Source organism: Citrobacter sp. JUb117, assembly GCF_024809055.1.
Taxonomy (GTDB): domain Bacteria; phylum Pseudomonadota; class Gammaproteobacteria; order Enterobacterales; family Enterobacteriaceae; genus Citrobacter; species Citrobacter gillenii.
On sequence record NZ_JANUFB010000003.1, the window covers coordinates 403700 to 519042 of the forward strand.

The window sequence follows — 115343 nt, forward strand, 5'->3', positions numbered from 1 at the left end:
AGAGAGGGAAACCCCTTGCGCATGGTTACCTGCAGAGCAGGCCACCACGCCTTTACATCTTTCTGCTTCAGTTAAAGAACTGAGCTTGTTAAAGGCGCCGCGAATTTTAAATGAACCAGTACGCTGCATGTTCTCAAACTTAAGGAAAATTTCCCCTTTGCAACGTTCACTAAAATAGTTAGAGCGAGGCATTCCCGTTTTATAAATTTTCCCCGCCAGTCTTTTTTTCGCTTCGAGGATATCTTCAATTGCAACTGGGAGATCGTATGTAATGTGCATTAGAACCTCTTACCTGGGTATTAAAGTAAATAGATAGCCGTGACCAACGTCTGATATAGACCGATGGCATTAATTCCGTATTAAATCGAGTTTAATCTTTAATCAACTTCAATTAATTGCTTTCGTCGCTGGCAATTAATTGATGAATATTCTTTGGCTAATTCCACCAAAATTGATGCTGCTTTTTTAATTCGATAATTTTTAGACCAGACGGCGGCGTAACGCGCGACCGGTAAGGCCTCTTCTACCGGAATAGTAATAAACTGGTTTGAACCAAATGGAGTGGTCATATCGCAGGGAATTACTGTTAAGAAATCAGCATTGAGAACAAGATTATAAATTGTGACGACCGAGTCTGTTTTAACGATGTTTTCACTGCTGATGCCATTTTTTTGTAACGTAGTAAGAAGCTCGCTGTAGTAACCCATATTCGTTTGCGGCAACACCCACTGTTCATTTTGCAATGCGCTCAGCGTAGTGATGCCGGTGCGTGTTCGGGACTTACTGGCAACCAGAACAAACTCTGACTCGAACAGCGGCTCCACATGCAGGTCGTGCAATTTCATCTCATCGCTTAACGTGCCGATTGCAAAGTCCAGACGCCCATCACGAACCGCTGGTAAGAAAGAGGAAAGCTGGGCTTCATACATGGAAACCTGCGCGTTCGGGAACACCTCTTTAAACTTCTTAATCATGCCGGACATGATGGTAAAGGCGATCAGTGAGGGGAAACCGAACGACACATCAACAACCGCATTGCTCGTCATGCTATTCATCTCATCAACCATGTTTTTCATTTCACGGGTAATAGATTCAGACCATGAGAGCATCACCTGACCGGCTTGGGTCAATGTGACGCCTGTATTTTTACGCACCACCAACTCAATACCAAAATAAGCCTCAACATCATTAATGATTTTGCTTACTGCGGGTTGAGTTAAACCTAATTCTTTTGCAGCTGAGCCGATAGAACCACTTCTAATGACTTCCTGAAAGACCACTAAGTGCTGTGTTTTAGGGAGAGAAATAGTATTCATATCGGCCTGCTCTAATTACTTTGTTGACGGCAGGAAGTGTACCAAATTAAACGTTCACGGATATGTGCGACCACTCACAAATCCCCTTCACTTACATTTTGTAAGATTATTATAAACCAATAAAATCGTTATTTATCAATGTAATGAAGAAAAACGATCTCACTTTAACCTGACTTTAATCAAAAAAAGATGGGGGGATAACGAAAATTTATGGCGATAACACATGCACGTTAACGGTTATTTAACCGACGGTTGAAAGATGATAATTCAAGCAATTACAGAGTAATTATCGGTCGGGATAACGTTTAAATTTAATGAGCAATTTATCAAATAAAATTATAATTTAATTATTATCGTGGTTAAATAACGCCATGCATCACACTATTTTGCCTTATTTGTTTGTAAAGAAACATTGCGTTTATCATTATTCAAAACAAAACAAACAATAGATTATCAAATGCAACAATAAATTAACGCTGGTTTTTGGTATTTTCACAGCAAGTAATTTTGTGATTTCGATCGATTGCGTGTGTTTTTTCTATAGCGAAACGTATCGATAAGCGTTTTGTGTTAGCTGTCACAAAACTGGAAATTTTCAGCAACCCCTTTGCCGCTGAAAAAGACGTTTTCGAATAAATAACGGGAAAATAAAAATGAGATTTACCGCAAATTTGCCGGATGGCGGTGCAAGCACCTTATCCGGCCTACAAAAAAATCGGGACCAGTAGGCATAAAAAACACGCCATAAAAGCAAAAACCCTCGCCATTTCTGAAGAGGATTTCCTTAATAGTTGACGCTGACCGATAAGCCGCGTTCTTTTGAGCATAGCGTCGTGGACAGCCATTCATCTTGTTGCCTGCCGTAAAGCAAAAACCCCGCCGAAGCGGGGTTCTATAAAGAGTGAAGCTGACCGATAAGCCGCGTTCTTTTGAGCATAGCGTCGTGGACAGTCATTCATCCTGGTCACCACAAAGCAAAAACCCTCGCCATTTCTGACGAGGGTTTCCTTAATAGTTGAAGCTGACCGATAAGCCGGGTTCTGTCGTGGACAGTCATTCATCTAGGCCAGCAATCGCTCACTGGCTCAAGCAGCCTACCCGGGTTCAGTACGGGCCGTACCTTGTGAACCCCTATTTGGCCTTGCTCCGGGTGGAGTTTACCGTGCCACGGACTGTTACCAGCCGCGCGGTGCGCTCTTACCGCACCCTTTCACCCTTACCTGATCCCACTTGCGTGGGCCATCGGCGGTTTGCTCTCTGTTGCACTGGTCGTGGGTTTCCCCCCCAGGCGTTACCTGGCACCCTGCCCTATGGAGCCCGGACTTTCCTCCCCTCCGCCCGTCTCCCCCGAAGAGGACGACGACGAAGCGGCGACTGTCTGGTCAGCTTCGGCGCGAAGTATAGAGGGTTTGCGGGCCAATGTCACCCCGCACTGCGCATTCCTATCGCCAGCGTAGCGGCGATGTTTCTGGATGACCGATAAATATTATCAAATGCTCCCCGGAAGGCCTCTTCCAGCGTACCTATGCTGGTCAATACGCTAAACACGGCATCGATACCATATTGATGCACCACGCCCACATCGCGTGTCAGGCTGCCCGCAATACCGATCACCGGCTTGTGGTATTTCTTCGCCACACTTGCCACGCCGACAGGCACTTTGCCGTGAATACTCTGGCTGTCGAGGCGTCCTTCACCGGTAACCACCAGCGTACAGTCGTGAATATGCTCTTCCAGATTCAGCGCCTGGGTCACAATCTCTATCCCGCTACGCAGTTCTGCACCTAAAAATGCCATTAATGCCGCCCCCATACCACCAGCGGCTCCGGCTCCGGGCACATTTTTCACATCAACGCGCAACGATTTTTTTATGATGTCGGCAAAGTGAGACAAATTACGATCCAGCTCGATAATGCGTTCTTCAGTCGCGCCCTTCTGCGGACCAAAAATGCGGGATGCACCGTTTTCACCGGTCAATGGATTCGTCACATCACAGGCAACACGAATCGAACAGGTTTTTAAGCGCGGGTCCAGACCCGAGATATCAATGGTATTCAGGCTATTCAGGCAACCGCCGCCATAACCAATGTCAGTACCGTTGGCGTCACAGAGTTTTGCCCCCAGCGCCTGTACCATACCCGCACCACCGTCGTTGGTCGCACTGCCGCCAATACCAATAATGATATTTTGCGCGCCGCTTTCCAGCGCCTTGAGAATCAACTCCCCGGTACCACGCGACGTGGTGACTAAGGGGTTGCGTTTTTCTGGAGGGACCAGCGCCAGCCCACTGGCTGCCGCCATTTCGATAAACGCGGTGTTACCGTCTCCGGACATGCCCCAGCTGGCATTCACTTTTTCGCCCAACGGTCCCGTTACCCACGCGAAATGTTCCGTTCCCTGCGTGGCGGCAATCATCGCTTCAACGGTCCCTTCGCCGCCATCGGCGACCGGAACAGAAACATAGTGCGCATCGGGAAAAATTTCCCGAAATCCTTTTTCTATCGCCTGCGCTACCTCGGTGGCAGAAAGGCTTTCTTTATAAGAGTCTGGGGCAATTACGATTTTCATAGTTATGTAGCCTGACAGTGCCGCGCGAGGCAAGAATTACAGGGCGCGCAGTCGCGCCCTTCTTGTTAGCGAGTGACTTCCACTTTCGCCAGTTTTTCGTAGTAGCATGCCAACGCACTGTGGTCAGCCGTTCCCAGCCCATCAGCGCGCAGCGCCTGCATCATTTCCATTACCGCTGCAGTCAGCGGCAGCTGTGCACCCACGCCGTGTGAGGTATCCAGCGCATTCGCCAGATCTTTGATGTGCAGGTCAATACGGAAACCCGGTTTAAAGTTACGGTCCATCACCATCGGTGCTTTGGCATCCAGCACGGTGCTGCCCGCCAGTCCGCCGCGAATAGCCTGATACACCAGATCCGGGTTCACACCCGCTTTGGTCGCCAGGGTCAGCGCTTCAGACATCGCCGCAATATTCAGCGCCACGATCACCTGGTTTGCCAGCTTAGTGACGTTACCCGCGCCAATGTCGCCGGTATGCACCACAGAACCCGCCATCGCTTTCAGCAGATCGTAGTACTTGTCGAAAATCGCTTTATCACCACCGACCATCACCGACAACGTGCCATCAATCGCCTTCGGTTCGCCGCCACTCACCGGTGCATCCAGCATATCCACGCCTTTCGCTTTCAGCGCATCGCTGATTTCACGACTGGCTAACGGGGCGATTGAACTCATGTCGATCAGAACGGTGCCCGGCTTCGCGCCTTCGATGATACCGCCTTCGCCCAACGCCACTTCTTTTACGTGTGGAGAATTCGGCAGCATGGTGATAATCACATCGCACTGTTCAGCAATGGCTTTCGCCGTGGTAGCGGTTTCTGCGCCTGCGGCGATGACTTCCGCAATCGCTTCTGGGTTACGGTCAGCAACCACCAGCGAGTAACCTGCCTTGAGGAGGTTTTTACTCATTGGTTTACCCATAATACCGAGGCCAATAAAACCTACTTTCATTGTCATGTCTTTATCTCTCTATACTGTCGATGGTGGTTATTTCTTAAAAGAATCAGCCAGTTTTTGCGTCGCTGAACGGAACACGCCGAGATCGCTACCGACGGCAACAAACGTCGCGCCCCAGTCCAGATAGCGACGGGCATCTGCATCAACCGGTGCCAGAATGCCGCTTGGCTTACCGTGCTTTTTCGCGACCGCAAAGATGTGCTGAATCGCCTTTTGCACTTCCGGATGGGAGGCATTGCCCAAGTGGCCTAACGCGGCGGCCAGGTCGCTTGGGCCGACGAAAATACCGTCCACGCCTTCGGTTGCGGCAATCGCATCCACGTTATCAACACCCTGCTGACTTTCGATCTGCACGATGATGGTGATGTTTTTGTTTGACTGTGCGAAGTAGTCCGGCACGGTGCCAAACATATTGGCGCGGTGAGAAACCGATACGCCGCGAATTCCTTCCGGCGGATAGCGGGTAGACGCCACGGCGTTCACCGCATCTTCTTCGGTCTCAACAAACGGAATCAGGAAGTTATAGAAACCAATATCCAGCAGACGCTTGATGATCACCGGCTCGTTGGTCGGCACACGTACAACCGGCGCGCTGGAACTGCCTTTCAGCGCCATCAGTTGTGGGATAAACGTCGAGATATCGTTTGGCGCATGTTCACCGTCCAGCACCAGCCAGTCAAAACCGGCCAGGCCTAATACTTCGGTACTGATCGGGCTTGCCAGCGCGGACCAGCAGCCAATCTGAACCTGATGCGCCGCAAGTGCCGCTTTAAATTTGTTTGGGAAAATCGTGTTATTCATCGCCTATACCTTTGTTTATTTCTGCAATTCCATACGTTTAATGTCACCGACAATAAACAGGTAGCAAACCATCGCCATCAGCGCCGAGCACCCTACAAATACCAGCGCAGCATTAAATGAGTGCAGCTCGCTCACCAGGTAACCAATCACCAGCGGGGTTACGATAGAAGCCACGTTACCAAATACGTTAAATACGCCACCGCACAGACCCACAATCTCTTTCGGGGCGGTATCGGAAATCACCGGCCAACCCAGCGCGCCAAAACCTTTACCGAAGAACGCCAGCGCCATCAGCGCCACTACGAAGGTGGTATTATCCGTGTAATTGCACAGGATAATGGTTGAGGCGAGCAGCATTCCGAGCACGATCGGCAGCTTACGCGCCAGGGTGATGCTGGCGCCGCGTTTAATCAGATAATCTGAGAACACGCCGCCCAGTACACCACCGGCAAATCCACACAGTGCCGGAATAGACGCGACCAGGCCGACTTTCAGGATCGACATACCTTTTTCCTGCACCAGGTAGATAGGGAACCAGGTCAGGAAGAACCAGGTGATGGTGTTGATAAAATACTGTCCAAAGAACACCCCCAGCATCATGCGGTTTGTCAGCAGTTGCTTGATGTAATGCAGTTTCGGACCGCTCGCCGCAGCACCACCCGGCTTCTTGTGGTCCATATCCACTACCGCGCCGTTATCCGAGATAAACTTCAGCTCTTCCTGCGACATCCGTGGGTGATCGGTAGGATTATGGATCAGTTTTACCCACAGTCCGGTCAGCACAAAGCCAATCACGCCCATCACGGTAAAGACGTGTTCCCAGCCCCAGGCGAAGGTCAGCCAGCCCAGCAACGGTGAAAACAGCGCCAGTGAGAAATACTGCGCGGAGTTAAAAATCGCAGAGGCCGTGCCACGCTCTTTGGTCGGGAACCAGGCCGCAACAATACGGGCGTTAGCCGGGAAGGAAGGCGCTTCCGAGAAGCCCAGCATAAACCGCATGATAAACATGGAGATCCCCGCCCAGGCCAGCGGGAACATATCGACAAAACCCTGCAGGAAGGTAAACAGCGACCAGAAGAAAAGACTGTAGGTATAGACTTTCTTCGAACCAAACTTGTCGAGCAGCCAGCCGCCGGGAATTTGCATCAGCAAATAGGCCCAGCCGAAGGCGGAGAAAATGTAACCCATTGATATGGCGCTGAGCTGCAACTCTTTGGCCACTTCAGTACCGGCAATAGACAACGTCGCGCGGTCTGCATAGTTTACGGCAGTGACAATAAATATTATCAGCAGTATTAAATATCGGGTGTGCGTACCTTTCTTTTTCTCTACAACCGTATCCAGTATCATTCTATTTACCTCAGGTACAAAAAGATTTTTATTATTATTTTGAAGGATGTTTACGCTGATAAATTACCGTAAGATAAAATACGCTTATATTTATCAGTCGCTATTAAACCGTGATTCAGTATAATCAGTGCAGCGTTGTTAATCATTGTGCAAACGCTCATTAAAAGCATAATATTAAAATATTATTTTATGCATATGCACATAACCATGGGCGCTGATGCACACATTTACGTATTGATACCCTTGGTGGCGCGGCGTTTCTAAGTTTAAGTGATCTCGCTCACATTCTTAAATTAAAACTCCTGACATTCTTATTCCACGACACTGAGTCTTTATTACTTATAATTAGATTCGATATATATCTATTATCACCACCTGGCTGGAGAATACTGGACAATGGCCGACATCGAAATTAGACAAGAATCGCCCACGGCGTTTTATATTAAAGTACACGACACTGATAATGTGGCGATTATTGTCAATGACAATGGTCTGAAAGCCGGGACACGTTTCCCGGACGGACTGGCGCTGATTGAACATATTCCCCAGGGTCATAAAGTGGCACTAACGGATATTGCTGTTCACGGCGAAATCGTGCGCTATGGTGAAGTGATCGGTTACGCCGTTCGCGACATCGCACGCGGTAGCTGGATTGATGAGTCAATGGTTGAGCTGCCCAAAGCCCCGCCGCTGGAGACGCTGCCGCTGGCAACCAAAGTGCCGGAGCCGCTTCCTCCTCTTGAAGGCTACACCTTCGAAGGCTACCGTAATGCCGACGGCAGCGTGGGCACCAAGAACCTGCTCGGCATCTCCACCAGCGTACACTGCGTGGCGGGCGTGGTGGATTATGTGGTGAAAATCATTGAGCGCGATCTGCTGCCCAAATACCCGAACGTTGACGGCGTGGTGGGGCTGAACCATCTGTATGGTTGCGGTGTAGCCATCAATGCACCGGCCGCTATCGTGCCGATTCGTACCATCCATAACATTGCCCTGAACCCCAACTTCGGTGGCGAAGTGATGGTTATCGGACTCGGCTGCGAAAAACTCCAGCCGGAACGCCTGTTAGAAGGCACGCACGATGTGAAAAGCATCCCGGTAGACAGCGCCAGCATTGTCAGCCTACAGGATGAAAAACACGTGGGCTTTAAATCGATGGTGGAAGACATTTTGCAGGTTGCCGAGCGCCATCTGGTAAAACTCAACCAGCGTCAGCGTGAAACCTGCCCGGCCTCTGAACTGGTGGTCGGCATGCAGTGCGGCGGCAGCGATGCGTTTTCTGGCGTCACCGCTAACCCGGCAGTGGGCTACGCGTCCGATCTGTTGGTGCGCTGCGGTGCCACCGTGATGTTTTCGGAAGTGACTGAAGTGCGTGACGCCATCCACCTGTTAACGCCGCGCGCCATCAATGAAGAAGTGGGCAAGCGCCTGCTCGAAGAAATGGCCTGGTACGATAACTACCTGGATTTGGGACAAACCGACCGCAGCGCTAACCCCTCTCCGGGCAACAAGAAAGGCGGTCTGGCAAACGTGGTCGAAAAAGCGCTGGGCTCCATTGCCAAATCGGGTAAGAGCGCCATTGTGGAAGTGTTATCGCCGGGCCAGCGTCCGACCAAACGCGGCCTGATTTACGCGGCAACGCCTGCCAGCGACTTTGTATGCGGTACACAACAGGTCGCCTCCGGGATCACCGTGCAGGTGTTCACCACCGGTCGCGGTACACCGTACGGTCTGATGGCAGTTCCAGTGATTAAAATGGCAACACGCACCGAACTGGCCAACCGTTGGTTTGATCTGATGGATATCAATGCCGGAACCATCGCTACCGGTGAGGAAACCATTGAAGATGTCGGTCTGAAGCTGTTCGAGTTCATTCTCGACGTGGCGAGCGGACGTAAGAAAACCTTCTCGGATCAGTGGGGACTGCACAACCAGCTGGCGGTGTTTAACCCGGCACCGGTGACCTGATTTTCTCTGGCTGAGCATTTATCCGGCCTATAAGCGCCCTGTCCCGTAGGCCGGATAAGGCGCTTTAGCGCTGCTATCCGGCATTTCAACGATTAGCAGCCCTGTGTCTGTAACTGAATAGGCATCACTACTGCTGAATTTGTCCCGGCCATCACTGAACAATGATCACTTCGACGCCGCTACGGTGTAATTCTTGTAGACATTCCGCTGGAATACCTTCATCCACAATGATGGTATGAATACGTTGTGTATCAATGATTTTATGCAGGCTGGAGCGATTGAATTTGCTGGAATCAGTCACCACGATAATCCGCTCAGCCACTTCGCACATCCGACGGTTAAGCCGGGCTTCGTCTTCATTGTGCGTACTCACACCGCGTTCTAAATCAATAGCATCAACACCAAGAAACAGCATGTCGAAGTGGTAATTCTGCAGAGACTGCTCGGCCTGATCACCATAAAAAGACAGCGACTGACGACGCAGATGTCCACCGGTCATCAGCAGCTCGACACCTTCAGCTTCCAACAAGGCACTGGCGACATTCATCCCATTGGTCATCGCAATCACATCGGTATGCTGGCGCATCAGACGGGCAATTTCATAGGTCGTAGTGCCGGAATCCAGGATCACGCGATGCCCTGGTTTGATCATTTCAGCGGCAGCCTTGGCGATACTGCGTTTAACCGCCGTATTCAGCGAGCTCTTATCTTCAACAGAAGGCTCCACGCCCGGCGTATTGCTGTCACAGATCAGCGCCCCACCATAGGCACGAACGGCAATACCCTGCTTTTCCAGAAACGCCAGATCGTTGCGGATCGTCACCGTAGAGACGCCAAATAAAACAGAAAGATCGTTCACCTGCACGCTTCCTTGCTGTCGCAACCGCTGGATAATCTGCTCGCGCCGCTCGCTGGTACCTGTTACCCGCTTACTTGCAGAATCGGTATTGCTCATAAGAGATCCTTTAGTTAATTCTTTCGTTTCATTTCGTTTTGCCTATTAACGCCTTTCTTTTACCGGATTGCAAGCACTACAACCGGCTCAGATAGCGATAGAATCGCCGCTGAAACCTTTCATTATGTTTCTTTTGTGAAACAGATCGGAAAACAAGAATCTTTCGTTTTATTTTTATGGCAACTTGGATCAGTATCAAATGAAACAAAACGAAAGATTGATGTCGCAGTAATCTGACCTGGAGAGGAAAGTGAAACATCTAACTAAAATGGTGGAGCAGCATAAACGGGGGAAAGCAAACGGGATTTATGCCGTTTGTTCCGCGCATCCATTGGTACTGGAATCAGCAATACGCTACGCCCATGCAAACCATACACCGTTGCTGATAGAAGCAACGTCCAATCAGGTTGACCAGTTTGGCGGCTATACCGGTATGACGCCAGCCGATTTTCGCAGTTTTGTCTGTCGCCTGGCAGAATCTTTTGACTTTCCTCAGGAAATGCTAATTCTGGGTGGGGACCATCTCGGACCAAACCGTTGGCAAAACCTACCCGCAGAGCAGGCAATGGCCAATGCTGACGACCTCATTAAAAGCTACGTGGCAGCAGGATTTAAAAAAATCCACCTGGATTGCAGCATGTCCTGCCAGGGCGATCCTGTTCCATTAACGGATGCCATCGTCGCTGAACGCGCGGCACGCCTGGCGAAGGTTGCCGAAGAAACCTGTAAGGCACATTTTGGCGAGTCCGATCTGGTTTACGTGATCGGCACGGAGGTTCCGGTTCCCGGCGGTGCCCACGAAACGTTAACGGAGCTGGAAGTTACTACACCTGACGCGGCACGTGCCACGCTGGAAGCTCATCATCATGCGTTTGAAAAACAGGGTCTGGACGCCATCTGGCCACGCATTATCGCGCTGGTGGTGCAACCCGGCGTTGAATTTGACCACACACATATTATTGATTATCAGCCGCAAAAAGCCGTTGCTTTAAGCAAGATGGTAGAAGCCTACGACACATTAGTCTTTGAAGCGCATTCCACCGATTATCAAACACCACAGTCACTGCGCCAGTTGGTCAAAGATCACTTTGCGATCCTGAAAGTTGGCCCAGCCCTGACCTTCGCCCTGCGTGAAGCGTTGTTCTCACTGGCCGCTATTGAAGAAGAATTACTGCCAGCAAAGGCCTGCTCAGGTCTACGCCATGTTCTGGAAAGCGTGATGCTCGATCGCCCGGAATATTGGCAGAGCCATTACCACGGAGATGGCAACGCACGTCGACTGGCACGAGGTTACAGTTACTCCGATCGGGTTCGTTACTATTGGCCAGACAGCCAGATTGATGACGCCTTCGACCGACTGGTACGCAACCTGGCAGACGAGCCAATTCCGCTGCCGCTCATCAGCCAATATTTACCGTTGCAGTACGTAAAAGTGCGCGAGGGAGATCTCAACGCCACACCACGAGAACTCATCATTAACCATATTCAGGACATACTGCAGCAATACCACCGTGCCTGCCAGGGCGCATCATCCCATAACGCATAAAAAGAAAGAGAAAAACACTATGCCAAACATTGTATTAAGTCGCATTGACGAACGTTTAATTCACGGTCAGGTCGGTGTGCAGTGGGTCGGATTTGCGGGGGCAAATCTGGTTCTGGTTGCCAATGATGAGGTCGCTGAAGATCAGGTTCAGCAAAACCTGATGGAAATGGTGCTCGCGGAAGGGATTGCCGTGCGCTTCTGGTCACTGCAAAAAGTGATCGACAATATCCACCGTGCTGCCGATCGTCAGAAAATTCTGCTGGTCTGCAGAACCCCCGCAGACTTCTTACGGCTGGTTGAAGGCGGCGTTCCGGTTAACCGCATCAACGTTGGCAATATGCACTACGCCAACGGCAAGCAGCAAATCGCTAAAACCGTTTCTGTAGACGCGAACGATATTACGGCATTTAACGGGCTGAAAGCCGCCGACGTGGAATGCTTCGTTCAGGGCGTACCAACCGAACCCGCCCAGGACCTCTTTAAACTTCTCTGAGGAATTCACAATGGAAATTAGTCTGTTGCAGGCTTTTGCGTTGGGTATTCTCGCCTTTATCGCAGGCCTGGATATGTTCAACGGGTTAACGCATATGCACCGCCCGGTGGTTCTTGGACCGCTGGTCGGGCTGATACTGGGCGATCTGCATACCGGTATTTTAACCGGTGGTACGCTGGAACTGGTGTGGATGGGCCTGGCCCCACTGGCGGGTGCTCAGCCACCAAACGTCATCATCGGGACCATTGTCGGAACAACATTTGCTATTACGACCGGAGTAAAACCAGAGGTTGCCGTTGGTGTGGCTGTGCCATTCGCCGTAGCGGTTCAAATGGGGATTACCTTCCTGTTCTCCGTGATGTCGGGTGTTATGGCTCGCTGCGATCGGATGGCAGCGAATGCCGATACAGCCGGAATTGAGCGGGTGAACTATCTGGCATTACTGGCATTGGGGACGTTCTACTTCTTATGCGCCTTCCTGCCGATTTACTTTGGCGCGGAACATGCCAAAACCGCCATTGATGTGCTACCCACACGCCTGATTGACGGTCTCGGCGTCGCCGGCGGCATCATGCCAGCAATCGGTTTTGCCGTACTGCTGAAAATCATGATGAAGAACGTCTACATCCCCTATTTTATTCTGGGTTTTGTTGCCGCTGCCTGGCTCAAGCTCCCGGTGCTGGCTATCGCCGCCGCCGCACTGGCAATGGCGCTGATCGATTTTCTGCGTAAATCACCTGAACCTACAGCCCCGGTAGCACAAAAAGAGGAATTCGAAGATGGAATCTAACCAAACGGCTCTGCCGAACGTTTCCGATACCGAAGATACGCTGCTTACCGGCACCAATGAAAACATCTATGAAGATCAGAACATTGGGGCGGAGCTGACAAAAAAAGACATCAACCGCGTAGCCTGGCGTTCCATGCTGCTACAGGCATCTTTTAACTACGAACGTATGCAGGCATCAGGATGGCTGTACGGTCTGTTGCCCGCACTGAAAAAGATTCACACCAATAAACGCGATCTTGCGCGTTCAATGAAAGGCCATATGGGGTTCTTTAATACCCATCCGTTTCTGGTGACGTTTGTTATTGGCATCATCCTCGCGATGGAACGCTCCAAGCAGGACGTGAACAGTATTCAAAGTACCAAGATTGCCGTAGGCGCACCGCTCGGGGGCATCGGGGATGCGATGTTCTGGTTAACGCTGCTGCCCATTTGCGGAGGGATCGGAGCCAGCCTGGCGCTACAGGGGTCTATTCTTGGCGCAGTCGTGTTTATTGTTATGTTCAACGTTGTCCATCTTGGTCTGCGTTTTGGCCTGGCACACTACGCGTATCGGATGGGCGTCGCGGCCATCCCACTGATTAAGGCCAATACCAAGAAGGTTGGGCATGCGGCATCCATCGTTGGGATGACGGTGATTGGCGCCCTGGTTGCAACTTACGTTCGCCTTAACACCACGTTGGAAATTACCGCAGGTGATGCGGTGGTAAAACTGCAGACGGATGTTATTGACAAACTGATGCCGGCTTTCCTGCCACTGGTCTACACATTAACCATGTTCTGGTTGGTTCGTCGTGGCTGGAGTCCTCTGCGTCTTATCGCCATTACTGTGGTGCTCGGCGTAGTCGGAAAATTCTGTCATTTCCTGTAAATACAAGGGGCTGTAGATGTTAGGTATTATTTTGACGGGTCATGGCGGGTTTGCCAGCGGAATGGAAAAGGCGATGAAACAGATTCTGGGGGAACAGTCTCAGTTTATCGCCATCGACTTTCCAGAAACCTCAACCACCGCCTTGCTCACTTCGCAACTTGAACAAGCGGTGAGTGAACTGGACGCTAAGGAAAATATCATTTTTCTGACTGACCTGCTGGGTGGCACTCCGTTTCGTGTCGCGTCTACCCTGGCGATGCAAAAACAAGGAAGTGAAGTGATCACCGGTACCAATCTGCAGCTTCTGCTGGAGATGGTGCTGGAGCGTGAAGGCTTGAGCAGCGAAGAATTTCGTCTACAAGCACTGGAGTGCGGGCATCGCGGCCTGACCAGCCTGGTCGATGAGCTGGGACGGTGTCGCGAGGAACACCCCGTTGAGGAAGGGATATGACACAACTGCTGCGCGCCAGACGTCTGCTGACTGAACAGGGCTGGTTGGACGATCATCAATTACGTATAGAAGAAGGCACTATCACGACGATTGAGCCTATCCCCTCTGGCGTGATGGGGCGTGATGCCGACCTGCTGTGCCCTGCTTACATCGACACCCATGTCCACGGAGGGGGTGGCGTCGATGTTATGGATGAAGCGGCAGACTCACTCGACAAGCTGGCGATGCACAAAGCACGTGAAGGGGTAGCCAGCTGGCTGCCCACTACCGTCACCGCCCCATTGCAGGATATTCACGGGGCACTGCAACGAATTGCCCATCGCTATCATTCAGGTGGCCCCGGTGCGCAAGTGCTGGGCAGCTATCTGGAGGGACCGTATTTCACGCCACAGAATAAAGGCGCGCACCCGCCTGAGTTATTTCGGGAGCTGGAACTTAACGAGCTGGATGAGCTGATTGCAATTTCCCGGCAAACTTTGCGCGTGGTGGCGCTGGCACCAGAGAAACCAGGCTCATTGCAGGCTATTCGGCACCTCAGGCAACAGGATGTCAGGGTGATGCTGGGTCATAGTGCTGCAACCTGGGAACAAACCCGAGCCGCCTTTGACGCCGGTGCAAATGGGTTAGTGCACTGCTACAACGGCATGACAGGGCTGCATCATCGGGAACCCGGTATGGTCGGCGCGGGGTTAACCGATCCGCGCGCATGGCTGGAGCTTATTGCCGACGGACACCACGTCCACCCGGCAGCCATGACGCTGTGCTGCAACTGTGCAAAAGATCGGATAGTGCTAATCACCGATGCAATGCAGGCCGCCGGTATGCCCGATGGGCGCTATACGCTGTGTGGCGAAACGGTAGACATGCGCGGCGGTATCGTACGGACCGCTTCTGGCGGTCTGGCCGGCAGTACACTGTCCGTTGATGCGGCCGTTCGCAATATGGTCGAATTCACCGGAAGTACGCCAGAAGATGCTATCCATATGGCTTCACTGCATCCTGCTCGCTTGTTAGGTATTGATCACCAGCTAGGATCATTAAAAACGGGCAAGCGTGCCAGCATTATTGCCCTTGATAGCGCTCTGCATTTACAACAAATCTGGATCCAGGGCCGCACGTTCCCACTCTAGACCTTTCACTGTGTATGCTATTGGCCTTCGCTTAAACACCGCAAGGCCTTTCTTTTCCTTTCGAAGTAACAAACGCCATACGCTACGATTCCAAACTTAAATCTTATATATCAATAAGATAATAAAATCACACTCTTGCACGATCACAATTTTCGTTTTATTTCCTTTTATTCATTTGAACTTTCAATTTCTTTTCTATACATTTAATTCAACTGATTACATGTACAAGTGAAACGAAACGAAAGATAGCGACAAGTTTGCCAGCGTCTGATGTGGAATTCACACGACTAAGGACTGAGTTATGCCAGAAACCTACACCCCTGTTCGCGCGATAACGGGCACCTGGACAGAAGAAGAAATTCGCCAGCAGCCCGCCAGCTGGATCCGCTCTCTCAGCAATATCGAAAAAATCCGATCCTCCATCGACAGTTTTCTCGCACCCTTGTTGCGTAAAAGCGATCTGCGGATCGTACTGACGGGAGCGGGAACCTCCGCGTTTATCGGTGACATTATTGCCCCATGGCTCGCCAGCCACACCGGAAAGAACATCAGCGCCATCCCGACAACCGATCTGGTCACCAATCCAATGGATTATTTGGCACCAGCGCATCCGCTGCTGTTGGTCTCTTTTGCCCGGTCGGGTAACAGCCCGGAAAGTGTTGCAGCAGTTGAGTTGGCGAATCAGTTTGTCCCTGAATGCTATCACCTCTCAATCACCTGTAACGAAGCGGGCAGCCTGTACCAAAACGCGGCCGATAGCGATAACGCGTTTGCACTGCTCATGCCTGCAGAAACGCACGATCGCGGTTTCGCGATGACCAGCAGTATCACCACTATGATGGCCAGTTGTCTGGCGGTATTTGTTCCAGAGAAAATCAACAGCCAGACATTCCGCAACGTGGCCGATCGCTGTCAGGCGATCCTGACGTCACTGGGCGATTTTAGCCACGGCGTGTTTGGTAACGAACCGTGGAAACGGATCGTTTACCTCGGCAGCGGTGGATTACAAGGTGCCGCACGTGAATCAGCGTTGAAAGTTTTGGAACTCACGGCGGGTAAACTGGCCGCATTCTATGACTCGCCAACCGGTTTTCGCCATGGTCCTAAATCACTGGTCGATAACGAAACGCTGGTCGTGGTGTTTGTCTCCAGCCATCCCTATACACGTCAGTACGATCTCGATCTGCTGGCAGAGTTACGTCGTGATCAACAGGCACTGCGCGTTGTGGCCATTGCCGCAGAGACCGATGCCATTATTGAAGCCGGTCCACATATTCTATTGCCACCTTCACGCACTTTTATCGATATGGAGCTCGCTTTCTGCTTCCTGATGTATGCCCAGGTGTTCGCACTGACGCAATCCATCAGTATCGGCAATACACCGGATACGCCTTCTGCCAGCGGTACAGTCAACCGCGTCGTTCAGGGCGTTGTTATTCATTCCTGGAACGGCTAAAAGGATCGCATCATGAGCATTATTTCTACGAAATACCTCCTGCAGGATGCCCAGGCAAAGGGCTATGCCGTACCTGCGTTTAACATCCACAATGCCGAAACGATCCAGGCTATCCTCGAAGTCTGTAATGAAATGCGATCGCCGGTGATCCTCGCCGGAACACCAGGCACCTTTAAGCATATTGCGTTAGAAGAGATCTACGCGCTATGCAACGCCTACTCCACAACCTATGACATGCCTCTGGCACTGCATCTTGACCATCACGAATCGCTGGACGATATCCGTCGTAAGGTGAACGCTGGAGTGCGTAGCGCGATGATTGACGGCAGCCACTTCCCGTTCGAAGAAAACGTGAAGCTGGTGAAATCCGTTGTGGATTTTTGCCACGCCAAAGATTGCAGCGTTGAAGCTGAATTGGGTCGTCTGGGTGGCGTTGAAGATGACATGAGCGTGGATGCAGAAAGCGCTTTCCTGACAGATCCTCAGGAAGCAAAACGTTTTGTCGAACGTACTGGTGTAGACAGTCTCGCCGTCGCTATCGGCACCGCGCACGGTCTCTATACCAAAACCCCGAAAATTGATTTCCAGCGTCTGGCAGAAATTCGTGAAGTGGTCGATATCCCACTGGTATTGCATGGCGCAAGCGATGTACCTGATGAATATGTCCGCCGCACCATTGAGCTGGGGGTGTGTAAGGTCAACGTCGCCACCGAACTGAAAATCGCCTTTGCCGATGCGGTCAAAGCCTGGTTCGCAGAAAATCCACAGGGTAACGATCCCCGTTACTACATGCGTGTCGGTATGGATGCCATGAAAGAAGTGGTACGTAGCAAAATCGCTGTATGTGGTTCGGCAAACAGATTATTAATTTGCGAAACTCTCGTTCATTCTTGAAAGTCATGCTGAATGATGTCCGCACCCTGGCTGGTGTGGACATCAACAATTGGATTTACTCTCCCTGCTGTTCCAGGGCGTACTTATACAGCGCATTCTTTTTCACGCCGTGGATTTCGGCAGCCAGTGCGGCGGCCTTTTTCAGCGGCAGTTCTGCCTGTAACAGCGCCAGCGTCCGCAAGGCATCGGCCGGGAGATCGTCGTCCTGCGCTTTATGGCCCTCAACAATCAGCACCATTTCGCCTTTACGGCGGTTTTCATCTTCTTTTACCCACGCCAGCAATTCGCCGACCGGGGCGCCGTGAATGGTTTCCCAGGTTTTAGTCAGCTCGCGCGCCAGCACCACATAACGCGACTCTCCCCATACGGCGACCATGTCTTCCAGGCTGTCGAGCAGACGGTGGGTAGACTCATAAAAAATCAGTGTACGGGGTTCCGCTTCAATGGCCTTCATTGCATCGCGACGGCCTTTGGATTTGGCGGGCAAAAAGCCTTCGTAGCAAAAACGGTCAGATGGCAGGCCTGCAGCACTTAATGCGGCGATGGCCGCGCAAGGACCCGGTAGCGGCACAACTCGAATACCCGCCTCACGACAGGTACGCACCAGGTGATAGCCAGGATCGTTAATCAGCGGCGTTCCGGCATCGGAAACCAGCGCGATGTTCTGGCCCTCCTTGAGCTTCGCCACCAGCATTTGGGCTTTTTGTTGCTCATTGTGATCGTGTAACGCAAACATACGGGCGCTAATCGCGAAGTGTTGTAATAATAATCCGGTATGACGGGTGTCTTCAGCGGCAATTAAATCAACGGCTTGTAAAACTTCGAGCGCTCGTTGGGTAATATCAGCCAAATTTCCGATAGGAGTAGGTACAATAAAGAGTTGGCCTTGAGAATTATCCGCCGATTCGTGTTGTTTCATTGTGTCGTCCGTATTGCCGATTTAATATTGAGCATTGCGTAAAAAATATCACTGGATACAGTATGGTACCCTCAACATTTTCTCGTATGAAAGCCGCGCGCGCTCTGCCAGTCATTCTGGCAGCATTGATTTTCGCCGGTTGTGGCACCCAGGCGCCAGACCAGAGTGCAGCCCATATGCAGGGCACAGCACAAGCTGATTCCGGCTTTTATCTGCAACAGATGCAGCAAAGCTCAGATGATAGCAAGACCAACTGGCAATTACTCGCCATTCGTGCACTGCTGAAAGAAGGTAAGAGCCAGCAGGCTGTCGATCTGTTCAACCAATTGCCGCAGAACCTGAACGATGCCCAGCGTCGTGAACAATCCCTGCTGGCCGTTGAGATCAAACTTGCGCAGAAAGATGTCGCGGGCGCGCAGGCCCTGCTGGAGAAGCTAAAACCAGCCGATTTCGATCAGAACCAACAGGCGCGTTACTGGCAGGCACAAATTGATGCCAACCAGGGGCGTCCATCGTTAACGCTGCTGCGTGCGCTAATCGCTCAAGAGCCGCTGTTGGCCGCCAACGATAAGCAGAAAAACATCGATGCGACCTGGCAGACACTCTCGTCAATGACACCAGAGCAGGCGCAGGCGCTGGTCATCAACGCTGATGAAAATGTTCTGCAAGGCTGGCTGGATCTCCAGCGCGTCTGGTTTGATAACCGTAGCGATGCCGACATGATGAAGGCCGGCATTGCCGACTGGCAAAAACGCTATCCGCAAAACCCGGGGGCAAAATTACTGCCCACGCAGTTGGTTAACGTCCAGAGCTATAAGCCAGCGTCCACCAGCAAGATAGCCCTGCTACTGCCGCTGAACGGTCAGGCCGCTGTTTTTGGTCGCACTATTCAGCAGGGTTTTGAAGCAGCGAAAAACAATGGCACGCAACCGGTATCAACCCCTGTCGCCGCAGCCCCTGCAGCCGTCACGGACGCCACCACGCCCGTGGCACATCCGCAGTCCGTCGACGGCGTGGCCAGCCCTTCCCAGGCCTCGGTGAGCGATCTGACCAACGATGCGCCAGCACAGCCAGCCACACCGGTTAGCGCGCCGCAAACAGCACCAACTCAGCCAACGACGGCCAGCGCCCCGGCGAATCCTTCCGCAGAGCTGAAAATTTATGACACCTCGTCACAGCCGCTGAATCAGATCCTGGCCCAGGTGCAGCAGGATGGTGCCAGCATTGTTGTCGGCCCTCTGTTGAAGAACAATGTTGAAGAACTGATGAAGAGCAGCACGCCGCTGAACGTACTGGCGCTTAATCAGCCTGAAGCCGTGCAGAACCTGGCGAATGTGTGCTACTTCGCGCTGTCACCGGAAGATGAAGCGCGCGATGCCGCACGTCACATCCGCGATCAGGGAAAACAAACCCCGCTGCTGTTAACGCCGCGTAGCGCGTTAGGCGATCGCGTGGCAAACGCCTTTGCACAGGAATGGCAAAAACTTGGCGGCGGCGTGGTGTTGCAACAGAAATTCGGCTCTACAGCAGAACTGAGAATGGGCGTCAACGGTGGTGCAGGGATTGCCCTGACGGGCAGCCCGGTCGTCTCCTCTACACCAGCACAGCCTGGCGTCACGATTGGTGGACTCACCATCCCGGCTCCGCCGACCGATGCGCAAATCACCGGTGGTAGCGGTCGTGTTGACGCCGTGTATATTCTGGCCACGCCGGAAGAGATCGCCTTTATTAAGCCGATGATCGCCATGCGTAACGGCAGCCAGAGCGGTGCCACGCTGTATGCCAGCTCCCGTAGCGCGCAGGGTACTGCCGGTCCTGACTTCCGCCTGGAAATGGAAGGCTTGCAGTACAGTGAAATTCCGATGCTGGCCGGCGGCAACGAACCGCTCATGCAGCAGGCGCTTAGTGCCGTGCGCAACGATTACTCGCTGGCACGCATGTACGCTATGGGCGTCGATGCGTGGTCGCTGGCTAACCACTTCACGCAAATGCGTCAGGTGCAGGGCTTTGAAATTAACGGCAACACTGGCGCATTAACCGCCACGCCGGATTGTGTGATTAACAGGAAGTTATCATGGCTCAAATACCAGCAAGGACAGGTCGTCCCCGCCAGTTAACGAGTAAACAGACCGGTGACGCGTGGGAAGCCACCGCGCGTTGCTGGCTGGAGGGCAAAGGACTGCGTTTTATCGCCGCCAACGTGCGCGAACGCGGCGGCGAAATCGACCTGATAATGCGTGAAGGCAAGACCACCGTCTTTGTTGAAGTCCGTTTTCGTCGTTCCGCTCTTTTTGGCGGGGCGGCGGCGAGTGTGACCCGCAGCAAACAACAGAAATTATTACACACCGCCCGCTTGTGGCTTGCGCGCCACAATGGGAGTTTTGATACTGTGGATTGTCGGTTCGATGTGTTAGCCTTCACCGGAAATGATGTTGAGTGGTTAAAGGATGCCTTTAATGACCACTCATAATTGAAGATTTAAGGATTAGCGTGTTAGACAGAATTAAAGTCTGCTTTACAGAAAGCATTCAAACTCAGATTGCTGCGGCTGAAGCGCTCCCGGATGCGATTTCCCGTGCAGCCATGACGCTGGTTCAATCCCTGCTCAATGGCAACAAAATTCTCTGTTGTGGTAATGGGACATCCGCTGCCAACGCACAGCATTTTGCTGCCAGTATGATCAACCGTTTTGAAACAGAACGGCCCAGTTTACCTGCTATTGCACTAAATACTGATAATGTGGTCTTAACTGCGATTGCCAACGATCGCCTGCACGACGAAGTTTATGCAAAACAAGTCCGTGCGCTGGGACATGCAGGTGATGTTCTGTTGGCAATTTCTACGCGTGGCAACAGTCGCGATATCGTTAAAGCCGTTGAAGCTGCCGTCACCCGCGACATGACGATCGTCGCTCTGACCGGTTATGACGGGGGAGAGCTGGCCGGATTATTAGGGCCGCAGGATGTCGAAATCCGCATTCCCTCACACCACAGCGCACGCATTCAGGAAATGCATATGCTGACGGTGAACTGCCTTTGCGATCTTATCGATAACACGCTTTTCCCTCACCAGGATGATTAAGGAGTACACATGAAGGCATTTTCGCCGCTCGCAGTGGTTCTTTCTGCGCTGCTGTTGCAAGGCTGTGTCGCTGCCGCCGTTGTCGGAACGGCAGCTGTCGGAACGAAAGCCGCAACTGACCCTCGCAGCGTCGGCACCCAGGTAGATGATGGAACCCTGGAATTACGCGTCAGTACCGCGTTATCAAAAGATGCCCAGATCAAGAAAGAAGCGCGCATCAACGTCAGCGCCTATCAGGGTAAAGTGCTACTGGTGGGGCAGTCTCCTAACAGCGAGTTGTCTGCGCGGGCGAAACAGATTGCAATGGGTGTAGAAGGCACGACGGAAGTGTTTAACGAAGTCCGTCAGGGTCAGCCAATCGGCCTGGGTGAAGCCTCCAACGATACCTGGATCACCACCAAAGTGCGCTCCCAGCTGCTCACCAGCGATCAGGTAAAATCATCCAACGTTAAAGTGACCACCGAGAACGGGGAAGTCTTCCTGTTGGGTCTGGTTACCGACCGTGAAGCGAAGGCTGCGGCGGATATCGCCAGCCGGGTCAGCGGCGTGAAACGCGTCACGACCGCGTTTACATTTATTAAGTAATACTGCTACAGATGCCGGATGGCGACGCCTGGGCGTCTTATCCGGCCTACAGGACTTCATCGTTTGTAGGCCGAATAAGCGTCAGCGCCATCCGGCATTTTATTTAGCCCTTTCGCGCAGCTCGGACGAGGTCAGGATCGAAGCCCCTTCATGTCCTGGCGCAAGTGCCTCCACCAGCATTGCCCGTGCGACATCACGTGCCTCAATAGATTTCCAGTTCCCCGGTAACAACTTGAATAATGGCGCAAAGAACTTTTCATTCGCTCGCTGTTGTTCCCTGTCACCCAGCAACATCGAAGGCCGTACAATCGTCAACCTAGGCCATTTCTGCGCAATCAGCGCCTCTTCCATTTCACCTTTAACCCGATTGTAGAAAAACGGTGAGTGCGCATTGGCCCCCATCGAACTCACCACCAGCATATGCTGAGCCCCCAAACGGCGCCCCGTCAGGGCGGTATCCACTACCAGCGCATAATCAGCGTGGATAAAGGCCTCTTTACTGCCCGCTTCACGTCGGGTGGTTCCCAGACAGCAAAAAACAATGTCGACCGGATCGGTGACCAGTGCCAGCGCATCGGTCAACTGCGGATCGTGAGGGTTAAAGACGCCAACCGTATCGGCGAGCGGGCGGCGCGTTGGAGCCGTAATCGCATGGACCCGGGGCTCGTTCAGTAGCATCCGCAATAAATGTCCGCCCACCAGACCCGTGGCTCCGGTTATTAACACCTGGCTCATCGCTTATCCTTTCCCTTCAATCATTCCTCTAACTATAGATCACGTAGCCAGAGCAGCTTTTTACCAAAGCCCAGCGTGTTGTCAGTGAACTTGATTTCATCAAGACGAATCTCCCACACGGGTGCAGACAGCATTCTGGCGACGGGGAAGCGACGATTATACGCTTTACGCGCGTCGTCGCTCTCCTGCCCCTCCAGACGCCTGATTTCGCCTTTAAACTGGACGCCACGGATCAGCGCGACCGTTTTGGGTTGACCGTTTACCGTCCCGGCAACGGACGCGCATGGGCCGGACATCTGGGCATGGCGAGTTTTATCTTCGGTGAGCACATAGAAGGCAACCTTCTGCGCATCAAACAGATAAAACGCATTGGCGCACCACAGTTCACCGTCATGATGCACACACCAGGTCACGACGTGCTGTTTTGCCAGCCAGCGCGTCACCGCAGTCAGTGTTTCCATTTCTGTTCTCATTTATACTGTAGGCCTGAAAATTATCACGTCGATGGTGACAATGACACCCTGGTATCTGTACCTGATCCGTACCGCAGACAACGCCCTGTACACCGGAATAACCACCGATGTGCAGCGCCGCTATAAGCAACATCAAAGCGGAAAAGGCGCGAAAGCCTTGCGTGGGAAGGGAGAGTTAACTCTGGCATTTGCCGCGCAGGTCGGCGATCGTTCGCTGGCCCTGCGTCTGGAATATCGAGTCAAGCAGCTCACAAAGCGTCAGAAAGAACGCCTTGTAGAAGGTGAAGGGCTTGAGGCATTGCTGAGTAGCCTACAAGCCCCGGTGCTTAAAAGCGATTGAAGTGCTCGTGGTATTCCACCAGACCAGACACGCCCTCCAGCGCATCTTCTGCCAGGCGATGCACCTGGAACGCGCTTTCGGTGCCCGGCCAGCGGCAGTGTAGATCGTGGTGGGCTGCCAGCTCAAAGCCAAAGCGACTGTACAGTGCCGGATCGCCCAGCGTGACCACCGCGGCGTACCCAAACTCGTTCAGTGAATCCAGTCCCTCATAGACCAGCTGACGCGCCAGGCCCTGCCCACGGTAGTTTTCATCTACCGCTAACGGAGCCATACCGACCCATTGCAGATCTTCACCTTGCACATCAACAGGACTGAACGCGACGTAGCCGACCACCTGACCTTCGTCGTCGGTGGCAACCAGACCCAGCGTCAGAAAACCGTCTTCACGCAGGTCGTGCACTAACTTCGCTTCCGCATCGCTTTCAAAGGAACGACGCAGCAGCGCATCAATACCTGGGGCATCAATGGGAATTTCAACTCGAATCAGCATGGTTCACCTACCGAGGTCTGTTTGGTTTCTGGCGAATGTTTCATACCCGCCTCAACAAAGTCCGCCAGTTGCAGCAGCATAACGCGTAATGCTTTCGGCATCTGCTCCAGTTCAATGGCGTCCATCAGATTTTTCACATGTAGCCCTAATTCTGTATCGCCTTCAATCACCAGGCGACGCTGGAAGAAAAGCGTATCCGGATCCTGCTTACGCGCCGCAATCATCAATAAATCGCTGGCGTCTGCGCTAAAACTCACATCAGCGTCTGCGTTCTGACTGACGATAAGTTTGTCGTTCTCAACAGAGGTATACCATCTGAGGCCAATATCACGAACATTTATGCTCAACCAGCGACCGTCGAGAAACTCCAGTTCCCCGTCGGCCAGCGCCTGGCGAAATTGCCAGCTCAGAACCTGTTCCAGTACCTGGCGCTTGAGCGTAAAGGGCGTCAGTTTAACCGGTACACTCATCAGAGAAGGACCAAAATGTACTAAGCGTGAACGCAGTTTATCCAACACGAGCTTTACTCCCTGTTTCTATAGTCCGGCTATTTTGCCATATCAAATAAACGACATAGCGGCATAAATCAACAATTCGATACGAAATTGTTACCTCTTTATTGGTGATACCAATACGACTTTAACTGCCTCAAATCAAAAATTGTCTCAGCAAGGTTAACTAAAATCCCTCTTCGTTAACATTTTTGCGCCCAGGCGGCGTAACTTTCAGGATAAATTATGGAGCTGCTGTGCCCTGCCGGAAATCTCCCGGCGCTTAAGGCGGCCATCGAGAACGGCGCTGATGCTGTGTACATCGGGCTAAAAGATGATACCAACGCCCGTCATTTCGCCGGCCTTAATTTTACCGAGAAAAAATTGCAGGAAGCGGTGAGTTTCGTCCATCAACATCGCCGTAAGCTGCACATCGCGATTAACACCTTTGCCCACCCGGATGGGTACGCTCGCTGGCAGCGTGCCGTGGATATGGCGGCACAACTGGGCGCGGATGCACTGATCCTCGCCGATCTCGCCATGCTTGAGTATGCCGCAGAACGCTACCCGCATATTGAGCGCCATGTCTCTGTTCAGGCATCGGCAACCAATGAAGAAGCGGTAAATTTCTATCACCGTAACTTTGACGTCGCACGTGTGGTGCTGCCGCGTGTGCTGTCGATTCATCAGGTGAAACAACTCGCGCGCGTAACACCGGTTCCTTTGGAAGTGTTTGCCTTCGGCAGCCTGTGCATTATGGCGGAAGGCCGCTGCTATCTTTCGTCTTATCTGACGGGCGAATCCCCCAATACCGTCGGCGCGTGTTCCCCTGCCCGCTTTGTACGCTGGCAGCAGACCGCGCAGGGGCTGGAATCTCGCCTGAACGAAGTGCTGATTGACCGTTACCAGGATGGTGAAAACGCCGGATATCCCACGCTGTGTAAAGGGCGTTATTTGGTGGATGGCGAGCGCTATCATGCGCTGGAGGAGCCCACCAGCCTCAACACCTTAGAACTGCTACCTGACCTGCTGGCCGCCAATATTGCCTCGGTGAAAATCGAGGGGCGTCAGCGTAGCCCGGCCTATGTCAGCCAGGTGGCGAAAGTGTGGCGTCAGGCGATCGACCGCTGCAAAGCAGATCCGCAGAACTTCGTTCCGCAAAGCGCCTGGATGGAAACGCTCGGCTCTATGTCCGAAGGCACGCAGACCACACTTGGCGCGTATCACCGTAAATGGCAGTGAGAAAAGCAATGAAATATTCCTTAGGACCGGTGCTCTACTACTGGTCGAAAGAGACGCTGGAAGACTTTTATCAGCAGGCAGCCACCAGCCATGCCGACGTTATCTATCTTGGCGAAGCCGTGTGCAGCAAGCGCCGGGCGACCAAAGTGGGTGACTGGATCGACATGGCGAAGTCCCTCGCCGGGAGCGGTAAGCAGGTGGTCCTGTCCACGCTGGCACTGGTGCAGGCGTCATCTGAGCTGGGTGAGTTGAAACGCTATGTTGAAAACGGTGACTTTCTACTGGAAGCCAGCGATCTCGGCGTGGTCAATATGTGCGCCGAACGTAAGCTGCCGTTCGTGGCCGGGCACGCACTCAACTGCTACAACGCCGTAACGCTGCGTATTCTGCTCAAGCAGGGCATGGTGCGCTGGTGTATGCCGGTTGAGCTGTCACGTGATTGGCTGGTGAACCTGCTTAACCAGTGTGACGAACTGGGTATTCGCGACCAGTTTGAAACCGAAGTACTGAGCTACGGGCATTTGCCGCTGGCCTACTCTGCCCGCTGCTTCACCGCACGCTCCGAAGATAAGCCTAAAGACGAGTGCGAAACCTGCTGCATCAAGTATCCCAACGGGCGTGATGTCCTGTCGCAGGAGAATCAGCAAGTGTTTGTCCTCAACGGTATTCAGACCATGAGCGGCTACGTCTACAACCTCGGTAATGAGCTGGCGTCCATGCAGGGGCTGGTTGATATTGTGCGCCTGTCCCCGTTGGGAACCGAGACATTCGCCATGTTGGATGCCTTCCGTGCCAACGAGAATGGTGGTGCCCCGTTACCGCTTGCCACCCACAGTGACTGCAACGGCTACTGGAAACGACTGGCAGGCCTGGAACTGCAGATGTGATTAATAGCTCACTTTGTTAACAACAATCGCTAGTCTTTAATGCAATATTAAAAGATTAACCGGTAACAAAGTGAGCCGTTATGACTGACAAAACCATTCCGTTCTCGGTGCTCGATCTAGCGCCGATCCCTGAAGGATCCAGCGCAAAGCAGGCCTTCTCGCACTCTCGTGATCTCGCCCAACTGGCGGAAAAGCGCGGCTACCATCGCTACTGGCTGGCTGAACATCACAATATGACCGGCATCGCCAGTGCGGCAACCTCGGTGCTCATCGGTTATCTGGCGGCCAATACCACAACCCTGCATCTGGGTTCTGGCGGCGTGATGTTACCCAACCATTCCCCGCTAGTGATTGCCGAACAGTTTGGCACGCTGAATACGCTGTATCCGGGACGTATTGACCTCGGTCTGGGTCGAGCGCCGGGCAGCGATCAACCAACCATGCGCGCGCTGCGCCGCCATATGAGTGGTGATATCGATAACTTTCCCCGCGACGTAACAGAACTGGTGGACTGGTTTGACGCACGTGACCCGAATCCCCACGTGCGTCCGGTTCCCGGCTACGGAGAGCAAATCCCGGTCTGGCTGTTAGGCTCCAGTCTGTATAGCGCACAGCTGGCCGCTCAGCTTGGCCTGCCGTTTGCCTTCGCCTCCCACTTCGCCCCGGATATGCTGCACCAGGCGCTGCATCTTTATCGCACTCAGTTCAAACCCTCCACGCGTCTGGCAACACCGTATGCGATGGTATGCATCAACATCATCGCTGCCGACAGCAATCGCGACGCTGAGTTTCTCTTCACCTCTATGCAGCAGGCGTTTATGAAACTGCGTCGGGGTGAAACCGGACAACTCCCACCGCCGGTGGAGAATATGCATCAGCGGTGGTCCGCATCCGAGCAATATGGCGTACAGCAGGCATTAAGCATGTCGCTGGTGGGGGACAAAGCGAAAGTGCGTCACGGGCTGGAGTCAATCCTGCGTGAAACCCAGGCCGATGAGATTATGGTTAACGGGCAGATTTTTGACCATCAGGCACGCCTGCATTCGTTTGAGTTGGCGATGCAGGTGAAAGAGGAGTTGGTTGGGTAGGTCTAGGTTGCCCGGTGGCGCTACGCTTACCGGGCCTACGGGTTCGAGTAGGCCGGATAAGGCGTAGCCGCCATCCGGCACGCTACTTACTGATACACCGGCAACAAATTAACGCTCGACAGGATATGGATAACCGCGTTGCCGACGCCGAACACCAGAATCAGCGCAATCATCGGCTTGCCGCCCCAGACGCGGAATTTCGGGCTACCAAACCGCTTGCGGGATTTACGTGCCAGCAGCGCCGGCACAATGGCCGCCCAAATAGTGGCTGCGAGCCCTGCATAGCCAATGGCGTACAGGAAGCCGTTCGGCCACAGCAGGCCACCGACAATCGGTGGGACAAAGGTCAGTAAAGCGGTTTTCAAACGCCCCATTGCTGAGTCATCAAAACCAAACAGATCCGCCAGATAGTCGAACAGGCCCAGCGTCACGCCAAGGAACGAACTCGCCACGGCAAAGTTGGAGAACACCACCAGCAGCAGGTCCAGACTGCGGCTGTTCAGCACCCCACTCAGCGCCTGTACCAGTACATCAATGTTACCGCCCTGCTTAGCAATGCCAATGAATTCTGGGCGTGGAATATTGCCCATCGTCCCCAGCAACCATACGGTGTATAGCACCAGCGCCAGCAACGTGCCGTACACCAGGCACTTCACGATGGTCTTCGGATCTTTACCGTAATACTTCATCAGACTCGGTACGTTACCGTGATAACCAAAGGATGCCAGACAGAACGGTAGCGTCATCAGCAGATACGGTGTGTACGACGCATTGCTTTCTGCGACGTTAAACAGCGTGGTTGGGGATACATGTCCCATCAGGCTGCCGAAGGTCAGGAAGAAGGTGATCACCTTCGCACCCAGCACGATAGCCGTCATGCGGCTCACCGCTTTGGTACTCAACCACACCACAAACGCCACCAGTAGCGCGAAGCCAAACCCTGCCGCTCGCGCCGGGACGTTCAGCGACATCTCGGCAAAGGTATGGTGCAGAATCGAGCCGCTCGCCGAGATATACGCATAGGTCAGGATATACAGTACGAACGCAATCGAGATGCCGTTGACAACGTTCCAGCCTTTTCCCAGCAGATCTTTGGTGATGGTGTCGAAGCTCGAACCAATACGATAATTGAGGTTAGCCTCGAGGATCATCAGCCCGGAATGCAGCATGCAGAACCAGGTAAAGATCAGTGCCGCCATTGACCAGAAGAACCACGCCCCGGACATGACCACGGGCAGAGAAAACATCCCCGCGCCAATAATGGTGCCGCCGATAATCACCACGCCGCCAAGCAGCGATGGTGACGTTTGGGTGGTGGTTAGTGTTGCCATTTAGCCTGATCTCCAGTGTATTTACCCGTCATACTTCAAGCTGTAGATGCGTTGGCTGCACTCCGCCATCCCAGTCACTTACTTGAGTAAGCTCTTGGAATGTCCTCGTTTGCCGCCTTCCTACAACTCGAATTATTTAGGGTTAAAATTAGCTAATACAGTTCAATGCGCTGCACTGTACCAGTACACGAGTACAAAAGAAATAAAAAAAGCCCCGACCGTAAAGATCGGGGCTGTATATTTTACTTTACAGCTATGAAGCCAAGAGGCTTATGCGTCACCGCCGAAACGACGACGACCTGCGGAGTCATCACGACGCGGAGCGGAAGCATCGTCACGACGTGGAGCACGGCTGCCTTCACGACGTTCGCCGCTGAAACGACGACCATCACCACGGCCACCTTCACGGCGCTCAGCGCTGTTACCACGGTTTTCGCCACGACCACCTTCACGACGTTCGCCGCTGAAACGACCACCGCCGCCGCCACGACGCTCACCACCAGTGTGCGGTACTGCATCGCCAACCAGCTGCATGTTCATCGGCTTGTTCAGGATGCGAGTACGGGTAAAGTGCTGCAGCACGTCGCCCGGCATACCTTTCGGCAGTTCGATGGTGGAGTGCGTACCGAACAGCTTAATGTTACCGATGTAACGGCTGCTGATGTCACCTTCGTTAGCGATAGCGCCAACGATATGACGTACTTCAACACCGTCATCACGACCCACTTCAATGCGGTACAGCTGCATATCGCCAACGTCACGACGTTCACGACGCGGACGGTCTTCACCACCGCGTTCCGGACGGTCACCACGCGGGCCACGATCGTTACGATCATTACGATCGCCACGTGGAGCACGTTCATCGCGGTCGCGGAATTCGCGCTTAGGACGCATCGGTGCATCTGGTGGCACGATCAGCGGACGTTCACCCTGTGCCATTTTCAGCAGTGCTGCGGCCAGCGTTTCGATATCCAGCTCTTCTTCCGGCTGCATTTTCGCCAGCAGAGCACGGTACTGATCCAGATCGCTGCTTTCCAGCTGCTGCTGTACTTTCGCGGCGAATTTTTCCAGACGGCGTTTGCCCAGCAGATCTGCGTTCGGCAGTTCAACTTCCGGAATGGTCAGCTTCATGGTGCGTTCGATATTACGCAGCAGACGACGCTCACGGTTCTCAACGAACAGCAGCGCACGGCCAGCACGACCCGCACGACCGGTACGGCCGATACGGTGAACGTAAGACTCGGAGTCCATCGGGATGTCATAGTTAACAACCAGGCTGATACGCTCAACGTCCAGGCCACGGGCCGCAACGTCGGTTGCAATCAGAATATCCAGACGGCCGTCTTTCAGACGTTCCAAAGTCTGCTCACGCAGGGACTGGTTCATGTCGCCGTTCAGTGCAGCGCTGCTATAGCCGCTACGCTCCAGCGCTTCTGCCACTTCCAGGGTCGCATTTTTGGTACGAACGAAGATAATCGCCGCATCAAAATCTTCTGCTTCCAGGAAACGCACCAGCGCTTCATTTTTACGCATGCCCCAGACAGTCCAGTAGCTCTGGCTGATGTCAGGACGCGTGGTGACGCTGGACTGAATGCGTACTTCCTGCGGCTCTTTCATAAAGCGGCGGGTAATACGGCGAATCGCTTCCGGCATGGTTGCAGAGAACAGAGCGGTCTGATGACCTTCCGGGATCTGCGCCATAATCGTTTCAACGTCTTCGATGAAGCCCATACGCAGCATTTCATCGGCTTCGTCCAGCACTAAACCGCTCAGTTTAGAGAGGTTCAGGGTACCGCGCTTCAGGTGATCCAGCAGACGACCCGGCGTACCGACGACGATCTGCGGGCCCTGACGCAGGGCACGTAATTGCACGTCATAACGCTGGCCGCCGTAAAGGGCTACCACGTTCACGCCGTGCATATGTTTAGAGAAATCCGTCATGGCTTCTGCAACCTGAACCGCCAGTTCGCGGGTCGGTGCCAGCACCAGAATCTGAGGTGCCTTCAGCTCAGGATCAAGATTGTTGAGCAGCGGTAAGGAGAACGCTGCAGTTTTGCCGCTACCGGTCTGGGCCATACCCAGAACATCGCGACCGCCCAGCAGATGCGGAATGCACTCTGCCTGGATTGGAGATGGTTTTTCGTAACCCAGATCGGTAAGGGCTTCAAGGATAGGAGCCTTCAGGCCCAGATCTGCAAAAGTGGTTTCGAATTCAGCCATGTAGTACGTGTGCCTCAAAATTAATGGCGGCCAGTCTACATAACTCATCATGAAATTGATCTGCAATTTTCATTGAAAAGTGTGAACCGGCTCAAAGTAGGTGTATTAACGAACAACAACGCCCTCACCGGTGAAGGTGATGGCAATCAAAAAAGATTACGGGCTGATGTGTACGTCAGCTATTGCTGGTCCGATTCTGCCAGGTCATCTTGGTCCTGGCCCAGGAGCGATAATTCCAACAATGCGTATCGGTGCTCAACAAAGTTATGAACGTTGTTAGCCACCGCCAGTTTGAACAATGCCGTAGCGTTGTCCAAATCCCCCAGACTTAGGTAGTACTTACCTAAATAGAAGTTGGTTTCACTGAGATGCTCAGCGAGCGAGGTGTTATCCGTTGCGTCCGCCTTCAGGCGCTCCATCAGCGTTGCTTCGCTAATGTTGCCCAGGTAGAACTCGACAATGTTCCATCCCCATTGCTCTTTATCCGATTTCTCGAAGCGCTGTATTAACGCTTCTTTAGCCTGCTTCTCATCGAGCTTCTGCTCGGCGAGATACAGCCACAGACTGCGGAATGGATCATTGGGATCGTCTTGATAAAACGCTAGCAGATCATCTTGCGCTAACTTGTCGCGACCGCCGTAATACAATGCGATACCGCGATTTAAGTGCGCGTAGTTGTAAGTTGGATCAAGCTCAAGTACAGAATCAAACGCTTCATAGGCAGCATCAAAATTGCCTGCCTGCGTTAAATATATACCTAAGTAATTGAATACTTCAGGCATATCTGGTCGGATTGCCAACGCTTGTGAAAAATCATTTCGCGCTAGTGCCCTCAGACCGAGACTATCATACAACACTCCGCGCTCATATAAAAGCTGTGCGCGTTCGTCATCGGTTAAAGCCCGACTGGCAAGAATTTGTTCCATACGTGCCAGAATCACTTCCTGCTGTAAAGTCGGTTGCAGTGGTACTGCGAGGACTTCACTCTTACGCCAGGCGGAATTACTGCATCCAGCCAGCGTGAGTGCTGTCGCAACGAAACACCAGCGCAAAAAAGGCTTCATTTCCCACTCCCGAAGACAACGATTGAATGAACGTCCTGTTCCCCGGTTGCTAACAAGGCTTCCTGCCGGGTTAAAGGCCCCCCGCTCACGCGGAGGGCAATGGCAACCTTACTCGCCGAGGCTTGCCGGTGCTTCCGGCGCAGCTGCTGGCTGAGACTGCTCAGTTGCTTCTTTAATGCTCAGACGTACGCGGCCCTGGCGATCAACTTCCAGAACTTTAACCGGTACTTCCTGACCCATCTGCAGGTAATCGGTCACTTTCTCTACGCGCTTGTCAGCGATCTGAGAGATGTGTACCAGACCTTCTTTACCGCCACCGATGGCAACGAATGCGCCAAAGTCAACGATACGGGTCACTTTACCATTGTAGATACGGCCAACTTCGATTTCTGCAGTAATCTCTTCGATACGACGGATAGCATATTTCGCTTTTTCACCGTCGGTCGCCGCGATCTTCACAGTACCATCATCTTCGATTTCGATGGTGGTGCCGGTTTCTTCGGTCAGAGCACGGATAACAGAACCGCCTTTACCGATAACGTCTTTGATTTTGTCCGGGCTGATCTTAATGGTGTGGATACGCGGAGCGAACTGAGAGATGTCGCCGCGCGGCGCATTGATCGCCTGTTCCATCACGCCCAGGATGTGCAGACGCGCACCTTTAGCCTGGTTCAGAGCAACCTGCATGATCTCTTTGGTGATACCTTCGATTTTGATATCCATCTGCAGTGCAGAGATACCATCGCGGGAACCCGCCACTTTAAAGTCCATGTCGCCCAGGTGATCTTCGTCACCCAGAATGTCAGACAGAACCACAAAGTTATCGCCTTCTTTCACCAGACCCATCGCGATACCCGCAACAGCGGCTTTGATCGGCACGCCTGCGTCCATCAGTGCCAGAGAAGCACCGCACACGGAAGCCATGGAAGAAGAACCGTTGGATTCGGTGATTTCAGACACAACACGTACGGTGTACGGGAATTTGTCCAGTTCCGGCATCACTGCCAGCACGCCGCGTTTCGCCAGACGGCCGTGACCAATCTCACGACGCTTCGGAGAACCGACCATACCGGTTTCGCCTACGCAGTACGGAGGGAAGTTGTAGTGGAACAGGAAGTTGTCAGTACGCTCGCCCATCAGTTCGTCGAGGTTCTGCGCATCACGGGTGGTGCCCAGGGTCGCAGTAACCAGCGCCTGAGTTTCGCCACGGGTGAACAGTGCGGAACCGTGAGTACGCGGCAGTACGCCAGTACGCACGTCCAGACCACGGATCATGTCTTTTTCGCGGCCATCGATGCGCGGCTCGCCTGCCAGTACGCGGCTACGAACGACGTTTTTCTCGATAGCGTGCAGGATTTCACCCAGTTCGTTAGCGTCCAGGGTTTCGTCTTCTGCAACCAGCTGAGCGATGGTTTCAGATTTGATCACGTCAACCTGAGCATAACGCTCTTGTTTGTCGGTGATACGGTAAGCATCGCTCAAACGCGTTTCTGCCAGCGCGGCAACGCGTGCATTCAGCGCTTCGTTGACAGCTTCTGGCTGCCAGTCCCAACGCGGTTTGCCAGCGACTTTAACCAGCTCGTTGATTTCTTTGATAACAATCTGCTGCTGTTCGTGACCGAATACGACAGCGCCCAGCATCTGGTCTTCGCTCAGCAGTTCAGCTTCGGATTCAACCATCAGTACGGCAGCTTCAGTACCGGCAACAACCAGGTCCAGCTTGCTTTCTTTCAGTTCGTCTTGAGTCGGGTTCAGTACATACTGGTCATTGATATAACCAACACGAGCAGAACCGATCGGGCCGTTGAACGGCAGACCAGACAGGGACAGCGCAGCGGATGCGCCGATCATTGCCACGATATCTGGGTTAACCTGCGGGTTAACGGAGACAACGGTCGCAATAACCTGAACTTCGTTGATGAAACCTTCCGGGAACAGCGGACGAACCGGGCGGTCAATCAGACGCGCGATCAGGGTTTCGCCTTCACTCGGACGGCCTTCACGACGGAAGAAGCTACCCGGGATACGGCCAGCAGCGTAGGTACGCTCCTGATAGTTAACGGTCAGCGGGAAGAAATCCTGGCCTGGCTTGGTCTTTTTCTGACCAACAACGGTCACAAATACCGCGGTGTCATCCATGCTAACCATAACAGCAGCAGTAGCCTGACGAGCCATCATGCCGGTTTCCAGCGTTACGGTATGTTGGCCGTACTGGAATTTACGAACGATCGGATTAAGCAAAATAATATCCTTTCTCTTTTTTTAACGGCGTATTTATACACGCCATCGTTAATACCCGACCTTCTGCGCATCCTCGCGACTAATGACAACCCTAACCCACGCGTATTGGGTAAAGCCTCTCATTAGCCGCGCGAACCTCTGCGACGGAAGATCATTCATAGCAACAATACATTAGTTTCCAGCGAATTGCTGCCATCTGCTGGAAAAAAGGGGCCATGAAGGCCCCCTCTTTCTGAAACTCGAAAGACTTAGCGACGCAGACCCAGACGCTCGATCAGCGCAGTGTAACGTGCAACATCTTTACGCTTCAGGTAGTCGAGCAGTTTACGACGCTGAGAAACCATACGCAGCAGACCACGACGGCTGTGGTGATCTTTTTTGTGTTCAGAGAAGTGACCCTGCAGGTGGTTAATCTGTGCAGTTAACAGAGCAACCTGAACATCGGTAGAACCGGTGTCGTTTGCATCACGACCAAACTCAGAAACAATTTTAGCTGTAGCTTCAGTACTTAGAGACATTTTAAAACTCCAAAGTGTTAAGAATGTAAGGACGCCGATCTCTAATTCAGCGATCCCAGTGTATACACTTCATCCTTCAAACTGCCTCTGCGTTGGCTGCGTCCGCTCACCTCAGTCACTTACTTCAGTAAGCTCCTGAGGATCCTCAGACTTGCCGCCTTGATGCAGCTCGAATGATTTTGTGTACACGCCGCGCGAACTGTTAAATAATTTACGCGACGTTAAGCGGCGGTATTCTACTCGCAGCGCCTGCTTATCGCAAGACAGAGAGCGCTATGCAGGATACTCAACCACCAGTCGACGAGGGGCGACACGACCTTCATCGTCGATCTCCCCCATGCCGATAAATTTGCCATCATCGCCTTCCGTCACGCGAACCAGCCCTTCCAGCGGCACGCCCGACGTACGTACCGGATTACCATTTTTAAAGTAAACCGATGATGTTAAAGGCAGATTAACAATGGGGTAGTCCGATGCCGGACTGTCCATTGGCATCAGCAGCGGATCAAGTAATTCTGCCGCCGGAATGTTCTGCTGTTCAGCCTGTTCAACCAGGCTGTGCAGATGTTCCAGCGTGACCATGCGGTCTACCGGATACTTGCTGACCGTCAGACGACGCAGATACGTCACGTGCGCGCCGCATCCGAGCGTCTCGCCCAGATCGTCAACAATCGTGCGAATGTACGTGCCTTTGGAGCAATGGACTTCCAGCTCCAGTTCATTACCTTCGTGGCGAATAAACAGCAGTTCGTACACGGTAATCGGTCTGGATTCACGCGGGACCTCAATACCCTGACGCGCGTACTCGTACAGCTTTTTACCCTGATACTTCAGCGCTGAGTACATCGACGGAATCTGTTGGATGTCACCGCGAAACGTCTCCAGCGCGCTGGCAAGCTGTTCCGGGGTAAACGTCACCGGACGCTCCTGCACAATTTGCCCATCGGCATCAGAGGTATCAGTACGCTGTCCCAGGCGGGCCACCACGCGATAGCGTTTGTCAGAGTCCAGCAGGTACTGCGAAAACTTGGTCGCCTCTCCCAGGCAGATAGGCAGCATGCCTGTCGCCAGCGGATCCAGCGCACCGGTATGACCGGCACGGTTGGCATTGTAGAGGCGTTTTACTTTTTGCAGCACGTCATTGCTGGACATGCCTTGCGGCTTATCCAGCAACAGGACGCCATGAATGTCGCGACCACGACGACGAGGACGACTCATTAGTCCTCCTTGCTGTCGTCCGCAGGATTCACACGACGTTCATCGTCATGCTTCACCACGCTGGTCACCAGGTTAGACATGCGCATCCCTTCGACCAACGAGTTGTCGTAGAAGAAAGTCAGTTCCGGCACGATACGCAGGCGCATGGCTTTACCCAGCAGAGAGCGGATGAAACCTGAGGCTTCCTGCAAGGCTTTAATACCGTTCTTCACGGCAGCTTCGTCCTTGTCATTCAGGAACGTCACGAACACTTTGGCATACGCCAGGTCACGAGACATCTCAACGCCGGACACGGTAGTCATCACGCCGACGCGCGGATCTTTGATTTCGCGTTGCAGGATGAGTGCGATCTCTTTTTGCATCTCCTGGGCCACGCGCTGCGGGCGACCAAATTCTTTCGCCATAATAAATTCTCCAGAATAAAGACAAAAAAGGGGCCATAAGCCCCTTTTTAAATTTCATTGCCGGGTGGCGCTTCGCTTACCCGGCCTACCTCAAATAAGCTTCTATGCCTTGAGCTGCCAACACAGCGGCAGCCCAAAAGACGACGAAAATTATGCGATGGTACGTTTGATCTCGATGATTTCGAACACTTCGATCATATCGCCAACGCGAACGTCGTTGTAGTTCTTAACGCCGATACCACATTCCATGCCGTTACGGACTTCGTTAACGTCATCTTTGAAGCGGCGCAGGGATTCCAGCTCGCCTTCATAGATAACCACGTTGTCACGCAGAACGCGGATTGGGTTGTGACGTTTAATCGTACCTTCGGTAACCATACAACCTGCGATGGCGCCAAATTTCGGTGATTTGAACACGTCACGTACTTCAGCCAGACCGATGATCTGCTGTTTCAGTTCCGGAGACAGCATGCCGCTCATCGCAGCTTTCACTTCGTCGATCAGGTGATAGATGACGGAGTAGTAACGCAGATCCAGGCTTTCAGATTCAATCACTTTACGTGCAGAGGCATCAGCACGAACGTTGAAGCCAACCAGAATCGCGTTGGATGCCGCAGCCAGCGTGGCGTCGGTTTCGGTGATACCACCTACGCCGGAACCGATGATCTTCACTTTCACTTCGTCGGTAGACAGTTTCAGCAAGGAGTCGGAGATCGCTTCGACAGAACCCTGAACGTCAGCTTTCAGGACAACGTTCACTTCGTGAACTTCGCCTTCGGTCATGTTGGCGAACATGTTCTCGAGTTTAGATTTCTGCTGGCGAGCCAGTTTAACTTCACGGAATTTGCCCTGACGATACAGTGCAACTTCACGCGCTTTTTTCTCGTCACGTACGACGGTAACTTCGTCACCCGCAGCCGGAACGCCGGACAGACCCAGGATTTCAACTGGAATAGACGGACCTGCTTCCAGGACTTCCTGACCCAGTTCGTTACGCATTGCACGAACGCGGCCATACTCGAAGCCACACAGTACGATATCGCCCTTATTCAGGGTACCTTCACGAACCAGGACGGTAGCAACTGGGCCACGACCTTTGTCCAGGAAGGATTCGATTACCGCACCGCTTGCCATACCTTTACGAATCGCTTTCAGCTCCAGAACTTCAGCCTGCAGCAGGATAGCGTTCAAAAGGTCATCAATACCGGTACCTGCTTTCGCAGAAACAGGGATGAACTGAGATTCGCCGCCCCACTCTTCCGGCATAACGCCGTACTGAGACAGTTCGTTCTTAACGCGATCCATATCGGCTTCTGGCTTATCGATTTTGTTGACTGCAACAACCATCGGCACCTGCGCTGCTTTCGCATGCTGGATAGCTTCAATGGTCTGAGGCATCACGCCATCATCTGCTGCAACAACCAGAACAACGATATCTGTTGCCTGTGCACCACGAGCACGCATAGAGGTAAACGCGGCGTGCCCCGGGGTATCCAGGAAGGTGATCATACCGTTGTCAGTTTCAACGTGGTATGCACCAATGTGCTGGGTAATGCCGCCTGCTTCGCCAGAGGCGACTTTCGTTGAACGAATGTAGTCCAGCAGAGAGGTTTTACCGTGGTCAACGTGACCCATGATGGTCACAACCGGTGCACGCGGTTCAGCCGCTGCGCCAGTGTCACGGTCGCTCATTACCGCTTCTTCCAGCTCGTTTTCACGACGCAGGATAACTTTGTGGCCCATCTCTTCAGCAACCAACTGTGCGGTTTCCTGATCGATGACCTGGTTGATGGTGGCCATCGCACCCAGCTTCATCATCGCTTTGATGACCTGAGAACCTTTAACCGCCATCTTGTTCGCTAAGTCGCCAACGGTGATGGTTTCGCCAATCACAACGTCACGGTTAACGGCCTGAGCTGGCTTCTGGAAGCCTTGCTGCAGGGAAGAACCTTTACGCTTGCCACCTTTACCACCGCGACCAGCAGCACGTGCTTCTTCGCGATCGGCTTTAGATTCAGCGTGCTTATTGCCTTTCTTCTGAGGACGAGCAGCTTTCGTCGCAGTACGCGTACGGCCACGGCCGCCTTCTACTTCGCGATCGTTTTCGTCTTCTGCCTGGCGAGCATGCTGAGAAGTGGTGACGTGATAATCGGTCTTATCCTCTTCACCTTTTGCTTTCTCTTGCTCTGCCCAAACACCGGCATTTTCTTCCGCCATACGACGGGCTTCTTCAGCCACACGGCGAGCTTCTTCTTCAAGCTTGCGACGCGCTTCTTCTTCCGCTTTACGCTTCAGTTCTGCGGCTTCATTTTCACGGCGGGCTTTTTCGGCCTGGGCGGTTTTAGTCATATCGTCGGTCTGTTGATTGCTCACTTTGTCTTTTTCCGCAGCTTCACGTTTCGCTTTATCAGCGGCTTCACGTTTAGCTTGTTCTGCGGCCTCACGTTCGGCTTTTTGTTGCGCCTCGCGTTTAGCAGTTTCTTCTGCCTCACGACGGGCTTGCTCTTCCGCTTCACGCTGCGCCTGCTCTTCCGCGGCAAGGCGTTCTGCCTCTTGCGGATCGCGTTTCACAAAGGTGCGTGTCTTGCGGACTTCGATTTGTACCGATTTACTTTTTCCACCGGTACCAGGAATATTGAGAGTACTGCGCGTTTTACGCTGCAATGTCAACTTATCTGGTGCAGAGCCGTTCTCACGGTTCAGGTGCGCCAGTAAGGTTTGTTTCTCTTGTGCGGACACAGAGTCGTCAGCAGACTTCGGGATACCTGCATCAGCAAATTGCTGTACCAGGCGATCCACGGAGGTCTGTATCTCTGCAGCCAGCGTTTTTACGGTTACATCTGTCATACTGTTCCTTCCTGCTACAGTTTATTACGCTTCGTCGCCGAACCAGCAAATATTACGGGCAGCCATAATCAGCTCACCGGCTTTTTCGTCGGTCAACCCTTCGATATCAGCCAGATCATCAATGCCCTGTTCAGCGAGATCTTCCAGCGTACAAACACCACGGGCAGCCAGTTTGAAGGCCATATCACGATCTAATCCTTCCAGATTCAGCAGATCGTCAGCCGGTTTGTTATCACCGAGGCTTTCTTCCTGGGCCAGTGCCAGAGTGGTCAGTGCGTTTTTAGCACGCTCGCGCAGCGCTTCAACGGTTGCTTCATCCAGGCCGTCGATTGCCAGAAGCTCTTTCATTGGCACGTAAGCCAGCTCTTCCAGCGTAGCAAAACCTTCTTCTACCAGAACCGTCGCGAAATCTTCATCGATATCGAGATATTTGGTGAAGGTATCAATAGCAGCATGCGCTTCAGCCTGATGCTTAGCCTGCAGGTCATCAACGGTCATTACGTTGAGTTCCCAACCGCTCAATTGTGAAGCCAGGCGGACGTTCTGACCATTACGTCCAATCGCCTGAGCCAGGTTACCGGCTTCAACCGCGATATCCATGGTGTGTTTATCTTCATCCACCACGATAGACGCGACGTCTGCAGGCGCCATTGCGTTGATCACGAACTGTGCCGGGTTATCATCCCACAGGACGATATCGATACGTTCGCCGCCCAGTTCGGTAGAAACCGCCTGAACGCGTGCACCGCGCATACCTACGCAAGCACCCACCGGATCGATACGCTTATCGTTGGTTTTCACCGCGATTTTCGCACGAGAACCCGGATCGCGAGCCGCCGCTTTAATTTCAATCACTTCTTCGCCAATTTCTGGCACTTCAATGCGGAACAGTTCAATCAGCATTTCCGGTTTGGAACGCGTCACAAACAGTTGCGCGCCACGTGCTTCCGGGCGAACGGAGTACAGAACACCACGGATACGGTCACCCGGGCGGAAGTTTTCACGCGGCAGCATGTCTTCACGCAGGATCACGGCTTCAGCATTGCTGCCGAGGTCCAGCGCAATGTTGTCACGGTTAACTTTCTTCACCACACCGGTGACGATCTCACCTTCGTGCTCGCGGAATTGATCAACAACCATCGCACGTTCAGCTTCACGTACTTTCTGTACGATAACCTGTTTCGCCGTCTGGGTGGTGATACGGTCAAAGGTGACTGATTCAATCTGGTCTTCAACGTATTCACCCACGTTCAGACTCTCGTCTTCGTAACGTGCGGCTTCCAGAGTAATTTCTTTGGTTGGCTGAGTGACTTCTTCCACAATTACCCAACGGCGGAAGGTATCGAAATCACCGCTTTTACGATCGATTTCTACGCGAACGTCGATCTCTTGTTCGTATTTTTTCTTTGTTGCTGTAGCCAGCGCACTTTCCAGCGCTTCAAAAATTTTCTCGCGTGGCAGCGATTTTTCATTGGATACGGCTTCAACAACAGCCAAAATTTCTTTGTTCATCGCGGGCTTTTCACCTCAATCCAGACTGTTAAAAGTGGGGAACCAGGTTCGCCTTCTGGATATTACTCAGCGCGAACACTTCATCTTTACCGTCGACTGTGACAGTGATCATCTCACCATCCACCGCTTTGATAACGCCCTGCCATTTACGGCGATTTTGCACCGCCATACGAAGAACCAGCGTGACTTCTTCACCCAGGAAACGCACGTAGTGTTCAGCCGTGAACATAGGACGGTCGAGACCCGGTGAGGAGACTTCCAGGTTATAAGCAACGGTGATCGGATCTTCAACGTCCATCACGGCGCTAACCTGGTGGCTCACATCAGCACAATCATCAACATTGATGCCATCTTCACTATCAATATAGATGCGCAGTGTGGATGTGCGACCACGAATAAATTCGATGCCGACCAGCTCGTAGCCCAAGGCTTCAACTGGTGCTTTAATCATCTCTGTTAATTTTTGCTCTAATGTGGACAAGCCCACCCCCAAGACATAAAAAAAGGGCCTAAAGCCCAGTTATTCTGTAATCAGATAACAAAAAACCCCGATAAATCGGGGCTTTAGATAACTGAACCCTATAACCGCACCTGCGGTTCGGAGAACCTTCCGAAAGAATTTTTTTTCAAATCCAGCTACGAAGGCCTAAGTCTTCACAGTATATTTGAAAAAGAACTCTAAGGGAAAGTGGTTGCGGGGGCCGGATTTGAACCGACGACCTTCGGGTTATGAGCCCGACGAGCTACCAGGCTGCTCCACCCCGCGCCTGAAACGTGGCAAATTTTACTCGCTTTGGGTAAAAAATGCAAATACTGCTGGGATTTGGTACCGAGGACGGGACGTAAAATCTGCGCACAGTATATTGATTTTCTATCCCTTATGTCAACCTTGTTACTACTATGCAAATGAATGAATGCCAGCCTGCGCAAATTTAGCAAAGTGCAACAAAGATAAATCTGCCTTCAACGCCGTTATTTAACGAAATTATCACTAAACTCTTCCTGTCACCGTTAAAAGGTGATTAAATGAAAACTCATTTATTTTGCATAAAAATGCACTTAGCATAAAAAACCAACCTCTTCACCAGTCTATCAAGCAGGGTTTTATTTTATGACGACGATTCTCAAGCATCTCCCGGTAGGTCAACGTATTGGTATCGCTTTTTCTGGCGGCCTGGACACCAGTGCTGCACTGCTGTGGATGCGACAAAAAGGGGCTGTCCCATATGCATATACTGCGAATTTGGGACAACCGGATGAGGATGACTATGACGCCATCCCTCGCCGTGCAATGGAATATGGTGCTGAGAACGCTCGCCTGGTTGATTGCCGCAAGCAACTGGTTGCCGAAGGGATCGCAGCGATTCAATGTGGTGCATTCCATAATACCACCGGCGGTCTGACCTATTTCAACACCACGCCACTAGGCCGCGCGGTGACCGGCACCATGTTGGTGGCCGCCATGAAAGATGACGGTGTGAATATCTGGGGTGACGGCAGTACCTATAAAGGCAACGATATTGAGCGTTTCTATCGTTACGGTCTGCTGACCAATGCCGAACTGCAGATTTACAAACCATGGCTGGACACTGACTTCATTGACGAACTCGGCGGTCGCCATGAGATGTCTGAATTTATGATCGCCTGCGGTTTCGACTACAAAATGTCTGTCGAAAAAGCGTATTCCACTGACTCCAACATGCTCGGCGCTACGCACGAAGCGAAAGATCTGGAATTCCTTAACTCCAGCCTGAAGATCGTTAACCCGATTATGGGCGTCAAGTTCTGGGATGAAAGCGTGAAGATCCCGGCGGAAGAAGTAACCGTACGTTTTGAGCAGGGACATCCAGTTGCGCTGAACGGCAAAACCTTCAGCGACGATGTTGAGATGATGATGGAAGCCAACCGCATTGGCGGCCGTCATGGTCTGGGCATGAGCGATCAAATTGAAAACCGTATTATCGAGGCGAAAAGCCGTGGTATTTACGAAGCCCCGGGGATGGCGCTGCTGCATATCGCTTACGAGCGTCTGCTGACCGGTATTCACAATGAAGATACCATTGAGCAGTATCACGCTCACGGCCGCCAACTGGGTCGTCTGCTGTACCAGGGTCGCTGGTTTGACTCCCAGGCGCTAATGCTGCGTGACGGTCTGCAACGTTGGGTTGCGAGCCAAATCACCGGCGAAGTTACGCTGGAGCTGCGTCGCGGTAACGACTATTCCATTATGAATACCGTCTCTGACAACCTGACCTACAAGCCAGAACGTCTGACCATGGAGAAAGGGGATTCCGTCTTCTCACCGGACGATCGTATCGGTCAGTTGACTATGCGTAACCTGGATATTACCGATACCCGTGAGAAGCTGTTCGGCTACGCCCAGTCAGGCCTGCTGACCGCCTCTTCCGCCACCGGTCTGCCGCAGGTAGAGAATCTGGAAAACAAAGCGAAGTAATCGCCAACAGAAATGACAAAAGCCGCGCAAGCGGCTTTTTTATGCGCGGAATTTAAAGCGTGAAGCGCGTAGGTGTGCGTAGGTCGGATAAGGCGTGTAGCCGCCATCCGACAATTTGCAGGACATGCCTGATGGCGCTATCGCTTATCAGGCCTACGTGCTACTACGCACACCTACGGATCACAACATACAGACGAAAAAAAAGACGCTTTTCAGCGTCTTTCTTTCGGAATATTGGTACTGAGGATGGGACTCGAACCCACAAGCCCGTTAGGGCACTACCACCTCAAGGTAGCGTGTCTACCAATTCCACCACCTCAGCACAGATACTACTATTAGCGCGGGATATCGCTGGTCGGCTGAGCCGGAGCAGCTGGCTGAGTTTGCTCGGTTTTCGCCGGTGCACTCAGATTTTCCCACTCACTTCCTTTATTGGTCTTATTGCTGTTCATGTTACCCAGCACCAGACTGATAATGAAGAACAAGGTTCCCAATACGGCTGTCATTCGGGTCATGAAGTTACCAGAACCACTTGAACCAAACAGTGTACCAGAAGCGCCTGCGCCAAAAGAGGCTCCCATATCAGCGCCTTTGCCTTGCTGCAGCATGATCAAGCCTACCAGGCCAATTGCTACAATAAGGAAAACTACTAAAAGAGCTTCGTGCATAATCAACCTGTTCCTTGCGGAGTTGCCGCGTACCAATGCTTCGACCATTAAAGCGGGAATGTTTAACTGTTTCCCACTGAAGCGGGTGTGAATACTAACCAATGCGAATAACCTTCGCAAGGGCAATTTAAGTGTATTGTATCAACTGAAGAAAAAATCGCCACATCAATCAAAAACGCAGCAATTTATCCCAGCATCGCTGCATCACGGGTCGCTGATCGTCAAGGTTTGCCCAAACAACGACCGGGATTTCACCTATCAGATCTGAATTATCTGGCCAACAGTGGATAATTTCATTATTCACTAATTCTTCAGCCACCATCGACTCGGGCAACCATGCCATTCCCATATGGCGCAGCACCATTTCCCGGATTGTTTCGCTTAACCCACTCTCAAAGACCTTTTTCAGTCGTGGGTGAACATGTTGCTCTAGCGGATCGATAATGCGTCTGACAAAGGTATAGTCGCTGTAGCAAAGCCAGGGAATCGGAGCATCTGGAGAATCAAGCTTGTCCGCCAGTTGGGCTGAAATCACAGGGATGAACCGCTCATATCGCCACAATGAGCGTTTTAGCCCCCCGACAATCTCCAGCCCCGGCTGCGAAGACGGCAAATCGTAGGTCACCAGAAAATCAATTTGCCGGTTTATCAGCGCGTTAAAGTGATTATCAATTCCCTGGATGCTGGCGTTTACCGTAAAACTTAATTGCGGTTCGCTTTGGCGCAGGTAATTGATCATGTCAGGCAGGATATTCACCGACAGTGTGTGAAGACTGACCATCACCAGCGTATTTTCCGTTGCCGGCATCATGGCGGCCAGCTCATGACGCGCCTCCGTCAGCATACTGAGGACATGCCGGGCATAGGGTTCAAACCGTTCACCATAACGGGTTAACGTAACGGGTGTCGTGGTACGATCAAATAGCGGGACGCCTAACGTCTCTTCCAGCGCTTTAATACGCCGACTTAGCGCAGGCTGAGTAATATGCCGCTGTATGGCGGCCTGGGAGTAATTCCCATGCTGACTTAAAGCCAGGAAATCATCTAACCACTTACTATCCACGTCGCATTCTCCACCATTCCATATCCGTATCCTCCGATAACAAATCGGAAATAGTCACAGTTATAGTAATGGCTTTAGTGTGGACCGCATAACAACAATATTCTGTTTCACCTGCCGAGTCTCCCTCCCCTTGACGTTTGACAGGACTAATATGTTTACTTTACTGACTAATGCCCGTGTCTTTTCCCCGGAGGATTTAGGCCTCTGCTCTCTGCTCATATATGCCGATCGTATTGTGGCGGTAGGCAACGATATTTCACGTTTCGATGGCGTCAACGAGGTCATCGATTGCCGGGGTAAATGGGTAATTCCGGGGATTATCGACCAGCATGTCCATCTGACCGGCGGCGGTGGTGAAGCAGGATTTGCCAGCCGAACGCCTGCCGTAAAACTGCGCGATCTGCTTCAAGCTGGCATTACGACAGTCGTCGGCGTGCTGGGCACCGATGCCATTTCTCGCTCTCCCAAAGATCTGTACGCCAAAATGCAGTCACTGAATCTAGAGGGCGTGCGCGCGTTTATGCACACTGGGGCTTACGCGGTACCCAGCCCGACGATTACGCAATCCATTCGCGATGACATAACCTTTATCCCGGCCATTCTCGGCGTTAAAATCGCCCTCGCCGATCATCGGGGTTCATATCCCTCTTTCCAGGAGCTGCTGAGAATCGTCAGCGATATCCGCGTGGCCTCACTGCTGGCGGGGAAAAAAGGGCTGCTGCATGTGCACCTGGGCAACCTGCCGGAAGGCATGTCGCAACTTACTGCGCTTTGTGATGCCGGTATTCCGATCCACCATATTTCACCGACTCACGTGGCCAGAACCGAAGCCCTGTTCAACCAGGCGATCGCTTTCGCCCATCGCGGCGGCCATATTGACGTGACGTCTGGCGGTAGCCGTTTTATGCCCCAGGAACAGGCCATTCTCCACGCGCTGGAGGCTCAGGTTCCAGCCGATCGCATCACCATCAGCTCAGATGGCAATGGCAGCGTGCCGCGCTTTAATGCTCAGGGTATGGTTGAAGGACTCACGGCCGCGCCGGTAGGCGGTAACCTTGCACTGCTCCCTCGCCTGATTGATGCGGGCATTCCGATCGCACAGGCCGTGGCCATGATGACGGCAAACGTTGCATGCTCGCTGGGAATTTCCGGCGGCAAGCTTTGTGCCGGAGAACGCGCCGATATTTGCGTCCTCAATGATGACCTGTCGCTGGCGCATCTGTTCGCCGCGGGTAGGCTGTTACTGCGCGATGGAGAGTGTTTGGTCAACGGCAACTTTGAGTGAGGATGAAAGAATGTCTTTATTGCTGGCGCTAGTCGCCATTGTCTTTGCCGGACGGCTGATCCTGAAAAAGTACCATCCCCAGTCCGTGCTGCTGCTCACCGGGATTGTATTACTACTCATCGCCCATTTTAGCGGAATGACCACGCTCAGTAGCCTGGTGAAGAAAAGCACCGGGTTTGGCCCCTTTGATGCGTTTGAGTTTATCCGCGATACCCTGAGCGTGCGCCTGGGTGGCCTTGGTCTGCAAATTATGCTGATTGGCGGCTTTGCCACCTATATGTCAGCCATTGGTGCCAGTCAGGTGCTGGTTCGGGTGACTTCGCGTCCATTACAGCGTCTGAACTCGCCATATCTCCTACTGGGGCTGGCGTTGCTGCTGGGGCAATTTTTGTCGCTGTTTATCAGTAGCGCTACGGGGTTGGGTTTGTTGTTGATGGCAACGCTTTATCCGCTGCTCACCCGCCTTGGCTGCAGCCGTGCCGCCGTCGCCGCCGTTATCGCCAGTACCTGTGCGGTTGAATTCGGCCCCGGTTCCGGTAACTCGGTTCTTGCCGCCAAAACAGCGGGTATCGAGGTGGTGAACTATTTTGTTCACGATCAGCTTCCCATCGTCGTGCCGGTCATTCTTTTCATCGCCCTGCTCCATATTGTCGTCCAACGCTTTTTCGATCGCCGGGAAAGCGGCGGCGATGTAGCCCAGCAGATGCAAACGTTGAACGCCACAGAAGAAACCCACGCCCCGATCGCCTGGCTGTTTCTGCCGATGCTACCGTTGGTATTGATGCTACTGTGCAGTGATTTACTGTTTAGCTCGCTCAAAATTACGCTGGATACCGCCGTTCTGATTAGCCTGGCCATTACGCTGATTTGCGAGTATTGGCGTCATCGCAAGGCTCGTGAAGTGATGGCTGGCGTGCAAAAAGTTTTCGACAGCATGGGCAGCGTGTTTGCCACCGTCGTAACGTTGATTATCGCGGGTGAAGTTTTTTCAGCCGGGCTAAAAGCCATTGGTGCAGTCGACGCGCTGCTCTCACTCTCCGGTGAATTTGGTCTCAGTGCCGCCTCGATAATCCTGCTGATGACGCTGATCACCTTTGCGATTTCTGCGTTGATGGGGTCGGGGAATGCCGCGTTCTTCTCCTTCGCCCCCATGGTGCCGGATATCAGCCGCCATATCGGCAGCGACATCGCCGTGATGATGCTACCTATTCAGATTTCGGCGGGTATTGGCCGGACGTTATCGCCGATTGCTGGTGTGATCATTGCCATTGCCGGGATCGCAGGCGTATCACCAGTGGATATTGTTAAACGTACCGCAATTCCAATGCTGGGAGGGTGGTTGCTGATGATTGCCCTGACATTTGCCCGTTCAGGGCATTTGCTGGCGGTCCTGCCGTGGCTGGCTGCTCTTGTGCTGATGATGGCCGGGGGCTACTTCTGGCAGCATCGACGCAAACAGGCACTTTCAGTAGGATAAAAAAAGCCGGAGTCTCGGACTCCGGCTCTCAAACTTCAGGGCTTATACGGCTTTCACCGCATCTGCAATACGGTGCGCGAACTCAGTAACCTGCGCTTCATCTTCGCCTTCAACCATCACACGGATTAACGGCTCAGTACCTGATTTACGCAGCAGAACACGACCTCGGTTACCCAACGCCGCTTCAACGTCCGCCATCACCGCTTTCACGGTTTCATGTTCCAGCGGATCGCCGCTACCGGCGGTAAAGCGAACGTTAACCAGCAGTTGTGGGAACATTTTCATACCGCTGCACAGGTCGTGCAAACTCATATGGTTACGTACCATTGCTGCCAGCACCTGCAGACCCGCCACAATACCGTCACCGGTGGTGGTTTTATCCAGCAGGATCACGTGCCCTGAGTTTTCAGCCCCGATGCGCCAGCCTTTTTCCTGCATTTTTTCCAGCACGTAGCGGTCACCCACTTTCGCCCGAGCAAAGGGAATACCCAGCTGCTTCAGCGCCAGCTCGAGACCCATGTTGCTCATCAGCGTACCGACAGCACCACCACGCAGTTGCCCCTGACGTAACGCTTCACGGGCAATGATATACATGATCTGATCGCCATCGACCTTATTACCTTCGTGGTCCACCATGATCACGCGGTCGCCATCACCATCCAGCGCAATACCCAGATCGGCTTTTTCTGCAATCACGCGCGCCTGCAGCGCACGAACGTCGGTCGCACCCACTTCTTCATTGATGTTGACGCCATCCGGCTCACAGCCAATCGCAATGACATTTGCGCCCAGTTCACGGAGTACATTTGGCGCAATGTGATACGTCGCGCCGTTCGCACAATCCACCACGATTTTTAGCTCGTTCAGGCTCAGCTCGTTCGGGAACGTACCTTTGCAAAATTCGATATAGCGGCCCGCAGCATCGACAATACGGCTGGCTTTCCCCAGTTCAGCAGAGTCCACACAAGTGAGCGGCTTTTCCATCTCGGCTTCGATAGCTTCTTCAACGGAGTCAGGCAATTTGGTCCCGTCGATGGAGAAGAACTTAATTCCGTTATCATAAAACGGGTTGTGCGAGGCAGAGATGACAATCCCTGCTTCGGCGCGGAAAGCGCGCGTCAGATACGCAACCGCGGGGGTTGGCATTGGCCCGGTGAATGAAGCAGACAGGCCCGCTGCGGCCAAACCAGCCTCCAGCGCTGACTCCAGCATATAGCCAGAAATACGCGTATCTTTACCGATAATAATTTTACGTGAACCATGACGTGCCAGCACTTTTCCTGCCGCCCAGCCCAGTTTAAGCACAAAATCAGGCGTAATTGGGGTATCGCCAACGCGACCGCGGATACCGTCAGTGCCAAAATATTTACGATTACTCATAGCGTTTTTTTTCCTTTGCAGACAATGTGGCTTCCACCACACGCATCGCTTCTACGGTTTCTTTGACGTCATGGACACGAATAATCTGCGCGCCCTGCATGGCAGCAATCACCGCACATGCCAGGCTTCCGCTCAAACGTTCAGATGGCCCCACGTTCAGTAACTGACCAATCATTGATTTTCGTGACATCCCGACCAGCAGCGGCAGATTAAAATGATGAAGCTCCGCCAGGCGTGCCAGTAATGTGTAGTTGTGGGTAAGATTTTTACCGAAACCGAATCCCGGGTCGAGCAACAATTTATCTTTTGCGATCCCAGCCCTTTCACAACGTGCTATTTGCTCAACAAAGTAGCGATTTACCTCAGCAAAAACATCTTCGTACTTTGGCGCTTCCTGCATGGTCTTCGGCTGCCCCTGCATATGCATCAGACACACGGGTAATCCAGTTTCCGCCGCAGCTTCCAGTGCGCCTGGTTCTGTCAGGGAGCGAATATCATTAATGATATGCGCACCGACTCGGGCACATTCACGAATCACCTCCGGTTTTGAGGTATCCACCGAGATCCACACCTCAAAGCGTTGGGCAATGGCCTCAACGACCGGGATCACCCGTTCCAGTTCTTCTTCTACGCTGACGTCTGCCGCCCCCGGCCGCGTGGATTCGCCACCCACATCAATGATAGTCGCCCCGGCGTTAATCATCAGATTGGCGTGTTTCACCGCCTCAACCAAGGTGTTGTGCGCGCCGCCATCGGAAAAAGAGTCCGGCGTGACGTTTAAAATCCCCATGACGTGGGGATGGCTGAGATCCAGCGAAGAACCCTGAGCAAAGAGTTTCATAGTGTTATCCCTGGTATATACCCATCGTCTTTCAAGCTGCATCTGCGTTAGCTTTATTCGGCCTTCGGCCTCACCCCTTCGGGGCCAGCGCAAGCGCTGTTCAAACCGGCATAGCCGGTTTGTCCTCGCTCACCCCAGTCACGTACTGATGTACGCTCCTGGGGATTCCCTGCGTCGCCGCCTTGATGCAACTCGAAATTCATTGGGTATAAGTTGATAAATAAAAAAACCCCGGAGCAAGCCCCAGGGTTTTCAATTAAAGCACGGTCATCAGCAACGATAACTTATTTGTCACCTAACTGCTCTGACATGTTACCCGGATTCGGCGAGGTCGGTTCATCAACCGGACGCGGCGCACTTGGGGTGCCATTATTGCCAGAGTTGTTAGACGTACCTGACTCTTCCCAACCTGCTGGCGGACGCACATCGCGGCGAGCCATCAGATCGTCAATCTGCGGTGCATCGATGGTCTCATATTTCATGAGCGCATCTTTCATCGAGTGCAGAATGTCCAGGTTATCGTTCAGAAGACGACGAGCACGCTCGTAGTTACGTTCAATCAGCAATTTAACTTCCTGATCGATAATGCGCGCGGTTTCATCGGACATATGTTTTGCTTTAGCAACAGAACGACCGAGGAACACTTCGCCTTCTTCTTCCGCGTACAGCAACGGACCCAGCTTTTCAGAGAAGCCCCACTGCGTCACCATATTACGTGCCAGGTTAGTCGCGACTTTAATGTCGTTCGACGCGCCGGTAGAAACATGTTCAGCACCGTAGATAATCTCTTCAGCCAAACGACCGCCGTACAGCGTAGAGATCTGACTTTCCAGTTTCTGACGGCTAGCGCTGATTGCATCGCCTTCCGGCAGGAAGAAGGTCACACCCAACGCACGACCGCGTGGAATAATCGTTACTTTGTGCACCGGATCGTGTTCCGGTACCAGGCGACCGATAATCGCGTGGCCTGCTTCGTGGTACGCGGTAGATTCTTTCTGCGCTTCCGTCATCACCATGGAGCGACGTTCCGCACCCATCATGATCTTGTCTTTCGCTTTCTCGAACTCAACCATCGATACAACGCGCTTGTTACCACGGGCAGCGAACAACGCTGCTTCGTTCACCAGGTTCGCAAGATCTGCACCGGAGAAACCAGGCGTACCGCGGGCAATAATTGCCGCATCGATGTCCGGAGACAGCGGTACGCGACGCATATGCACTTTCAGAATCTGCTCACGACCACGAACGTCCGGCAGACCTACAACCACCTGACGGTCAAAGCGACCTGGACGCAACAGCGCAGGGTCAAGAACGTCCGGACGGTTAGTTGCCGCGATAACGATGATACCTTCGTTACCTTCGAAGCCATCCATCTCAACCAGCATCTGGTTCAGCGTCTGCTCACGTTCATCGTGACCACCGCCCAGACCCGCGCCACGTTGGCGGCCGACGGCGTCGATTTCATCGATAAAGATGATGCACGGTGCTGCTTTCTTGGCCTGTTCGAACATGTCACGCACACGAGATGCGCCCACACCAACGAACATTTCTACGAAGTCAGAACCGGAAATTGTGAAGAATGGAACCTTCGCTTCACCCGCGATGGCTTTTGCCAACAGGGTTTTACCGGTACCCGGAGGGCCGACCATCAGGACGCCTTTCGGGATCTTACCGCCCAGCTTCTGGAAACGGCTCGGTTCGCGCAGGTACTCAACCAGCTCAGCCACCTCTTCTTTCGCTTCGTCACAACCTGCAACGTCGGCAAAAGTGGTTTTGATCTGATCTTCCGTCAGCATGCGCGCTTTACTCTTACCGAACGACATGGCGCCTTTGCCACCCCCGCCCTGCATTTGACGCATGAAGAAGATCCAGACACCAATCAGCAGCAGCATTGGGAACCAGGAAATGAAGATAGAAGCCAGCAGGCTCGGCTCTTCAGGCGGCTCGCCAACAACCTTGACGTTTTTGGTCAGCAGGTTATCAAGCAGCTTCGGATCGTTAACCGGGATGTAGGTCGTGTAACGGTTACTGTCTTTCTTGGTAACGTTAATCTCACGTCCGTTGATACGCGCTTCACGAACCTGGTCCTGATTGACCTCTTGCAGGAAGGTAGAGTAATCCACCTTACGGCCATTAGACTCGCTGGGCCCAAAGCTCTGGAATACTGACATCAGCACAACGGCAATGACCAGCCAGAGTATTAGGTTTTTCGCCATGTCACTCAAGGGATTAACCTCTTATTACAACTGTGTTAAAAACAGCGTCAGGATACTCTATATCCAGCGTCTTTCAAACTTTCGTTTAAAATCTGCCGGTTATGGTTTACGCCCGGTCGCTACAATGTACACTTCACGCGAACGAGCGCGGGAAGAGTCCGGCTTACGAACTTTGACCTTCGTAAACAGGGAGCGAATCTCTCTTAGATACTCATCGAAGCCTTCGCCCTGGAACACCTTAACTACAAAACTACCACCTGGCGCTAATACATCACGAGCCATTCCAAGCGCCAGCTCTACCAAATACATGGCCCGGGGAATGTCCACCGCCGGTGTTCCACACATATTTGGTGCCATATCGGACATGACAACTTGTACTTTACTGTCACCTACGCGCTCAAGTAACGCTTTCAGGACTAATTCATCACGAAAGTCGCCCTGAAGGAAGTCCACACCAACGATTGGATCCATAGGTAAAAGATCGCAAGCGATAATGCGGCCGCTGTTTCCGATCTGCGTAACCGCGTATTGCGACCAGCCACCGGGTGCAGCGCCGAGGTCAACTATCGTCATCCCCGGTTTAAAAATTTTGTCACTTTGCTGTATTTCATCAAGTTTAAACCAGGCACGGGAACGTAACCCCTTTTTCTGTGCCTGCTGAACATATTTATCGCTAAAGTGTTCCTGAAGCCAGCGGCTTGAGCTGGCAGAACGCTTTTTACCTGTCATTTTACTTTCCCATCGGGCAGTTCATCGTAACCAATGGTGTAAATTTCTACACTGCTATTTGGTGATATATGGGAGATGGCGGTAGAATGACCCGTTTTCAATCCCAACCTAAGCAAAAATATACGATGAATCTGAGTACTAAACAAAAACAGCACCTGAAAGGTCTGGCACATCCGCTCAAGCCTGTAGTCATGCTTGGCAATAATGGTTTGACCGAAGGGGTACTGGCCGAGATTGAACAAGCGCTAGAGCACCATGAACTTATCAAGGTGAAAATCGCCTCGGAAGATCGCGATAACAAAACCTTGATCGTGGAAGCTATCGTACGCGAAACCGGCGCCTGTAACGTACAGGTCATCGGCAAAACGCTGGTACTGTATCGCCCGACTAAAGAACGTAAAATCTCGCTGCCACGCTAAGAATATCCCAAAGTTGAACACGTAGTTTGTGTAAAACGCGGGAATTTCCGCTAGCAGGAGAGCAAAATGCCACGCTCTCTTCGTTGATAAAAGGCCGCTATGCGGCCTTTTTCCTTTCTTTACAATGTATCAACATCTTAACCAAGATGCGAATTACAGGTATTCTACTTTCACCACTTCATATTCCACTTCACCGCCCGGCGTTTTGATAACCACCACGTCATCCTGCTCTTTGCCAATCAGGCCACGAGCAATAGGCGAGTTAACTGAAATCAGGTTCTGTTTAAAATCGGCTTCGTCATCACCTACGATGCGCCAGGTCTGTTCTTCATCGTTATCAAGATTCAGAACGGTCACCGTTGCACCGAAAACGACACGGCCATTGTTCGGCATTTTAGTGACGTCGATAACCTGCGCGTTAGACAGCTTAGCTTCGATATCTTTAATGCGTCCTTCGCAGAATCCCTGCTGTTCACGGGCCGCGTGGTACTCCGCGTTCTCTTTCAAGTCACCGTGTTCACGCGCATCGGCGATCGCGGCAATGATTTCAGGGCGGCGCACAGATTTCAGAAAATCCAGCTCTTCACGCAGTTTTTCAGCACCACGTAAGGTCATCGGGATAGCTTGCATTTGTTATACCTCTTGAACATTCCTGTAGGGGGCGGTTGTCCTCACCCCGGCTGCTAAGCCCACCCTGGCAAACGCGATGCCAGAGTCAGAAGCAAAAAAATACCGACCCGGGCCCGAGGACCCAGGTCAGCTACAATTCTCTATTTGATGATCATTTTACCCTGGAGTTCCCTATGGGTCATCGTTTACTTTTTGGGGCGTTGCGCCGTAGTATGACGGCCTGTTTCCAGGTTGTTAGCGCGAGATTATGCGATTTCCCAGATTTACCATCGGATTGACTGCCAGTATTGCGGCGTTCAGCGTTCAGGCTGCGAATGTTGACGAGTATATCAACCAGCTCCCTGCCGGGGCCAACCTCGCCCTTATGGTACAGAAGGTTGGGGCTCCGACGCCTGCTATTGATTACCATAGCCAACAAATGGCCCTACCCGCCAGCACCCAAAAAGTCATCACCGCCCTGGCGGCCTTGATCCAACTTGGGCCGGACTTCCGTTTTACTACTACGCTAGAAACCAAAGGTCGCGTGGAAGGCGGGGTATTGAAAGGCGACTTGGTGGCGCGATTTGGTGCCGATCCGACGCTAAAACGTCAGGATATTCGCAATATGGTAGCAACCCTGAAAAAATCAGGCGTGACGCAAATTGCCGGAAATGTCCTCATCGACACGTCCATTTTCGCCAGTCATGATAAAGCACCTGGCTGGCCCTGGAACGACATGACGCAGTGTTTTAGCGCACCACCTGCGGCAGCGATTGTTGATCGTAACTGCTTCTCGGTGTCGCTTTACAGTGCGCAAAAACCTAACGATCTCGCCTTTATTCGCGTGGCATCATACTACCCGGTAACCATGTTCAGCCAGGTTCGCACCCTCGCGCGTGGTTCTGCAGAAGCGCAATATTGTGAACTGGATGTCGTTCCTGGCGATTTAAACCGCTTCACGCTAACCGGTTGTCTTCCCCAGCGCACCGACCCACTGCCGCTGGCGTTTGCCATTCAGGACGGCGCCAGCTATGCCGGGGCAATTATTAAAGATGAGCTGAAACAAGCGGGTATCACCTACAGCGGTACGCTGCTGCGCCAGACGCAGGTCAACGAGCCGGGTACCGTTGTCGCCAGCAAGCAGTCAGCGCCTTTACATGACCTGCTTAAGATTATGCTGAAAAAGTCGGACAACATGATTGCTGACACCGTTTTTCGTATGATCGGCCACGCGCGATTTAATGTCCCTGGCACCTGGCGCGCAGGTTCCGATGCCGTACGCCAGATCCTGCGCCAGCAGGCGGGTGTCGATATTGGTAACACGATCATTGCCGACGGATCCGGCCTCTCTCGCCACAACCTGATTGCGCCCGCCACCATGATGCAGGTGCTGCAGTACATCGCACAGCATGACAACGAGCTGAACTTTATTACGATGCTGCCGCTGGCAGGCCATGACGGCTCTCTGCAATACCGTGCGGGTCTGCATCAGGCTGGCGTGGATGGCAAAGTCTCCGCGAAGACCGGCTCGTTACAGGGGGTGTATAACCTTGCAGGATTCATTACCACGGCAAGCGGGCAACGCATGGCGTTTGTACAGTATCTGTCTGGCTATGCGGTAGAACCCGCTGACCAGCGTAACCGCCGTATCCCGCTGGTACGCTTTGAAAGCCGGTTGTACAAAGATATTTATCAGAACAACTGACGGTGATGCTGTCGGATAGCGCTTGCGCGTATCCGACCTACAGCGCACATAACAAAACGGGCCGCATTTGCGGCCCGTTGATATTGTTGGCCGGATAAGACGCAATCGCGTCGCCATCCGGCACCAGGATTAACGCTTGTAGATGAACTCAACGCCTTCTTCGTCGTCTTCGTCCCAATCTTCATCCCAGTCATCTTCCGCTTCGTCTTCGACTTCAGCGAGCTGCTGACGGTGATAATCGTCCCACATGAACTCCACTTTCTCTGGCTGCTTCGCTTCTTCAGCCTGAACAATTGGGTTCTCAATGATAAACGTCATCACATCCCAGCAAAGATCCTTCACGCCCAACTGACTGGCAGCAGAGATCAGGTAATATTTACCTTCCCAGCCCAGCGCTTCAGCGATCGCTTTCGCTTTCTCTTCCGCTTCGTCTTTGTCCATCAAATCAATTTTGTTGAACACTAACCAACGCGGCTTGGAGGCCAGATCCTGACTGTATTTCTCCAGTTCGCCAATAATAATACGGGCGTTTTCTACCGGATCTGAACCGTCAATCGGATCGATATCGATGAGGTGCAGCAGGACGCGGCAACGCTCCAGGTGCTTCAGGAATCGGATCCCCAGACCCGCGCCTTCCGCAGCGCCTTCAATCAGACCCGGGATGTCAGCAACCACAAAGCTCTTTTCGTTGTCCATACGCACAACGCCCAGACTCGGCACCAGCGTGGTGAACGGATAATCCGCCACTTTCGGTTTCGCTGCAGAGACCGCACGGATAAACGTTGATTTACCGGCGTTTGGCATACCCAGCATACCGACATCCGCTAACAGCATCAGCTCCAGCATCAGATCGCGTTTATCGCCCGGCGTACCCATTGTTTTCTGACGCGGAGTACGGTTGACCGAGGATTTGAAACGGGTGTTACCCAGACCGTGCCAGCCGCCTTTAGCGACCATCAGACGCTGACCGTGCTTGGTCATGTCGCCCATGGTTTCGCCCGTGCCCTGATCGATCACACGCGTACCGACAGGCACTTTAATCGTAACGTCTTTACCACGCTTACCGGTGCAATCACGGCTCGCGCCATTCTGACCACGTTCCGCACGGAACGATTTTTCGAAGCGGTAATCGATCAGCGTGTTCAGGTTTTCGTCGGCTTCCAGCCAGACGTCACCACCATCACCACCATCACCGCCGTCCGGACCGCCTCTCGGGATGTACTTTTCGCGGCGGAAGCTGACGCAACCATTACCGCCATCACCTGCAACGACCAGAATCGATGCTTCATCAACAAACTTCATTTTACTCTCCGTAAATCATTCGCCTGAGCGGGGTTGCGAAACCACCGTTTCATGCTTACGTAAACCGCCCCAAATACGATGACCAATGGCGGAATACATCGCGCCCGCAACCACGATAAACGCACCGAGATAACCTAAAAGGTTTAGCATCGGTCTGGCGAAGAAATCGGGCCAGGCCAGTGATAATAAATCTGAAAATAATAACGTAAACAGCGGTGTGAGCGTAATAATGGCGCTCACCTGAGCCGCCTGCCAGCGCGCCATTGCTTCCGCAAGTGCGCCGTATCCTACCAGCGTATTCAGGCCGCAGAATATCAGGCAAGCCAGCTGCCAGTCGCTGAGCTGCGTTATCACACCGGGTTTAGCCAGCGGCAACAACGCGAGCGTACATAAAGTGTACAGTAAAAACAGGATCTGCTGTGATGCCAGGCGACGCAATAACACCTTTTGCGCAACCCCATAGCTCACCCAGACCGTCGCCGCACCCACACCAAAGATCACACCCCAGGTGTAATCAGTGAGTTTGGTAAAAATCTCGATCAGACTGGTATTAAAAAACATCACCAGTCCACTCAGCAGCATTATGGCGCCAATAATCTGCGTACCGCGCATCTTTTCCTTCAGGATAAAGACGCTGGCGACCATCATGCCAACCGGTGACAATTGTCCGATAACCTGCGAAGTCGTTGGGCTCAAATATTGCAAAGATGAACTAAACAGAATGAAGTTACCAAACAGCCCACCGGTGGCGATTGCCAACAGTACCAACCAACGCGCTTTGCGAAAAATACGCAATGGCGGGAGCTTTTTTTTAACCGCAAGAATCGCCCCAAGGCCAATACTTGCCATTAAAAAACGGTAGAACACTACCGTAGGAGGCTCCATCACCTCCAGCACTTGCTTCATCGCTATTGGTAAAGCGCCCCAACAGACTGCCGTCGTCAGCGCTAAAAGAATACCAATACCTGCCTGCTGCTTCATGCCGTATTCCCTGCAAGAGCTCGTTTCCGGGTTGTCACGGCGAGACGAGCATATTTACCGGCCATCGAATGTAAAAAGCCCCGCAACACGTTGCGGGGCTTTCATCCGTTACCGGGGCGCGAAAAACTTATTCAGCAACAATGCTGATGAAACGACGGTTTTTCGGGCCTTTCACTTCGAATTTCACTTTACCGTCTGCTTTAGCAAACAGAGTGTGGTCTTTGCCGCAGCCCACGTTAGAACCAGCGTGGAACTGAGTACCACGTTGACGAACGATGATGCTACCTGCCAGAACTGTTTCGCCGCCAAAGCGTTTTACGCCCAGACGTTTAGCTTCTGAATCGCGACCGTTACGAGTCGAGCCGCCAGCCTTTTTATGTGCCATTTAATCTGCTCCTCTTAACTTAAGCGCTGATGCCAGTGATTTTCACATCAGTGAACCACTGACGATGGCCCTGCTGCTTACGGTAGTGTTTACGACGACGAAACTTAACAATTTTAACTTTCTCGCCACGACCGTGAGCAACAACTTCAGCTTTGATAACGCCGCCATCAACGAAAGGAACGCCGATTTTGACTTCTTCACCGTTTGCGATCATCAGAACTTCTGCGAATTCAACAGATTCGCCAGTTGCGATGTCCAGCTTTTCCAGGCGAACGGTCTGACCTTCGCTTACTCGGTGTTGTTTACCACCACTTTGGAAAACCGCGTACATAAAAAACTCCGCTTCCGCGCACACCTTTTTGATGATTCAGAGTGCGCTATAAATATTCACAATAGGGCGCGAATATTACGCAAAACGCGAGCCTTTGACAAGTGCTACCGTCAATACATGCAGAAAAAAAACACAACGTGTATGGTAACGTTTATCTGTGGCGTTTTTTCAGTACAATCAGCATATATTTCTAACCCTAAACCCGTAGTTACCTTGCCATACAGTGAGGTAATCGGGGCGAGAAGCCCGGCTTTTGCGATGAATTTAGAAAAAATCAATGAGTTAACCGCGCAAGATATGGCGGGTGTCAATGCGACAATCCTTGAACAGCTCAATTCCGACGTCCAGCTGATCAATCAGTTGGGGTACTACATCATCAGCGGCGGCGGAAAACGCATTCGCCCAATGATCGCCGTACTTGCTGCTCGCGCCGTTGGCTATCAGGAAAACGCCCACGTTACGATCGCGGCCCTAATCGAGTTTATCCACACCGCAACCCTGCTTCATGACGATGTGGTGGATGAATCCGACATGCGCCGTGGGAAAGCAACGGCAAACGCAGCGTTTGGTAATGCAGCCAGCGTACTGGTCGGCGATTTTATCTATACCCGCGCCTTTCAGATGATGACCAGCCTTGGCTCACTGAAAGTGCTGGAAGTGATGTCTAAGGCGGTGAACGTCATTGCTGAGGGTGAAGTTCTGCAATTGATGAACGTCAACGACCCTGACATTACCGAAGAAAACTACATGCGCGTCATCTACAGCAAGACAGCGCGCCTGTTTGAAGCGGCAGCACAGTGCTCTGGTATTCTTGCCGGCTGCAGCGAAGAACAAGAGAAAGGCTTGCAGGATTATGGCCGCTATCTTGGCACAGCTTTCCAGTTAATCGACGACTTACTCGATTACAGCGCAGACGGCGAGCAACTGGGTAAAAACGTGGGCGACGATCTCAACGAAGGGAAACCGACGCTGCCGCTGCTGCATGCGATGCGCCACGGTACCCCAGAACAGGCGCAAATGATTCGTCAGGCTATCGAGCAAGGAAACGGGCGTCATCTTCTGGAGCCGGTTCTGGAGGCCATGAACGCCTGCGGCTCGCTGGAATGGACCCGCCAGCGTGCAGAAGAAGAGGCCGACAAGGCCATCGCCGCGCTTCAGGTACTCCCTGAAACGCAATGGAAAGAAGCCCTGATTGGCCTGGCACATATCGCCGTACAGCGCGACCGTTAATCCTTTCCTCACCTTTCTTCGTATAACATCATCCCGTGCACTGCACGGGATTTTTTATATTCCAATAAATTTCAATAAGCACAACAATTTTACATAACACTAGAAAAAATCTTGATTTATTCTGAATATACAAACCCTTTACACGAACATTTTAGAACATTCGTTCTCCGCGAGTATAGTGTCACTACTGGCTAATTGTTAAACCATAAGTGGTGAACCAAAGGAGAAAGGGACGTATGGAAAGCAAACTCATTGACTGGCATCCAGCTGATATCATCGCAGGACTGCGCAAGAAAGGGACCTCAATGGCCGCAGAGTCTCGGAGAAATGGGTTGAGTTCATCAACGCTGGCAAATGCGTTAACTCGTCCATGGCCAAAAGGAGAAGTCATTATCGCGAAAGCGCTAGGCACTGAACCCTGGGTAATTTGGCCGTCGCGATATCACGACGCAAAGACGCATGAATTCATCGACAGAACACGGATGATGAGAGTGCGTAAAGAGAAAATGCCCCTCGAGTGAAGTGCTGAACAGTGACCCCTGAGCAAAAACCAAGGGGTCACTAGACACGTTGGCTATTACTCGCCTTTCACGCGCTCGATATTTGCGCCCAGCGCACGCAGCTTATCTTCGATGCGCTCATAGCCACGATCGATGTGATAAATGCGATCAACTACCGTGGTGCCTTCTGCAATACAGCCTGCCAGTACCAGGCTTGCTGATGCACGCAGATCCGTTGCCATCACCTGCGCGCCGGAGAGCGTTTCAACGCCGTGACAAATCACGGTATTGCTTTCAATCTCTGCGTGAGCGCCCATACGGCTAAGTTCAGGCACGTGCATGAAGCGGTTTTCAAACACGGTCTCCGTGATGAAACCGGTGCCTTCTGCCACCAGATTCAGCAGCGTGAACTGTGCCTGCATGTCAGTCGGGAACGCCGGATGCGGAGCAGTGCGCACATTGACCGCTTTCGGACGCTTGCCGTGCATGTCGAGGCTAATCCAGTCTGCCCCGACTTCAATATCCGCACCTGCATCACGCAGTTTCGCCAGAACCGCATCCAGCGTGTCCGGTTGTGCGTTATGGCAGATGATTTTGCCGCGAGAAATCGCCGCTGCCACCAGGAACGTCCCGGTTTCAATACGGTCTGGCAGAACGCGATACACGCCGCCACCGAGACGCTCAACGCCCTCGATGGTGATACGATCGGTGCCCTGACCGGTGATCTTCGCACCCAGAGCAATCAGGAAGTTCGCGGTATCAACGATTTCCGGCTCGCGCGCGGCGTTCTCGATGATGGTCGTACCTTCGGCAAGCGTAGCCGCACACATGATAGTGACCGTCGCGCCGACGCTCACTTTATCCATCACGATGTGCGCGCCTTTCAGGCGGCCATCAACGGACGCCTTCACATAGCCTTCTTCCAGCTTGATGGTCGCCCCTAACTGCTCCAGACCGGTAATGTGCAGGTCAACCGGACGCGCGCCAATCGTGCAGCCGCCCGGCAGTGATACCTGGCCCTGACCAAAGCGAGCCACCAGCGGACCCAGCGCCCAGATGGACGCGCGCATGGTTTTTACCAAGTCGTATGGCGCGCAGAAGACGTTAACATCGCGAGCATCAATGTGCACAGAACCGTTACGTTCAACCTTTGCGCCCAGCTGACTCAGCAGCTTCATCGAGGTATCAACGTCCTTCAGTTTCGGGACGTTTTGGATTTCGACAGGTTCTTCTGCCAGCAATGCCGCAAACAGGATTGGCAGTGCGGCGTTTTTAGCGCCTGAAATTGTGACTTCGCCCTGGAGCTTAGTCGGCCCCTGTACACGAAACTTATCCATTATTCTGTTCTCTGTTAAGAATTCATATTCGCTACCGGCGCATCACCCGTAGCTCAAAAACCGTTAAGTTTGCGATCGCGTGCCCATTCCGCTGGGGTAAATGCTTTGATCGACACGGCATGAATGCGGTTGTCCCCAATGTACTCCATCAATGGGCCATAGACCGATTGCTGCTTCTTGACCCGGCTCATGCCGTCAAACATCTCACCCACGGCAATAACCTGAAAGTGACTGCCATCGCCAGAGACGTGGACTTCCTGGAGGGAGAGTGCGTTCATCAGCACGCTCTGAATTTCATTATTTTCCATGGGCTCTTCATTCGTCAGATAGTGAAAACAGCCCAACATCTTAGAGCAAAGTTGCGCTGTCATAAATAAGCAAAAAGCCTCGCCGATAAATCAGACAAGGCTTTGGTGGCTGCTACCCCCTCAGGGGGTTTGCCGGATGGCGGCACAAGGCCTTATCCGGCCTACAAAAAATTAACGCGGAAGGACATCGTCAGGCAGATTGTAAAGCTTTGCCAGCGTGTAAACCTTATCGTTCACACCGCTGAGTACAACACGGTTCCCCTGCCTCTTGCCCTGGTCAATAAGATGGACCAGCAGTGCCAGTCCACCGGTATCAACCCGGGAAACCTGGCTCAGATCGATGCAGGTAACCCCTTTCATCGCTTCAACACGCGCATCCCATAATGGGTTTAACACGTCCTGATCCAGTTCCCCCACCAGCAACAACTTGTCACCTTCACGCGCCCAGGCGAGTGACTGCGTCATTATTTTTTCTCTTCCAGCGTGATTTTCTGCTGAGAAATAGATTTCAGCTGCGCCGTCAGGCCATCAATACCTTTGGTCCGCAGCAGGTCACTCCACTCATTTTGTTTGGTGGTGATCATGCTGACGCCTTCGGCGATCATGTCATACGCCTGCCAGTGACCGGTCTGGGAGTTTTTACGCCACTGGAAATCCAGACGTACCGGAGGACGACCATTCGGATCGATAATGGTGACACGGATCGGCACGATGGTCGCGTCACCCAGCGGTTGTTCCGGGGCAATCTGATAAGTCTGGCCATGGTACATCGCCAGCGCCTGGCCGTAGGCCTGTTTCAGGTACTCACGAAACGCAGCAAAATACGCGTCACGTTGTGCAGGCGTCGCTTCTTTGTAATAACGACCCAGCACCAGCGCGCCGGCATATTTCACCTGCACGTACGGCAACAGCTCCTGATCGACGATATCACGCAGGTAATCCGGGTTAGAACGGATTTTCGGCTGTTCGTTCTTCAGACGGTCGAAGGTTTTCTGCGCCGCCTCATCCATCTGTTTGTAAGGGTTGGCTTGATCCGCTGCCGTTGCTGCGCTAAGTGGAGCAATGACCAGCATAGCCACCATCATCAATCGTTTAAACATATGTCGATTCTCCTGAGATTATTTCGTCGCGCCCGCAGGCGTGGTGGCTTCATTATTACCCTGAGCCGCAGTCGGCGCATCGCCAGAATTCTTATTGTCATCGCCTTTACTGTTACTGTTGTAAAGGAACTGACCAATCATATCTTCCAGCACCATCGCCGATTTGGTGTCCTGGATCGTATCACCATCCTTGAGAATAGCGGTTCCCAGTTCAGGATCCTCAAAACCGACGTTCAATGCCAGATATTGCTCACCCAGCAGACCGGAAGTCCGGATACTCAGCGAACTGGTATCTGGAATCTGGTTAAAGCGCGATTCAATCTCCAGCGTCACACGCGGCAGGTACGATTTCGGATCCAACGAAATGTCCGACACGCGTCCAACAACTACCCCGCCAATCCGCACCGGAGAGCGTTCTCTCAAGCCGCCAATGTTATCAAAGGTCGCATAAATCGTGTAGGTCGGCTCAGTACGCATAGAGGTGACGTTAGCTGCTTTCAGGCAGACAAACAGCGCCGCCAGCAGCGCAACCAACAGGAATAACCCGACCCAAATTTCATTTTTTTTCGTTTGCATGAACTCAATTCCCAAACATCAGTGCGGTCAGCACAAAATCCAGCCCCAGAACGGCAAGAGAGGCGTGCACAACGGTTCGTGTCGTTGCCCGGCTAATCCCGGCAGAGGTCGGGATTGCATCATAACCATTGAATAATGCAATCCATGTGACCGTAATGGCGAACACCACGCTCTTAATTAAACAGTTGACCAGGTCCAGGCGCCAGTCGACGGCATTTTGCATCGCAGACCAGAAAAAGCCTGCATCAATACCTTTCCAGCTTACGCCGACCAGTGAACCGCCCCAGATACCTACCGCGACAAAAATAATCGTCAGCAGCGGCAGTGAAATCACCCCCGCCCAAAAGCGTGGGGATATCACCCGACGCAGGGGATCAACCGCCATCATTTCCATACTGGAAAGCTGCTCGGTTGCCCGCATCAGACCAATTTCTGCGGTTAAGGCCGACCCGGCTCGCCCGGCGAACAGCAGCGCCGCCACAACCGGTCCCAGTTCACGCAGCAGCGAAAGCGCCACCAGCATACCAAGACTGGTTTCCGCACTGTAGGTGGTCAGAACCAGGTATCCCTGCAGCCCCAACACCATACCGATGAACACGCCAGAAACGATAATAATCAGCATCGATAAGACGCCGACATTATAGAGCTGACGGATCAGAAGCGGCGCATGTTTGCGAAACTCCGGCTTGCCGACTACCGCATTGAACAACATTAATCCGGCACGCCCGAACGTCCTGAGGGTTTTAATCCCTCGATGTCCGAGTGAGGCCAGCGCATTTAACAACATGGATGGCTTAACTCCCTGTTTTAAGTAAATCGGAGTGGTAATCACCCGCCGGGTAGCGGAACGGAACCGGCCCATCAGCAATGCCATCGAGGAACTGACGTACACGCGGATCGGCATTTTCTTGCAGTGCCTGAGCACTACCGTAGGCCACAATTTTTTTATCCGCCATTATATAGGCGTAATCCGCAATACTCAGAACCTCCGGCACATCATGAGACACCACCACACAGGTGACGCCCAGCGTGCTGTTCAGTTCAGAGATCAGCTTCACCAGCACGCCCATGGTGATGGGGTCCTGACCGACAAACGGCTCATCAAACATGATCAGGTCTGGTTCCAGCGCAATGGCGCGCGCAAGTGCGGCACGTCGCGCCATACCACCAGATAATTCAGAAGGCATTAATTTTGCTGCACCGCGCAGGCCAACGGCCTCAAGCTTCATCATCACCGTGCTTTTCAGCAACGGCGCGGGTAGCGTCGTATGCTCACGTAGCGGATAAGCGACGTTGTCGAACACGTTCATATCGGTAAACAGCGCACCCGATTGAAACAGCATACTCATACGTTTACGCACGGTGTATAACCGCGAACGAGACATGGCCGGGACGTTCTCGCCATCAAACAGGATCTCACCCTTATCCGGGGGAATTTGTCCGCCAATCAGACGCAACAGCGTCGTTTTGCCGATGCCTGATGGCCCCATGATCGCCGTTATCTTGCCGCGCGGCACCGTCAGGGAAATATTATCAAAAATGCAGCGGTCGCCTCGGGAAAAGCTGACATCGTGCATATCGACTAGATTCGCCACAGACTGACCCATTGATTCATCCTTTACTATTGCCTCGTTGATCGAAGAGTTTGGCGCTCAATTTAGCCATGAACCCAACATATTTACAGATTATTACCCGCTCTGGTTAGCGAAAGCTGGCATTTGTTTTACTTTTTAGCCGCATAAAGTCAAAATTAAGACTTCGTTACGGCTTCCAGAAGATCCTTCACGTGGACCGGCGAGTATACCTGAAGAAAGGACTTTAGATGCTTTTAGCGACGGCGCTGTTAATAATTGGTTTACTTCTGGTGGTCTACGGTGCCGACCGTCTGGTATTTGCCGCCTCTATTTTATGCCGCACCTTCGGCATTCCCCCCATCATCATTGGGATGACCGTCGTCAGCATAGGCACATCGTTACCTGAAATTATTGTCTCCGTTGCCGCCTCTATGAATGGGCAGCTCGATTTAGCCGTCGGCACCGCGCTCGGCTCAAACATCACCAATATTCTCCTGATTTTAGGCCTGTCAGCGCTGATTCACCCTTTTACCGTGCATTCTGATGTTCTGCGTCGCGAATTACCGCTAATGTTGCTGGTCAGTATTCTGGCCGCATCCGTGCTGTACGACGGGGAACTAAGCCGCAGCGATGGTTTTTTTCTTCTGCTTCTGGCCGTGCTATGGCTGCTATTCATTGTTAAAATCGCGCGGTTGGCGGAACGGGAAGGCAATGACAGCCTGACCCGGGAGCAAGTGGCAGAACTGCCGCGCGAAGGGGGACTACCTGTCGCCTTTCTGTGGCTGGGCATTGCGCTGATTATTATGCCAATGGCAACGCGAATGGTGGTCGATAACGCCACCGTACTGGCGAATTACTTTGCCATGAGCGAACTCACCATCGGATTAACGGTGGTGGCGATTGGCACCAGCCTGCCAGAGCTGGCAACGGCTATCGCGGGCCTGCGTAAGGGTGAAAATGATATTGCTGTCGGCAACATCATCGGGGCCAACATTTTTAATATTGTTATCGTTCTCGGACTCCCCGCACTGATCACACCGGGCGAGGTCAATCCGATGGCCTTCGTCCGTGACTACAGTGTGATGCTACTGGTAAGTGTTATTTTTGCATTACTCTGCTGGCGACGTCCGCGCCAGATTGGTCGCGGCGCGGGTGCACTGCTGACCGGCGGTTTTATCATATGGCTGGCGATGCTGTATTGGGTATCGCCACTTCTCGTTGGATAACTGGAAACGCATTATGTCGCACTTAGAGTTGCAACCGGGTTTTGACTTTCAGCAAGCAGGCAAGGAAGTCCTGGCTATTGAACGTGAAGGCCTGGCGGAGCTTGATCAGTACATCGACCTGAACTTTACCCTCGCCTGTGAGAAAATCGTCAACTGCGCGGGTAAAGTTGTGGTGATGGGAATGGGGAAATCCGGGCATATCGGGCGCAAAATGGCCGCCACGTTTGCCAGTACCGGTACACCGTCCTTTTTCGTACATCCTGGCGAAGCCGCACACGGCGATCTGGGCATGGTATCGCCGCAGGACGTGGTGATCGCCATTTCTAATTCCGGTGAATCCAATGAGATTGCCGCATTAATTCCGGTGCTCAAACGCCTTCACGTCCCGCTTATCTGCATGACCGGTCGTCCGGAAAGCAGCATGGCGCGTGCAGCAGATGTGCATCTGTGTGTTAAAGTACCCAAGGAAGCCTGCCCATTAGGTCTGGCGCCGACCAGCAGCACAACCGCGACGCTGGTGATGGGCGATGCGCTCGCCGTGGCATTATTGAAAGCCCGCGGCTTTACTGCGGAAGATTTTGCGTTGTCGCACCCCGGTGGCGCACTGGGGCGTAAGCTTTTGCTGCGCGTTAACGATATTATGCATACGGGCGACGAGATCCCGCATGTGAATAAAAACGCCAGCCTGCGCGATGCGTTACTTGAGATTACGCGTAAAAATCTCGGCATGACCGTCATTTGCGATGACACCATGAAGATCGACGGCATCTTCACGGATGGTGACTTACGCCGCGTCTTTGATATGGGCGTTGACGTTCGCCAGTTGGGGATTGCCGACGTGATGACCCCCGGGGGCATTCGCGTGCGTCCGGGCATTCTTGCCGTGGACGCTCTGAATTTAATGCAATCCCGCCATATTACCTCGGTGATGGTTGCTGATGGCGACCGTTTACTCGGTGTGTTACATATGCATGATCTCCTGCGTGCAGGCGTAGTGTAAAAAGTAGAGTAGAAACGCAAGGATAAAAGAAATGAGTAACGCAGGTGCGTCGCTTGCGACCTGTTATGGACCCGTCAGCGCTGAAGTCATCACCAGGGCAGAGAATATTCGTCTGCTGATCCTTGATGTGGATGGCGTACTGTCTGATGGCCTGATTTATATGGGCAACAACGGCGAAGAGCTCAAGGCGTTTAACGTCCGTGATGGCTACGGAATTCGTTGTGCGCTCACTTCCGGTATCGAGGTTGCTATTATTACCGGACGAAAGGCTAAACTTGTAGAAGACCGCTGTAACACGTTGGGGATTACCCATCTGTACCAGGGACAGTCGGACAAACTGGTCGCCTTCGACGATCTGCTCAACAAGCTGGCTATCGCGCCGGAACAGGTGGCATACGTCGGCGACGATCTGATCGACTGGCCGGTGATGGCGAAAGTCGGATTAAGCGTGGCGGTAGCGGATGCCCACCCGCGGCTGATCCCCCGTGCCGACTATGTCACGCGCATTGATGGAGGGCGCGGCGCGGTACGTGAGGTCTGCGATTTATTACTCCTGGCGCAGGGCAAACTGGACGAGGCCAAAGGTCAATCGATATGAGCAAAACCAGACGTTGGGTTATCATTCTACTGTCGCTGGCCGTCCTTGTGCTGATCGGTATTAACCTGGCAGACAAAGACGACACCACTCAGGTGGTAATCAATAACAACGAGCCGACCTATAAGAGCGAACATACCGACACTGTCGTGTATAGCCCGGAAGGCGCACTGAGCTATCGACTTATCGCTCAACACGTTGAATATTATTCCGATCAGGCTGTTTCGTGGTTTACTCAACCGGTATTAACCACGTTTGATAAGGATAAAGTGCCGACCTGGTCTATCAAGGCTGATAAAGCAAAATTGACTGAGGATCGGATGCTGTATCTGTATGGCCATGTTGAAGTCAACGCCCTGGTGGCAGACTCTCAACTACGCAGAATTACGACCGATAACGCGCAGATTAACCTGGTGACGCAAGATGTCACCTCAAACGATCTGGTCACGTTGTATGGAACAACATTTAACTCCAGCGGACTGAAGATGCGCGGCAATTTACGCAGCAAGAACGCCGAGCTGATTGAAAAGGTTAGAACCTCATATGAAATCCAAAACAAACAAACTCAGCCTTAATCTTGTGCTTGCCAGCTCCCTTCTGGCCGCCAGCATTCCGGCATTTGCCGTCACCGGCGATACCGAGCAGCCGATTCACATTGAATCGGATCAGCAGTCCCTGGATATGCAGGGTAACGTGGTGACATTTACCGGTAATGTTATCGTGACGCAGGGCACCATCAAAATTAATGCCGATAAGGTTGTCGTGACCCGTCCGGGCGGTGAAGACGGTAAAGAAGTGATCGATGGCTACGGCAATCCGGCAACGTTTTACCAGATGCAGGATAACGGTAAACCCGTTAACGGCCATGCCTTACAGATGCACTATGAACTGGCAAAAGATTTCGTTGTGCTGACGGGTAAAGCCTATCTGGAGCAGGTGGACAGCAACATCACCGGCGACAAAATTACCTATCTGGTAAAAGAGCAGAAAATGCAGGCCTTCAGCGATAAAGGCAAACGCGTCACTACCGTTTTAGTGCCGTCACAGCTGCAGGATAAAAACAAAACCAAAGCTCCGGCAGAGAAAAAAGGTAACTGATTCGTTATGGCAACATTAACTGCAAAGAACCTTGCAAAAGCCTATAAAGGCCGCCGTGTGGTGGAAGACGTCAGTCTGACCGTCAACTCCGGGGAGATCGTCGGTCTGCTCGGCCCTAACGGTGCGGGCAAAACAACGACCTTTTACATGGTGGTGGGCATTGTGCCGCGCGATGCGGGCAACATCATCATCGATGACGAAGACATCAGCCTGCTGCCGCTGCATGCACGCGCCCGTCGCGGCATCGGTTATTTACCGCAGGAAGCCTCTATTTTTCGTCGTCTGAGCGTGTTTGATAACCTGATGGCGGTACTGCAAATTCGTGACGATCTCTCCAGCGAACAGCGCGAAGATCGTGCTAACGAATTGATGGAAGAGTTCCATATCGAACACCTGCGGGACAGCCTGGGACAGTCGCTGTCCGGGGGGGAACGTCGCCGTGTGGAAATCGCTCGTGCATTGGCTGCAAATCCGAAATTTATCCTGCTGGATGAACCGTTTGCCGGCGTTGACCCGATCTCCGTTATTGATATCAAACGTATCATTGAACACCTGCGCGACAGCGGACTGGGCGTGCTGATCACCGACCATAACGTGCGTGAAACGCTGGCGGTCTGTGAACGCGCCTATATTGTGAGTCAGGGACATCTGATAGCACACGGCACGCCAACCGAAATACTGCAAGACGAACACGTTAAGCGCGTATACCTTGGGGAAGACTTCAGACTCTGATAGGGTAGAAGACGTCACGTTACTGCAGGAGAAAACCACTCTGAACATGAAGCAAGGTTTGCAACTCAGGCTTAGCCAACAACTGGCAATGACGCCTCAGCTACAACAGGCTATCCGTCTGTTGCAGTTGTCTACGCTGGAACTTCAGCAAGAACTTCAGCAAGCGCTGGAAAGTAACCCACTGCTCGAGCAAACCGATCTTCACGACGAAATTGATACCCAGGAAAAACAGGACAGCGATTCCCTCGATACCGCAGATGCTCTCGAACAAAAAGAGATGCCGGAAGAACTGCCGCTGGATGCCAGTTGGGATGAAATTTACACCGCAGGCACGCCGTCGGGCACCAGTGGGGATTACATCGACGACGAACTGCCTGTGTATCAGGGTGAAACTACGCAATCATTACAAGATTACCTGATGTGGCAAGTGGGATTGACCCCGTTCTCGGATACCGATCGCGCCATTGCGACGTCAATTGTCGATGCGGTTGATGATACCGGATATCTCACCGTTTCTCTGGACGATATTCTCGAGAGCATGGGTGATGACGACATTGGTCTCGATGAAGTCGAAGCCGTGCTAAAACGCGTTCAACGTTTTGATCCAGTTGGCGTGGCGGCGAAAGATCTCCGCGACTGCCTGTTGATTCAACTGTCGCAGTTTGACAAAGCCACACCATGGCTGGAAGAAGCCCGCCTGATCATCAGCGATCACCTCGATCTGTTAGCCAATCACGATTTCCGCTCGCTCATGCGCGTTACCCGGTTGAAAGAAGATGTGCTGAAAGAAGCCGTCAACCTGATCCAGTCGCTGGATCCGAGACCCGGGCAGTCGATCCAAACCGGTGAGCCAGAGTACGTGATCCCAGATGTACTGGTGCGCAAACATAACGATCGTTGGGTCGTCGAACTGAACAGCGACAGCATTCCGCGTCTACAGATTAATCAGCACTATGCCGCCATGTGCAATGGAGCGCGCAACGATGCCGACAGCCAGTTTATTCGCACCAATCTCCAGGATGCAAAGTGGCTGATTAAAAGTCTGGAAAGCCGTAACGACACGCTGTTGCGCGTCAGTCGATGTATCGTTGAGCAACAGCAAGCCTTCTTTGAGAAAGGCGAAGAATTTATGAAGCCGATGGTGCTGGCGGATATCGCCCAAGCCGTCGAGATGCACGAATCAACCATTTCCCGAGTGACCACGCAAAAGTATCTGCACAGTCCACGCGGCATTTTTGAACTCAAGTATTTCTTTTCCAGCCACGTCAACACTGAGGGCGGGGGCGAAGCCTCTTCTACAGCGATACGCGCACTGGTGAAGAAATTAATTGCTGCGGAGAACCCTGCGAAACCGCTGAGTGACAGCAAGTTAACCTCTATGCTGTCAGAACAGGGTATCATGGTGGCACGCCGCACCGTTGCGAAGTACCGAGAGTCTTTATCCATTCCGCCGTCTAACCAGCGCAAACAGCTGGTCTGACCCAACCGATAAGGAAGACACTATGCAGCTCAACATCACTGGAAACAACGTCGAAATCACTGAAGCACTGCGTGACTTTGTGAACACAAAGTTCGCCAAACTTGAGCAATATTTCGACCGGATTAATCAGGTCTATATTGTGTTGAAGGTGGAGAAGGTGACACACATCTCGGATGCAACACTGCATGTGAACGGTGGCGAAATTCATGCCAGCGCGGAAGGTCAGGATATGTACGCCGCCATTGACGGTTTAATTGATAAACTGGCTCGGCAGTTAACAAAACATAAAGATAAACTGAAACAGCACTAACTTGTCCGGGCAGTTAGCGGGTGCAGGACGGCCTGTTGTGCAGCACAACGGGCCATTTGTACAGTTAGCGCTTAGGTGAAATTATGACAAATAACGATACGACTCTACAACTGAGTACTGTTCTTAACCAGGAATGTACGCGCTCTGGTGTTCACTGCCAAAGCAAAAAACGCGCTCTGGAAATCATCAGCGAACTGGCAGCAAAGCAGCTCAGCTTGCCTTCTCAGGTGGTATTTGAAGCCATTCTGACGCGTGAAAAAATGGGCAGTACCGGCATCGGCAATGGTATTGCCATTCCGCACGGAAAGCTGGAAGAAGACACGATGCGCGCGGTCGGCGTGTTTGTGCAGCTCGAAACGCCTATCGCGTTCGACGCCATTGATAATCAACCGGTCGATCTGTTGTTCGCCCTACTGGTTCCCGCAGACCAAACCAAGACGCATTTGCACACCTTGTCACTGGTTGCAAAACGTCTGGCGGATAAAACCATCTGTCGCCGCCTGCGTTCCGCGCAGAGCGATCAGGAGCTGTATCAAATCATCACGGACACCGAAGGTGTACAGGATGAAGCATAACAACCCAATGGCACCCTTTTTTGTCGTTGTGAGGAGAAACAGTACATGGTACTGATGATCGTCAGCGGTCGTTCAGGGTCAGGCAAATCTGTTGCCCTGCGAGCGCTGGAAGATATGGGTTTTTACTGCGTGGATAACCTTCCCGTAGTGCTGTTGCCCGATCTGGCCCGCACCCTGGCCGATAGCCAAATTTCTGCGGCCGTCAGCATTGATGTGCGCAATATGCCTGAGTCACCAGAAATTTTCGAGCAGGCAATGAATAACCTGCCTGAAGGTTTCTCGCCGCAGCTGCTGTTCCTCGATGCTGACCGTAACACGCTGATCCGTCGCTACAGTGATACCCGTCGACTGCACCCACTCTCCAGCAAAAATCTGTCACTGGAAAGTGCTATCGATAAGGAAAGTGACTTACTGGAGCCACTGCGTTCTCGCGCGGACCTGATCGTCGATACCTCTGAAATGTCCGTGCACGAGCTGGCAGAAATGTTGCGTACCCGACTGCTGGGCAAACGTGAACGTGAACTGACCATGGTATTCGAGTCCTTTGGCTTCAAGCACGGCATCCCGATTGATGCGGATTACGTCTTTGACGTGCGCTTCCTGCCAAACCCACACTGGGACCCTAAACTGCGTCCGATGACCGGTCTGGACAGGCCCGTTGCCGCGTTTCTCGACCGCCACACAGAAGTACACAATTTTATCTACCAGACTCGCAGCTATCTTGAGCTATGGTTACCCATGCTGGAGACTAACAACCGCAGCTACCTCACCGTAGCCATCGGCTGTACCGGCGGGAAACACCGATCGGTGTATATTGCAGAGCAACTGGCTGACTACTTCCGCTCTCGCGGTAAAAACGTGCAGTCACGCCATCGCACGCTGGAAAAACGCAAATCATGACCGTAAAACAGACTGTCGAAATCACCAATAAGCTGGGCATGCACGCCCGGCCTGCGATGAAGCTGTTTGAATTAATGCAGGGTTTTGAGGCGGAAGTGCTGTTGCGTAACGATGAAGGTACAGAGGCGGAAGCGAACAGCGTCATCGCCCTGCTGATGCTGGATTCCGCCAAAGGTCGCCAGATAGAGGTTGAAGCCTCTGGCCCACAGGAAGTAGAAGCCCTGGCAGCGGTGATTGCGCTGTTTAATTCGGGGTTTGACGAGGATTAGTCAGTACAGAGCTACCATTTCAGCACGTAGCGAGTAGGTCGGATAAGGCGTTTACGCCACATCCGGCAATGTCGTTGTGTCGTATTCTGCCTGATGCGCTGCGCTTATCAGGCCTACAAAAACAGCGTCAGCATCGACTAATACAGCTTATTTTCCCGCATAAACGACTCACCGCCTAACTGGCGCATTTGCCGCATGATCCATGCCTGCCGGTTACGTACATAGCCTGACGGGGCATTCGCCTTAAAACGCAGAGGATTTGGCAGCACCGCCGCCAGCAGCGCTGCTTCAGACTGACTCAGGCGGCTGGCCGGTTTATGGAAATAACGTTGTGCTGCCGCTTCTACGCCGAATACACCGTCGCCAAACTCGGCGATATTCAGATAAACCGTCAGAATACGTTTCTTACTCCACACTGTTTCCATACCCAGTGTGAGTCCGGCCTCAAGACCTTTACGCACCCAACTGCGTCCATCCCACAGAAAGAGATTTTTTGCTGTCTGCTGCGAGAGCGTCGATGCTCCACGAATGCGGCTTTCATTGCGCTCATTATGCGCCAGCGCCTTTTCTATCGCAGAGACATCAAATCCCCAGTGCTGCGGAAATTTTTGGTCTTCTGCGGCAATAACCGCCAGCCCCATCCACGGTGAGATCTCATCCATACTGACCCAGTCAGAATGCGCCACATAGCCGAAATCACCGTGCAACCAGGCGCTAATTTGTCGTTCAGCCATCACCGCTGAAAAGGGCACGGGCAGCACGCTGAAGAGGGCGATGCCCCCGCCCCAGAACACGGCGAGGACAATGACCGCCCGCAGAAAGAGTCGCCGCAAACTGGCGGTCACCCCTTTTTTCATTCAGTCAGCACCAGCACACGCGAGACCAGCTTGTCGATACCGCTCGCCGCCTGGGCAATATCCTGTGCCAGCATATAAGCCGGCGTGGTGACGATTTTGTGGTCTTCATCAACCACAATATCATCGACCGGACACGGCACATGCTCTGCCCCCATATCCTCCAGCACTTCCGCAGTATCGATATCGGTGCCAATCGTCAGACGCAGCGGAAAATCGAATATTTTAGGCAGCATCGCTGGGGCAATACACATGAACCCCAACGGCTTACCGGATTGATGCATGGCGACTGCCAGCGCGGCTAAGTCGCTATCCACCCGGCATTCGCTTCCCTGGCTGGCGAAATTGCTCAGGTTCTTCGCTGCACCGAATCCACCAGGGACAATCAGCGCATCCAGTTCAGCAGAGACCGCCTGGGCAAGCGGGCGAATATCACCACGGGTTATACGTGCAGCCTCAATCAGGACATTGCGGGTCTCCTGCATGGGTTCGCCCGTCAGATGATTAATCACATCTGCTTGTTGTTTATCCGGCGCAAAGCAGATGGCCTGAGCCCCGTTGCGGGCAATAGCCAGCAGCGTTAACACGGCTTCATGGATCTCCGAGCCGTCATACACGCCGCATCCACCGAGCACTACGCCAATTTTCTTCATCGTGATACTCCTTTCGCAACTGGCTGTAGCATATTAATAATTCTTATTAAAATGCTACGCTTCACACATTTAACTGATTCATGTAACAAATTATTTAAGATTTGCTATCTTAACTGCGTGCGGCCTGAAAATTAGGGCTGCGCCCTTGTAAACAATGATAATAATTTACGGCGCAGCCACGATTTCCCTGGTGTTGGCGCAGTATTCGCGCACCCCGGCTAAGCCGGGGTCATTTTTTTTCAACACTCGCCACCCAGGCTCTTAATACCGCCACGTCGTGCTGCCACTCCTGCTTCATCTCTTCAATCCATTCCGCCACGTTGTCCTCCCAGGCTGGAAGGTCCGGGGATTGAATTTGCTGACCCAGCTGTTGCAGATGGCGCAGTCCCACTGACCCCGCAGCACCTTTGATTTTATGGCCTTCCTCAACAACGCCTTTTTTATCACGCGCGGTCAGGTTGGACTCCAGCACACTTAAATAACCCGGCATCATCTTCTCAAATACCGCCAATCCGTCGGTAATTAACTTCGGTCCCACCAGCTCGAGGTATTGTTCCAACATGGGAATATCTAACAGCGCTTGCGATTTACTGCTTTCTTCAGATGTCACAGTGCTCTCCTCTTTGTTTCGGGTATCCCAGTATTTTTTAATCATGGCGGTTAACGCCGGTACCGACAGCGGCTTGCTCAGCACGTCATCCATACCCGCTTCCAGATATTCTTTTTTGTCTTTCAGAACGTTAGCGGTGAGCGCCACCAGCGGCGGCAGATCTTCCCGCGCGTACTTTTGCGTTAACTCTCTGGAGATATCCAGACCCGTCATATCCGGCAACTGAATATCCAACAGCACCAGGTCGTACTCACCCGGTTTGAACATTTCCAGCGCGGCTTTCCCGGTCATGGCGACGTCCACGCTGTTACCCAGTTTTTCCAGCACCGAACGGGCGACAATCACGTTCAGTTCAATGTCCTCAACCAGCAGCACATTCAGGGCAGGCAACGGCATGTCGTCTTCTTCAAAGGCGTCTTCAATCTCTTCCGCAACGGCTGGGGCATGAACGGTAAGGGTAAAGACGGAACCTTTCCCCGGCTGGCTGGAAACCGTAATATCGCCGCCCATGTTTTTCGCCAGACGACGAGACACTGCCAGACCAATCCCGGTCCCGGTGGCCGGTTTACCGCCATTGCTGTCCTTCACCTGATAATACATGGCGAAGATTTTATCCTGCTCATCCTGCGGAATACCGATACCAGAATCTTCCACTTCAAAATGCAGCATGTTGCCTTTGTCATAGCGCGCCCGCACGGTGACCTGCCCTTTCTGGGTAAACTTCACGGCGTTGCTGATCAGATTCCACAGGATTTGACGCAGACGCGTCCCGTCGGTAATGACCTTATGCGGCAGCGGCAAGGTCGGATCAAGTACAAAGCGCAGCCCTTTTTGCTGCGCCTGCAGGCCGGAGAGGTTTTCCAGATCCGCCATAAAGCTGGTGAAATCTATCGGCTGGTTATCGAGCTGAACTTTACGCCGCTCCATCTTATCCATGTCGATAATATCGTTGAAAATATTCCCAAGCGTAACGGCAGAAACATGGATAGTTTTCAGGTATTTTTCCTGCTCAGCGGTCAGATCCGTATCCAGCAGGATCCGACTCAAACCGACAATACCGTTCAGCGGCGTACGCAGTTCGTGGCTGATGGTGGAAATAAAGGTCGTCTTGTCACGGCTGGCACGTTCAAGTGCATCCTGGTAGCGCTTGCGCTCGGTAATATCGCGGCCAAAGCCCATCAGGCCGTGTCGTTTACCGACGCGGTCGTAATAAGGCACTTTACGAATTTCAAAGCAGGCTTTACGTCCGTCCGGGTAATCCAGCCATTGTTCATAGGTCAACGAGACATTATGGCGGAACACTTTCTCGTCGGTTTCGATAACTTTTTCAGCCGCTTCTGGCGAGTAAACTTCAATCGGTTTTAAATTCACCAGCTGCTTTTCGCTCTTGCCTGTCAGCAATTCCATGGCGCGGTTACAGCCGGAGAACTCTTTATCTTCATTGCGATAAAAAACCAGATCCGGTGAAGCATCGAGAAAAGAACGCAGAAAAGAGGATTGTTGTTCCAGTTGGATCTGCGCTTCTTCACGCTCTTTAATTTCGACTTTGAGTTGTTCAAACGTTTCCTGGCGCTCCGCTTCCGCCTTTTCACGTTCGACAATCTCCTGGTTAAGCTGCGCAATATTGTCCTTTAACTGCACGTTAAGCTTGAGATCGCGTTCGCGCATCTCTTCCAGCTTCTGCACCAGTCGTGACAGGCGTTGCCGGGACTCCTCCAGTTGCTCCACGACCACTGACAGGAAATAGACCGCCCAGGGGGTAATTAACAGGCCAAAAAAGATGGAACGTATTACATCAATACTTTCTACCTGGCCATGCAGCACCATGGTGACGGCCATTTGCACCACTATGGCCAACACCACCAGAGCCAGCGCCAATAGCAGCGAAAAGCGCACCAGACCTAATTTCATCATCAGGTCGACATAATACTGCGCCAGCATTCGAATTTGCTTCATAGAGGGTTCCTTCACGACAACTTGGCACAATAATACTCAATTCTCGGCGTGACGTTTGAGATTGTGCAATAAATGCGGAGGCTATCGGTGAAATGACTGAGGAGAGGTCATCGTAGACCTGATAAGCGAAGCGCCATCAGGCAAGCAGGCGCAGATTGCCGGAGGTCGGCTTTGCCTTATCCGGCCTACAAAGGGTTAGCTCCCCGGCTGAGCCCACGGCGTTCCAAGAGCGGAGCCTTGTACACCATGCTCATTGAGATAACGGTCCAGTTCGACCATCCCGGTCCAGCGATTTTCACACCACAGCGGCGCCAGTAACGTCGGGCGACGGGCGCTGGCAGAAATACGATGATAAATAACCTCTGGCGGCGTATGGCGAATCATCTCGCCCGCCGTCACGGTGTAATCGGCCAGCTCAATACCGCTCAGACGCCCTGCTTCCCAGGCCTTCGCCATAATGCTGCCCTTCACGATATGCAGCGGATGCAGCTTAATGCCATCAACGCCGGTCTCCACCACGCGCGCCAGCGTTTGCAGACATTCCGCTTGCCCTTCTCCCGGCAGGCCGACAATCAGATGTGAGCACACTTTCAACCCACGCTCACGCGCCAACTGCGTGGTGCGTTGATAGCAGGCAAAGTCATGCCCACGGTTAATACGGTGCAGCGTTTTATCATGGGCCGTTTGCAGCCCCAGTTCCAACCACACCTCGTAGCCCTGGTCTTTATATTCGCACAGCAGATCGAGCACCGCCTCTGGCACGCAGTCAGGGCGCGTCCCGACGCACAGCCCGACAATATTGGCCTGAGTGACCGCCTGCTGGTACATCGAACGCAGCACCTGCACTTCGGCAAACGTGCTGGTATAAGCCTGAAAATAGGCCAGGTAGCGCTTGGCGCGATTCACCAGTTGAGCCTGATGTTCGAGCTGCTCAGCAATCGAATGATGCTGCTGTGCCTCATCGGCAAAGGAAGCGACATTACAGAAGGTGCACCCGCCACGTCCAATGGTGCCATCGCGATTTGGGCAGCTAAACCCGCCGTGCAGCGTGAGTTTATGAACCTTTTGCCCATAACGACGAGAAAGATCCCCACCAAACATATTGACTAATTTCTGTAACTGCATAATCTGATAGACCGCGCCTTGAAAAGAGGCCAAAGCCTGCCATTTTTAGCCCCCGTCGGCGATGACCTGGATCAATCGCCCCGGCGTGCTTTTATTCATTGCATATTCAAGCAAAATAAATGAAATTTCATTCAATCAAAGTGTGATTACTTTTCCTTATATCTGATGATTTTTTTTATCTTCCGACGGCCAACGGATAAAAACAGTATCTTTAAGACGCGTAAACTCTATAAACCAGCATAAAATACCAAACATCGCGATAAACAAAGGGAGGACAAGCGATAACGGACCTTTCTGACAGTGAGACAGATCACACTTCCCTCGCCATCCACTGTGCGTTAAATCAATGTAAAAATGCCATTAATTTCAATATATTCATATCGTTAATCGACCTATAGCACATTTTTGCATAAATAAGATTGCCATTTGACCTGTGTGTGGATTCCCGATAACGTGGAAATCCGCTGGAAGCTTTCTGGATGAGCAGCCTGCTCATCATATTTATGCAGTAATTGAGATTCCCTCTGAAGCAAGTCCTCAAACTTGTTTGACCTATGCGAAAAGGATTAAAGAGGGCGAATGCGAGGTGAGCGTATAACGCGCAACCCCCGTCGCCATGCTCTTGGTGTGCCTGTGCGCAAACGGTATCGGAGAGGCGTCCCGCAGAGCCTGGGGAGGTTCACTGATATGTTGTACGATAAATCCCTTGAGAAGGATAACTGTGGTTTCGGCCTGATCGCCCACATAGAAGGCGAACCTAGCCACAAGGTAGTGCGTACCGCCATACACGCACTGGCCCGTATGCAGCACCGTGGAGCCATCCTCGCGGACGGTAAAACCGGCGACGGCTGTGGCCTGTTATTACAAAAACCCGATCGCTTTTTCCGCATTGTTGCGCAAGAGCGCGGCTGGCGTTTAGCCAAAAACTACGCGGTCGGCATGATCTTTTTAAATAAAGACGCTGAACTGGCGGCGGCGTCTCGTCGCATCGTTGAAGAAGAGTTACAGCAGGAAACCCTGTCGATTGTGGGCTGGCGCGACGTGCCGACCAACGACGGTGTTCTCGGTGAAATTGCCCTCTCCTCCCTGCCCCGTATTGAGCAAATTTTTGTTAACGCCCCTGCGGGCTGGCGTCCACGCGATATGGAGCGCCGTCTGTTCATCGCGCGTCGCCGCATCGAGAAACGTTTACAGGACGATAAAGACTTCTACGTCTGTAGCTTGTCCAATCTGGTCAATATCTATAAAGGTCTGTGTATGCCGGCGGATCTGCCGCGCTTTTACCTGGACCTCGCGGACCTGCGTCTGGAATCGGCCATCTGCCTGTTCCACCAGCGCTTTTCCACCAACACCGTACCGCGCTGGCCGCTGGCCCAACCGTTCCGCTACCTGGCGCACAACGGCGAAATCAATACCATTACCGGTAACCGCCAGTGGGCGCGCGCCCGTACTTATAAGTTCCAGACCCCGCTGATCCCGGATCTCCACGATGCCGCGCCGTTCGTCAACGAAACCGGCTCCGACTCCAGCTCAATGGATAACATGCTCGAACTGTTGCTGGCAGGCGGGATGGACATCATCCGCGCGATGCGCCTGCTGGTGCCACCAGCCTGGCAGAACAACCCAGATATGGACCCGGAGCTGCGCGCATTCTTTGACTTTAACTCCATGCACATGGAGCCGTGGGACGGCCCGGCAGGCATTGTCATGTCTGACGGTCGCTTTGCCGCCTGTAACCTTGACCGTAACGGCCTGCGCCCGGCGCGCTACGTCATCACCAAAGACAAGCTCATCACCTGCGCCTCCGAAGTGGGTATCTGGGATTATCAGCCCGATGAAGTCGTCGAGAAAGGCCGCGTCGGTCCCGGCGAACTGATGGTGATCGACACCCGCTCGGGTCGCATTCTGCACTCGGCGGAAACCGATGATGACCTGAAAAGTCGCCATCCGTACAAAGAGTGGATGGAAAAGAACGTCCGCCGTCTGGTACCGTTTGAAGACCTGGCTGACGATCAAGTCGGCAGCCGTGAGCTGGACGACGACACCCTTGCCAGCTACCAAAAACAGTTTAACTACAGCGCCGAAGAACTGGATTCCGTGATTCGCGTGTTGGGTGAAAACGGCCAGGAAGCGGTCGGTTCAATGGGCGATGACACCCCGTTTGCCGTGCTTTCCAGCCAGCCGCGCATCATTTATGACTACTTCCGTCAGCAGTTCGCGCAGGTGACCAATCCGCCTATCGATCCGCTGCGTGAGGCGCACGTGATGTCGCTAGCCACCAGCATTGGTCGTGAGATGAACGTCTTCTGTGAAGCCGAAGGCCAGGCGCATCGCCTGAGCTTTAAATCGCCGATCTTGCTGTACTCTGATTTCACCCAGCTCACCACCATGAAAGAGGAACATTATCGCGCTGACCGGCTCGATATCACCTTCGACGTGAGTGAAACCACGCTGGAAGAGACCGTCAAGGCGCTGTGCGATAAAGCCGAACAGATGGTGCGTAACGGCACGGTATTGCTGGTGCTCTCTGACCGTAACATCGCCAAAAATCGCCTGCCGGTCCCGGCACCGATGGCGGTTGGTGCGGTGCAAACGCGTCTGGTGGAACAAAACCTGCGCTGCGACGCTAACATCATCGTCGAAACCGCCAGTACCCGCGATCCACATCACTTCGCGGTACTCCTCGGCTTTGGTGCCACAGCAATCTATCCGTATCTGGCCTATGAAACGCTGGGGCGTCTGATTGACACTCACGCTATTGCCAAAGATTACCGGACCGTGATGCTGAACTACCGTAACGGCATCAACAAAGGTCTGTACAAAATCATGTCCAAAATGGGCATTTCGACCATTGCCTCCTACCGCTGTTCGAAGCTGTTTGAAGCCGTTGGCCTGCATGACGACGTGGTGGCATTGTGCTTCCAGGGCGTGGTCAGTCGCATCAGCGGCGCAGGCTTTGCCGACTTCCAGCAGGATCTGCTGAACCTCTCCAAACATGCCTGGTTGGCGCGCAAACCGATTAGCCAGGGCGGCCTGCTGAAGTACGTTCACGGTGGTGAATACCACGCCTACAACCCGGACGTGGTACGCACCCTGCAACAGGCAGTACAAAGCGGCGAATACAGCGACTACCAGCAATACGCGAAGTTGGTTAACGAGCGTCCGGCAGCAACGCTGCGCGATCTGCTGGCTATCGCACCTGGCAATGAAGCAGTAAGTATTGACGACGTCGAACCCGCAACCGAGTTGTTTAAACGTTTTGATACCGCAGCCATGTCCATCGGCGCGTTAAGCCCGGAAGCGCACGAAGCGCTGGCCGAAGCGATGAACAGCATCGGCGGCAATTCCAACTCCGGCGAAGGCGGTGAGGACCCAGCACGCTATGGCACCAACAAGGTGTCGCGCATCAAGCAGGTGGCTTCCGGTCGCTTCGGTGTAACCCCGGCGTATCTGGTCAACGCTGACGTCATTCAGATTAAGGTCGCACAAGGCGCGAAGCCCGGCGAAGGCGGTCAGTTACCGGGAGATAAAGTTACTCCGTACATCGCCAAACTGCGTTATTCGGTGCCGGGCGTGACGCTGATCTCCCCGCCGCCACACCACGATATCTACTCTATCGAAGACCTGGCGCAGCTGATTTTCGACTTAAAACAGGTTAACCCGAAGGCGATGATCTCTGTGAAGCTGGTTTCCGAACCGGGCGTCGGTACCATCGCCACCGGCGTGGCAAAAGCCTACGCGGACCTGATAACCATTGCCGGTTACGACGGCGGCACCGGCGCCAGCCCGCTCTCTTCGGTGAAATACGCAGGTTGTCCGTGGGAACTGGGGCTGGTAGAAACTCAGCAGGCACTGGTGGCTAACGGTCTGCGCCATAAGATCCGTTTACAAGTTGATGGCGGTCTGAAAACCGGCGTCGACATCATCAAAGCAGCCATTCTCGGCGCGGAAAGCTTCGGCTTTGGTACCGGCCCGATGGTTGCGCTGGGCTGTAAATACCTGCGTATTTGCCACCTGAACAACTGTGCAACCGGTGTAGCAACCCAGGACGAAAAACTGCGTAAGAACCACTACCACGGTCTGCCGTTCAAAGTGACCAACTACTTTGAGTTTGTCGCCCGTGAAACCCGCGAGCTGATGGCATCGCTTGGTGTAACACGCCTGGTGGATCTGATTGGCCGTACCGACCTGCTCAAAGAGCTGGACGGGTATACTGCCAAGCAGCAGAAACTGGAGCTGTCTCATCTGCTGGAAACCGCACAACCTCACCCAGGCAAAGCGGTGTACTGTACTGAGAACAACCCACCGTTCGACAACGGCGTGCTCAACGCGCAGTTGCTGCAACAGGCCAAACCATTTGTTGATGAGCGCCAGAGTAAAACTTTCTGGTTCGACATCCGCAACACCGACCGTTCTGTCGGCGCATCACTGTCGGGCTATATCGCTCAGACGCACGGCGATCAGGGGTTGGCTTCCGACCCGATCAAGGCGCATTTCAGCGGTACCGCAGGCCAGAGCTTTGGCGTGTGGAACGCGGGCGGCGTGGAGCTGTATCTGACCGGCGATGCCAACGACTATGTCGGTAAAGGCATGGCGGGCGGCCTGCTGGCGGTACGTCCTCCGGTCGGTTCTGCCTTCCGCAGCCATGAAGCGAGCATCATCGGCAACACCTGCCTGTACGGCGCAACCGGCGGTCGTCTGTTTGCCGCAGGTCGCGCGGGTGAACGCTTTGGGGTACGTAACTCAGGTGCCATCACTGTGGTCGAAGGCATCGGTGACAACGGCTGTGAATACATGACCGGCGGCATCGTCTGTATTCTCGGTAAAACGGGCGTCAACTTCGGCGCAGGCATGACGGGCGGGTTTGCCTACGTGCTGGACGAAGACGGCGAATTCCGCAAACGCGTGAATCCAGAGCTGGTCGAAGTCCTGAGCGTGGACTCGCTGGCTATCCACGAAGAGCATTTGCGTGGACTGATCACCGAGCATGTACAGCATACCGGTTCGTCACGCGGAGAAGAGATCCTGGCCAACTGGCCGGCATTCTCGGCGAAATTCGCGCTGGTTAAACCGAAGTCCAGTGATGTGAAAGCACTGTTGGGTCACCGTAGTCGTAGCGCAGCTGAGCTGCGCGTGCAGGCGCAGTAAGGGGTAGCAGCAATGAGCCAGAACGTATACCAATTTATCGACCTGCAGCGCGTTGATCCGCCGAAGAAACCGCTGAAGATCCGCAAGATCGAGTTTATCGAAATCTACGAGCCGTTTTCCGAAGGCCAGGCTAAGGCGCAGGCAGACCGCTGCCTGTCCTGCGGCAACCCGTACTGCGAGTGGAAATGCCCGGTGCACAACTACATCCCGAACTGGCTGAAGCTGGCTAACGAAGGACGTATTTTTGAAGCAGCCGAGCTGTCACACCAGACCAACACGCTGCCGGAAGTCTGCGGTCGTGTGTGTCCGCAGGACCGTCTGTGTGAGGGTTCTTGCACGCTGAACGATGAGTTCGGCGCGGTAACCATCGGCAACATTGAGCGCTATATCAACGATAAAGCGTTTGAAATGGGCTGGCGCCCGGATATGACCGGCGTACGCCAGACCGATAAACGCGTCGCCATTATCGGTGCCGGTCCGGCAGGGCTGGCCTGTGCCGACGTACTCACCCGTAACGGCGTAAAGGCGGTGGTGTTTGACCGTCATCCGGAGATTGGCGGCCTGCTGACCTTCGGTATTCCAGCCTTCAAGCTGGAAAAAGAGGTGATGACCCGTCGTCGTGAAATCTTCACCGGTATGGGCATTGAGTTCAAACTCAATGTAGAAGTGGGTCGTGACGTGCAGCTCGACGATCTACTGAAAGATTATGACGCTGTGTTTCTCGGCGTCGGAACCTATCAGTCGATGCGCGGTGGGCTGGAAAATGAAGATGCCGATGGCGTATTCGATGCCCTGCCGTTCCTGATTGCCAATACCAAGCAGTTGATGGGCTTTGGCGAAAGCAGCAACGAGCCGTACATCAGTATGGAAGGCAAACGCGTGGTGGTACTGGGCGGCGGTGATACTGCGATGGACTGCGTACGTACTTCCGTTCGTCAGAACGCCTCACACGTGATTTGCGCCTATCGTCGCGACGAAGAAAACATGCCTGGCTCGAAACGCGAAGTAAAAAACGCGCGTGAAGAAGGTGTAGAGTTCCAGTTCAACGTGCAGCCGCTGGGCGTGGAAATTAACGCCAACGGCAAAGTGTGCGGTGTGAAAATGGCGCATACTGAAATGGGTGCACCGGACGCACAAGGCCGCCGCCGTGCGGAGATCGTGCCCGGTTCTGAACACGTGGTACCCGCCGATGCCGTGGTGATGGCATTCGGTTTCCGTCCGCACAGCATGGAATGGCTGGCAAAGCACAGCGTCGAGCTGGATTCGCAGGGCCGCATTATCGCCCCGGAACGCAGCGACAACGCGTTCCAGACCAGCAACCCGAAAATCTTCGCCGGTGGCGACATCGTGCGCGGTTCGGATCTGGTGGTGACGGCAATTGCCGAAGGCCGTAAAGCCGCTGACGGGATCCTGAATTACCTGGAAGTGTAAAAAGAAATGCCGGATGCTTTGCCATCCGGCAACGTCTCATTTATAGATACGCGATAGTGATCACAGCTTCACCGTTCAGCGTTATCGCCTGGTCACTGCTGATATCTGGCGCTACCGTAGCACTCACCTGCAAGGGAACGCTAGCCGTCATAATGGGCTGTGGCGTGGTCGTTCCCTTCTGGACAAAGGTATAAAAATAATCCTGATTGGTCGGCAGAGGTAACATCGTAACAGCTGACCATGGACCGCTTTTATCAGTCGCACCGGCCATATCCACTTTAACTTCCGCATCTGCATCCATCGCCACAACCGAGCCAGCGTTGATTTGCACCGCGTAGCTGCCAATCTTTTTACCTTCAGACGTCACGCCCAGGCCAAACAGGCGTGAGGCATCACTGATATAGCCAGCGCCATTAATCTGAAATTTAGCCCCAGCCGTGCCGGTATCATCCTTCCCGGAAGTCATTGAATCTACACGCGTATCGCGGGCGGTAATCGCTACACCAGTTGCAGACTCACAAGTGATCGTTAATGTCAGATCACGGGTCCCAAGCTGATTAAAAAATTTCTGCGATAAACTGCCAGCGTAACGGGTACCAAAGTCTGCAACACCACCGTTGCTGAGTACTGGCGTACAGGCAGCAGCATCGGAAGTCACGTCAACGTTGATATCAACCACATCGTTGTTTGCGCTGACTAGACAGGGTATGTATAGCATCAACAACAGGCTCAATTTTTTCATTGCGTAACCATCCTTACGCGAAGGTTTCCACGCCAGGTTGTTTTATCGGTGATAGATCCATTTTTAAAGCGCGGTTTAATAGTCAGGGTAACCGACGCTGCTTTGCCTTTCAGTTCCTGTCCATTCACAAATGCGATCCCTTGATTCACCTGTGGTGTTATTTCTTGTGAACCGTTGGTTATCTGGGAGGCATCTCCAGCATGTACCACTGCCAGACGCACTGAATTGTCATCAACTATCGCTTGTGAGGCCGTCACCGTCATCACGCCGTCATCACCAAAACCAAATTGCCCCCCCTTCGGAGAAGTCGTGCCGGTAAACAGGCGAATCTGTTGTGGTTCATCACAGGTAATATTGATAACAATCTGCTTTTCCGGAAGATCGATAATATCACCCTGAGCCTGTCGCTCTGCAGCGCTGAGACGACCATAGCTTAAGCTCTGATGATTCTGTAACAGCGTGCATTCTGCCAGCACCTGGGAAGTACTGAGCAACAGTGCTACCGCCATATAAAAGCGCTTCATTGACATACTCCCTTCGCGGTTTCATAAAAGACATCCGGGTTGGCTTGTTCTGGCAGGTTTAAAGCGAACTGGCAGGTACTGTTATCCAGCTGCACCGTCAACAACTGCTGCGGAGTCACATCGTTCAGGAACACCACGCCTTCATCAACGGAAGTTGTCAGGTAACGCCCCTCGTTATCTGAAACTGCCAGCCCTTTCGGTAACTTACGCCCGTCAGCCAGCGTGACTGTCAGCAACGCACGTCGCTGAGTTACCGCACTGAAGCCGACTCGCCCTACCGCACCACGCCCCTGTTTCAGCATTCGTGTACCGTTACCGATATCCATATTCTTCGGCAATGTTTCAGTGTTCACTTCCACCCGAGAGGTACGCCAGGCGCCCACGGAAGGGATCACTGCCATACCGCGATAATCCGTCCACACCGGTCCTTGCGGGGTATCGAGCTTGATGCCCGAAACCGGTTTATCCAGTGAGGCTATCGCGAAGGTGTCACGTATTGCCCACGGGGAGAACGTTACCCCCTGACTATGAGCAGCAACGCCCCCCTGCAATGTTCCGGAATAGCTGCGGTTATGTTCACTGCCCATACTGGTATTAAGTCCAAGCTGGGTGTAGTGAAGATTGCTGCTTATGCCAGCATTAAAGTTATTCTGGCTCTGAGCCTGATCGTGTTCAGCCCCAACAGAATAGGAGGTATTTTCACTCACTGTTCCCATCGCCGACGCGCCATAACGCGTCTTATGATCGTCGCGACGGCTGTAGGTATTCACGCTATGGTTACCCAATGGGATGCTTATATTGACGTAAAACAGATCGCCATCATCTTCATTGACGTCATCATCATCGTCGTCACCCCCGGCTGAAATTTGATGCTGCCAGTTAATCGATGCGGAGAAATAGCGGAATGACTTACTCCAGCCAGCAGAGACATAACGCGAATCATTGATGCTGTCATAACCTTTGGTTTCATAGAAGCTGGCACTCAGCCCGCCAATCAGCGGATGAGACCAGTTGATCCCGGCGGAATACTCATTTTTGGTGGTTTCATCAAAATCTTCGTCGAGGGAATCACTGAACTCACGATAATCCTGAGTCAGACGAGAATACGACGTGGTTAAACCGAACCCATATGGCGCGGCATAATTCGCTGACACCGTGTATTTCTGTCCCTGTAACGACTGGCGGGTATCATTCGTCTGATTAACCTGCATGCCAAGAGTAAGATCCGCCAGCGGAAGCGTATCCACGCTCCCCGCAATGGCCTGATAATCTTCTGCCGCCAGCGCGCCCAGATGTGTATTGATCCGGCTGTTAAGCTGCCAGCCACCTGCTGCACTCATGACCCACGGCTTATGGTCATAATCATCGTTAACGCGCCCGACGGAAAGATACAGGCCGCCCGCGCTGCCGACGGTCTGATTATATAAACTGGCAGGAACGACGTAGCTGTGCTGGCTACCATCGGTTTCAACCACCGTGACGTTTAAGTCACTGTTGAGGTTACGCATCGGAATATCGGTAAGCGTAAACGCGCCTGCCGGCACCAGCGTGGAGAAAATCAGCACGTTCTGCTGGCGCACTTCAACGCGCGCCTGCGCGGTGTTAGCAATACCCTGAACCTGAACATTACCGCCACTTTTCGTCAGGGCGTTTTCGGGTGATAGCTCAACCCCATAAATCCCGGCTCCCTGCAGTAAAATATTGTTCAGGTTCACTTCGCCAAAACGCGCCGTACTCTTAATTCCTGTAAAGGTACGCTGCATGTAAGTCGATGAGTTTTCACTGTTGAACTTGCCGTCAGAGCGGCTCAACAGCTGGTGACTGCGCAACAGCCAGTCATTAAAATTGACGCCCCCATCAAGCAACGCCTGAGAGTAATCAGCGCTTCCACCATTAAACTCATTACGGGAGGACATCAATGAGTAGTTGAGTAACGCTGCTGTACCACCCGAAGCGTAGCCCGACATATCCGCACCAACAGGAATCACTGCATCAGCGGGAACAACGACGGTTAATTTTTCCTGTGCCGGAGATGCATCTACCACCGTTCCTGAGTAAGCCTGTTCATAGGGATAACAGCCGCTCTCGTAATCCGAGGGTACTTTCAGCCCTGCCTGTTGTAGGAATTCTTTATCAAAACAAAGTTGGCCATTGTCATCAAAGCGGGCAATCACACTGCCTTTGTCTATGCCATTAATATTCAGAGAGACAGATGAACTCCCCGGCATATAGCGGGATTTGCTCGAAAAATAGTGTGCGACATTAGGATTAACGCCAAGGGATTTAAGCGTCTCTTGATCAAAATCGACGGCGGCCAGATCAATACCTTCAGCCCTGACATTATGGGTGAGCAGCAGACTGACCAGGCTGGCCAGTAGTGTCTTTTTATACATTACCGCACTCATCCTTGTTTGGGCTTATTTTAAGTCTGCAACCTGAATCTGGCCTTTGTAGCCATAGCGACTGGCCGGATAAAATTCAACCTGAGTATCGGTCGAGGCTGGTAGTGCTACCGTCGTGCTGGTATGGGGCAACATATAGGTTTTATTCAGCGCACCGGCTTTCTTCGACGGCAGTGTTTTAAACGCCTGGGTCATGCGCACCACATAGTCGCTGGGATTGCTGATCGTTAACGTGCTGCCCTCTTTTTTCCATTCCAGGAATTTCCACGGCTGCGTTTCTTCAGCTAAACCTGCCGGGTGGATAATTACCGGCAAATCCTGACGCACCGTCACCGCCACGCGATCCTTGCCTTTCTCTTTTGGCGGGATACCTTCGAATGTCACACGTTTGAGCTGCTCATATTTCAGCGGTGCTTGCGTCTGGAGCATAAAGCGCATGCGCTGCACCTGGCCCGCTTCCACACGTACGACAGGCTGGGAGACAATTAAACGTACAGATTTATCACCGTCTGGTAATTCGACAATATTGCTATACAACAGCACCGGAAATGAATCGGTGTTGGTGACGTTCATACTGGCTTCACCTTTCTGCGCATCAACCAGTAGTATTGATGTTTCCGGCACCATTCCAGTAGCAAAGCTATTTAAGGAGCAAAGCATAAGGGCAAAAAGAGATAACTTCCGGCATCCATTTAAATGTTTCAAGGTATCCATTCCTTTCAATATTTAGCGAAAAAATGAGTACGATAAATCCGTTAATAAAAACGAATTCACCGTACTTATTATTTATTAGAGATAAACAAGGCTGATGGTGGCATTACCATCCAGCGTGATAGTATCTTCTGTTCCCAGTACAGTATTATCCTGTACCGCAGTAGTAACCAATAGTGGTGCGGTCAATACTTTGAATGCTTTAGGTACTACAGTGCCAGTTTCAGCAACAGATAATGCTGGCTTATCAGTTGAGCAGCTATTGTTCAATGCACAAAATGCCGCTCTTGTAGTAGCTACCCACGTTACCGTTGATGCGGTAATGTCAGCTGTTGTAATAACATCAACCACATCACCATCTGCGGTCACAGATCCAATATCAAAAGCGACAGCATAATCACCGATATTCGTTGTGCCATCTGGCGCCTTACCTAACCCAAAACCATTTGGGCTAAGGGTCAGATTCTCACCATTCGAGTTAGCTGATTCAATATAGCTGGTCGAGGAAAGAGGAACACGAGAATCGCTACGGTTATCCGTTGAAGTCAGGGCCACTGCAATTTCAGTGTCGCAGTTTACTGTCAGGGTGATAGTCTTTTGCCCCAGTTGAACCAGCTTGTTAGTGGTCCCGGTAGGGTCGATTGCCACATTACGGATAGTACCGTAATCCACCACGCCGCCATTCGGCAATGTCGGAACACAAGCACCTGGGATAATAGAACCCGCCACTTTCAGGGTAACATCACTGCTGGCGCTGGCGTTGAATGAGGTGAGCAGAGCAGCGCCTAACGACGCTGCCAGAAGGAGTTTTTTCACGGTTAATCCTTAACGTATGAAATGAAAAATAGATGTGTTTGAATGCAAACAAATCACTCACTTAATGAACCCATGAATGACCAGGATAGGATATGCCATCGGCATCAATAGAATAAAGTTAATAATATTAAATACGAAATTAATTAAAACTTAATCCGACATAAAATTAGTTCAATTACTATAACCGTTGATAAAAAATGAATAAATAAAATCCGAAAAATAGATTCACATTCATCATTATAACACCAAGAATATTTACACCATCCATTGATAACTTTAAATTATATATTGATTGATAGTGTAAGAACCTTTCTGGCTCCCAGCCAAAATTCACATTGCTGGGTAGGGCCCTGTCTTCTTCTGCTTCACACATTCACGTCATTCCTGGAAAGCGACTCGCAAATACTGATGCAAGTCCATGTAATGCAATCGGCATGAATTGACAGCATTAGACCTCGAGCGTCTCGAGCGTCTCGAGCGTCTCGAGCGTCTCGAGCGTATTGATACGCGATATATTTTTATTTCGCAACTATCACGCCAGGAAAGACATGAATACACTCACCTCGACACACCATGCTGAGGATTATCAGCAAATCCATGACGGTATAATTCATTTCTTGGAAAACGCCAGGACAGAAACGGTCCGCAGCATCAACACAATTATGACGGCAACCTATTGGGAGATTGGCCGTCGGTTTAAACCAGCGATACAAACGTGGGGTTTCCACGGGAAACTTGCGACAAATTCGAGCTTTTTATCTTTATTTTCAAAATAACAAGCAATACGTGGCCCGTTCACAAACTCGATTAGCGTCTCAATGAGATCATTCACGGAGCGACTGAGCCAATGGCGACATCGTGCGCGGTTCGGGTCTGGTGGTGACGGCAATTGCCGAAGGCCGTAAAGCCGCAGACGGGATCCAGAATTACCTGGAAGTATAAACACATATTTTCTGGCATCTCGTCCGCACATATGAATGAGATGCCGGATATCCGTCTTCTCTTCTAAAAATACGTAGTTGCTACATAGCATAAATTCGCGACCAACCAGCTTAAAACGCCAGTACGTAAACGTTTGCATTCTTCTGAAAAGTGTATATTATGCGGCGGATTTTTTGGGCAAAATTCATGGAGGCGTTGTGTCGCAAGATAACAATTATAGCCAGGGCCCCGTCCCTCTGGCCGCGCGGAAAGGCGTAGTTCCACTGACATTTGTGATGTTGGGATTAACGTTTTTTTCTGCCAGTATGTGGACCGGGGGCACACTCGGTACCGGTCTTTCCTATGATGATTTCTTCCTGGCAGTTCTCTTCGGTAATCTTCTCCTCGGTATTTACACTGCCTTTCTTGGTTTCATCGGCGCAAAAACCGGACTCTCTACCCATCTCCTGGCGCGTTACTCATTTGGCGTAAAAGGTTCATGGCTTCCCTCAATGCTGTTAGGCGGCACGCAGGTGGGCTGGTTTGGTGTTGGCGTGGCGATGTTTGCTATCCCAGTCAGCAAAGCGACGGGAATCGACGTTAATATCCTGATTGCTGTGTCTGGCCTGTTGATGACCATGACCATCTTTTTTGGCATTTCGGCGCTGACGGTTTTATCGATTATCGCCGTACCCGCTATCGTTATTCTTGGTAGTTACTCCGTCTGGCTGGCAGTATCCGACGTGGGCGGCTTAGATCATTTAAAAACGATTGTGCCACAGACGCCGCTGGATTTTTCAACCGCGCTGGCGCTGGTCGTGGGATCGTTTGTCAGCGCAGGTACCTTGACGGCCGACTTCGTTCGCTTTGGCCGTAATGCCAAAGCTGCGGTGCTGATTGCCATGGTGGCTTTTTTCCTCGGCAACTCCCTGATGTTTATCTTCGGTGCTGCTGGCGCTGCCGCTGTAGGACAGGCGGACATCTCCGACGTGATGATTGCCCAGGGGCTCCTGCTGCCAGCGATTGTCGTTCTCGGCCTGAATATCTGGACAACCAACGACAACGCGCTGTATGCGTCGGGTCTGGGCTTTGCCAATATTACCGGTTTTTCCAGCCGTACATTGTCGGTGGTTAACGGTATTATTGGCACGCTGTGCGCGCTGTGGCTGTACAATAACTTTGTCGGCTGGCTGACATTTCTGTCGGCCGCGATCCCTCCGATTGGCGGGGTGATTATTGCCGACTATCTGTTAAACCACCGCCGATACGCCGATTTCAACAACGCACAATTTACGCCGGTGAATTGGATAGCCATTCTGTCCGTTGCACTGGGCATCGCTGCCGGCCACTATATTCCCGGTATTGTGCCCGTCAACGCCGTACTCGGCGGTGTAGTCAGCTATATCCTGCTGAATCCACTTTTTAATCGCAGTCTTGCTCAGTCCACGGAGGTCAGCCATGCAGACTAATACCCTCACCATTCGTCAGGCACGTTTACAGGGACGCGACGGGTTATGGCAACTTACAATTGAAAACGGGCGTTTTAGCCGTATTGAACCCCAGGAAGCCGCATCTTTACCGCAAGGTGAGGTACTGGACGCTGAAGGTGGACTCGCCATCCCGCCATTCGTCGAGCCGCATATCCATCTGGACACCACGCAAACGGCAGGCGAGCCAAGCTGGAATCAGTCGGGTACGCTGTTTGAAGGTATTGAGCGCTGGGCTGAACGTAAAGCGATGCTGACTCACGAAGACGTGAAGACGCGTGCCATGCAAACCCTGAAATGGCAGATGGCCAACGGCATCCAGTATGTTCGTACGCACGTTGACGTTTCCGATCCCACGCTAACGGCACTGAAAGCGATGCTGGAAGTGAAGCAAGAGGTCGCACCGTGGGTGGAGCTGCAAATTGTGGCATTCCCACAAGAGGGGATTCTATCTTACCCCAACGGTGAGGCGCTGTTAGAAGAAGCGGTGCGCCTGGGCGCCGACGTGATTGGTGCAATTCCCCACTTTGAATTTACACGTGAATATGGCGTGGAGTCGCTGCATAAAATTTTCGCCCTGGCCCAGAAGTACGACCGCCTTATCGATGTGCACTGTGACGAAATTGATGATGAACAATCACGCTTTGTTGAAACCGTTGCAGCACTGGCACATCGCGACGGAATGGGCGGGCGCGTCACTGCCAGCCATACCACAGCGATGCATTCCTACAACGGCGCGTATGCTTCCCGTCTTTTCCGTCTGCTGAAAATGTCAGGTATTAACTTTGTTGCGAATCCTCTGGTGAACATTCACCTGCAGGGACGTTTTGACACCTATCCCAAGCGTCGCGGTGTCACCCGCGTCAAAGAGATGCTGGAGGCAGAGATCAACGTCTGCTTTGGCCATGATGATGTCTTTGATCCGTGGTATCCGCTGGGCACCGCGAATATGCTGCAGGTGCTGCATATGGGATTACACGTGTGCCAACTGATGGGATACGGGCAGATTAATGATGGGCTGAACCTGATAACCACTCACAGCGCAAAAACCCTGCACTTGCAAGACTACGGCCTGAGCGTTGGAAATTCCGCTAACCTGGTAATTTTACCGGCAGAAAATGGGTTTGACGCGGTTCGTCGCCAAACACCTGCCCGTTATTCCATTCGCCACGGGCGGGTCATCGCCGAGACCGTACCGAGCCAAACAACGCTGCATCTGTCGCAGCCAGAAACGGTGACATTTAAGCGGTAGGTTGTCTTTTGGATAATTGCCGCAGACACGCAGCTGCGGCAATTACCATGTTGGCGCATTCCTATCAGGCGTGTAGCAAGCTGGCTCGGACCTTCACCACCACCTTCTTAATTTCTCCAGATGCACTCGCCACGCAGCCCGGTTTATGTGGCTCGCCAGGCATAAACACCGCGAACATCCCCGGTTTCAGGGTGACAACCTGTTCATCGGCAATCTCGCTGCACAGTTGATAATCCTCTTCAACATACACGTCTTCGCACTGACGTGCGGAACCTGCCAAACCGAAAAAAATACGCTCTTCACCTGCCAGCAGCAATTGGATATCAATATAGCATTCATGCAGCTCCGCCTTTTTTTCTTGTGGCGGTTGCGTGGCGAACTGCATCACGTTCATAAACAGATCGTCGCCTTTCAGTACATAGTGTCCCGGCGCGTTATTCTGCACGTCTGCCGCCAGAGCAAGGGTCAGCGCATCAAGCAGAACAGGGGGTAATCCCGCGGCGGATAGCGACTGTAACTCGCCTAATATCATGATAACTCTCCTTGTGCTAACAATGCTGCGCCCAGCAACCCGGCGTCATGTCGGTAATGTGCTGCGCGCAGTGGGACGTGATACACCGAGGGTTCCTGCGCCAGCAGCGTGTGGACCTGCGTCAGATATCCTTGCGCCAACCCGACGCTGCCACCCACAACTACGCACTGGCAGTCGGTAGACGCTTTGACGTCGGCAATCAGTCGCGCCAGCACCTGTGCAGAATGTGCAATCAACCGCGTGGCCTGTTTATGCCCTTGCACCGCACGCGTAAACACCGTTCTGGCATCGCAACCGGCAAGGTCGCCCTGTGCGGCAGCGGCAATTCCGCGACCAGATGCAATAGCCTCCACGCAGCCGGTACGACCGCAGCCACAGACTGGTCCATTAGGGTCTGCCAACGTATGCCCTAAATGCCCCGCCAGACCACCAGCCCCGGTGAGTAACTTGCCGTTGCTGACCACGCCGCCGCCCACACCTGTCGACACGGTGATAAATACCATGTCGCTTATCTCGTCAGCCATTACGTGGTATTCCGCCCAGGCCGCCGCCTGCGCATCATTGACCGCCATTGTCGGCAAGCCGGTCAACTCTCTTAAGGTTTGTACCAGCGGGAAGTGCATCAGCCCGCCAAGATTGAGCGGATTAATCGCCAGTAGTGTGCCCTCGCGGATAATACCGGTGGAGGCAATGGCAACGCGCTCTGCTTGCGCCTGCAGTGGCTCAATAAGCGTCTGTAACGCGGTCCGCAGAGCATCCGGCGTTTTGCTGGCAGGTGTCGGCAGTTCACGGCGTTCGCGGATCTGTAAATCGCGGTCTACCCGTGCAGCGGCCAGTTTGGTGCCGCCAATATCAATCGCCAGCGTTGTCATAGCACGACCTTTTTCAGCGTCAGTAGCTCAAGTAACGACATACTTACTCCCTTACCAAAATAGCCCGGTGCAGGACCGGGCTATCGGATTAACTTTTTGATTTCACCAGCGCGCTTTTATCGCTGCCAAACGGCACGGCTCCGCTAAACGGTTTACCATCAATGGCATCATGGATACGCAGCGCTTCCGGGCGCAGCCAGCGCTGCACGCGGGACGGCATATCAAGGCCAATCAGCAGGATCACCACGAAAGTCAGGCTAAACGACAGCGATCCCAGCGCCGTGCCCAGATCCAGACGCTGTGCAATCAGCGCACCGATGATCGGCGCCAGTGCCCCGCCCAGCGCACCCACGTTGTAGGTAAAGCCCAGACCCGCCGCACGTTGGTCAGTATCGAAATAACCGCCGATCAGTTTGGGTAAGATCCCGGAGATCCCCTGCCCGAGCATTTGCTGGAAAAACAGCAGCAGACCCAGTACCCAGACGTTGGCACCGCCAATCGCAAACACGGGAATAATCAGCAACTGTGAGGCCAGCAGGCTGTAGACATAGGCTTTGCGCGTACCCAGCCAATCACCCAGAAAACCACCGACACAACAGCCTACCGCCGCCCCAAAGCCGCTGAAGAACAGCACCCTGGCGACCGTCGACGGGTCATACATCAATTCAGTTTTCAGGTAGGTCGGCAGCAGCGCCTGAATTGGCCACGAGTAGAGGAAGGCGAACAGCACCACTACCATCAGCATTACGCCCGTCGGCCAGCGTTTACCGCTGCTTTGCACCATAAAGCTAATGAAGATAAACGCGCAGACCAGACCGAGGATCGCCACGATAGCCGCATTTTGCAGGTTACCGGCAAAACAGAACCACAGCGCGGTTGCGGCGGCGAGCGTCATCAGAATATTAATGACCCGATGTTCACCCCGATAGAGGGTATCCACCATCGTGCGCACCGGCGCTTTGCCTTCGTGTTTTTCCTTCCAGTCTTCGGCTTCCGGAATATTTTTACGCAGCCAGAGGGCGAAGATAATCGGTACAATGCCGATGAAAAACAGCGCGCGCCACCCCCACACCGGTACCACCAGACTGTAGACCTGAGCGGCGATCACGGCCCCCACGGAGAAGCCCGAAATCAGGAAACCACTGGCTTTATTGCGCAACTGTTTAGGCCAGCTTTCAATCACATAGGTCGCACTTGAACCGTACTCACCTGCCATCCCCATACCGATGACCAGGCGGGCAATAAACATGGTGGTGTAGCCCGGTGCAAAACCGCAAGCCAGCGTCCCTAGCGAGAACAGAATAATGCTGGTGACCATCGCCAGGCGACGCCCGTAGCGATCGCCCATCGCCCCCAGCATCAGCCCGCCAAACCAGCGAGAAATAAAGGCGGCCGAGATCAGGCTGGCAGCCTGCACCGTCGTCAACCCGAATTCACCTTGTACTTCCGTCAGCACAAGGGCAATTAAGACAAAATCAAAACCATCCAGCAAATATCCCAGCCAGGCGGCAGAGAACGCACGCCATTGTGCCCGGTTGAGATGGCGGTACCACGGAATGCTCTGGGTAGAAGTACTCATGTGACTCTCCCGACGATTTTCATTGTTGTACTGGTGGGCGACTGTGCCTCATCCGGCCTACGGTCTGCCTGTGTAGGCCGGGCAAGCAAAGAGCCCCCGGCAATCCGCTGTTACGCCTTTTCTGCCAGCAGTTGGTCAGCCAGCGCTTTCAGTTCTGGCAGGTACTTTTCGTCAACAGGGGCAAACGGCTTACGGCACAGTGGGACGGAAACCACGTCCATATAGTGCAGAACCGTTTTCAGTCCACGGAACACGCCGACTTTAATCAGTAAATCGATAACCTTATTGCACTCGGTTTGCAGCTTTTGTGCCGTCTGGATGTCGCCTTCTTTGAGTGCTTTCACTATTCCCTGATAGCGCCAGCCCATAATGTTGTAGGTACTGCCGATACCACCGTCTGCCCCAGCCAGCAGGCCTGACGCGAAAATTTCGTCATAGCCGTTGTACAGCACCAGATCCGGATGGGCGCGACGGATTTGCTCCATTTGATAGAGATCGCCAGAGGTCTGCTTCAACGCGCCAACACCCGGCAACGTGACCAGCGTGTTGATCTGATCCAGCGTCAGTTTTACGCCGCTCAGCGCCGGGATGTTATAGACCACCATTGGCAAGCCATCAGAGGAATCAATAATTGCACGGTAGTGATCGCAGTGCTCTTCAAAACTGAACGGATAGTAAAACGGTGTGACGGCAGAGACAGCATCAAAGCCGTAGCGATGGGCTGCGCTCGCCAACTGCTGGCTCTCTTCGGTGCTCACCGTGCCCACATGTGCGATAAGCGTGACTTTACCCTTCGCTTCTTCCGCCACGATCTCCAGTACCTGCTCTCTTTCAGCCCGGTTCTGGACAAACGCTTCACCCGTTGAGCCACCGACGTACAGGCCATCAACGCCCTGCCCAATGTTGAAACGTACCAGACGACGTAGGCTCTCAATGTCCAGTCGCTGTTGGTTGTCGAATGGGGTTAACAACGCTGGCATTACGCCTCTTAAATCTCTTGCCATAACTACCTCTGTCGATGATTAGTGTTGTCTAACTGCGTACCTTTATACCTGTTATACCAGATCAAATAAGCAGCAATACAATACAGAACGCTTATATTGCGATCTGCCTCACTAAACGATCATCAGGATCGCGATCACTTCCTCAATTTTTTATTTTTACCGAAGGCGTGCCAGGTAGCGGAAACGCTGTTGAGATGGTCTTGTAATGCGCGGTCTGCTTCATCAGGATCGTGCTGACGAATGGCGTCGACAATAGCAATATGCTGTTGATAACTTACGCTATTGTGCTCGTATAATTCGCGGTCAGCGACGGTCGGACGTGCGGCGATCAGCCAGTCCAGCAGCGCGACATGGATCGCCATAAAGATAGGATTACCAGGGATCTCCGCCAGCACACGGTGAAAATCCACGTCCGAACGAATGAACAGCGCGTTGTCATCCAGCGACTGGCTGTTAATCTCCAGCGCTTTCGCCAGTCTGTCAATTTGCTCATCGGTTGCATGCTCGGCGGCGTAACGCACCAGGCTTGACTCAAAGAACAGTCGCAACTGTTCAAAGTGCGCGATGCCGCCGGGATGCGAGAGAAAATCTTTCGCCATCCCCGACAGTTCACCAATGATGGTGTCCGCAGATGGACGCGAAACGCGGGCACGTTCGCCGTTGTTGATTTGCACCAGGCCTTTACGTTTTAACGCCGCCAGGGCTTCTCGTACCGAGGGACGACCGACGTTAAAGAAGGCCATCAGCTCCCGCTCGGACGGCAACTGTTCACCCTCGCCAAACTCCCGACGACGAATCATCTGTTCCAGTTCTTCTTCAACCATTTCAGACAGCTTTTTACGTGCCAGCGGGCGGTTACGTAAACTACGGCCAATGGTGGATGGAGAGTCTTCAGCTTGCGAATCAAATGCGTTCATAGGGTCCATTCAGCTAAGTCATTGGTGAAAAACAACAGCGGGTTCATCGTAACACAGGATCGAAAGCGGGGTGAAATGGAGGTCAATCGGGTTAGCCCACTTATTGATAACATATGAAATACAAATATATTTTCACTCAAAAACAATATGATGAATTTTAATTTCTGAGTATGACATCGAATTTATGAAATCTGCGAATATGATCGTGAAAAATTATCATAACCTGCTATTTTAAAACGAAAAATAATTTAATATCGATTTTAAAAATACGATATTCACTCCATAAAAAACGGTAAAAAAAATATAACATCCGCTTTTATAACAGCGCTATTACCGGATTTATCTTCTTTCCTGCATGGAGTGAAAAAATGTTCGGCATCATACTTTCTGTCATCGTTTTATTAACGATGGGTTACCTGATCCTCAAAAACTACAAACCCCAGGTGGTCCTTGCGGCGGCTGGGATCTTCCTAATGATCTGCGGCGTCTGGCTGGGGTACGGTGCGCTGGTTGCACCCGAAAAAAGCAGCGGCTACCTGCTGGTTGATATTTATAACGAAATTCTGCGCATGCTCTCCAGTCGTGCAGCAGGCCTGGGGCTGTCGATTATGGCCGTCGGTGGCTATGCCCGCTATATGGACAGGATGGGAGCCAGTCGGGCGATGGTGAGCCTGCTGAGCCGTCCGCTAAAGCTTATCCGATCACCGTATATCGTGCTTGCCGCCACCTATGTGATCGGTCAGATCATGGCGCAGTTCATTACCAGCGCCTCCGGGTTAGGGATGTTGCTGATGGTCACCCTCTTCCCGACGCTGGTCAGCCTTGGCGTAAGCCGTTTGTCGGCAGTGGCGGTCATTGCCACGTCAATGTCGATTGAATGGGGTATTCTGGAAACAAACTCGATTTTTGCCGCTCAGGTAGCGGGAATGAAAATCGCCACCTACTTCTTCCACTACCAGTTACCCGTGGCCTCGTGCGTGATTATCGCCGTTGCTATTGCGCACTTTTTTGTGCAGCGCCAGTTTGATAAAAAAGCGGCACCAGAAAACATCGGCTTTACCGAACAAAAGGTGCTGGAAGATGTTCCGCCGCTCTATTACGCCATTTTACCGGTGATGCCACTGATCCTGATGCTAGGCTCGCTGTTCCTTGCACATAGTGGATTCATGAAAACAGAGCTGAATCTGGTGGTGGTGATGCTGATGAGCATGACAGTCACCATGCTTGTCGAATTCTTTCGCACCCATAATCTGCGCGAAACCATGGATGATGTGCAGGCGTTTTTTGATGGCATGGGCACCCAGTTCGCCAATGTCGTGACGCTGGTCGTCGCCGGTGAGATCTTTGCCAAAGGCTTAACCACCATCGGCACTGTCGACGCGGTGATTAGGGGGGCGGAACATTCCGGGCTTGGCGGTATCGGCGTGATGATCATCATGGCGGTGGTCATCGCCGCCTGCGCCATTGTCATGGGTTCCGGTAACGCGCCGTTTATGTCTTTCGCCAGCCTGATCCCGGACATCGCCGCAGGGCTGCATATTCCGGCGGTGGTAATGATTATGCCAATGCACTTTGCCACTACCCTGGCCCGCGCGGTTTCACCCATTACTGCGGTCATTGTAGTAACTTCCGGTATTGCGGGTGTATCGCCTTTTGAGGTGGTTAAACGCACGGCGATCCCAATGGCGGTAGGATTTGTGGTGAATATGATAGCCACGATTGTGCTGTTTTATTGATGGCTGGCACAGAAAGCAAAACAGGCCCGCAAGGGCCTGTTTGATTTTACTTCACTACGCGTAGCGCCGGACGCCCACCACGCGGAGGTGGCGGCGTATCATCCGGGTCGTTGTCATCACCGTGATCGGGCTTATCGCCATCAATGACGGACATAACCGTTTCGCTTTCAAAGCCGGACGTGTCGTTGTCGTCATCATTTAAGCTGGCGACATCTTCGTCGTAGGCCGCTTCTGGCTCGAACATGGTACCTGCACCGTTTTCACGGGCATAGATAGCCAGAACAGCAGCCAGCGGCACGGAAACCTGACGCGGTATACCGCCAAAGCGCGCGTTAAAACGCACTTCGTCGTTTGCCAGTTCCAGGTTGCCCACTGCACGTGGAGCAATATTCAGAACAATTTGCCCGTCACGCGCATATTCCATAGGAACCTGCACATCCGGAAGCGTCACATCCACCACCAGGTGCGGCGTGAGCTGGTTGTCTAACAACCACTCATAGAATGCGCGCAGCAGATACGGACGGCGCGGTGATAGCTGTGGCAAATCCATACAGATTAACCCCGGCCCAGACGCATTTCACGTTCAGGCTCAGTCAGAGAAGCCAGGAAAGAGTCACGTTCAAATACGCGGGTCATATACCCTTTCAGCTCTTTCGAACCAGCACCGCTGAATTCAATACCCATCTGCGGTAAACGCCACAGCAGCGGCGCCAGGTAGCAGTCTACCAGGCTGAACTCATCGCTCAGGAAATACGGTTTCTGACTAAACACTGGCGCAATTGCCAGCAGCTCTTCGCGCAGTCGCTTACGCGCGACGTCCGCTTCAGAAGCAGAACCGTTTACGATGACGTTCATCAGCGTATACCAGTCTTTTTCAATACGCTGCATGTACAGGCGGCTTTCACCACGTGCAACCGGGTAAACCGGCATCAGCGGCGGATGCGGGAAACGCTCATCCAGGTATTCCATAATGATGCGAGATTCCCATAGGGTCAGCTCACGATCCACCAGTGTCGGTACGCTCTGATTCGGGTTGAGGTCGATCAGATCCTGAGGTGGATTGTCTTTCTCCACATGCTCAATCTCGAAACTAACACCTTTCTCCGCCAGTACAATGCGGACCTGATGGCTATAGATGTCAGTAGGACCAGAAAACAGCGTCATTACCGAACGTTTGTTGGCAGCGACAGCCATGAAAACCTCCAGGTATATTAAGAATTTTACTGCTACCAGCCACCAGGTGGCCAGCCAGAAGTGATGTCACCCAGATTCGGAAAGCCATTGCTGTTCAAAATACAAACAAAAAATGAACAATACCGCACATTTGGGCAGAAAATTGGATGATAGTTTACCAGATTTTGTGACCTTTGTGGTGAGTCGATTCTGGAAATGGGAAAAAAGAGGTGGCAATCAGCAGATTACCGTGCTTATTCGCGGGTAAAAATCCATAAAAAAACCCGCCGAGGCGGGTTTTTTCGCAAATTGCAATCTGCCGAAGCAGAAACCAATTAACGCTTGGAGAACTGAGGACGACGACGTGCTTTACGCAGGCCGACTTTCTTACGTTCAACTTCACGAGCATCACGAGTAACGAAGCCTGCTTTACGCAGTTCGCCACGCAGTGACTCGTCATATTCCATCAGTGCGCGGGTGATACCGTGACGGATCGCACCAGCTTGACCAGAAATACCACCACCTTTAACGGTGATGTACAGGTCCAGTTTACCAATCATGTCGACCAGTTCCAGCGGCTGACGAACTACCATGCGGGCAGTTTCACGACCGAAGTACTGTTCCAGAGAACGTTGATTGATAACGATTTTACCACTGCCCGGTTTGATGAAAACGCGAGCTGCAGAACTTTTGCGGCGACCAGTGCCGTAGTATTGATTTTCAGCCATTGCCTATAATCCCGATTAGATGTCAAGAACTTGCGGTTGCTGTGCCGCGTGGTTGTGCTCATTGCCCGCGTAAACTTTCAGTTTACGGTACATTGCACGACCCAGCGGGCCTTTTGGCAGCATGCCTTTAACCGCGATTTCAATCACACGCTCAGGATGGCGAGCAATCATCTCTTCAAAGGTCGCTTCTTTAAGACCACCGACGTAGCCACTGTGACGGTAGTACATTTTGTCAGTACGCTTGTTGCCAGTTACCGCAACTTTGTCAGCGTTCAGAACGATGATGTAATCACCGGTATCTACGTGCGGAGTGTATTCCGCTTTGTGCTTACCGCGCAGGCGCAGAGCCAGTTCGGAAGCCAGACGGCCCAGAGTTTTACCGGTCGCGTCAACAACATACCAGTCGCGTTTTACGGTTTCTGGTTTAGCTGTAAAAGTTTTCATTAAAAGCTTACCCAAATAAATTAGTTACACGTTGGTGAACACCCAAACGTTTTGTCAGTTGAGGTTCACACGACATTGTCCAGCAAACCTACCCCTTCGAATAGCCTATGCCGGCACATAGAAAGTTTTGGGAAAAAAACTCTCTCGTAACGTGGGGTCGCAAGATTATAGAGAAGTCAGGGTCAAAGATCGACCCCTTTATGTGATTTGCGATGGGTTTAACCGGCTAAATGTTCGCGCTTCAGATACTCTTCGCTTTGCATCTCCTGCAAACGCGACAAACAGCGCTGGAATTCAAACTTTAGGCGCTCTCCCCGGTAGATCTCATATAAAGGAACTGCCGCACTCACCACCAGCTTGACGTGGCGTTCGTAGAACTCATCTACCAGCGCGATAAAGCGCCGTGCTTCGCTCTCCATCAACGACGTCATCACTGGGACGTCAGAGAGCAACACGGTGTGAAACAGGCGCGATAGCGCAATATAGTCGTGCTGGCTGCGGGCATCGACGCACAGGGTAGTAAACGAGACGGCCAGCGTTTGGTTTTCGACGGCCAGTGTCTGCATCGGGCGATGATTTATCTCAAGCGTCGGCGCATGTTCACTTTTGCTTCCCGCTAACGCCAGCCACAGCTTATCCATCTGCCGTTGGGTTTCATCATTCAGCGGCGATAACCATAAATGCGCCTGGGTTAACGTACGCAGACGGTAATCAACTCCGGCATCCACATTCATGATGTCGCAGTACTGTTTAATAGCCTCAATCGCCGGAAGAAAGCGGGCACGTTGCAGACCATTGCGGTACAGGTCATCAGGCGGAATATTGGATGTCGCCACGAGCGTGATGCCGCGGGCGAACAGCGCTTTCATTAATCCACCGAGCAGCATCGCATCGGTGATATCTGAGACAAAAAACTCATCAAAGCACAGCACGTCGGTTTCTGCCTTAAAGCGGTCGGCAATCACTTCCAGCGGGTCGCTTTGCCCTTGCAGGGCGGTCAACTCTTCATGTACGCGCAGCATAAAGCGGTGAAAGTGCAAACGCTGTTTACGCGTGCCCGGCAGGCTATGGTAGAAAAGGTCCATCAGCCAGGTTTTCCCGCGCCCCACGCCCCCCCACATATACAGACCACGCACCGGCGTGCTCTCCGTCGGTTCACGTTTACCCAAAAATTTGCTAAAGCGAGCAATCAGCCCACTTTCCTGCAACGCAGGACGGGCTGGGGCAGTCAGTTCCTGGAAAATAATATCCAGTCGATTCACTGCCTCTTGCTGTACGTTGTCGGGTTGATGACTGCCGTCGTTGAGGGCCTGCAGGTAACGCGATGTCGGGGAAAAGCTTTGCATGATGTTATTGTTATTCCTTGAGAATCGATGTGCCGTCGCTCACGGTTGACGAAAAAAAGGCCGTTCTACACTACGCGATATAAAGTCGGGATTCCACTTCTACGGGATTAGCGGTTATAGTGGCATAATCAGGCGCAGGCATGGAGCCTAAAGCCAACACCCTACGGAAACACAAGACAACGGGAGATGTTCATGACCTGGGAATATGCGCTAATTGGGTTAGTCGTCGGTATCATTATTGGTGCCGTAGCCATGCGTTTTGGTAATCGTAAATTACGCCAACAGCAGGCATTGCAGTACGAACTGGAAAAAAACAAAGCTGAGCTGGAAGAGTATCGTGAAGAGCTGGTAAGCCACTTTGCCCGCAGCGCTGAGCTACTGGATAACATGGCCGACGACTATCGTCAGATCTACCAACATATGGCAAAAAGTTCCAGCAACCTGCTGCCGGGTATGTCGCCAGAATCCAACCCGTTCCGTAACCGTCTGGCAGAGTCTGAAGCAGGCAACGATCAGGCACCGGTTCAGATGCCACGCGACTATTCCGAAGGGGCCTCCGGCCTGCTGCGTAGTGGCGCAAAGCGCGACTAACTGCACATCGTTAAGAAATTTATTGGGCGCAGCAATTGCGCCCTCCGCTTCTCTTCCCGTCCCAGCTATTATTTAGTCGTTAGCCGCATTGTGACCAAACCGAAAATTCAATAACATCAAACTGTTTTGAATCATCTTCCGTTTACTCAAGGTACGAGAGCAGGATCAATGAAAAAACAAACCCAGCTGTTGAGTGCATTAGCGTTAAGTGTCGGGTTAACTCTCTCGGCGCCGTTTCAGGCCATTGCGTCGATACCCGGCCAGGTTCCCGGTCAAGCCGCACTCCCCAGCCTCGCACCAATGCTGGAGAAAGTGTTACCTGCGGTCGTGAGCGTGAGGGTCGAAGGTACCGCCGCGCAGGGGCAGAAAGTCCCGGAAGAATTCAAAAAATTTTTTGGCGATGACCTACCCGATCAGCCGTCACAACCGTTCGAAGGCCTGGGTTCAGGAGTCATCATCGACGCCGCCAAAGGCTACGTGCTAACCAATAACCACGTTATTAATCAGGCACAGAAGATCAGTATCCAGCTCAACGACGGTCGCGAGTTTGACGCCAAGCTGATTGGTAGCGACGATCAGAGCGATATCGCCCTGCTGCAAATCCAGCACCCTAGCAACCTGACACAAATTGCCATCGCCGACTCCGACAAACTCCGCGTGGGTGATTTTGCCGTCGCCGTCGGTAACCCGTTCGGGCTGGGGCAAACGGCAACCTCCGGCATCGTCTCGGCATTGGGTCGCAGCGGCCTGAATCTGGAAGGTCTGGAAAACTTTATTCAGACCGATGCGTCCATTAACCGGGGTAACTCCGGTGGCGCGCTGCTTAATCTGAATGGTGAATTGATCGGTATTAACACCGCCATTCTGGCACCGGGCGGCGGCAGTATCGGCATTGGCTTTGCCATTCCCAGCAACATGGCGCGCACGCTGGCGCAGCAGTTAATGCAGTTTGGCGAAATCAAACGCGGCCTGTTGGGTATTAAAGGGACGGAAATGACCGCCGACATCGCCAAAGCGTTCAAGCTGGATGTACAGCGCGGCGCGTTTGTTAGCGAAGTGCTGCCGAACTCTGGCTCCGCGAAGGCGGGCGTGAAATCCGGTGACGTCATTACCAGCCTCAACGGCAAGCCGCTGAACAGTTTTGCCGAGTTACGTTCGCGTATTGCCACCACTGAACCGGGCACCAAGGTTAAACTGGGTCTGCTACGTAACGGTAAGCCACTGGAGGTGGAAGTCACACTGGATACCAGCACGTCGTCGTCCGCCAGTGCGGAAATGATCGCCCCGGCATTACAAGGTGCAACGCTTAGCGACGGTCAGTTAAAAGACGGCACTAAAGGCATCAAGATTGATAACGTCGAAAAAAGCAGCCCAGCCGCGCAAGCCGGTCTGCACAAAGATGACGTTATCATCGGTGTAAACCGCGATCGCGTGAACTCCATTGCCGAAATGCGCAAGGTGCTGGAAGCGAAACCGTCGATCATCGCGTTGCAGGTGGTACGCGGTAACGAGAATATCTATCTGCTCCTGCGTTAAGCTGGTAGACCGGACATCAGCCCACCGTGTGATGTCCGGTAAACTCGTGATATGCTGCTGCCGTTCCCCTTTTTAATGACGCCGCTATCATGTTTGTGAAGCTTTTACGTTCGGTCGCGATTGGTTTAATCGTCGGCGCCATTCTGCTGGCCGCGATGCCCTCTCTGCGCAAAATTAATACGCTTACAGCACCCCAGTTTGACAGTGCTGATGAAACGCCTGCCAGCTATAACCCGGCGGTTCGCCGTGCCGCCCCCGCCGTTGTTAACGTGTATAACCGCAGTATGAACAGCACGACGCACAACCAGCTCGAGATCCGCACACTCGGCTCCGGCGTTATCATGGATCAGCGCGGCTATATCATCACCAACAAACACGTGATTAATGATGCCGACCAAATCATCGTCGCTCTGCAGGATGGACGCGTGTTTGAAGCGCTGCTGGTCGGCTCCGATACCCTGACTGACCTGGCGGTGCTGAAAATCAACGCCTCTGGTGGGCTGCCCACAATCCCTATCAATAACAAACGGATACCGCACATTGGCGACGTCGTTCTTGCTATCGGGAACCCGTACAACCTCGGGCAAACCATTACTCAGGGGATCATCAGCGCCACCGGTCGTATTGGCCTGAACCCCACGGGACGGCAAAACTTTCTGCAAACGGACGCCTCTATCAACCACGGCAACTCCGGCGGTGCGCTGGTCAACTCGCTGGGTGAGCTGATGGGCATTAACACCCTGTCGTTTGATAAGAGCAACGATGGCGAAACGCCGGAAGGGATCGGCTTTGCTATTCCGTTCCAGTTAGCAACCAAAATTATGGATAAGCTGATTCGTGATGGTCGCGTCATTCGCGGGTATATCGGGATTAGCGGCCGCGAGATTGCGCCACTGCACGCGCAGGGCGGCGGAATGGATCAAATTCAGGGGATTGTGGTTAACGAAGTCTCCCCGGATGGCCCGGCGGCACAAGCAGGCATTCAGGTTAACGATCTGATTATCTCGGTCAATAATAAACCGGCCGTCTCTGCGCTGGAGACCATGGATCAGGTAGCGGAAATTCGCCCAGGCTCAGTGATCTCCGTCGTCGTGATGCGTGATGATAAACAGTTAACGTTGCAGGTCACCATTCAGGAATACCCGGCCACCAATTAACATCACGCCTCCCACTTACCATAAAAAACCGGAGCAATTTGAATTAGCTCCGGTTTTTATTAGGCGATATCGTAGGGACTTAGCACGTAATGCCTGATGGCGCTACGCTTATCAGGCCTACAAATACACGCTGACCGTAGGCCGGATAAGGTATTTGCATCCGGCCCCTTGTCGCGTTACTTAACGAACTCTTCGCCCAGGGTGATATCTTTCTTCAGCGTGTCCAGCATGCCTTCCAGCGAGCTCTGTTCAAACGCGCTCAGCTTGCCGATAGACTGACGCTCTTCTACGCCGTTTTTGCCCAGCAGCAGCGGCTGAGAGAAGAAGCGAGCGTACTGGCCGTCACCTTCAACGTATGCACATTCCACCACGCCTTTTTCGCCGTTCAGTGCGCGAACCAGCGACAGACCGAAACGTGCTGCGGCCTGGCCCATAGACAGGGTTGCGGAACCGCCACCGGCTTTAGCCTCGACGACTTCAGTACCCGCATTCTGGATACGTTTGGTCAGCTCAGCAGCTTCTTGCTCGGTGAAGCTTACGCCAGGGATCTGTGACAGCAGTGGCAGAATAGTCACGCCAGAGTGTCCGCCGATAACCGGAACTTCAACGTCGGTCGGCTGCTTGCCTTTCAGTTCCGCCACAAAGGTGTTGGAGCGGATGATGTCCAGCGTGGTCACGCCAAACAGTTTGTTCTTGTCGTAAACGCCTGCTTTTTTCAGCACTTCTGCAGCGATTGCAACGGTGGTGTTCACCGGGTTAGTGATGATACCGATGCATGCTTTCGGGCAGGTGGTCGCAACCTGCTGAACCAGATTTTTCACGATACCTGCGTTGACGTTAAACAGGTCGGAACGGTCCATACCCGGTTTACGCGCGACGCCTGCTGAGATCAGTACCACGTCAGCACCTTCCAGTGCCGGGGTCGCATCTTCGCCGCTGAAACCTTTGATTTTCACAGCAGTAGGGATATGGCTCAAATCAACGGCCACACCAGGCGTTACTGGAGCGATGTCGTACAGGGAGAGTTCTGAACCTGAAGGCAGTTGGGTTTTTAACAGTAATGCTAGCGCCTGACCGATTCCACCAGCAGCGCCGAGGACTGCAACTTTCATCCTAAACTCCTTATTATATTGATAAGCAAAGTGTCTGTTGCTCCGCGGCGGCGACCATAATTCACAAATCCGATGAACACAACAACCACGCGTCAAGAATGCGTAGTTACGCAAATTTGGCTTTTATGCATTTAACTTACGTAAATTAAAAGCTAAGTTACGTAATTCAATACGACTCGCACAGTAGAGCAACTTTCCAACAGGTGCTGACAATATACCTAACTGCCCTCCCAAAACAACATCAATTTGATAACAATTGATTTACTTTTAAGCTTATTTGCATGCCGTGACATAGGCATGTTTCTTGATAACGAAATTTGATAAAATTCCGCTCTTTCATAACATTATTTCAGCCTTGAATGAGGCAGACCGTTTGCATAAAAATTCATCTGTATGCACAATAATGTTGTTTCTACCGCCATATTACGGGTGACTTATGCGAAGCTCGGCAAAACAAGAAGAATTAGTAAAGGCGTTTAAAGCGCTTCTCAAGGAAGAGAAATTCAGCTCTCAGGGCGAAATCGTCCTCGCATTGCAGGATCAGGGCTTTGATAATATCAACCAGTCCAAGGTTTCACGCATGCTGACCAAGTTTGGCGCCGTGCGTACCCGCAATGCCAAAATGGAAATGGTGTACTGCCTTCCGGCAGAGTTGGGGGTACCGACAACCTCCAGCCCACTGAAAAATCTGGTGCTGGACATTGATTACAACGATGCCGTGGTGGTCATTCATACCAGCCCAGGCGCCGCACAGTTGATCGCACGTATGCTGGATTCACTGGGTAAAGCAGAAGGTATCCTCGGCACTATTGCGGGCGACGATACTATCTTCACCACTCCGGCGATGGGGTTCTCGGTAAAAGATCTGTACGAAGCTATTCTGGAACTGTTCGAACAAGAGCTGTGATCCCCTCCCCGTCGCATCGCGTGGCGGGGAAAAAACCTTTCTTTCCGACTCCTGACCACTCTTTTCCTCTGCCTGCCATTTAACAAATAGTGCGTTTCACTATCCAAAAACATTCACACAGTGAATACATCGAATTATAAACGCACAAATTGCGAAATTAACTATCACCATGAATTTACTGTATTTTTTTAAAATAATGAGTTCAATTATGCGTTTTTAATTCCAATAAGTTATTAAAACCACATTTCTTAACACTTAATTACAGTAGAAACCATTAGCGTGGTATTAATTTATCGAGTGATTAGTGTATACTTGATTTTGTGATGAGGGTCACGAAACGAAGACCCCAATAAAAGAATTCGACGAGGTAAATATCATGAAAATCAAAACGACTGTTGCAACCTTAAGCCTTCTTTCCGTTCTCTCTTTTGGCGCCAGTGCGGCGGTTAATCAGGTGAACACACAAGAAGCACAGAATTTGCAATCCATGGGTACCATCTCTGTTTCTCAGATTGGCAGCTCACCGATGGATATGCGTCAGGAAATCGTCGCCAAAGCTGAAAAAGCAGGCGCCAGCAGCTACCGCGTGACCGAACTGCGTGAAGGCGCGCATTGGCACGCAACCGCTGAACTGTACAAATAAACCCTCGTCGTCTGGTCCGAGACGACTTGCCCCCGCCTGTCGGGGGCTTTTTTATGCCTTACATTGAATGACGGACGTTAAAGCGTAATTGCCCTTCCAGCTCTTCTTCTGCTTCATCAAACAGCAAAATCAGCGCTCCGTAGCGTCGGCGTTGTTTGTCCGGTAAATGGACAAACTCAATCTCCAGCGGCAGAGGTAGAACGTCGCCCATCACCACCTCCCACAGCGAATCGAGATCGCTTACCTTTTCCCGAGCAAGGCCGAATGCCCGCGTAAACTCGCGGTAGAAATCACCCTGTTCTTCAATCTCGTCAAAATCAAATGTATAGATGTTCATCTATAGCTACCATCCCAACGCCAGTCGCTCTACAGGCTCTCTCTATGCAGGGATTCCCACACATCAGGTAAGTATAGCCATAAAAAAACCGACGCTTCTGGCGTCGGTTTATCAGTCTTAACTGCTGGTCAGTGCATGCTGGTATTTGTGGAGCATACCGGTGAGTCGCTTCACCGGCTCCGTCACCTGAGGCGGCGCTTGCCAGAGGGTTAACTTCTCCTGATAGACATCCAGCTCCTCCAGCAATTGGCTAAAGTAGCGTCGGCGTTTGTCGTCGTTCCCTGCGGATATGATGTGATCGGCAGTACGTCGCAGCTGACGGTGAAAGGCGGATAAATCCTCGTTTACCGGTACTGGTGCATCGCGCAGACGCTGGTGTGCGATGATCATCGTCAGCGCCAGACGAAACTTCGCCAGGTCACCGGGGAATTTGTTCATCAGCAAAAAGAGCTGCTGGTAAAGCGCCGGGAGATGGTTTTCTTTGCGGCGAACCACATTGGTGGTCATCGCTGAAACCGCCGCCGACACGAACTGATTAAGCAGCACGCGACCGGTTCTGTCACGCGAGTTATCACGCACCAGTAAGATCACCAGAAACGCCAACACGCATCCGACAATCTGCCCAAGCGCACTGTCGAGGAACTGACTAAAGTGGAAGGTCATCGGGTTATCCAGCACGATGATGTTAATGGTACTGGCCAGCGCGCCCATTGAGCCCAGACGTCGCTTCTGAACCTCGATGCCCAGAAAGAACCCCAGCACTGCCAGGCTCAGGCACAGTAACAACATACTTTGCTGCGTATTGGGGATAATCACCAGAAAGTAGAGCGCACCCAGCGGTAACGCCGCCAGCGTGCCGTAAATAAAGTCGATTGCCACCATCCGCGGGTTGGGTAAACGCATCGCCAGTGAGGTCACCACCGCAATCATCACCATTGCGCCGCTACCTGACGTCCAGCCAGTCCACAGCCAGAACAAGGTGCCCAGCACGCAGGACAGCGTGGTGCGCCAGAAGTTGACCATCGCATGGTGGCGTTCGGCGGATTCCACTTTCACCACCGGCTCACCCTGCAGGATCTCTTCTTCCGTAGCGCTGATTTTCGTGTTGCTAACCACCCCACGTTTCAGCAGCAGGTAACGGGTTGCCGCACTGGCCCAACTATAAAGGGTCACCGGCGTTTCGCGCTCGCCGGTCCAGACCATCACCCGGCGCATGCGCTTCAGTTGTTTATGCACATCCTGCACGGTTTCCACCGGCGTATCGAACAGCTCACGGAAGGTATCCGTAATCAGTTCCGGACGCGTGTTCTGGATAAGATAGGTTTCACAGGATTGGGTAATCAACGTCAGTGACAGCGTATTCAGCGCTTTGAGCCTGCGGTTGGCGCGCCCCCAGCGTGAGGACTCCATATTCAGGTTACTGCGCATGCCTTCCAGCGCCGCAGTCCGACGAACTAAATCGCCCCAGGCTTTGTCCACTTCTTCACTGTCACCATGCTTAATACACAGTTGCATAAGCCGATACTGCGCCACCAGAAGGCTGTCCAGTTCAACGTCAATTTCTTGTTTCACCGAGCGGGGAGAAAAGAGCAGATCAGCAACAATTGCGCAGACAATACCGATCACAATCTCGCTGCAGCGCTCGAGGGCAAATTGCGGTGTCAGCAGAGGCTCAGCCTGGATAGTAATGACGATAATCAGCGCCGTATAACCCGAAAGCCCCCAGGCATAGGAGTTCTCGATCTTCACCAGCGAAGAGATCCAGGTACAAAAACCGGCCCAGACACAGCACACGAGGATCATCAGCAGCGGCGCACGGATCATGCTGATGATAATTACCAGTGCCGCAATACAGCCGATAAACGTCCCGATAATACGCAGCATCCCACGATAGCGGATCGCACCCGAATAAGGTTCTCCGCCCGCCGCAAAAGCGGGGCCTGCTGCCACAATCGCTGCGGTCAACACCGCCCAGCGCGGGGTCTCAAGCTGAAAATGAAAGCCAACGAACAGCGCCAGCACAATGGCGCATGCCAGTTTTAACGCAAAGCGGATATGCTGATTGGCAATGGAGAAAATGCCCATCGCAATTAACCAAACTCGCGCAGACGGTGCGCCATTTTACGGAAGAAGGACTCCTGGCTGGCATCGCGATCCTGCTTCCCGGTAATAACCACAGTCGCCGTGGTCCCGGCTGGCCACAGCGTTCCCTGCTGGTCATCAAGACGGACGCGTACTGGCACACGCTGAGCAAGTCGCACCCATTCAAGGTTGGAGTCAATGGTCGCCATGCCTTTCGCATCCTGCGTACTGCTGGCATTCGTCACGCCCGCCGCCACGCTATCAACGGTACCTTTCAAAACCTTGTTGCTGCCAAGCGGCGTAATTTCAGCACGGTAACCCGGACGCACACCTTCCAGCTTGGTCTCTTCCATATAAGCCAGCACGTAGAAAGAGTGCTGTTTGACCAGCGCCACCGCCGTCGAACCACGGGTAATAAACTCACCGGAATAGACGTTAAGGTTCGTCACCCAGCCGTCGGCTGGCGCACGGATAACCGTACGTTCAAGATCGAGTTTTGCCAGATCACGGGTCGCCTGCGCCTTCGCCAGCTGATGTAATACGGTTTGCAGCACGTTATTCGACTGGTCAATCTCTTCGCGGGACATGGCCTGAACGCCAAGACGGTTACGACGCCCCGCTTCCTGGCGTTTTTCCTGCGCCAGGACTTGATAATAGGCGACGTCCGCTTCGGCTTGTTCGAGGGCTTTTTTATAGCGCGGTTGGTCGATGGTGAACAGGACCTGATCCTTTTTCACCAGCTGGTTATCATGCACGTTAACGTGAGTAATCAGGCCCGCGACGTCCGGGGCGATAGCAACAACCTCGGCACTAAAACGCGCATCACGCGTCCACGGCGACTCGGTGTAATAGACCCATGCGCGGAAAATAGCGATAAAAGCCAGAATGACCAGTACGAGAGTCATGGCCGTACGGGAGAGTTTTCTTGTTAGTGTTTTCACTTCAACCTCAAACGAACAGGCGCGTTATTAGATAGAACAGACAGCAATACAGCGCGGTGTTAAACAGGGCCGGATGCCAGACAAAATCATAGATGCCAGTTGGAACCAGCACCCGGCGCACCAGCCAGAAAATCGCCAGTGACAAAAGTAACTCGAAAAAAATCGGTGGGAAGGAAAGACCAAACACCACGATAACGGGAAACAGACTCATGTTGACCTTGGTAGCTTAAGAGAGTGCAGGCGATCGTTTATTGAGCGTATGTCACCGCAGAGAAGGGCAAGGATGAGCCAGGCGAGAGCGACATAGCTGTTATTTGAATAATAATATATTAACGTAACTGTTATGCTGTTATCTATATTATGTGATCTAAATCACTTTTAAGCCAGAGTGAACAATGGAACGATTAAAACGTATGTCGGTGTTCGCCAAAGTCGTCGAGTTTGGCTCCTTCACCGCCGCTGCCAGACAACTGCAAATGAGCGTTTCATCAATAAGCCAGACGGTATCAAAACTGGAAGATGAACTGCAGGTTAAGCTGCTAAACCGCAGTACACGCAGCATTGGGTTGACCGAGGCCGGAAAAATTTATTATCAGGGCTGCCGTCGCATGCTGCACGAAGTGCAGGACGTTCATGAGCAGCTCTATGCGTTTAACAACACGCCGATCGGTACACTGCGGATCGGCTGTTCTTCAACCATGGCACAAAATGTCCTCGCCGGACTGACCGCGAAAATGCTGAAAGAGTACCCCGGACTGGCGGTCAATCTGGTCACCGGCATCCCGGCCCCGGACTTAATTGCTGACGGTCTGGACGTGGTTATCCGTGTGGGCGCTCTCCAGGACTCCAGTCTTTTTTCACGTCGTCTGGGGACGATGCCAATGGTGGTCTGTGCCGCTAAAAGCTATCTCGCCCAGTTTGGCATCCCGGAAAAACCCGCCGATCTCAGCAACCATTCATGGCTGGAATACAGCGTGCGTCCAGATAATGAATTTGAGCTTATTGCCCCGGAAGGGATTTCAACCCGACTGATCCCGCAGGGACGCTTCGTAACCAACGATCCCATGACGCTGGTGCGTTGGCTGGCCGCAGGCGCGGGGATTGCCTATGTCCCACTGATGTGGGTGATCAATGAGATCAATCGTGGTGAATTGGAGATCCTGCTGCCCCGCTACCAGTCAGATCCGCGT

General features: G+C 52.6%; 111 protein-coding genes, 2 tRNA genes, 1 other RNA gene and 2 pseudogenes (2 of these 116 running past the window's edge). 48 read left to right on the forward strand and 68 right to left on the reverse strand.

Annotated elements, in window-relative coordinates; all coding sequences use genetic code 11:
* The 7 genes from tdcB to garP form a co-directional block, all read right to left on the reverse strand.
* Positions 1–279, reverse strand: the 5' portion of a protein-coding gene (tdcB, locus tag M2374_RS09275) for a bifunctional threonine ammonia-lyase/L-serine ammonia-lyase TdcB (RefSeq protein ID WP_096755563.1). Its footprint begins 711 nt before the window's first position; only the first 279 of its 990 coding nucleotides appear in the window; the start codon lies at positions 277–279; its stop codon lies beyond the left edge, outside the window.
* Between the two features lie 98 nt (positions 280–377).
* Positions 378–1316, reverse strand: a complete 939-nt coding sequence (tdcA, locus tag M2374_RS09280) for a transcriptional regulator TdcA (protein ID WP_181688713.1) — start codon at positions 1314–1316, stop codon at positions 378–380.
* Positions 1317–2329: 1013 nt separating this feature from the next.
* Positions 2330–2706: RNase P RNA component class A (rnpB, locus tag M2374_RS09285), an RNA gene on the reverse strand.
* Positions 2707–2738: 32 nt separating this feature from the next.
* Positions 2739–3884, reverse strand: coding sequence for a glycerate 2-kinase (gene garK / locus M2374_RS09290; RefSeq protein ID WP_096755561.1), 1146 nt, complete (start codon positions 3882–3884; stop codon positions 2739–2741).
* Positions 3885–3949: 65 nt separating this feature from the next.
* Positions 3950–4840, reverse strand: a complete 891-nt coding sequence (gene garR, locus M2374_RS09295) for a 2-hydroxy-3-oxopropionate reductase (RefSeq protein ID WP_096755560.1) — start codon at positions 4838–4840, stop codon at positions 3950–3952.
* 30 nt (positions 4841–4870) lie between these two features.
* Positions 4871–5641: a 2-dehydro-3-deoxyglucarate aldolase gene (gene garL, locus M2374_RS09300; protein ID WP_117342718.1), complete on the reverse strand. Its 771-nt coding sequence runs from the start codon at positions 5639–5641 to the stop codon at positions 4871–4873.
* A 15-nt stretch (positions 5642–5656) separates the two neighbouring features.
* Entirely contained in the window at positions 5657–6991 is a 1335-nt protein-coding gene (gene garP / locus M2374_RS09305) for a galactarate/glucarate/glycerate transporter GarP (RefSeq protein WP_096755558.1), read from the reverse strand.
* Positions 6992–7387: 396 nt separating this feature from the next.
* Between garP and garD the strand changes: the two genes are divergently transcribed.
* Positions 7388–8959, forward strand: coding sequence for a galactarate dehydratase (garD, locus tag M2374_RS09310; protein ID WP_096755557.1), 1572 nt, complete (start codon positions 7388–7390; stop codon positions 8957–8959).
* A 151-nt stretch (positions 8960–9110) separates the two neighbouring features.
* On the opposite strand, the gene M2374_RS09315 is transcribed toward garD, so the two are convergent.
* Entirely contained in the window at positions 9111–9914 is an 804-nt protein-coding gene (locus tag M2374_RS09315) for a DeoR family transcriptional regulator (RefSeq protein ID WP_115257418.1), read from the reverse strand.
* 250 nt (positions 9915–10164) lie between these two features.
* On the opposite strand from M2374_RS09315, the gene kbaZ reads away from it, so the two are divergent.
* From kbaZ to kbaY, 8 genes are all read left to right on the forward strand, one after another.
* Positions 10165–11460 (forward strand): tagatose-bisphosphate aldolase subunit KbaZ, encoded by a 1296-nt coding sequence (gene kbaZ / locus M2374_RS09320; RefSeq protein ID WP_135911355.1) that lies wholly within the window; start codon positions 10165–10167, stop codon positions 11458–11460.
* 19 nt (positions 11461–11479) lie between these two features.
* Positions 11480–11953, forward strand: a complete 474-nt coding sequence (gene agaV, locus M2374_RS09325) for a PTS N-acetylgalactosamine transporter subunit IIB (RefSeq protein WP_117342721.1) — start codon at positions 11480–11482, stop codon at positions 11951–11953.
* A gap of 10 nt (positions 11954–11963) precedes the next feature.
* Positions 11964–12743: a PTS N-acetylgalactosamine transporter subunit IIC gene (gene agaW, locus M2374_RS09330; RefSeq protein WP_115257415.1), complete on the forward strand. Its 780-nt coding sequence runs from the start codon at positions 11964–11966 to the stop codon at positions 12741–12743.
* A complete protein-coding gene (agaE, locus tag M2374_RS09335; RefSeq protein WP_115257414.1) occupies positions 12733–13611 on the forward strand; it encodes a PTS N-acetylgalactosamine transporter subunit IID in 879 nt (292 codons plus the stop codon). The genes agaW and agaE overlap by 11 nt, the downstream gene beginning before the upstream one ends.
* A gap of 16 nt (positions 13612–13627) precedes the next feature.
* On the forward strand, positions 13628–14062 hold the full coding sequence (gene agaF, locus M2374_RS09340; RefSeq protein WP_115257413.1) for a PTS galactosamine/N-acetylgalactosamine transporter subunit IIA: 435 nt from the start codon (positions 13628–13630) through the stop codon (positions 14060–14062).
* Positions 14059–15192, forward strand: a complete 1134-nt coding sequence (nagA, locus tag M2374_RS09345; RefSeq protein WP_115257412.1) for an N-acetylglucosamine-6-phosphate deacetylase — start codon at positions 14059–14061, stop codon at positions 15190–15192. The genes agaF and nagA overlap by 4 nt, the downstream gene beginning before the upstream one ends.
* Positions 15193–15493: 301 nt before the next feature.
* Complete coding sequence (locus tag M2374_RS09350; protein WP_117342723.1) at positions 15494–16648, forward strand: AgaS family sugar isomerase; 1155 nt, start codon at positions 15494–15496, stop codon at positions 16646–16648.
* Between the two features lie 12 nt (positions 16649–16660).
* A complete protein-coding gene (gene kbaY / locus M2374_RS09355; protein ID WP_181490928.1) occupies positions 16661–17542 on the forward strand; it encodes a tagatose-bisphosphate aldolase subunit KbaY in 882 nt (293 codons plus the stop codon).
* A gap of 55 nt (positions 17543–17597) precedes the next feature.
* Here the strand turns inward: kbaY and rsmI are convergent, their stop codons facing one another.
* A complete protein-coding gene (gene rsmI, locus M2374_RS09360) occupies positions 17598–18461 on the reverse strand; it encodes a 16S rRNA (cytidine(1402)-2'-O)-methyltransferase (RefSeq protein ID WP_115257408.1) in 864 nt (287 codons plus the stop codon).
* Between the two features lie 62 nt (positions 18462–18523).
* Here rsmI and M2374_RS09365 point away from each other — a divergent pair, with 62 nt between their 5' ends.
* From M2374_RS09365 to dolP, 4 genes are read left to right on the forward strand one after another with little or no spacing between them, the layout of a single operon-like run.
* Positions 18524–20578: a penicillin-binding protein activator gene (locus M2374_RS09365; RefSeq protein ID WP_181631834.1), complete on the forward strand. Its 2055-nt coding sequence runs from the start codon at positions 18524–18526 to the stop codon at positions 20576–20578.
* Positions 20536–20931 carry a YraN family protein gene (locus tag M2374_RS09370; protein ID WP_096755549.1) on the forward strand — a complete coding sequence of 132 codons (396 nt, stop codon included), beginning with the start codon at positions 20536–20538 and terminating at the stop codon, positions 20929–20931. The genes M2374_RS09365 and M2374_RS09370 overlap by 43 nt, the downstream gene beginning before the upstream one ends.
* A 20-nt stretch (positions 20932–20951) precedes the next feature.
* Positions 20952–21542, forward strand: coding sequence for a DnaA initiator-associating protein DiaA (gene diaA, locus M2374_RS09375; protein ID WP_048213380.1), 591 nt, complete (start codon positions 20952–20954; stop codon positions 21540–21542).
* A gap of 9 nt (positions 21543–21551) precedes the next feature.
* Positions 21552–22127: a division/outer membrane stress-associated lipid-binding lipoprotein gene (gene dolP, locus M2374_RS09380; RefSeq protein WP_115257406.1), complete on the forward strand. Its 576-nt coding sequence runs from the start codon at positions 21552–21554 to the stop codon at positions 22125–22127.
* A 99-nt stretch (positions 22128–22226) separates the two neighbouring features.
* Here the strand turns inward: dolP and M2374_RS09385 are convergent, their stop codons facing one another.
* Both M2374_RS09385 and M2374_RS09390 read right to left on the reverse strand, forming a co-directional pair.
* Positions 22227–22862, reverse strand: coding sequence for an NAD(P)H-binding protein (locus tag M2374_RS09385; protein ID WP_181688712.1), 636 nt, complete (start codon positions 22860–22862; stop codon positions 22227–22229).
* A 32-nt stretch (positions 22863–22894) separates the two neighbouring features.
* Complete coding sequence (locus M2374_RS09390) at positions 22895–23323, reverse strand: YhbP family protein (RefSeq protein ID WP_115257404.1); 429 nt, start codon at positions 23321–23323, stop codon at positions 22895–22897.
* Between the two features lie 52 nt (positions 23324–23375).
* Here M2374_RS09390 and M2374_RS09395 point away from each other — a divergent pair, with 52 nt between their 5' ends.
* Entirely contained in the window at positions 23376–23675 is a 300-nt protein-coding gene (locus tag M2374_RS09395) for a GIY-YIG nuclease family protein (protein ID WP_115257403.1), read from the forward strand.
* Here the strand turns inward: M2374_RS09395 and M2374_RS09400 are convergent.
* Both M2374_RS09400 and M2374_RS09405 read right to left on the reverse strand, forming a co-directional pair.
* Positions 23662–24165, reverse strand: a complete 504-nt coding sequence (locus M2374_RS09400; protein ID WP_115257402.1) for a GNAT family N-acetyltransferase — start codon at positions 24163–24165, stop codon at positions 23662–23664. The genes M2374_RS09395 and M2374_RS09400 overlap by 14 nt on opposite strands.
* Positions 24159–24683, reverse strand: coding sequence for an SCP2 domain-containing protein (locus tag M2374_RS09405; RefSeq protein WP_115257401.1), 525 nt, complete (start codon positions 24681–24683; stop codon positions 24159–24161). The genes M2374_RS09400 and M2374_RS09405 overlap by 7 nt, the downstream gene beginning before the upstream one ends.
* 219 nt (positions 24684–24902) lie before the next feature.
* Between M2374_RS09405 and M2374_RS09410 the strand changes: the two genes are divergently transcribed.
* The 3 genes from M2374_RS09410 to M2374_RS09420 all read left to right on the forward strand — a co-directional run bounded on the left by M2374_RS09410 (position 24903) and on the right by M2374_RS09420 (position 27873).
* Complete coding sequence (locus tag M2374_RS09410; RefSeq protein WP_096755542.1) at positions 24903–25898, forward strand: peptidase U32 family protein; 996 nt, start codon at positions 24903–24905, stop codon at positions 25896–25898.
* Between the two features lie 8 nt (positions 25899–25906).
* Complete coding sequence (locus M2374_RS09415) at positions 25907–26785, forward strand: U32 family peptidase (RefSeq protein ID WP_137400196.1); 879 nt, start codon at positions 25907–25909, stop codon at positions 26783–26785.
* Positions 26786–26865: 80 nt separating this feature from the next.
* On the forward strand, positions 26866–27873 hold the full coding sequence (locus M2374_RS09420) for a luciferase-like monooxygenase (protein WP_181688711.1): 1008 nt from the start codon (positions 26866–26868) through the stop codon (positions 27871–27873).
* Between the two features lie 86 nt (positions 27874–27959).
* Here M2374_RS09420 and mtr read toward each other — a convergent pair whose 3' ends face one another.
* The 12 genes from mtr to M2374_RS09480 form a co-directional block, all read right to left on the reverse strand.
* Positions 27960–29204 carry a tryptophan permease gene (gene mtr, locus M2374_RS09425; RefSeq protein ID WP_096755539.1) on the reverse strand — a complete coding sequence of 415 codons (1245 nt, stop codon included), beginning with the start codon at positions 29202–29204 and terminating at the stop codon, positions 27960–27962.
* A 270-nt stretch (positions 29205–29474) separates the two neighbouring features.
* Complete coding sequence (locus M2374_RS09430; protein WP_181688710.1) at positions 29475–31424, reverse strand: DEAD/DEAH family ATP-dependent RNA helicase; 1950 nt, start codon at positions 31422–31424, stop codon at positions 29475–29477.
* Complete coding sequence (yrbN, locus tag M2374_RS09435; protein ID WP_010723222.1) at positions 31417–31497, reverse strand: protein YrbN; 81 nt, start codon at positions 31495–31497, stop codon at positions 31417–31419. Before yrbN ends, M2374_RS09430 begins: the two co-directional genes overlap by 8 nt.
* A gap of 106 nt (positions 31498–31603) precedes the next feature.
* The gene (nlpI, locus tag M2374_RS09440; RefSeq protein ID WP_096755537.1) at positions 31604–32488 is read right to left on the reverse strand and encodes a lipoprotein NlpI; all 885 of its coding nucleotides are present in this window, start codon (positions 32486–32488) and stop codon (positions 31604–31606) included.
* Between the two features lie 108 nt (positions 32489–32596).
* Positions 32597–34729: a polyribonucleotide nucleotidyltransferase gene (gene pnp / locus M2374_RS09445; protein ID WP_096755536.1), complete on the reverse strand. Its 2133-nt coding sequence runs from the start codon at positions 34727–34729 to the stop codon at positions 32597–32599.
* Between the two features lie 248 nt (positions 34730–34977).
* Positions 34978–35247 (reverse strand): 30S ribosomal protein S15, encoded by a 270-nt coding sequence (rpsO, locus tag M2374_RS09450; protein WP_096755535.1) that lies wholly within the window; start codon positions 35245–35247, stop codon positions 34978–34980.
* Positions 35248–35520: 273 nt separating this feature from the next.
* The gene (gene truB, locus M2374_RS09455) at positions 35521–36465 is read right to left on the reverse strand and encodes a tRNA pseudouridine(55) synthase TruB (RefSeq protein ID WP_181688709.1); all 945 of its coding nucleotides are present in this window, start codon (positions 36463–36465) and stop codon (positions 35521–35523) included.
* Positions 36465–36869 carry a 30S ribosome-binding factor RbfA gene (gene rbfA, locus M2374_RS09460; protein ID WP_115257397.1) on the reverse strand — a complete coding sequence of 135 codons (405 nt, stop codon included), beginning with the start codon at positions 36867–36869 and terminating at the stop codon, positions 36465–36467. The genes truB and rbfA overlap by 1 nt, the downstream gene beginning before the upstream one ends.
* Before the next feature lie 150 nt (positions 36870–37019).
* Positions 37020–39716 (reverse strand): translation initiation factor IF-2, encoded by a 2697-nt coding sequence (gene infB / locus M2374_RS09465; RefSeq protein WP_096755532.1) that lies wholly within the window; start codon positions 39714–39716, stop codon positions 37020–37022.
* Positions 39717–39740: 24 nt separating this feature from the next.
* On the reverse strand, positions 39741–41228 hold the full coding sequence (gene nusA / locus M2374_RS09470) for a transcription termination factor NusA (RefSeq protein WP_096755531.1): 1488 nt from the start codon (positions 41226–41228) through the stop codon (positions 39741–39743).
* 28 nt (positions 41229–41256) lie between these two features.
* Entirely contained in the window at positions 41257–41709 is a 453-nt protein-coding gene (gene rimP / locus M2374_RS09475) for a ribosome maturation factor RimP (protein WP_135911333.1), read from the reverse strand.
* A 208-nt stretch (positions 41710–41917) separates the two neighbouring features.
* Positions 41918–41994 (reverse strand) — tRNA-Met (locus M2374_RS09480).
* A gap of 345 nt (positions 41995–42339) precedes the next feature.
* On the opposite strand from M2374_RS09480, the gene argG reads away from it, so the two are divergent.
* Positions 42340–43683: an argininosuccinate synthase gene (argG, locus tag M2374_RS09485; protein WP_115257395.1), complete on the forward strand. Its 1344-nt coding sequence runs from the start codon at positions 42340–42342 to the stop codon at positions 43681–43683.
* Positions 43684–43918: 235 nt separating this feature from the next.
* On the opposite strand, the gene M2374_RS09490 is transcribed toward argG, so the two are convergent.
* The 3 genes from M2374_RS09490 to M2374_RS09500 all read right to left on the reverse strand — a co-directional run bounded on the left by M2374_RS09490 (position 43919) and on the right by M2374_RS09500 (position 45414).
* A tRNA-Leu gene (locus M2374_RS09490) sits at positions 43919–44005 on the reverse strand.
* A 13-nt stretch (positions 44006–44018) separates the two neighbouring features.
* Positions 44019–44351 carry a preprotein translocase subunit SecG gene (gene secG, locus M2374_RS09495; RefSeq protein ID WP_003025000.1) on the reverse strand — a complete coding sequence of 111 codons (333 nt, stop codon included), beginning with the start codon at positions 44349–44351 and terminating at the stop codon, positions 44019–44021.
* A gap of 169 nt (positions 44352–44520) precedes the next feature.
* Positions 44521–45414 carry a LysR family transcriptional regulator gene (locus M2374_RS09500; protein ID WP_115257393.1) on the reverse strand — a complete coding sequence of 298 codons (894 nt, stop codon included), beginning with the start codon at positions 45412–45414 and terminating at the stop codon, positions 44521–44523.
* Positions 45415–45565: 151 nt separating this feature from the next.
* Between M2374_RS09500 and iadA the strand changes: the two genes are divergently transcribed.
* Both iadA and dcuC (M2374_RS09510) read left to right on the forward strand, forming a co-directional pair.
* A complete protein-coding gene (gene iadA / locus M2374_RS09505; RefSeq protein ID WP_115257392.1) occupies positions 45566–46699 on the forward strand; it encodes a beta-aspartyl-peptidase in 1134 nt (377 codons plus the stop codon).
* A gap of 10 nt (positions 46700–46709) precedes the next feature.
* Positions 46710–48176 (forward strand): C4-dicarboxylate transporter DcuC, encoded by a 1467-nt coding sequence (dcuC, locus tag M2374_RS09510; RefSeq protein WP_181688708.1) that lies wholly within the window; start codon positions 46710–46712, stop codon positions 48174–48176.
* Between the two features lie 42 nt (positions 48177–48218).
* Here dcuC (M2374_RS09510) and glmM read toward each other — a convergent pair whose 3' ends face one another.
* The 4 genes from glmM to rlmE form a co-directional block, all read right to left on the reverse strand.
* Positions 48219–49556 (reverse strand): phosphoglucosamine mutase, encoded by a 1338-nt coding sequence (gene glmM / locus M2374_RS09515; protein ID WP_115257390.1) that lies wholly within the window; start codon positions 49554–49556, stop codon positions 48219–48221.
* The gene (gene folP, locus M2374_RS09520; protein WP_181688707.1) at positions 49549–50397 is read right to left on the reverse strand and encodes a dihydropteroate synthase; all 849 of its coding nucleotides are present in this window, start codon (positions 50395–50397) and stop codon (positions 49549–49551) included. The genes glmM and folP overlap by 8 nt, the downstream gene beginning before the upstream one ends.
* Positions 50398–50681: 284 nt before the next feature.
* Positions 50682–52613, reverse strand: coding sequence for an ATP-dependent zinc metalloprotease FtsH (gene ftsH / locus M2374_RS09525; RefSeq protein WP_115257388.1), 1932 nt, complete (start codon positions 52611–52613; stop codon positions 50682–50684).
* Positions 52614–52712: 99 nt separating this feature from the next.
* Positions 52713–53342, reverse strand: coding sequence for a 23S rRNA (uridine(2552)-2'-O)-methyltransferase RlmE (gene rlmE, locus M2374_RS09530; RefSeq protein WP_004106110.1), 630 nt, complete (start codon positions 53340–53342; stop codon positions 52713–52715).
* Positions 53343–53467: 125 nt separating this feature from the next.
* Here rlmE and yhbY point away from each other — a divergent pair, with 125 nt between their 5' ends.
* Complete coding sequence (gene yhbY, locus M2374_RS09535) at positions 53468–53761, forward strand: ribosome assembly RNA-binding protein YhbY (RefSeq protein WP_096755522.1); 294 nt, start codon at positions 53468–53470, stop codon at positions 53759–53761.
* 153 nt (positions 53762–53914) lie between these two features.
* On the opposite strand, the gene greA is transcribed toward yhbY, so the two are convergent.
* Positions 53915–54391 (reverse strand): transcription elongation factor GreA, encoded by a 477-nt coding sequence (gene greA, locus M2374_RS09540; RefSeq protein WP_096755520.1) that lies wholly within the window; start codon positions 54389–54391, stop codon positions 53915–53917.
* 247 nt (positions 54392–54638) lie between these two features.
* On the opposite strand from greA, the gene dacB reads away from it, so the two are divergent.
* A complete protein-coding gene (dacB, locus tag M2374_RS09545; protein ID WP_115257386.1) occupies positions 54639–56075 on the forward strand; it encodes a serine-type D-Ala-D-Ala carboxypeptidase in 1437 nt (478 codons plus the stop codon).
* A gap of 129 nt (positions 56076–56204) precedes the next feature.
* Here the strand turns inward: dacB and cgtA are convergent, their stop codons facing one another.
* The 4 genes from cgtA to rplU all read right to left on the reverse strand — a co-directional run bounded on the left by cgtA (position 56205) and on the right by rplU (position 59074).
* Complete coding sequence (gene cgtA, locus M2374_RS09550) at positions 56205–57377, reverse strand: Obg family GTPase CgtA (protein ID WP_096755518.1); 1173 nt, start codon at positions 57375–57377, stop codon at positions 56205–56207.
* Positions 57378–57392: 15 nt separating this feature from the next.
* The gene (locus M2374_RS09555; protein ID WP_096755517.1) at positions 57393–58358 is read right to left on the reverse strand and encodes a DMT family transporter; all 966 of its coding nucleotides are present in this window, start codon (positions 58356–58358) and stop codon (positions 57393–57395) included.
* A 127-nt stretch (positions 58359–58485) separates the two neighbouring features.
* Positions 58486–58743: a 50S ribosomal protein L27 gene (rpmA, locus tag M2374_RS09560; RefSeq protein ID WP_096755516.1), complete on the reverse strand. Its 258-nt coding sequence runs from the start codon at positions 58741–58743 to the stop codon at positions 58486–58488.
* 19 nt (positions 58744–58762) lie between these two features.
* Complete coding sequence (rplU, locus tag M2374_RS09565) at positions 58763–59074, reverse strand: 50S ribosomal protein L21 (RefSeq protein WP_003025032.1); 312 nt, start codon at positions 59072–59074, stop codon at positions 58763–58765.
* A gap of 258 nt (positions 59075–59332) precedes the next feature.
* On the opposite strand from rplU, the gene ispB reads away from it, so the two are divergent.
* The gene (ispB, locus tag M2374_RS09570; protein WP_115257385.1) at positions 59333–60304 is read left to right on the forward strand and encodes an octaprenyl diphosphate synthase; all 972 of its coding nucleotides are present in this window, start codon (positions 59333–59335) and stop codon (positions 60302–60304) included.
* A gap of 236 nt (positions 60305–60540) precedes the next feature.
* Positions 60541–60825, forward strand: a complete 285-nt coding sequence (gene sfsB, locus M2374_RS09575) for a DNA-binding transcriptional regulator SfsB (protein ID WP_115257384.1) — start codon at positions 60541–60543, stop codon at positions 60823–60825.
* A gap of 56 nt (positions 60826–60881) precedes the next feature.
* On the opposite strand, the gene murA is transcribed toward sfsB, so the two are convergent.
* From murA to mlaF, 7 genes are all read right to left on the reverse strand, one after another.
* Positions 60882–62141 (reverse strand): UDP-N-acetylglucosamine 1-carboxyvinyltransferase, encoded by a 1260-nt coding sequence (gene murA, locus M2374_RS09580; RefSeq protein WP_096755510.1) that lies wholly within the window; start codon positions 62139–62141, stop codon positions 60882–60884.
* Positions 62142–62194: 53 nt separating this feature from the next.
* Positions 62195–62449 carry a BolA family iron metabolism protein IbaG gene (gene ibaG, locus M2374_RS09585; protein ID WP_259154617.1) on the reverse strand — a complete coding sequence of 85 codons (255 nt, stop codon included), beginning with the start codon at positions 62447–62449 and terminating at the stop codon, positions 62195–62197.
* A gap of 171 nt (positions 62450–62620) precedes the next feature.
* Complete coding sequence (gene mlaB, locus M2374_RS09590; RefSeq protein WP_096755509.1) at positions 62621–62914, reverse strand: lipid asymmetry maintenance protein MlaB; 294 nt, start codon at positions 62912–62914, stop codon at positions 62621–62623.
* The gene (gene mlaC, locus M2374_RS09595; protein ID WP_115257382.1) at positions 62914–63549 is read right to left on the reverse strand and encodes a phospholipid-binding protein MlaC; all 636 of its coding nucleotides are present in this window, start codon (positions 63547–63549) and stop codon (positions 62914–62916) included. The genes mlaB and mlaC overlap by 1 nt, the downstream gene beginning before the upstream one ends.
* Positions 63550–63567: 18 nt before the next feature.
* Positions 63568–64125 carry an outer membrane lipid asymmetry maintenance protein MlaD gene (gene mlaD / locus M2374_RS09600; RefSeq protein WP_115259895.1) on the reverse strand — a complete coding sequence of 186 codons (558 nt, stop codon included), beginning with the start codon at positions 64123–64125 and terminating at the stop codon, positions 63568–63570.
* Positions 64126–64129: 4 nt separating this feature from the next.
* A complete protein-coding gene (gene mlaE, locus M2374_RS09605) occupies positions 64130–64912 on the reverse strand; it encodes a lipid asymmetry maintenance ABC transporter permease subunit MlaE (protein ID WP_045448070.1) in 783 nt (260 codons plus the stop codon).
* Between the two features lie 7 nt (positions 64913–64919).
* Positions 64920–65732, reverse strand: a complete 813-nt coding sequence (gene mlaF / locus M2374_RS09610; protein WP_115257381.1) for a phospholipid ABC transporter ATP-binding protein MlaF — start codon at positions 65730–65732, stop codon at positions 64920–64922.
* 215 nt (positions 65733–65947) lie between these two features.
* Between mlaF and M2374_RS09615 the strand changes: the two genes are divergently transcribed.
* The 11 genes from M2374_RS09615 to npr all read left to right on the forward strand — a co-directional run bounded on the left by M2374_RS09615 (position 65948) and on the right by npr (position 73884).
* Positions 65948–66925, forward strand: a complete 978-nt coding sequence (locus M2374_RS09615; protein ID WP_096755506.1) for a calcium/sodium antiporter — start codon at positions 65948–65950, stop codon at positions 66923–66925.
* A 13-nt stretch (positions 66926–66938) separates the two neighbouring features.
* Positions 66939–67925 (forward strand): arabinose-5-phosphate isomerase KdsD, encoded by a 987-nt coding sequence (gene kdsD / locus M2374_RS09620; RefSeq protein ID WP_096755505.1) that lies wholly within the window; start codon positions 66939–66941, stop codon positions 67923–67925.
* A 31-nt stretch (positions 67926–67956) separates the two neighbouring features.
* Entirely contained in the window at positions 67957–68523 is a 567-nt protein-coding gene (kdsC, locus tag M2374_RS09625) for a 3-deoxy-manno-octulosonate-8-phosphatase KdsC (protein ID WP_181688705.1), read from the forward strand.
* Positions 68520–69095: an LPS export ABC transporter periplasmic protein LptC gene (lptC, locus tag M2374_RS09630; RefSeq protein ID WP_115257378.1), complete on the forward strand. Its 576-nt coding sequence runs from the start codon at positions 68520–68522 to the stop codon at positions 69093–69095. Before kdsC ends, lptC begins: the two co-directional genes overlap by 4 nt.
* Positions 69064–69618, forward strand: coding sequence for a lipopolysaccharide ABC transporter substrate-binding protein LptA (gene lptA, locus M2374_RS09635; RefSeq protein WP_115257377.1), 555 nt, complete (start codon positions 69064–69066; stop codon positions 69616–69618). Before lptC ends, lptA begins: the two co-directional genes overlap by 32 nt.
* 6 nt (positions 69619–69624) lie before the next feature.
* Positions 69625–70350, forward strand: a complete 726-nt coding sequence (gene lptB / locus M2374_RS09640) for an LPS export ABC transporter ATP-binding protein (RefSeq protein WP_040234138.1) — start codon at positions 69625–69627, stop codon at positions 70348–70350.
* Positions 70351–70396: 46 nt separating this feature from the next.
* Positions 70397–71830, forward strand: a complete 1434-nt coding sequence (rpoN, locus tag M2374_RS09645; RefSeq protein ID WP_115257376.1) for an RNA polymerase factor sigma-54 — start codon at positions 70397–70399, stop codon at positions 71828–71830.
* 22 nt (positions 71831–71852) lie between these two features.
* Positions 71853–72140 (forward strand): ribosome hibernation promoting factor, encoded by a 288-nt coding sequence (gene hpf, locus M2374_RS09650; RefSeq protein WP_003025078.1) that lies wholly within the window; start codon positions 71853–71855, stop codon positions 72138–72140.
* Positions 72141–72223: 83 nt separating this feature from the next.
* Complete coding sequence (gene ptsN / locus M2374_RS09655; protein ID WP_096755500.1) at positions 72224–72715, forward strand: PTS IIA-like nitrogen regulatory protein PtsN; 492 nt, start codon at positions 72224–72226, stop codon at positions 72713–72715.
* 45 nt (positions 72716–72760) lie between these two features.
* Positions 72761–73615, forward strand: a complete 855-nt coding sequence (rapZ, locus tag M2374_RS09660; protein ID WP_096755499.1) for an RNase adapter RapZ — start codon at positions 72761–72763, stop codon at positions 73613–73615.
* On the forward strand, positions 73612–73884 hold the full coding sequence (gene npr / locus M2374_RS09665; RefSeq protein ID WP_096755498.1) for a PTS phosphocarrier protein NPr: 273 nt from the start codon (positions 73612–73614) through the stop codon (positions 73882–73884). The genes rapZ and npr overlap by 4 nt, the downstream gene beginning before the upstream one ends.
* Positions 73885–74021: 137 nt before the next feature.
* Here the strand turns inward: npr and mtgA are convergent, their stop codons facing one another.
* From mtgA to M2374_RS09685, 4 genes are all read right to left on the reverse strand, one after another.
* On the reverse strand, positions 74022–74741 hold the full coding sequence (gene mtgA, locus M2374_RS09670; RefSeq protein ID WP_137400200.1) for a monofunctional biosynthetic peptidoglycan transglycosylase: 720 nt from the start codon (positions 74739–74741) through the stop codon (positions 74022–74024).
* A complete protein-coding gene (elbB, locus tag M2374_RS09675; RefSeq protein ID WP_117342736.1) occupies positions 74738–75391 on the reverse strand; it encodes an isoprenoid biosynthesis glyoxalase ElbB in 654 nt (217 codons plus the stop codon). Before elbB ends, mtgA begins: the two co-directional genes overlap by 4 nt.
* A gap of 229 nt (positions 75392–75620) precedes the next feature.
* Entirely contained in the window at positions 75621–77957 is a 2337-nt protein-coding gene (gene arcB, locus M2374_RS09680) for an aerobic respiration two-component sensor histidine kinase ArcB (RefSeq protein ID WP_181596186.1), read from the reverse strand.
* A gap of 195 nt (positions 77958–78152) precedes the next feature.
* On the reverse strand, positions 78153–79082 hold the full coding sequence (locus M2374_RS09685; protein ID WP_115257371.1) for a TIGR01212 family radical SAM protein: 930 nt from the start codon (positions 79080–79082) through the stop codon (positions 78153–78155).
* 687 nt (positions 79083–79769) lie between these two features.
* Here M2374_RS09685 and gltB point away from each other — a divergent pair.
* Both gltB and M2374_RS09695 read left to right on the forward strand, forming a co-directional pair.
* Complete coding sequence (gene gltB, locus M2374_RS09690; RefSeq protein WP_135953049.1) at positions 79770–84230, forward strand: glutamate synthase large subunit; 4461 nt, start codon at positions 79770–79772, stop codon at positions 84228–84230.
* A gap of 12 nt (positions 84231–84242) precedes the next feature.
* Complete coding sequence (locus M2374_RS09695) at positions 84243–85661, forward strand: glutamate synthase small subunit (protein WP_181517808.1); 1419 nt, start codon at positions 84243–84245, stop codon at positions 85659–85661.
* Between the two features lie 40 nt (positions 85662–85701).
* Here the strand turns inward: M2374_RS09695 and M2374_RS09700 are convergent, their stop codons facing one another.
* The 5 genes from M2374_RS09700 to M2374_RS09720 form a co-directional block, all read right to left on the reverse strand.
* Positions 85702–86403, reverse strand: a complete 702-nt coding sequence (locus M2374_RS09700) for a DUF1120 domain-containing protein (RefSeq protein WP_117342739.1) — start codon at positions 86401–86403, stop codon at positions 85702–85704.
* Positions 86400–86927, reverse strand: coding sequence for a hypothetical protein (locus M2374_RS09705; protein WP_117342740.1), 528 nt, complete (start codon positions 86925–86927; stop codon positions 86400–86402). Before M2374_RS09705 ends, M2374_RS09700 begins: the two co-directional genes overlap by 4 nt.
* Positions 86924–89320 (reverse strand): fimbrial biogenesis usher protein, encoded by a 2397-nt coding sequence (locus M2374_RS09710; protein WP_181688704.1) that lies wholly within the window; start codon positions 89318–89320, stop codon positions 86924–86926. Before M2374_RS09710 ends, M2374_RS09705 begins: the two co-directional genes overlap by 4 nt.
* A gap of 24 nt (positions 89321–89344) precedes the next feature.
* Positions 89345–90043: a fimbria/pilus chaperone family protein gene (locus tag M2374_RS09715; protein ID WP_117342742.1), complete on the reverse strand. Its 699-nt coding sequence runs from the start codon at positions 90041–90043 to the stop codon at positions 89345–89347.
* A 75-nt stretch (positions 90044–90118) separates the two neighbouring features.
* The gene (locus M2374_RS09720; RefSeq protein WP_181490917.1) at positions 90119–90856 is read right to left on the reverse strand and encodes a DUF1120 domain-containing protein; all 738 of its coding nucleotides are present in this window, start codon (positions 90854–90856) and stop codon (positions 90119–90121) included.
* Positions 90857–91404: 548 nt separating this feature from the next.
* Between M2374_RS09720 and M2374_RS09725 the strand changes: the two are divergent.
* From M2374_RS09725 to M2374_RS09735, 4 genes and pseudogenes are all read left to right on the forward strand, one after another.
* A pseudogene (locus M2374_RS09725) lies at positions 91405–91630 on the forward strand (DUF1016 domain-containing protein); the annotation flags it as partial.
* A gap of 69 nt (positions 91631–91699) precedes the next feature.
* Positions 91700–91798, forward strand: a pseudogene (locus tag M2374_RS22350) (glutamate synthase); the annotation flags it as partial.
* 197 nt (positions 91799–91995) lie between these two features.
* Positions 91996–93246 carry a cytosine permease gene (codB, locus tag M2374_RS09730; RefSeq protein ID WP_181624749.1) on the forward strand — a complete coding sequence of 417 codons (1251 nt, stop codon included), beginning with the start codon at positions 91996–91998 and terminating at the stop codon, positions 93244–93246.
* Positions 93236–94516, forward strand: coding sequence for a cytosine deaminase (locus M2374_RS09735; protein WP_181490916.1), 1281 nt, complete (start codon positions 93236–93238; stop codon positions 94514–94516). Before codB ends, M2374_RS09735 begins: the two co-directional genes overlap by 11 nt.
* A 64-nt stretch (positions 94517–94580) precedes the next feature.
* Here M2374_RS09735 and nanQ read toward each other — a convergent pair whose 3' ends face one another.
* From nanQ to nanR, 5 genes are all read right to left on the reverse strand, one after another.
* Entirely contained in the window at positions 94581–95048 is a 468-nt protein-coding gene (nanQ, locus tag M2374_RS09740) for an N-acetylneuraminate anomerase (protein ID WP_181688703.1), read from the reverse strand.
* Positions 95045–95920 carry an N-acetylmannosamine kinase gene (locus M2374_RS09745; protein ID WP_153880052.1) on the reverse strand — a complete coding sequence of 292 codons (876 nt, stop codon included), beginning with the start codon at positions 95918–95920 and terminating at the stop codon, positions 95045–95047. Before M2374_RS09745 ends, nanQ begins: the two co-directional genes overlap by 4 nt.
* Positions 95921–96008: 88 nt before the next feature.
* Positions 96009–97499 (reverse strand): MFS transporter, encoded by a 1491-nt coding sequence (locus tag M2374_RS09750; RefSeq protein ID WP_181688702.1) that lies wholly within the window; start codon positions 97497–97499, stop codon positions 96009–96011.
* Between the two features lie 110 nt (positions 97500–97609).
* On the reverse strand, positions 97610–98503 hold the full coding sequence (gene nanA, locus M2374_RS09755; RefSeq protein ID WP_117342748.1) for an N-acetylneuraminate lyase: 894 nt from the start codon (positions 98501–98503) through the stop codon (positions 97610–97612).
* 134 nt (positions 98504–98637) lie between these two features.
* The gene (gene nanR / locus M2374_RS09760) at positions 98638–99429 is read right to left on the reverse strand and encodes a transcriptional regulator NanR (protein WP_115257365.1); all 792 of its coding nucleotides are present in this window, start codon (positions 99427–99429) and stop codon (positions 98638–98640) included.
* A 359-nt stretch (positions 99430–99788) separates the two neighbouring features.
* Here nanR and dcuC (M2374_RS09765) point away from each other — a divergent pair, with 359 nt between their 5' ends.
* Positions 99789–101156 carry an anaerobic C4-dicarboxylate transporter DcuC gene (gene dcuC, locus M2374_RS09765; RefSeq protein WP_174361220.1) on the forward strand — a complete coding sequence of 456 codons (1368 nt, stop codon included), beginning with the start codon at positions 99789–99791 and terminating at the stop codon, positions 101154–101156.
* A 46-nt stretch (positions 101157–101202) separates the two neighbouring features.
* Here dcuC (M2374_RS09765) and sspB read toward each other — a convergent pair whose 3' ends face one another.
* From sspB to zapE, 5 genes are all read right to left on the reverse strand, one after another.
* Complete coding sequence (gene sspB, locus M2374_RS09770) at positions 101203–101706, reverse strand: ClpXP protease specificity-enhancing factor (protein ID WP_096755484.1); 504 nt, start codon at positions 101704–101706, stop codon at positions 101203–101205.
* Positions 101707–101711: 5 nt separating this feature from the next.
* Complete coding sequence (gene sspA, locus M2374_RS09775; RefSeq protein WP_135911317.1) at positions 101712–102350, reverse strand: stringent starvation protein SspA; 639 nt, start codon at positions 102348–102350, stop codon at positions 101712–101714.
* A 314-nt stretch (positions 102351–102664) separates the two neighbouring features.
* Entirely contained in the window at positions 102665–103057 is a 393-nt protein-coding gene (gene rpsI / locus M2374_RS09780; protein WP_062774136.1) for a 30S ribosomal protein S9, read from the reverse strand.
* 15 nt (positions 103058–103072) lie between these two features.
* The gene (gene rplM, locus M2374_RS09785; RefSeq protein ID WP_096755482.1) at positions 103073–103501 is read right to left on the reverse strand and encodes a 50S ribosomal protein L13; all 429 of its coding nucleotides are present in this window, start codon (positions 103499–103501) and stop codon (positions 103073–103075) included.
* A gap of 218 nt (positions 103502–103719) precedes the next feature.
* Positions 103720–104847 (reverse strand): cell division protein ZapE, encoded by a 1128-nt coding sequence (gene zapE, locus M2374_RS09790; RefSeq protein WP_137400207.1) that lies wholly within the window; start codon positions 104845–104847, stop codon positions 103720–103722.
* Positions 104848–105039: 192 nt separating this feature from the next.
* Between zapE and zapG the strand changes: the two genes are divergently transcribed.
* The 3 genes from zapG to degS all read left to right on the forward strand — a co-directional run bounded on the left by zapG (position 105040) and on the right by degS (position 108131).
* On the forward strand, positions 105040–105438 hold the full coding sequence (gene zapG / locus M2374_RS09795; RefSeq protein WP_045448139.1) for a Z-ring associated protein ZapG: 399 nt from the start codon (positions 105040–105042) through the stop codon (positions 105436–105438).
* Between the two features lie 168 nt (positions 105439–105606).
* Entirely contained in the window at positions 105607–106974 is a 1368-nt protein-coding gene (gene degQ / locus M2374_RS09800; RefSeq protein WP_096755480.1) for a serine endoprotease DegQ, read from the forward strand.
* 89 nt (positions 106975–107063) lie between these two features.
* A complete protein-coding gene (degS, locus tag M2374_RS09805) occupies positions 107064–108131 on the forward strand; it encodes an outer membrane-stress sensor serine endopeptidase DegS (RefSeq protein ID WP_115257362.1) in 1068 nt (355 codons plus the stop codon).
* Between the two features lie 176 nt (positions 108132–108307).
* On the opposite strand, the gene mdh is transcribed toward degS, so the two are convergent.
* Positions 108308–109243: a malate dehydrogenase gene (gene mdh, locus M2374_RS09810; protein ID WP_115257361.1), complete on the reverse strand. Its 936-nt coding sequence runs from the start codon at positions 109241–109243 to the stop codon at positions 108308–108310.
* Positions 109244–109679: 436 nt separating this feature from the next.
* Between mdh and argR the strand changes: the two genes are divergently transcribed.
* Positions 109680–110150 carry a transcriptional regulator ArgR gene (gene argR, locus M2374_RS09815; protein WP_115257360.1) on the forward strand — a complete coding sequence of 157 codons (471 nt, stop codon included), beginning with the start codon at positions 109680–109682 and terminating at the stop codon, positions 110148–110150.
* A gap of 376 nt (positions 110151–110526) precedes the next feature.
* Entirely contained in the window at positions 110527–110793 is a 267-nt protein-coding gene (gene yhcN-B / locus M2374_RS09820) for a DUF1471 family stress response protein YhcN-B (RefSeq protein WP_096755476.1), read from the forward strand.
* Between the two features lie 58 nt (positions 110794–110851).
* Here yhcN-B and M2374_RS09825 read toward each other — a convergent pair whose 3' ends face one another.
* From M2374_RS09825 to aaeX, 4 genes are all read right to left on the reverse strand, one after another.
* Positions 110852–111130, reverse strand: a complete 279-nt coding sequence (locus M2374_RS09825) for a hypothetical protein (protein WP_096755475.1) — start codon at positions 111128–111130, stop codon at positions 110852–110854.
* Between the two features lie 117 nt (positions 111131–111247).
* On the reverse strand, positions 111248–113215 hold the full coding sequence (aaeB, locus tag M2374_RS09830) for a p-hydroxybenzoic acid efflux pump subunit AaeB (protein ID WP_096755474.1): 1968 nt from the start codon (positions 113213–113215) through the stop codon (positions 111248–111250).
* Positions 113216–113220: 5 nt separating this feature from the next.
* A complete protein-coding gene (gene aaeA, locus M2374_RS09835; protein ID WP_096755473.1) occupies positions 113221–114153 on the reverse strand; it encodes a p-hydroxybenzoic acid efflux pump subunit AaeA in 933 nt (310 codons plus the stop codon).
* Between the two features lie 7 nt (positions 114154–114160).
* Positions 114161–114364 (reverse strand): p-hydroxybenzoic acid efflux pump operon protein AaeX, encoded by a 204-nt coding sequence (gene aaeX, locus M2374_RS09840; RefSeq protein ID WP_003025177.1) that lies wholly within the window; start codon positions 114362–114364, stop codon positions 114161–114163.
* 184 nt (positions 114365–114548) lie between these two features.
* On the opposite strand from aaeX, the gene aaeR reads away from it, so the two are divergent.
* Positions 114549–115343, forward strand: the 5' portion of a protein-coding gene (gene aaeR / locus M2374_RS09845) for an HTH-type transcriptional activator AaeR (RefSeq protein WP_117342751.1). The gene runs 135 nt beyond the window's last position; 795 of the gene's 930 nt are visible here — the first part of the coding sequence; the start codon lies at positions 114549–114551; its stop codon lies beyond the right edge, outside the window.

Coding starts and splice junctions, on each gene's coding strand:
- garD (WP_096755557.1), top strand. CDS start 7,388: ATGGCCGACATCGAAATTAGACAAGAATCGCCCACGGCGTTTTATATT.
- agaW (WP_115257415.1), top strand. CDS start 11,964: ATGGAAATTAGTCTGTTGCAGGCTTTTGCGTTGGGTATTCTCGCCTTT.
- mtr (WP_096755539.1), bottom strand. CDS start 29,204: ATGGCAACACTAACCACCACCCAAACGTCACCATCGCTGCTTGGCGGC.
- M2374_RS09350 (WP_117342723.1), top strand. CDS start 15,494: ATGCCAGAAACCTACACCCCTGTTCGCGCGATAACGGGCACCTGGACA.
- garP (WP_096755558.1), bottom strand. CDS start 6,991: ATGATACTGGATACGGTTGTAGAGAAAAAGAAAGGTACGCACACCCGA.
- argR (WP_115257360.1), top strand. CDS start 109,680: ATGCGAAGCTCGGCAAAACAAGAAGAATTAGTAAAGGCGTTTAAAGCG.
- kdsC (WP_181688705.1), top strand. CDS start 67,957: ATGAGTAACGCAGGTGCGTCGCTTGCGACCTGTTATGGACCCGTCAGC.
- infB (WP_096755532.1), bottom strand. CDS start 39,716: ATGACAGATGTAACCGTAAAAACGCTGGCTGCAGAGATACAGACCTCC.
- M2374_RS09825 (WP_096755475.1), bottom strand. CDS start 111,130: ATGAACATCTATACATTTGATTTTGACGAGATTGAAGAACAGGGTGAT.
- mlaD (WP_115259895.1), bottom strand. CDS start 64,125: ATGCAAACGAAAAAAAATGAAATTTGGGTCGGGTTATTCCTGTTGGTT.
- glmM (WP_115257390.1), bottom strand. CDS start 49,556: ATGAGTAATCGTAAATATTTTGGCACTGACGGTATCCGCGGTCGCGTT.
- ibaG (WP_259154617.1), bottom strand. CDS start 62,449: ATGGAAAATAATGAAATTCAGAGCGTGCTGATGAACGCACTCTCCCTC.
- gltB (WP_135953049.1), top strand. CDS start 79,770: ATGTTGTACGATAAATCCCTTGAGAAGGATAACTGTGGTTTCGGCCTG.
- M2374_RS09385 (WP_181688712.1), bottom strand. CDS start 22,862: ATGAGCCAGGTGTTAATAACCGGAGCCACGGGTCTGGTGGGCGGACAT.
- argG (WP_115257395.1), top strand. CDS start 42,340: ATGACGACGATTCTCAAGCATCTCCCGGTAGGTCAACGTATTGGTATC.
- greA (WP_096755520.1), bottom strand. CDS start 54,391: ATGCAAGCTATCCCGATGACCTTACGTGGTGCTGAAAAACTGCGTGAA.
- lptC (WP_115257378.1), top strand. CDS start 68,520: ATGAGCAAAACCAGACGTTGGGTTATCATTCTACTGTCGCTGGCCGTC.
- iadA (WP_115257392.1), top strand. CDS start 45,566: ATGTTTACTTTACTGACTAATGCCCGTGTCTTTTCCCCGGAGGATTTA.
- arcB (WP_181596186.1), bottom strand. CDS start 77,957: ATGAAGCAAATTCGAATGCTGGCGCAGTATTATGTCGACCTGATGATG.
- mtgA (WP_137400200.1), bottom strand. CDS start 74,741: ATGAAAAAAGGGGTGACCGCCAGTTTGCGGCGACTCTTTCTGCGGGCG.
- rpoN (WP_115257376.1), top strand. CDS start 70,397: ATGAAGCAAGGTTTGCAACTCAGGCTTAGCCAACAACTGGCAATGACG.
- M2374_RS09315 (WP_115257418.1), bottom strand. CDS start 9,914: ATGAGCAATACCGATTCTGCAAGTAAGCGGGTAACAGGTACCAGCGAG.
- rpsO (WP_096755535.1), bottom strand. CDS start 35,247: ATGTCTCTAAGTACTGAAGCTACAGCTAAAATTGTTTCTGAGTTTGGT.
- ptsN (WP_096755500.1), top strand. CDS start 72,224: ATGACAAATAACGATACGACTCTACAACTGAGTACTGTTCTTAACCAG.
- truB (WP_181688709.1), bottom strand. CDS start 36,465: ATGAGTCGTCCTCGTCGTCGTGGTCGCGACATTCATGGCGTCCTGTTG.
- lptA (WP_115257377.1), top strand. CDS start 69,064: ATGAAATCCAAAACAAACAAACTCAGCCTTAATCTTGTGCTTGCCAGC.
- ispB (WP_115257385.1), top strand. CDS start 59,333: ATGAATTTAGAAAAAATCAATGAGTTAACCGCGCAAGATATGGCGGGT.
- yrbN (WP_010723222.1), bottom strand. CDS start 31,497: ATGAAAATTGCAGATCAATTTCATGATGAGTTATGTAGACTGGCCGCC.
- M2374_RS09750 (WP_181688702.1), bottom strand. CDS start 97,499: ATGAGTACTTCTACCCAGAGCATTCCGTGGTACCGCCATCTCAACCGG.
- degQ (WP_096755480.1), top strand. CDS start 105,607: ATGAAAAAACAAACCCAGCTGTTGAGTGCATTAGCGTTAAGTGTCGGG.
- mlaC (WP_115257382.1), bottom strand. CDS start 63,549: ATGTTTAAACGATTGATGATGGTGGCTATGCTGGTCATTGCTCCACTT.
- M2374_RS09745 (WP_153880052.1), bottom strand. CDS start 95,920: ATGACAACGCTGGCGATTGATATTGGCGGCACCAAACTGGCCGCTGCA.
- ftsH (WP_115257388.1), bottom strand. CDS start 52,613: ATGGCGAAAAACCTAATACTCTGGCTGGTCATTGCCGTTGTGCTGATG.
- dacB (WP_115257386.1), top strand. CDS start 54,639: ATGCGATTTCCCAGATTTACCATCGGATTGACTGCCAGTATTGCGGCG.
- lptB (WP_040234138.1), top strand. CDS start 69,625: ATGGCAACATTAACTGCAAAGAACCTTGCAAAAGCCTATAAAGGCCGC.
- mdh (WP_115257361.1), bottom strand. CDS start 109,243: ATGAAAGTTGCAGTCCTCGGCGCTGCTGGTGGAATCGGTCAGGCGCTA.
- tdcA (WP_181688713.1), bottom strand. CDS start 1,316: ATGAATACTATTTCTCTCCCTAAAACACAGCACTTAGTGGTCTTTCAG.
- kbaY (WP_181490928.1), top strand. CDS start 16,661: ATGAGCATTATTTCTACGAAATACCTCCTGCAGGATGCCCAGGCAAAG.
- rsmI (WP_115257408.1), bottom strand. CDS start 18,461: ATGAAACAACACGAATCGGCGGATAATTCTCAAGGCCAACTCTTTATT.
- M2374_RS09395 (WP_115257403.1), top strand. CDS start 23,376: ATGACACCCTGGTATCTGTACCTGATCCGTACCGCAGACAACGCCCTG.
- yhbY (WP_096755522.1), top strand. CDS start 53,468: ATGAATCTGAGTACTAAACAAAAACAGCACCTGAAAGGTCTGGCACAT.
- rplU (WP_003025032.1), bottom strand. CDS start 59,074: ATGTACGCGGTTTTCCAAAGTGGTGGTAAACAACACCGAGTAAGCGAA.
- rlmE (WP_004106110.1), bottom strand. CDS start 53,342: ATGACAGGTAAAAAGCGTTCTGCCAGCTCAAGCCGCTGGCTTCAGGAA.
- M2374_RS09370 (WP_096755549.1), top strand. CDS start 20,536: ATGGCTCAAATACCAGCAAGGACAGGTCGTCCCCGCCAGTTAACGAGT.
- M2374_RS09555 (WP_096755517.1), bottom strand. CDS start 58,358: ATGAAGCAGCAGGCAGGTATTGGTATTCTTTTAGCGCTGACGACGGCA.
- M2374_RS09700 (WP_117342739.1), bottom strand. CDS start 86,403: ATGAAAAAATTGAGCCTGTTGTTGATGCTATACATACCCTGTCTAGTC.
- M2374_RS09705 (WP_117342740.1), bottom strand. CDS start 86,927: ATGAAGCGCTTTTATATGGCGGTAGCACTGTTGCTCAGTACTTCCCAG.
- aaeX (WP_003025177.1), bottom strand. CDS start 114,364: ATGAGTCTGTTTCCCGTTATCGTGGTGTTTGGTCTTTCCTTCCCACCG.
- aaeB (WP_096755474.1), bottom strand. CDS start 113,215: ATGGGCATTTTCTCCATTGCCAATCAGCATATCCGCTTTGCGTTAAAA.
- yhcN-B (WP_096755476.1), top strand. CDS start 110,527: ATGAAAATCAAAACGACTGTTGCAACCTTAAGCCTTCTTTCCGTTCTC.
- M2374_RS09420 (WP_181688711.1), top strand. CDS start 26,866: ATGACTGACAAAACCATTCCGTTCTCGGTGCTCGATCTAGCGCCGATC.
- agaV (WP_117342721.1), top strand. CDS start 11,480: ATGCCAAACATTGTATTAAGTCGCATTGACGAACGTTTAATTCACGGT.
- M2374_RS09715 (WP_117342742.1), bottom strand. CDS start 90,043: ATGGATACCTTGAAACATTTAAATGGATGCCGGAAGTTATCTCTTTTT.
- rplM (WP_096755482.1), bottom strand. CDS start 103,501: ATGAAAACTTTTACAGCTAAACCAGAAACCGTAAAACGCGACTGGTAT.
- zapG (WP_045448139.1), top strand. CDS start 105,040: ATGACCTGGGAATATGCGCTAATTGGGTTAGTCGTCGGTATCATTATT.
- M2374_RS09365 (WP_181631834.1), top strand. CDS start 18,524: ATGGTACCCTCAACATTTTCTCGTATGAAAGCCGCGCGCGCTCTGCCA.
- garR (WP_096755560.1), bottom strand. CDS start 4,840: ATGACAATGAAAGTAGGTTTTATTGGCCTCGGTATTATGGGTAAACCA.
- nusA (WP_096755531.1), bottom strand. CDS start 41,228: ATGAACAAAGAAATTTTGGCTGTTGTTGAAGCCGTATCCAATGAAAAA.
- hpf (WP_003025078.1), top strand. CDS start 71,853: ATGCAGCTCAACATCACTGGAAACAACGTCGAAATCACTGAAGCACTG.
- sspB (WP_096755484.1), bottom strand. CDS start 101,706: ATGGATTTGCCACAGCTATCACCGCGCCGTCCGTATCTGCTGCGCGCA.
- zapE (WP_137400207.1), bottom strand. CDS start 104,847: ATGCAAAGCTTTTCCCCGACATCGCGTTACCTGCAGGCCCTCAACGAC.
- mlaB (WP_096755509.1), bottom strand. CDS start 62,914: ATGACGCAGTCACTCGCCTGGGCGCGTGAAGGTGACAAGTTGTTGCTG.
- garL (WP_117342718.1), bottom strand. CDS start 5,641: ATGAATAACACGATTTTCCCAAACAAATTTAAAGCGGCACTTGCGGCG.
- nanA (WP_117342748.1), bottom strand. CDS start 98,503: ATGGCAAGAGATTTAAGAGGCGTAATGCCAGCGTTGTTAACCCCATTC.
- agaF (WP_115257413.1), top strand. CDS start 13,628: ATGTTAGGTATTATTTTGACGGGTCATGGCGGGTTTGCCAGCGGAATG.
- rbfA (WP_115257397.1), bottom strand. CDS start 36,869: ATGGCGAAAGAATTTGGTCGCCCGCAGCGCGTGGCCCAGGAGATGCAA.
- M2374_RS09410 (WP_096755542.1), top strand. CDS start 24,903: ATGGAGCTGCTGTGCCCTGCCGGAAATCTCCCGGCGCTTAAGGCGGCC.
- M2374_RS09415 (WP_137400196.1), top strand. CDS start 25,907: ATGAAATATTCCTTAGGACCGGTGCTCTACTACTGGTCGAAAGAGACG.
- murA (WP_096755510.1), bottom strand. CDS start 62,141: ATGGATAAGTTTCGTGTACAGGGGCCGACTAAGCTCCAGGGCGAAGTC.
- nanR (WP_115257365.1), bottom strand. CDS start 99,429: ATGGACCCTATGAACGCATTTGATTCGCAAGCTGAAGACTCTCCATCC.
- garK (WP_096755561.1), bottom strand. CDS start 3,884: ATGAAAATCGTAATTGCCCCAGACTCTTATAAAGAAAGCCTTTCTGCC.
- secG (WP_003025000.1), bottom strand. CDS start 44,351: ATGCACGAAGCTCTTTTAGTAGTTTTCCTTATTGTAGCAATTGGCCTG.
- dcuC (WP_174361220.1), top strand. CDS start 99,789: ATGTTCGGCATCATACTTTCTGTCATCGTTTTATTAACGATGGGTTAC.
- cgtA (WP_096755518.1), bottom strand. CDS start 57,377: ATGAAGTTTGTTGATGAAGCATCGATTCTGGTCGTTGCAGGTGATGGC.
- nlpI (WP_096755537.1), bottom strand. CDS start 32,488: ATGAAGCCTTTTTTGCGCTGGTGTTTCGTTGCGACAGCACTCACGCTG.
- rapZ (WP_096755499.1), top strand. CDS start 72,761: ATGGTACTGATGATCGTCAGCGGTCGTTCAGGGTCAGGCAAATCTGTT.
- M2374_RS09390 (WP_115257404.1), bottom strand. CDS start 23,323: ATGGAAACACTGACTGCGGTGACGCGCTGGCTGGCAAAACAGCACGTC.
- rpmA (WP_096755516.1), bottom strand. CDS start 58,743: ATGGCACATAAAAAGGCTGGCGGCTCGACTCGTAACGGTCGCGATTCA.
- dcuC (WP_181688708.1), top strand. CDS start 46,710: ATGTCTTTATTGCTGGCGCTAGTCGCCATTGTCTTTGCCGGACGGCTG.
- M2374_RS09735 (WP_181490916.1), top strand. CDS start 93,236: ATGCAGACTAATACCCTCACCATTCGTCAGGCACGTTTACAGGGACGC.
- dolP (WP_115257406.1), top strand. CDS start 21,552: ATGAAGGCATTTTCGCCGCTCGCAGTGGTTCTTTCTGCGCTGCTGTTG.
- sfsB (WP_115257384.1), top strand. CDS start 60,541: ATGGAAAGCAAACTCATTGACTGGCATCCAGCTGATATCATCGCAGGA.
- npr (WP_096755498.1), top strand. CDS start 73,612: ATGACCGTAAAACAGACTGTCGAAATCACCAATAAGCTGGGCATGCAC.
- M2374_RS09685 (WP_115257371.1), bottom strand. CDS start 79,082: ATGCAGTTACAGAAATTAGTCAATATGTTTGGTGGGGATCTTTCTCGT.
- M2374_RS09430 (WP_181688710.1), bottom strand. CDS start 31,424: ATGGCTGAATTCGAAACCACTTTTGCAGATCTGGGCCTGAAGGCTCCT.
- nagA (WP_115257412.1), top strand. CDS start 14,059: ATGACACAACTGCTGCGCGCCAGACGTCTGCTGACTGAACAGGGCTGG.
- nanQ (WP_181688703.1), bottom strand. CDS start 95,048: ATGATATTAGGCGAGTTACAGTCGCTATCCGCCGCGGGATTACCCCCT.
- M2374_RS09400 (WP_115257402.1), bottom strand. CDS start 24,165: ATGCTGATTCGAGTTGAAATTCCCATTGATGCCCCAGGTATTGATGCG.
- agaE (WP_115257414.1), top strand. CDS start 12,733: ATGGAATCTAACCAAACGGCTCTGCCGAACGTTTCCGATACCGAAGAT.
- sspA (WP_135911317.1), bottom strand. CDS start 102,350: ATGGCTGTCGCTGCCAACAAACGTTCGGTAATGACGCTGTTTTCTGGT.
- degS (WP_115257362.1), top strand. CDS start 107,064: ATGTTTGTGAAGCTTTTACGTTCGGTCGCGATTGGTTTAATCGTCGGC.
- M2374_RS09615 (WP_096755506.1), top strand. CDS start 65,948: ATGCTTTTAGCGACGGCGCTGTTAATAATTGGTTTACTTCTGGTGGTC.
- elbB (WP_117342736.1), bottom strand. CDS start 75,391: ATGAAGAAAATTGGCGTAGTGCTCGGTGGATGCGGCGTGTATGACGGC.
- kdsD (WP_096755505.1), top strand. CDS start 66,939: ATGTCGCACTTAGAGTTGCAACCGGGTTTTGACTTTCAGCAAGCAGGC.
- mlaE (WP_045448070.1), bottom strand. CDS start 64,912: ATGTTGTTAAATGCGCTGGCCTCACTCGGACATCGAGGGATTAAAACC.
- M2374_RS09695 (WP_181517808.1), top strand. CDS start 84,243: ATGAGCCAGAACGTATACCAATTTATCGACCTGCAGCGCGTTGATCCG.
- folP (WP_181688707.1), bottom strand. CDS start 50,397: ATGAAACTCTTTGCTCAGGGTTCTTCGCTGGATCTCAGCCATCCCCAC.
- mlaF (WP_115257381.1), bottom strand. CDS start 65,732: ATGGGTCAGTCTGTGGCGAATCTAGTCGATATGCACGATGTCAGCTTT.
- rpsI (WP_062774136.1), bottom strand. CDS start 103,057: ATGGCTGAAAATCAATACTACGGCACTGGTCGCCGCAAAAGTTCTGCA.
- M2374_RS09710 (WP_181688704.1), bottom strand. CDS start 89,320: ATGTATAAAAAGACACTACTGGCCAGCCTGGTCAGTCTGCTGCTCACC.